The organism is Streptomyces sp. WAC 01529, from assembly GCF_003945545.1.
GTDB classification, from domain to species: domain Bacteria; phylum Actinomycetota; class Actinomycetes; order Streptomycetales; family Streptomycetaceae; genus Streptomyces; species Streptomyces anatolicus.
Genome location: NZ_CP029617.1, coordinates 1 through 115,343 on the forward strand (window position 1 = coordinate 1; position 115,343 = coordinate 115,343).

The window sequence follows — 115,343 nt, forward strand, 5'->3', positions numbered from 1 at the left end:
GGTGAAGGGTGCCGTTGGGGATCGCCGGGCTGGAGTGCGAACGTATGTAACTATCGGATTGGCCGGACCCATCGAAACCACTATTGGGCCAGTTTCTGCAGGCCGCTGGCTAGATCTGCCTGCACCAGCTCGTCCCGTTGGTCCGGTGTCAGCCAGCGCGCGGAGGATCCAGCAGCGTTCCGCCGCACCCACAGCACGTCATCAACGGCCTCGGCGACGGCGTGCAGATGACTGATCACCATGACGAGGCGGTCGCCGTCGGCCTGGGCGCGCAGCACCTCCAGGGCGGAGTCCAGTGCGGTGGTGTCGAGGGCTGCGAAGCCTTCGTCGAGGAACAGTGAGCCGAGACTCGGCCCGCTGCGGGCGTGCACTTCGGCGAGCGCCAAAGCCAGGGCGAGCGACGCCAGGAACTTCTCCCCGCCGGACAGCCGGTTCGGCTGGTGGACAACTCCGGAGCTGCGGCTGACGATGTCGAAGCTGTCGGCGAAGCCGAATCGCATGTCGGTCATCTGCCCGAGCAGGTCGCTGGCGACGCCGAGCAGCGCACGAGTGCGCAGCGTGGTGAGGTGGCCGAGGAACTTGGCGTCGACCAGTTCGCGGCGCAGCACGTCCAGCGCCTCATAGCGGGCCTCCCCGGCGGCTATCGCAAAGTCCAGGTCAGCGGCTGACTTGATCAGAACCTGTACCTCACGCTGCTTCCTGTGCTGGTCCTCGACCTCTCTGGCTGCTGTCGCAGCCGCGGCGACGAGAGGGTGCAACACCTGCGGTGCCGTCAGGTCGGCCGCGGGGTCGAAGCCGTCGACATCGGCGAGCGCGGCGGCGTGCTCGCCGAGCCCGGTCAGCGCGGCGGCAGCGCGGGCCGCGCCGGCTGCGGACACCTCGGCGAGCTTGTCGCCCAGCCTCGAGGCGGTCTTCGACAGGTCGGCGGTGAACTGGCGGATCTCGGCGATTCCCGGCTCAGCGGGGGCTTGCGGCATCTGATACGGGTCGGCGGCGCCCAGATGCGTGATCGCCTGTGTGACGGCCTGAGCCCACACGTCTAGGGCGCCGCGCAGCTCGTTCAGCGGCCGTTCCACGGCAGTGCGGTTCTCCTGGTCGAGGGCGCGCTGCAGGTCGAGGACCGCGTCCTTGTGCGACCGCTGCGTTTCCCTCTTATCGAACAGCCCCTGGATTTCGGTCAGGCGGGCGGCTACGGCAGCGGCAGCGGCGGCCGCGTCATCTGCGCTCACATCGATCGCTTCGCCCGGCAGCATCGCCTGGATGCGGACAGGCAGCGCGCGGACCTCGGCGGCCATCCGGACCACGGCGCGGGCGTGCCGCTCGGAGGCTGCCGCGGCGTCATCGAGGTCGCGCTGATGCGAACTCCTGCGCCCTGCCAGCGCCTTGCGTTCTGCTTCGATCACGGCGGTGCGGCCATGCACGTCGCTCTGCAGCCGTTCGGCGTGCGCGGCGGCTGCCTGTTCGCATGCGGTGACGGCGTCAGTGATCGGCGCTGTGTACCGCTCGGAGGATTGCTCCAGGTGTGCGGCGCTGGCGGCTGGCACGGCCAGGGCTGCTGCGGCCGCGGTCAGCGTCGCAGCAGCTGATTCGGCGTCGAAGTCTGCCTTGGTTGCGGCGGCCAGGGCCGCGAGGTCCGCGAAGGCGCGCACTGCGTTTGCTGTGGCGTCTTGTGCCTTGTGCTGAGCGCTTTGATGCTCCCTCCCGCGTTCGGACACGGCCTCCTCGGCCGCGGTCACGGCGGCGCGGGCTTCGGCGAGTCGGCCGGCGGCCTTGTCACGTGAGGCCTTCGCCTCGCGCAGCTGCTCTCTCGCGGCGGCCAGCTCGGCCGTACCGGTCTCGGATGCGGGTTCGAAGTCGGCCGGAAGCTTCCGCCGGCACACGAGACAGTCGCCGCCGGGATGGAGTTCGGCGGCGATCGCGGCAGCCTTGTCCCGCAGCTGGAGCGTCTCCAGATGCGTCTCGGCGTTCGTGACGTCTTTCTCGGCTGTGGCTGATTCCGCTTGCAGCGGGCCGACATCCTCGCGAACAACGTCGCGTTTGGCCACTGCGGCGGCTTGATCGCTGGCGGTGTCGGCGACGCGGCGGACGGCCGAGATGGCAGCGGTGATCAGTGTACGGACAGTGGTGGCGCACGTGCGGATCTCTTGGCTCGCCTCCGCGGCGGCACGGGCTGCCTCTGCCAGGGGTTTGGCGTGGTCGGCGCGCTTGGTCAGCTCCGCTTCGGTTGCGACGATGGCGGCGCTTTCGTTGGCGAGTTGTTCGGTGAGTGCGGCAAGCCGGTCGCGTTCGCCACGGTGTTCCTCGGCGCGCTCCGCGAGGGTCTCCAGGACCACGGCGGCTTTGCCGAGGGCGTCCCGTCCTTCTCCGCCTGTGTCGGCTGCCGTGATCGCTGCGGTCAGTTCATCTTCCCGGGTCGCGGCCTGGGCGGCGCGCTGGTCCAGGGTGTCCCGTCGTGAGGCGATGGCGGCGGCGACGGGCTCGAGTTCGTCAAGGACGGTATGGGCGTCGGTCACCGTGCGCGCGGACAGGGTCCGGGCGGCGGTGGCGGCTGCTTCGGCGACGGCACGCGCTGCGGTGGTTTCCTCCTGCAGCGCTGTGATGCGGTCGATGGCGGTGTTCAGGCGTTCGGCACGGGCTGCGGCTGCGTCGGCGGCCTTGCCGGCTTCTGCCGCGGCCTGCTCGGGGTCCTCCGGCATGACGGCGCGTTTGACCCTGGCATCGCCCAGCAGTCCCTTGAGCGTCAGGCAGTGGCGGGCGGCCATCTGCTGGACGGACTCCAGTGATTCGGCGCCGAACAGTTCCCGCAGCCGCTCGCTTCGCTCCCTGGGGGCGGCGGTGAGGAGCTGGTCGAACTTGCCCTGAGGGAGCAGCCCGACACGCAGGAACGTGTCGTAGCTCATCTGCAGCACCGTTCTGATGCGGGCGTCGACGGCGCTGGCGTTGTCGATCTCCTCGCCGGTATCCAGGTTTTTGAGGTGGTGCCGGCCTGCGTTCGCGTTGGTGGCGTGCATGGTGCGGTGTACGTGCCAGCGCTGCCCGTCGTGCAGGAAGGTGAGCTCGACGCTCATGGCCTGCGCGCCGTCCGCGATGAGCTGCCGGGGTTCTTTGGCATCCCAGGAACTCTTGCGGAACAAGGCGAAGGTGATGGCGTCCAGCAGGCTGCTCTTGCCGGCGCCCGTGTCGCCGAGGACTGCGACCAGGCTCCTGCCGGTGAACTCGACGGTGACCGGGGTGGGGTAGCTGCGGAATCCGGTGAGGGAAAGCGCCAGCGGTCTCATCGCGCCGCCTCCGATCCGGTGCCGTCGGCCAACAGACCCGAGCGGTCGACGCCGTCAAGGGACAGGCCTGCGATGGCCGCGGCCAGCAGTGTCTCCTCGCAGCACGGTGCGGGATCTTCGGGATCCGGTTCGGCTTGCAGGTGGGCGAAGGCGGCCATGACGCGGTCCAGGGCTGGGCCGGTCGTGCCACGGCCGGGCAGGTAGTCGCACAGCAGGTCCTTGATGTCGGGCAATTCCCGGGCGGAGGCCTCCCGGTCCAGCACGCGGCCGGCTACCCCGGGGCGGCGCTCCTCGATGTCAACGATCGTCGCCTTCGGCAGCATCCTGGCGAGAGTCTCCGGCAGGAACGCACTGGAGGCCTCGACGTTCACCACCGCTTTCACCCAGGCGTCTCCGACGCGGCCGGCGCGCTGCACGATCTCTTCCAGAGTGCCTTCCAGGCGGATCAGGCGGCGGCCGGAGGTCAGGGGTACGAGTTCGATGCGCGGGTTGGCGCCCGGACCGACCTCGGCAAGTACGACACTCTTGGTGTCGCCGCTCTCGCCGAAGTCCATCTGCAGCGGGCTGCCGGCGTAGTAGGCGGGGAACCCGGCACGGCCGACGGGCTGCGGCTTGTGAATGTGGCCGAGGGCGCCGTAGGCGACGTCGGGCAGGTCCCCAGCTGCGGCCGCGTACTCAGCGCTCAAGGAGATACGCCGCTCCGAGTAGGAAGGGGTGGCCCCTTCGATAAACAGGTGGGCGGCGAAGACCAGGACGTCCCGGGCACCGCGGCCGGCGGTCAGGCGGCGGTAGACGTCGGCCTGGACGGTGCGCATCCGCTCGGCGTAGGTCGCGGTGGTCAGGGCGGGGTCGGCGAAGTCGTAGGTGAACCGGTTGGGATGCAGGTACGGCAGCGCGCCGATGCGCAGCGTCAACTCCCCGTCCTTGGTGGGGTATTCGGCGACGAGCAGCCCGTCGGGGCGGGCGTCGGTAGCAAAGCGCACCCGGACCTGGTCTCCTTCGCGGGTGCCCATGTCGTTCAGGACGAACTCCAGGAACGCCAGGACGTAGGGGGTGTCGTGGTTGCCGGCGACGACGACCACGGGCGCGATCGCACCGAGGCGGCGCAGCGCCTGCGCGGCGCGCCGCATGTCGTCCAGGCTCGGCCTGGGGCCGTCGAACAGGTCACCGCTGTGCACGATCAGGTCGGGGGCGAAGTCGGCGGCGATCTCGACGATCTCGTCCAGGACGGCGTCGAACTCGCCGTCGCGTCGGTGGTGGCGGCCGATCTGGCGACCCAGGTGCCAGTCGGAGGTATGGAATACGCGTCCCGTCACGGGTGCCTCCAGGAGGACGGTCTGCAGGCCGACGCGGGCTGCGCCGCCGCGGGTCGGAGGTTCGGTGGCAACGACTGTACACACAATCTCAGGAAGAAGTCTGGGAAACTCTGGAAGCCTGGTAGCGTCTGGGCCATGAGTGATCCGCTGGACGCCCTGGAGAAGAGCATCGGCACCCTGCGCCGCGCGATCCGCGACGCCTCCGCCGCCGGTGACACCGAGCGTGCCGGCGAGCTGCGGATGCAGCTGCGCCGCGCCGAGCGGGCCTGGGACGCCCTCATCGACGCCGACGAACCGGCGGCCGCGCCGCCCCGCCCCGCCCCGGAAGCAGCCCCTGCCGCCCGGGGGGCGCAGCTCCCGGCGCGCGAACACGTCCACCGCGCCCTGATGCTGCTCGGGACCCCGGCCGCCCCCAAACTGATCGTCGGCGTGCACGAGGCGTTCTTCCCGGGAGAGCTGTCCGCGTCCAAGCTCTCCAGCCTGCGCCGGGACGAGGAGCGTTCCTACCGCTCCAGTCCGGGTGCCCGCCCGTACTACCTGTGCCCGGCACTGGCGCACGACCTGCTGACACCGGTGCGGGCACTGATCACCATCAGCACCTGGACGCTGGAGCAGCGCATCATCGGCCCGCTGTCACCGCGCGTGGACTTCCTCACCAGCGCGATCAGCATCGCCGAAGCGGTGCACACCGCAGCCGAGTCCACACCGGACGGGCCCAGCCCGGAGGCCCTGCGCCTGCTGTGGCGCTTCGCCGTCAACATCCCCGACGCCATGCCGAGAAACGCCTCCGGTCACGAGGGCGCGCTGGAACCCCAGCAGGTGATCGGCGCCGCCCAGGCCGAGCTGGACGTGCATACCGGCACCGACCGCGCCACCCGGGCGGCAGCCGCACGGCGAGCCCGTAAGTCCCTCGGGGACGACGGACAGCTGTTCGGCGCGCCCCTGCAGGGCGTCACGCATCTGCGGTCGGCCCGCGCCTGACTCCCGTCTCCCCGCAGCCCTTTCTCCTCCGCAAGGATCTACGAGACCGTGAAAAACCCAGTCGACGACCGCCTCGACGCACTGCGCGGATCCGCGAAGCGCCTGGACTACAACGCCAGGTCGCTGGCGGCCCTGGAGAACAACCCGCGCTGCACGCTGCGGGCCCTGCTGGACGCCTCCGGCTCCGACAAGGCCGCGATCGCCACACACGTCGGCCATCCCCCGTCCTTCGGCCAGTCCTCCTTCGCCATCACCCGCGGCAACGCCTTCGAGGCGATGGTGAAAGACAACGGCTGTGCGGAGCTCCTGCGCGTCCTGCGCGAGACCCTGGAGCTGACACTGCCGGAGGTGGGCTACGAGGACCTGAACGACGTCGGCGGCGACGGCCGCTCCAAGCAGCGCCACGAGCGCACCGAAGAGGTCCTGCTGCGGGCCGCCCGGGGCGAGGGCGACGCCACCTTGTTCGACCACCCGATGCTGCGCCTGCTGATCGGCGGGCACAAGGTGTACCTGGAGCCCGACCTGGTCGCCCTCCGCATCGACGGACGCTTCCACGTCGTGGAGATCAAGAGCTTCCCGATCATCGACGACCAGGCAGACTCCACGCAGGTACGGGCGGCGACCACACAGGCATGCGCGTACATCATCGCGCTGCGCGACCTGCTCGGGCGGGCCGGCATCGGCGAGGAGGCCGTCTCCGACACGATCGTGCTGGTCGCGCCGAAGGACTTCACCAACCGGCCGACCGGCGCGTTCGTCGACGCCCGCAAGCAGGTGGCCGCTCTGACCCGTCAGCTGTCCCGCATCGAGCGCATCGGAGACCTGGTGGACCTGCTCCCCGAGGACCTCACCTTCGATCTCGACCCCACCCCTGACAAGAACAAGCAGCCCCGGCGCCCGGCCGAGGAGCTGGCCGAGGCACTGGATCAGGTCCTCGTGACGTACCGACCGGACTGCCTGAACCACTGCGAGATGGCGTTCTACTGCCGCTCCCGTGCCCGAGCGGAAGCCTCGCTGGATGTCCTCGGGCCGACAGTGCGCGAGCAGTTCGGCGGCATCGACACCACGACCATGGTCATGGGACTGGCGCGCGGAGAACTGACACCGAGCGAGGACCAGGTGGAGATAGCCGCGGCCCTCCGGCACGCCGCACGGCTGCGCGCAGAACTGGAAGACCTCGGGGGTGCGGCATGAGCACGCTGTCGGCGCTGGCACACGTGCAGGCGATGGAGACGATGCAGGCGGTGCCCCGGACCGAGTTCCGGCACCGGCACCTCTCGGGCCGGCCACTGGTGATCGTCCCGCTGGCCATGGCCGGAGAGGCCGGGGCTCCCCTGGCCGCCATGGTCGGCTCCGCCAAGAGGAACGGAACCCTGCTCGTCGTGGCCCAGCCCCGCAACCGCGACCAGCGGTTCGCGTTCGCCGCCGACCTCGGCCGGATCGTGATGAACTACATCAACTCCTTCCGCCAGAACCGCCGCGGGGAAGGCGAGCGTTCCCGGTACACCGACGCGCCTCAGATCCTGGTGCCCAACGCCGGCGGCGTCAAAGCCCTGGCCGACCTGGGCCGCATGTGCCGCTTCCGCGCGACGTCCGGTCCCTACGCGGTGCCGGACGTCGTACCGGAGTTCGGCATGTGGCTGACGTTCCTGGTCGACAGGGCCGAGCAGGCCGGCACCTCCACGCTGCTGCCCGTCACCGCAATGCTCACCGAGCACTGGGCGACCGGCCAGAGCACGCTCGAGGATCAGAACCTCGCCTCCCTGATGGCCTGGATCGCTCCCCCGCCGGGCCTGAGCGTCGAGCAGGCCATGGCCGATGCCGAGAACCCGGACGTGTGCCCGCCGGCGGGCCCGCCGACCTCCCCCGAGTTCGACAACCGCGACCTGGCCCCGGCGATCAGAAGGTTCGACACGGCCCACACCCTCGGCGACCCGCATGCGCTGGCCGCCGCCGAGACCGAACTGCGGGAACTGATCGCGGGACAGATCCAGCCCACCTGGCGCATGGTGTGGCAGGCCATATCACTGCTGCGCTCCGTGCCCGAGGCACCGCGGACCGCCAAGCGCTTCGAAGGCGACTGCAAGGCCTTCACTAAGTACTCCGACTACCGGGACTCCGACGGCCCTCCGCAGCGCAAACGGGACAACGCGATCGGTGCGGCCCGGCGGCTGGGCTGGCTGGAGCACGCGCTGGCCGAATTCGAGTCCGACATGGCGTTCGACGATCGGTTCGTGCTGGCCGATCGGCGCAGCGCCGGGGAGGCGTTCGCCGGGACGGTCGTGGAGGCCGACCCCGGCCGGGTGGTCACCACGGACAAAAACAGGCGTGTGCCGCGGCCCCGCGTCACCGTCCGCACCGAAGATCCCGTGCGCCTGGCCGCCGACACCAAGCTGATCAGCCCGTCCCTGCCGACCGGACACAAAGCCATGATCGTCTCCGTCCTCTCCGACGGCGGCACCACACGGGTCACGGTGGAGATCACCGGCGGCATGGGACGCAGCCGCGTCCCGCAGCAGGGCACCGTCCCGGAACTGGGCCAGCGCATCGCCTACCTACCCGATCCGGGATGGCGCCCAGCGCCGCAGTTCCCGGCCTCCGACGCCACCCCGTGGACACACAGTGCCGCCGACGATAGCGGCACCGACTCCGTCATACCCGAGGACGCCGCCGCAGAGGAGTGGGGCAATGAGGACTGACACCAGCGCGACGCCCGAACCAGCCGCACCCAACCCTGCAACGGCCGCTGCCGCTGCCACCGAGGCGATCCTCACAGACATGGCCGACGGGCGTCACAGGGCCGTGGTCGTCGACTCCCCGCCCGGCGCTGGCAAGAGCACTCTGGTGGTCCGCGCCGCCCAGGAACTCACCGAAGGCGGCGAGCGCCCGATCGTCGTCGCCCAGACCAACAACCAGGTCGACGACCTGGTCGTACGTCTGGCAAAGGAGCACCCCGGCATCGCCGTCGGACGGCTGAGTGCCACCGGCTACAACCCGCCGCCGGTCCTGAATGCCCTGACGAACACAACCGTCGGCCGCACCCTGGCCGACCTGGCCGGCTGCCGGATCATCGTCGCCACCGCAGCCAAGTGGGCCACCGTCCGCGACGCCACGTTCGGCTGGGCGATCCTGGACGAGGCCTACCAGATGCGTTCGGACATGCTGCTGCAGATCGTCGAACGCTTCGATCAAGGCCTGTTCGTCGGCGACCCGGGCCAGTTGGACCCATTCACGATCGTCGGTACCGAGCGCTGGATCGGGCTGCCGCACGACCCCACGCAGAACGGCGTCAGCGTAATGCTGCAGCACAACCAGAACATCCCCGTACACCGGCTGCCGGTGTCCTGGCGCCTGCCGCTCTCGGCCGCACCCACCATCGCCCAGGCGTTCTACCCGTTCACCCCCTTCACCTCCGGAACCGGCGACGACACGCGTGCCCTGGAGTTCCGCACCGCCGGACTCGCCCGCACCGACCTGGACGAAACCCTCGCGGAGGCCTTCACCACCGGCTGGGCACTGCACGAACTGCCCCGCCGCCACGTCCCGCGAACCGACACCGAGACCCTCCAGACCGCCGCCGACCTCGCCGGTCGGCTGCTGGGCCGCGGAGCGGTCGCCACCTGCGAACGCCACCCGGGCGGCCGGCCCCTGGAACCCGGCGACATCGCCATCGGCGTCGCTCACCGCGACCAGGCCGACTTGGTCCGGACCGCGCTGGCCCGCACAGGCAACCCCAATGCGCCAAGCGTGGCGGTGGACACCGCGAACCGGCTGCAGGGCCGCGAGTTCGAAGTCGTCATCGTCGTGCACCCGCTGTCCGGCCGCCGGGACGCCACAGCCTTCCACCTGGAAGCCGGACGACTGTGTGTCCTCGCCTCCCGCCACCGGCAGGCATGCATCGTCGTCACCCGCGAAGGAATCGCCGACCTCCTGGACAGCCACCCCTCGACCGACCCCGTGCATCTGTCCGTGCCCGCCAAATTCCCCGACGGCTGGGAAGCCAACCAGGTCATGCTGGCCAAACTCGCACTGCATCGCGTCGCCGCGTGACTTCGACACAGGCACCCACGGCCCACAGGTAGGTCGGTCGTCCCACGACGACCACGGTGGCACCCGCAACCGTGAAGGCGCTGGCTCGATGCGCGTTGGTCACCCAGGGGAGCCGTCCGGATGGTCATGAATCCAGGACAGGCCGCCGATGTCGAGCCGGTGGCGGGTACGGGTGACGGCGACGTAGGCGAGGCGGGCCTCGCCGTCATCGATGGGACCGGGCACCGGGCGGCCGTTGTCATCCTGCTGGTCGCTGTCTTGGGGCGAGGTGAAGTCGTCGGCGATTTTCACTCTGGCCCATTCGCGTCCCTTGGCCTTGTGGGCGGTGGAAACGGTGACTTCGGCCTGCTGTTCGGGGACGAGTTGGGCGACCGCGGCCAGGATCGCGTCCGTGCCGTGGGTGTCGACCAGGTCGACGAACGGCTGCAGGTCACGTCCGGCCGGGTCGTGGGCGGCGTAGTCCTGCAGTTCGCCCCAGGAGGGGAACAGGAGCAGTTCGGGGTGGGTGGTGCGGCGGCCGTCCTTCAGGTCACGGGCGGCCTGGGCCAGAGCGCGCAGGCTGTCTCCTCCCCCAGCCAGCCCGACCCGGTGTCCGGCGGCCAGCAGGTCCATCGCCTGGGCCATGGCCCCGACGTTGGTCCTGCACAGCACTGCGTCGGGCCGGGTGAGGGGACCGAGTTCGGTGGGCACCGCATCGGTGCCTGTGAGACGGAGGGGGGCGCCGGCGATGTGCAGCCAGCGGTTGGCCTCTTCGGCCAGCAGCGGGCCGAAGCGGAAGGACCGCGACAGGGCAAGCTGGGTGCCGTCGAAGCCGGTCATGACGTCCTTGGCACCCCGCCACTGGTAGATGGCCTGCGCGGAGTCGCCGACCATGACCAGCTGGGCGTGCCCACGCTGAGCGAGGAAGACCTGTTCGACGACGGGGTTGGTGTCCTGGGCCTCGTCCAGCAGGAGGAAGTCGGCGTCGATCCTTGGCTGACTGAGGGCCCAGATCTTCAGGTAGTGGTCGTGGTCGAAGCGGACCGCGCCGTCGTCTGGGTGCTGCAGGTCGGTCCAGGCCTTCTTGGCGAAGGGCACGATGTGGGCTGCGAGTTGGCTGTGCAGGTCGCGGTCTTCCAGGCCGCGCAGGTGCGGCACGTGGTGGCGGGTGATCGCCTCATCGGCGGTGTGGCAGAAGCGGGCCACGGTGCGCAGGGTGGCGTAGGACAGGGCTTTCGGGGAGAGGTCGCGCTCGCCGATGGGGAGGGTTTTGGTGATGCCGAGGGCCTGTCCGGTCTGCCAGGCCGGACGGCGCGGCGCGTTCAGCCGGCCCGTGTAGCGGTGACCGACGGCGGCATAGGCGAGCGCATGGGCGGTCTTGCACCAGACGTTGGCAGGGAAGCGCCTGGTGGCGTCCTGGGCGATGGCCCGGTTGTAGGCGAGGTAGCGGCCGCGGCGCTGGGTGGTGTGGGCTAGCAGGGCCAGGGTGGTGGTCTTGCCGGTGCCCGCGCCGGCCTGCAGAGCCAGGTGCTCGCCGGCATGGAAGGCGTCGGCCGCGGCGGTCTGTTCGTCGGTCGGATTCACTGCGGGGCTCCGGGGATGTGGGTGAGGGCACGTCCGACGGCCGCCAGCAGGTGGGCGGGCGTCGCGTCGGCGAGCAGCTGCTGGATCGCCTGGTCGAGGCGTGCGGCTTCGTCGCGGTCGTGCCGGTCCAGGGCGCGGTGGATGGCGTGCCGGATGAAGAGTTCCGGGGGCTGTGCGGCGCGGTGGGCGGCGTCGCAGATAGCGGCATGCGCAGTGGGCGGGAAGGCGATGTTGAGGACGATTTGCCCGTCGGTGTCCGGGTAGTGTGTGGTGACCACGTCCACTGGTAGCCGTGGCCCAACACGGTGGCGCAGACGGTGCGCGGCCCGGTCGGGGCTCTTGGCGCGCACGAGCATCATCAGGCGGGTGGCGTCATGGTTGGCCGCGAGCGGCAGCACCTGGGCGGCGTGGTGGAGTTCGGCCGGTGTGAGCGGTCGCGTCAGGGTGACTTCGAGGGCATGGTGCGCCACTGTCAGGCCTCCCGTTGATGGCTGGGCGCGGCGTGTAGGAGGCGGGTGTGGATGTGCGCCGCGTGCAGGAGGGGGTCGAAGACCTGCCAGTCGGCCAGGGCGAGGTCGGCGGCGCCGGGGGCTGCGGCGTGGGCGGGGCAGCGCTGGGTGCGCCAGCGCAGCCGTTCCGCGTACGGCAGGCGGCTGAGGTCGTAGACGGCCATCAGGGTGGCGGGCAGGGTCAACTGGCCGCGCTGCGGGCCGGCGGGCAGCAGGGTCCAGCGACCTGCGGCCGTGTGAGCAGCGAGCATGGGTTGGGGGCAGCGGCGGCGCTGGCGTGTCTGGGCCACACACCGGATCTCCTCCAGCGGCCGGTCGGCGAGATAGCGGCCCAGCAGGAGTTGCACCACGGGCCGGGCGGGACGGCGGGCGTCGGCGGCCTGCTCCTCGCAGGCCGGGTCGGGCGGGGCCGGCGGGGTGAAGGCGCCGGTGTCGACCAGGCGGCGGGAACGGACGGCGAGCTGGCGGCGCACCGCCTCGATGTGCGGGCTCAGCTGAACGATTGCGGGTGGGGTGCGGCCGGGACACAGCACGGTGTGCGGGATGCGGCACCAGGCGCTGCCGTCTGCGTGGGGGTGGGCGATGCCGCAGCTCAGGTGCCAGCGGCAGGACTCGGGGATCTGAGCGGTGGCCAGTTCGTCGGGGTGCAGGGCGATGGGCCGCTGATCGCTGCAAAGGTAGACGTCGATGCGGTTGCCGCACAGGCGGCAGCAGACGTTCTGCCCGCAGCGCAGCAGGCGGCTGGGGCTGGTGGCAGCCACCCGCAGCGGGCGGCGGGCGCGGGTGGTGCGGGGGCTGCCGTCCCAGTGGCGGCCGGTGGAGGCGGTGTTGGGGCACATGGACCGGACCGTGCCAGGCGGCGCGCCGAAGCGGCGGGGACGGCGGAGGCGCGTCCCCCGGGCAGCCCATCCGGGGCGAACCTGCATGCGAGTTGCCGCTTGACCGTTCGGCGCCTGCTCGCCGGTTCGGGTGATTCATGGGCGGGGCTCGGCGGGGTCAGGAGCCCTTCGCCCCGGGCGGGGTGTGGTCGTCGCAGAGGGTGCCCAGCAGGTGCTCGATGGGGACGTCGAAGGCGTGGGCGAGAGCGTGCCAGGTGGTGACGCTGCCGGTGGTGCGACCGTGCTCCAGGTCGATCAGGGTGCGACGGGCCAGGCCGCTGCGGTCGGCGAGTTCGTCGAAGGTCCAGCCGCGCTCGCCCCGCAGGCGCGCAAGTTCGACGCGCAGCGCGGTGAGGTCGGGATCGGGCGGCAAGATCGTCACCCCACCATCCGACGGTGCAGGACCCTGCCCTGTCAGTGCAGACCTCTGCACTATTTCCGCTGGTGGACGCCGCGGCCGCCGGCACTGCACGAGTGCAGAGATCTGCACTACGGTGCGGCCGACTCCCGCGCTCGCCCGACCGGGAGGACGCCACACCTCGCCGACGCTGAGCAGATGGGAGGGCACCGAGCCGATGCGGCTTGCCAGCATGCACGCCGCGGTGCAGCGCACCTGGACGGTGGAACTGCGCCCGCAGCCGGGCGGGCCGGCCCTGGCCTGCCCCCGCTGCACCCCGCACCATCCCGTGCAGGCCGCCTCCGCCCGGTCGGCCGCCCTGACCCATCTGGCCCGCCACGCCCGCGCCGACACGCTGCCCGGGCACCTGCGCACCTGCCAGTGCCGGGCCCGGGGCTGCCACTGGCACCCCCGTCACCGCGGCTGCGCCGGCCCCGTCCTGCTCGCCCTGACCCGGGATCGCAGCGGCCGCACGTGGCGCCTCGCAGACGCCTGCGCCGCCTGCGCCGCCGCGATGAGCCACACCGCCATCGTGCCGCCCACACTGCTCAGTCCCGGTCGCATCCGTTCCTCCGCCGGCGGGCCGCAGCCAGAACGCAGGGCGCCCGCCTACAGCCCGCCGGAGCAACAGCGCGTGCGGGAAATGCTCACCTACCTCGCCGTCGCCCTGCCCCGCTTCTCCTCCCCCGCCGCCCGACTACTGGCCCTGCAGTGCGCCCTGCGCGCCGACGGCCGAGGCCGCGTCCGGCTCCCCCGCGGCCTTCTGCGCAGCATGCGGCTGCACGGCCGTGCAGAACTGTGGAGCGAACTGGAACACGCCGGGTGGCTGCGCTGTTCCGGCCCGCGGCGTCCCCATGTGGAGGCGCGTCTTCTCGATGCGGACATGCACTCCCAGACATCCGGCCGCGGCACCCGTACCCGCGCGGCGCACTGGGCCCTGCACCCTGTTCCGCTGGTCGCACCGCGCGGGATGTCCCCCGCGGTGCAGCTCACCGCTCTGATCCTGGCAGCTCACACGTCTGACGGCTCCGGAAGTGCGGAACTCGACGTGCTTGCCCGGCTGGGCGGTCAGTCCCAGCAGCAGGTAGAGGATCTCCTCGACCAACTGGTCCGCTGCCGTCTCCTTGCCTCCTGGCAGCACCTCAGGGAGCACGACGAGATCGCCTGGCGCCTCCTAACGCGGCGTACCGAGCAGCGCCACACCGGGAAGGTGATCACCTGGTAGTCCTCCCCTCCGAAACGGCACGGGAGGCAGCACGTCGGATCCACGTCCCGCCATCGTCCGGTCCTGCCACGGTGGGACGAAGAGACGTACGGCAAGTGGGCCGCAACTCCGGCGCACGGCTGCAGGGATCAGATCCGGTCATGTTGTTTCGAGACAGCGTGAGACGCCATGAGACGCAGAGAGACACCGGCGGACACCCATGAACGCCAACGAACGACAACGACCACCAACATCCCTGGCCAGGAGTGTCCGAGACGGGGCACCGGGTTGTTTCGAGCCCGAGGAGGAGAGCAACACTTGCCGGTATGCCGAGCTTTCAGCAAAGGAAGGCCGTGGGCGACGCACACGAAAGGCGCGTCGCCGAGGAACTCGCCCTGCGCGGATGGGACGTCAGCCCCTGGGGCCAGGGCGTGCTGACCGAAGCGGTGCGAGTCGCCCTGCGGGGCACCGAGAGTTCACTGCGCTGGACACCCGATCTAGTGGCCGCCAAGGACCGGCAGGTGTTTCTGATCGACTGCAAGAGCCGCATGACCAGCCGCATCACCCATCGCCATGCGGTGGAGCGGGCTGCCGTCATGGCGCACCTCCAGCTCGCCGCATGGACGCAGCTGCCGATCTGCTACGTCTTCGACAACCTCGACGTCCTCACCCCCCTGGACGTCCTCATGCTGGGCCGCACAGGTCCGCAACCCGCCGCAGGCTCAGGCTCCCCCTACCACCTGGTGCCCACGGGACGCTCCCTCGCATTCGACGAGGTGTTCGGAACCATGCAGCAGCGGCACACCCCCCAACTCGGCGCCGCCTGACCCGGTCGGCATGCAGCTGCCGGCCAGGGCGCCCCGGTCTCCTGCGCCGCGCCCATCACACCCGAGGGCTCGAGGGCTCTCCGCCACCACTCGGCCCGCCGCAGCAGAACAGACGAATCAGACGGGCCAGCGAAGGCAGTGGCCCGGCTGGCGGGCAGGCAACGGCAAGGGCGGCAGCACCCAGCAGTTCACAGCCTGGCCTGAGGTCCCTTCACAGCTGGGCCACGCGCCCGTGCCTTGCTCGCCACTCTCACCCTCAAGGATTCGCGTGGTTCGCGTGCTCAGACGCGCGACAGGCCCGTCCCCGCTGTTGCTTGCACACACAGCGCCGGGCCACCGGCTCACCGCTTACGACCTGAGGGTTCAATTAGTAATCGACGTCGACGTAATCGATGTCGGTGAAGTCCACCAACAGGCCCTGCGCGCGCCGGCCGCGGTCCTTGAAGTAGATGTCCTGAAGTCCTTCGGCCACGATCCTCTGGAGCTGCTCCTCGGTGGCTCCGGCGGCGTGGGCGTCGAAGAGCCGTGCTGCGTAGACCGGGGGAAGGCCCTGGGTGATGGGCCGTAGCCGCGGGTCGTCGGTTGTGCCCGGGGCGGCGGTGAATCCGAAGCGTGCCCGGGTGTCGATGATGATGCCCCCGGTCGTGGCGGCCTGCTTTCTGGCCCGGTCGCGGACCCGGGGCTGCCACCGTTTGCGGACCTCGTCGGCGAGCCGGTCCGCGAGGTGGCGGCGCGGCTGCTTGAGCTGTCCGGTGAGATACCGCTCGACGGTGCGCTGGGTGACGCCCAGCAGGTCGGCTGCACCCTTGGTGCCCTTGGTCTGTTTGACCAGGAACTGCATCTGCTTCTGGGCCGACTTCGGCACCGGGCGGGTGAAGTGCGCAGCGTCGGCCTTGTCGAGGCTGTCGGCGATGAGGCCCATCGGGGTCTACTCCCCCTCGTCCTGGCCGGCGACGATGCCGGTTTTGATGTGCCGGGCGATGTTCACGTCCGGACCGTGCTCCTCGAGCAGGCCCTCGGCCCACAGCACGCTCTGGGTGCCCTCGTGTTTGACCATCCCGGGCGAGACGCCGAGCCGGAATCCACCAGGCAGGGGCTTGCCGTCCCGGTAGGGCAGGAAGCCGAGGGGGCTGGGGCCGTCGGAGGGGTACACGGCGCAGTCGGAGAGGATCGCGACCGGGTACAGACCGGCGTGGGTGGCGATCTTGAGCATCTTGCGGTGCATGTTGATACGGGCGCCGGCGATGACCGCGGCGCGGATGTCGGGGCGCCAGGTCGGGCGGGCGAGCGCGGGCCAGGGCTCGCCCGGCCGCCAGCCGCCACTGCGGGCCCGCTCGCGCAGTTTGCCGAGACCGCCCTTGACGGTGGCCTTGATGGCGCTGAGCACGGCGGCGAGGACGGGGTCGGTGTGCTGGTGTCCGGCCATCGCGGCCAGGAACTGCTCCTCCGGCATGCCGGGGGTGATGCCGAGGTCGGCCATCGTGGCGATGTAGGCGTCGCGCAACCGGGTGTACCAGGCGTCCAGGTAGGGGCCGTGCTCGTAGCGCAGGTAGGCCTCAAGGGGAGTGACGGTGTAGCCGAGTTCGACGGCGTAGGCGACGGTCGGAGTGGCGTACCAGGCCGGACCGGTGGGGCGTTCGCCGTGCGGGGTGAACGGACTGGGTAGACGTTCGTCGAGGCGGATGTGGGAGAGGTCGACCAGCCAGGAGCCGGGCAGTTTCGCGTCGAAGATCGGCCGGTGGACGTGGACGGGGGCGGACAGGCCGACGGTGAGCCGGTTGGCGGCCGCGGCGAAGGCCATGTTGACGTCGATGCCGACCACGTAGGGCTTCATGCATTCCGCGTCCGTCAACGGCCGGGACCACTGGTAGGCCTCTTCATCCAACACCTGGTCGGGGGTGCGCTGGTGGAAACGGGGATACAAGGCTGCGACGGCCGGGTGCCCGTCGGGAGCCTCGGGCGGGGCGCACTCCACCGCCTCGGTCAGCGAGCCCGGCATCGGGCCGGAGACCCAGTTCCCGGTGGCGGGGTCCTTCACTGCACGGGTGGGCGGGCGCAGCGCGGTCATCAGTTCCAGGCCGGTGACGGCGGTCGAGCCGCACGGGGTGAGCACGCGGGTGGCGTAGGTACTGAGCAGGCGGGCGAGTTCGACCGGCGGCAGCTGGTCTGCCATCCCCCAGGAGCGCGTGTCGAGGGCGCCCCAGGGCAGGACGGCGAACTGCACGCACTGGCGGCGCGCGCCGTCGGCCGTGCGGTAGACCCGCGCCCACGGGCCGAAGCCCCGTTTCGTCAGCTTCCATCGAGCCTTGGTGAGTTGCTTGAGGGCGTTGTGGTCGTCAGACAGGCGCAGCCCGCGCCGGTCCTCCAACTCGGTTGGCAGGCCGAGGCGTTGGACGGCGGAGGCGGTCAGCACGATCAGCGGGTCGGCGTCCTTGCCCGAGCGGTGAAGGCGCGCAGCGCCCAATCTCGCCTCGCCCAGCGCCCAGTCGACCAGTGCCGGAAGGTCGGTGAGCGGGCAGTCGAGCACCAGGCCGTCGGCGCAGTACGCCGTGTCGTCGCCGTCCACGACGACGAGCGGCCCGTCGGCAAAGCGTGTGTCCGCTGCGGGCGCGGCCGCCGGCTTCTGGGGCGCCGACCGACGTGCCGTCGCAGGCCGCCGGATCGGGGTCGCGGGACCTGCTGTGGGCGCGACAGGCGGTTCGGGCGCCTGTGGCTCTGTGATGGCGGGCGGGCCAGTACGCGGTCCTGGCGCCAAGCCGGAGGACGCCGCCGGGACGGGAAAGCGGTCAGCGAGGCCGTCGAGGAGGCGAATGTAGGCAGCCCGCTTGGGAGGGCGTGGCTCGGTGCGGCCCGCCTCCCAACCGGTCACCGTCTCGCGTCGCACGTCCAGTGCCTTCGCGACCTGGTCCTGGCTCAGGCCTGCGGCCTCGCGCAGCCGTTTGCGTTCGGCGGGGGCCGGCAGGGCATCCGGTGCCGCCGCCTGTTCCAGCAGGGCATCGACCGATGTGAAGAGCCCGTTCTGCTCATGGGACACGAGAGCCACCTCCGCCTCCAACCTACACGAAAAGCACATCGAATCACACATGAAACGCGCACTGGGCACGCGGAGGTGAGCGGATGTCAGCAGCCCTGCGGCTGTGTAGGTCCTGGGGGTGCCGACTGGGCTATCAACCGGCCGTTGAACCTAGGGAACGACGTGTGCCGCAGGTGTGCGCCAGAGAGTGTCGGACGACGGCGGGATGGACGAACACAGCGCGGTGGGGCGCTGGTGCAGATCGTTGACCGTTGGCCGTGCGGCGGGGCAGGGCTGGTGGAGGGTGCGAACGTCGGATCGGTCAGGTCCACCGCATGTCAAGGGCTTCCAGAGCCTCGAGTTGTTCGCGGGTGAGTCGGGCGGGCTCGCGGCGCCGTTCTCTGATCCAGCGGCCCAGATCGAGGGGCTGACCGTCGACGGTGCACGGGTAGCTGCGGGGGACGTTGAGGTGCTGATGAGAGCGCCAGAAGATGCGGGCGGCGCGCAGGCCGCGGGCGAAGGCCCAGCCGGACGGGCCGTAGGGCCGGCGCAGGAGGAGGGCTAGGGGATGGTGGAGCGGTAGAGCGCCGAGGAGATTGTGCTGCATGTCGGTAAGACTGCCGAGGCGGTCGATCTGGTCGTCGAGCCAGCGGGTGAGGGGGCTGTCGTCGTTGTCGGGGCTGAGGTCGGGAAAGGTGAGGTCGCCGCCCCGAGCGGCCTTGAGGGCCTTGGCGTAGGTGCGTTTCCACTCGTCTTTCCATCTGGCGGCCCACCAGGGGTAGATGTCGTTGAGGGCCCGGTGGTAGCAGTCCGGCAGAGCGCGTTGGCGGGCTTCTCGGCGCCAGTCGGCGACGTGGCGGCCCAGGGCGATGCCTGCGTGATGTTCGTTGGCGCGGGGCGCGAGGTGGCCGTGCTGGGCGGTGTAGTCGCGGGCGATGTCGAGTTTGTATTCGATGCTGCGGGGCGGGTGCTGCCAGGTCATGCTGAGTGCGGTCAGGCGTTTGATGCGGTCGGGCAGGAGCATGCGGTTGGCGCGCAGTGAGCGCTGCTTGCCGAGCCACCAGCCCAGGTAGAAGCGGTCGGAGGTCAGGTGCCTGCTGGCGACGTCGAGGTTGCCATGTTCGGTGTGGTAGCGCTGGGCCTGTTCGAAGCCCATCTCCCAGACCTGGTTGGGGGCATCGACGTGATCGAGGCCCAGCACGGCGAGGATCTCGTCGACGCGGATGGGGTGGGCTGCGAGTTCGGGCTCGGTGGGCTCGCCGTCCCCGGTGAGGTATTCGACGCGTTCGAAGACATGCTCGTCGTAGACGCTGAGTTCGATGAGGACTTGATAGATCAGGTGGAACCGGGTGCGCCGGGTGGCCTGCCCGATGTCCTCTCCCGGTTCGGTGTAGACGGGGATGATGATGGTGGAGATCTTGCCGTCGCCGGGGGTCTGGCGCAGGGTGCGGCCGACGGCCTGGACGATGTCGATCGTGCTGGTCTTGGGGTGGGCGAACAGCAGGGAGTCGATGGCGGGGATGTCGATGCCTTCGGCGCAGCAGCGGCAGTTGGTCAGCACGGCCCGGCGCGGGCGGGTGTCGGCAGGGTGGGTGGAGAGCGGGGCGGTGCGGAAGGCTTCGTAGTTCTGGTAGCGGACAAAGGAGTTCTGTTTGGAGTTGACGGTGTTGACCTGGAGCCGCGACACGTCGTAGCCGGGCATGCGGGCGGCGGTCTGCGGCAGTGTTTCGGCGCATGCTTCGGCGGCCGCGATGCAAGGGTGGAAGGTGAGGGTGCGTCTGAGGTCGTAGCGCTTTTGGGCCACCAGAAGAGCGATCTGGGCGGCGGCGGCCCGCAGTCCTTCGCCGGTGTAGCTGGTGACAGTGCCGCGCAGGCTGCGGCGTAGGTCTTTGTTGGTGATCGTGATGACGGCGATGCGGTAGTCGGCGAGCAGGCCTTCCTGGATGGCCTCGGCCATGGAGAGGCGGTAGACGACGGGGCCGTACAGGCTCTGGTCGTCCATGGAGGCGATTTCGATGTCGGGCCCGCCGTAGGGGCCCTTTCTGTGGTTGAACTTGCGGAACGTGGCGGTCATATAGAGGCGGTGGCGGGCGGGCAGCGCGTCGTTGTCGTGGACGGTGCCCCAGGCTTTGTCGAGGCGGCCTGCGGTGTGGTGGGCCTCGTCGGCGACGACGACGTCCCAGTCCGGCAGGTGGTAATCGGCGTGCCCCCGGACGATTTTGAACAGCGACTGGTAGGTGCAGAACACGTTGAGAGGGCCGTCGGTGTCTGCGGCGGCCTCGGCGAGGCTCTCGGGTGTGTTCACCACCGTCAGCGTCTTGGCCAGGGAACGACTGAGGGCCTCGTCGGGCGAGCAGACGCCCAGGTAGCGGCCGGGGCGCCCCTCCCTGTGCCAGGTTTGTGCGGTCTGTTCCAACAGCGCCTGCGAGGGGACCAGGACGAGAGCCCGTCCCTGGGGCGCGGTCTCCTGTACGGCGTGCAGAGCTACATGGGTCTTGCCGGTTCCGGTGGCCATGGTGCTGGTGACGCGGGTGGCGCCTTCGGCGAAGCTGGTGACGATGGCGTCCACGGCCATGTCCTGGTGACCGTATAGCGGTGTCTTGAGGCCGTTGAGGGTCAGGGTTGCCACGCGGTGTCCTCCCCTGGGTGTCATGGCAGTCCTCGCCCCGAGGGTGAGGAGGTTTCCGGCGCGCCGGAGACCGGGTCGGAGCAGGTTCACTCGAAGGTGTGGCCGGGTCTTGACGGCCTGTGCGAAGCAGCACGAATGTCCTGGTGAGGCGTGCTGTGGCGGGGAGGAAGTCCCATGGACTTGGCGGGGTTGCTGGGACCGAGCCGTCCGCTGCCGGTGCAGGTGCGGCCGGTGGGCGGGGAGTCGACCGGATCGTTCGTGCGGCGGCTGGGGCGGGCCAACGGTCTGAACCTGGCGTCGTTCCTCGACCGTGTCGGGCAGGGTGAAGCGTCCCAGGATCCGGAGCAGGTGGAGAAGTACCCGCAGTACACCGAGATGAAGGTGAACGCGGCGGGCCGGACCCACCTGTCGGTGCTCGCGGACTTGGACGTGGGGCTGCTTAAGTGGGCGTTGCCGTCACTGGCGGATGACCTGCTGCTGCCCGGTACAGGGCCGGCGATGTGGCAATGGCCGTGGGAAGCGGAGGGCGGGCATCTGGTGCCGTGGTGCGCCTCGTGCGGACACCGGCGGCAGGTCGGTGAGCGCGTGTGGCTGATGTCGGCGGACAGCTGGCAGGTGTGCGGCCGGCACCTGCGGTGGACGGACGACTCACGCAGCACCGATCCGGACACCGTGCCGCTGGCCTCACTTCCAGCGTGCGTGGCAGCGCACCGGGACAGGCTGCGCCTGGAGGGCAAGTTCAAGTCGGCCGGCGAGGAACTGTTCGCCGACGCCTGCCAGGTCATGTATCAGTGGTGGACGTATGCGCCCGACACGCTGGTGTGGGTGCAGCGCGCCTGGGCGGCGGGGCTGGAGGCCCGCTCGGCGCGTGCCGTGCCCCTGGTCGTCTTCCCCGAAGCAGTCAAGCTGGCCTGGCTGATGCTGCGATTCGAGCAGGCCGGAGGGCGCACCCTGCAGGACCGGGGCAGGTGGCTGGTTCGAGTCCAGCGTCAAGCAGACCTGTGGGACGTCGACTTCGCCGCGGGCAAGAACGCGCTGTTGCAGTGGCTGGAGCGCCACAGCCGCCCTGCCGCGACGGGTACGGGAGCCGCAACAGCAGGGCGGCGCCATCTCGTGCTGGCGGAGCGGCACAACCGGATCGCGGCCCGTGCGGGCTCTCTTCAGCAGCGCTCGTGCATGCCTGGCACATGAGCCTTCAAGGGCATGCCCGCGAAGAATCGTGAGGTCGAGAGCGTGGCCGACCTCAGCCTCTCCCCCGCCGCCGTACGCGCGGACGATGGCGCAGGCAGTATTCGATCGGAACAGACCCGGTGGCCGAGTTCAGCTGTCCCCGACTCGGCGCACGCTCCCAAATGGAACCGTCCCGTCCAGTTGACGGGTCGACTGCTGGAGACATGTGCGCTCCGCCGCGTCGCGGGGTGGACGGCGATTCTCCCTTGAGCCAGGATCACACAGAAATCCGCTCGGGGGGAGCCGCACCTTGTCGCTGATCTGTCAAGGGCATGCCCCTCGAACGGAGGAACTCTCGGCGCTTACCCGCCGTGTACTGTCGGCCAGCGGTGACCCTGAGCTGAGCGGTGAGCACGGAGGGCGCCATGCATGACGTACGGGTGTGCTACCTGGACGAGCGTGAGCAGTTGGTGTCGGCGGCACCCGCTGATCTGGTGGGGGTGGCGGTGGAGGAGCGGCGTCCGCCGAGCGAGCCGGTGGCCTTTCACGGTCGTCCCGGGAAACTGTCCGACTGCTGGTGCGCCACGATCAATGGGCATGTGGTGTGCGGTTCGCTGCGGCGCCGTCGGGTGGCACTGGAGCTGGACTTCGATCCGGAGATCACCTGGATCGGCGGAGAACCGGTGGAACTGCACTGGCAGGGTGCGGGAGGCAAGCGGCGCTGGCGTCCGGATTTCGTGACGCGCACGGTCACCGGGGCGCGTCAAGTCGTGCTGGTGGAGCCCGAGAAAGGCGGTCCGCAGTGGCGGGAGGGTCTGGAGGTCGCACACCAGGTCGCGATGGCGGCCGGCTGGCAGATGTCGGTGCGGCGGGTGCCGGAGGGTATGCGCCTGGCCAATCTGGAGTGGGCGGCCGACTACCGCCAGGCGGTGCCGGTGGCGGCCGCGGAGCGGGAGGCGGTCGAGGAGGCCTTTCGCCGCGAACGCCCCATCGGCGAGGGGGCGCGGGCCAGTGGCGTGCGGTACGCCTTGGCGCTTGATCTCGTGTACCGGCTGGTGTGGCAGCGCCGTCTGGGCATCCGCTGGGACCGGCCCCTGATGCCCCGCGCGACGGCGTGGCTTGCCGATGGGGCGGCATGAGCGGGACGGGCGCGTTCACGCCGGGGCAGGTGCGTCTGGGTGACCGGGTGCCGTGGCTGGGCCGGGCCCACCAGGTGGTGGCGTTCCAGGGGTCGAACGTGGTGCTCCTGTCCGAGGAGACGTCCACGCCGGTGGAGGTGCTGTACACGGCCATGGTCTCCGCGCCGGGCTTCGCCGTGCTGAATGGTGACGGCTCCCCCGTGGCGTCGGCCCCGATGCCTGCCGTGGATGCTCCGACGTCCAAGGCCCAGCGCAAGGAGGCCAGGCGGTGGCATCGGCACATGAAGGAGCTCGACACCGGCCTGCTGCCGGGCAGCAGTCAGGCCCGACCCGGATACGAGCCGGGAGAAACGACGCTGGCTGAGCGTTATGCCTGCAAGTCACGGGAGTTGGCGGCCGCAGGCATGGAGATCAGTGCAAAGACGCTGGAGTCGATGCGGCTGAAGTGGAAACGGGCGGGCGAGAATCCGCTGGTTCTGATTGAGCGGCGCCCCCGGGAGAGCGGGCATCGCACCGATCCGCGGGTCATCGAGATCATGCGGGAGGTGGTGATGTCCCACAGCCGCGGCTCAGGGGTGGACATCCAGACCGTATGGGAAGAGGTGCTGGATGTCGTCCAGGACCGCTTCAAGTCGGAGCTGGAGGATCCGCAGGAGGCCCAGCGGCTGCTGCTGAAGCGGGCCACGTTCTACCGGCGGATGGAGGACACCGGGCTCGCCGAGTACCTGGCCGCCCCCACACGCCGGCGTGCGCAGCGGGCGAGCAAGCCGCTTCCTCCCTACCGGCCCTCTCATGCGCGGCGGCCTGGCGAGGTGGTGCAGATCGACACCTCACCGCTGAAGGTGAAGGCGCTCGGGGACGACGCCCAGGTCATCTCGGCCGAGTTGACCTCGGCGATCGATGTGGCGTCGCGTTCCAACTGCGCGGTGATGGTTGTCCCGGTGGTCACCGGGGAGGGTTCGCCGGGCAAGCGGATCGGCGGACGGGCGACCAGGGCATACGACCTGGTGCTGCTGCTGGCTCAGTGTTTTGCCCCGCTTGCCTGGCGTCCGCACTGGGATCCGCTGGCGCTGGCCGCGAACTCGGCGCTGCCGTACGAGGATTTACGGGATGCGGATGAGCGGTTCGCGCGCGCGGTTGCGGCGCGGCCGGTAATTCATCCCCGTACGGTGATCATCGATCAGGGCAGCCCCTACTTGAGTGATCATTTCAAGTACGTGTGCGACATGCTCGACATCACCATCGTGTATGCGCGCAAGGACACTCCGACCGACAAGCCGATCAAGGAGCGGTTCTTCCGCACCCTGGGCAGCCGGTTCAGCCAGCACGTGGTCGGCTGGACCGGTAACGGTTTCGCCCACCGAGGGCTGGGGATCGACAAGGGCCCCCTGTATCCCATCAACACGCTGCAGGACCTGGCCGAGCAGTGGGTCGCCCTCGAATACCAGCAGACGCCGCACAAGGGGCTGCGCAGCCCGTTCACCCCGGGCCTGATTCTGTCGCCGAACGAGATGTATGCGCAGCTGATGCCCATGACGGGCTATCGGCCGCGGCCGATCACCGCAGCCGAGACACGCGAGCTGCTGATCCCGGCCTGGGTGAAGATCAGCGACAAGGGCATCGTGATCGAGAACCGCATCTATCAGAGTTCGGACCGGCGGATGCGGCTGCTGATCGAGCAGCGGTCCGGGATCAACGAGCACAACGACCGGTTCAAAGCCCGCTATAACCCCTACCACCCCGAAGTGGCCTACCTCTTCGACCACCTGTACACGCAGGAATGGCTCGAGGTGGAGTTCATCTACCGGGGTCTACTCGAGGACGACTGGACGCAGGACTTGTGGGAGCGGGCCACCGCGGAGGTCGTGGACAACGGCGGCCGCAAGGACGATCAGCTGGCGATCGCCAAAGCGATGCGGGCGCTGCGCCGTTCACTGCGCCAAGGCCCGGGCAAGGCGCACAAGAGCGCCCCCAGGATTCCTTTCCAGGGGCTGGAGGTGGCCGCAGAGCCCGAGCCGGTGGTGGACCCGTATGCGGGGGTGTCCATCGACGTCGAGACGGTCACCGCCTATCCGTCCCTGCCCATCGCCGGCCGGGACATCGACCGGCCGGCGGCACCGGACGACGCAGACGCTCCGTGACGGACAACCGCCCACCGCCGGCGCCCATGGGGGGCGCCGTGGCCCCCATCCCGTCCCTGAGGAGGACATCGTGGCAACCTCCGCCGCTGCACGCACCGCCGCACGCGCCGAGCGGGAACAACAGATCCTGGACCATGCACGGGCCGCTCCGATGGCGCCGCGCTGGATCTTTACCCTGCAGGGCTGGAACACCTACGTACGCGAGATGATCAAGCGTCCTGAGCTCGCGGACTCGGCCCCGCTCGGCACCCCGGTCACCTCCGACGACCCCCGCCTGCGCTACCACGGGCACCTGCTGCTGGTCCCCAATCCCCCATTCGATGCGGCGCTGTTGAAGACGCACCGGCTGCTGCTGGCCAACCGCAACCGGCGCGAGGGATTGATGGACCGGGTGATCGACGGGCCGCCCGGAACCGGCAAGACCTTCCTGCTGCGGGCCATCGGCCGGGAGTTCCAGACCAAAATCGAGGAAGTGCACGACGACCGGATCCCCGTCGTGCACATCATGGCCCCGCAGGATGCGGACAACATCGTGAACTGGGTATGGGCGATCGCCGAGTTCCTCGGCCTGGCCCCGGCGCCGCTGACCGAGGAGGAGATCCGTCAGCCCCGGCGCACCCCCGACCTCTCCCAGTCCGTGTGGCACGTCCTGGAGCAGCGCTGGACCCAACTGCTCCTCGTGGACGGCATGCAGCGGGTACACCCGGACCAACTCGTCCCGGTGCTGCACCACTTCGACTTCCTGCGCGAGCAGCTGGGGATCACGACCGTCTTCTGCGGCACCGGTGCCCGCGAGATCGTGCGGGCGGCCCGCGTGAAAGCGGACGGCCTCAGCGAGGCACACGAAGGCCTGAGTCAGCGGGCACCGGTCATCACCGGCAAAGACGGCAAGCAGCACCGGGTACTCCCCCAGGCCGATCCCAGCCGGCTGCCGGTGACCTGGCTCGACCCCATTCCGCTGTACGACGGCGACCAGGAGACCTGGCCCAGCGTCGTGCGCGGCTTCGAAGAGGCCCTGTGCCTGCACCAGCTCTCGCCGCATGCTCTGGTCGGCGAGGCCAAGTACCTGCACCGCCGCACCGGCGGCTACCTCAGACTGCTGTCCCAGCTGATCTGCCAGGCGGCCATCACAGCCATCGAAGAAGGCATCGAGGACATCACCAAGGAACTGCTGGAAGACATCGACATCGGCGGCTGATCACCAAGTACAGAGGAGCGCCCGGATTCTTCCGCCCTCAACTCGCCAAGCCTGCGTGCCGTACGTGGGCGCAGCTGGGCGGGCCGCCCGTTGTAGCCGTCGTGTGGACTGCAGGCGGCCGGGACGCCACTCGCGCAACGATGATGGGCCCGCTTTCCCTGCCGGCGGCCTCCGCCGAGGCTGCCGTGCACGGTCACGGCCGCCGTCCCGCCTGCGGGCAGGCCGTCTGGTGGCGGCAGTCGAGCCCGGGCTCGGTTCGATGTCAGTGGCCACCGTTAGTGCCTGTGTCTGAACCTCGACGTTTGATCTGTTTATGGACTTCTGGGCTGTTTCTTCCATCCAACGGTCGAGCAGGGACAGATTCGGAGGGTTGGCGGGGGTGTTCGGTTACGGAAGGGTCGTGCTGAGGCTGGCTCTGGTGGTCATGGGCGGGTGCGCGGAGCGTGTCGGTAGGGGCTGGAGCCTTTCTTCGTCGGCGTCGTCGGCGGCGCTTCGGCCTGGGGTGGTGGAGTGCCGTGAGCGAGATGGTCGGCAGTGTGACCCGCAGCCGGTACGAGGGGCTGGTGGCAGCGTCGCTGGAGCTGGTGGAGCTGAGTACGCGCTGCCAGTTCGATCTGGGTGACATCGCGTTGGAGATCGAGCCCATGAGGGCCCGGGGCGGATCCAGCCCGGACGGGGGCGGGGAACTGTTCACGGTGAAGCAGTCGCTGACGATGTTCGCCGAGGACGTGGGCCTTGCGTACTCGACGGTCTGCGGGCACCGGTGGGTGGCCGGTCAGTGGCCGGTCGAGCACCGGAGCAAGGACGCCTCCCACGAAGTCCACAGGATTCTCGCCTCGGGCCCTAATCCGTTCGAGAGGATCAAGCACCCGCCTGTCAACCCGCGTAGCGGGAAGGCCCGTTGGTGTGCGGACACCGCGAAGCGGTCGGTGGGCTGGAAGGCGGACACGCCGGTGAACGTGCAGGAGAAGGTCGAGGCGATTCACGACCTCGCGGCGGACGAGGTGGTCGCGGCGCAGGTGGCGACCGACTTGTTGCGCCGCCCGGATGTGGCGTTCAAGGCGATGCGTGACAACACGGCCCGTCATCTGGTGAACCAGGCCCAGTTCGAGCAGACCCGTGAGGCCGAGGACTTCGTCCGGGAGCAGGTCCCGCTGGTCGGCCAGCTCCAGCGGACGGCGGAGTTCATGGACCTGGTCGGTGCCTGCCATCTCTTCGTGGCCGGCGCGGGGCGGCTGGTTCCGGCGATGCGCGGGCACCACTTCAGTGAGCAGGAGCGCGGCGTCGTGGAGAAGAACCTTCAGAAGGTCCGCGCGATGTGTGACTGGATCGAGACCGCGGTGGCCACCGGCAATGTTGACGCCGATGATGCCCTCGCACAGCTTCTGCGGGGCGAGTAGTCGTGCGGCGGGCAGCTCTGCCCGCCCACAACCACGGCGAGGCAGTACGCAAATCGTTGCAGGAGGCCCGCCCTGCCGGGCTCAAGCTCAAACAGCTGTCGTCCGCGACCAGGCGCACGCCTTCCCAGGTCTGGACGGGAATCACGTTCCTGCGGAAAGTCGCACTGAAAGAGGGGCTGCCGCCTGTGACCTACAACCGCAAGGACGGCTTCCAGCTCTCGGAGGATCCCGCGGTCTGGATCGCCTACGAGAAAGCGATCTTCGAGACCGAGCTGCACCGGATCACCAACTTCATCGCCGGAATTGTTGCCCCGCACTCTGCCCGGATGCCCCAGGACGAGTGGGCACGTCTGGTCATGGACCAGCTCTCCGGGGTGCGGGCCACCCTGGAAGTCCTCTCCCGGATGGAACGCTGACCAGCGGTGACGACGCGGCAGCGGCGCTATCCCACCGACATGACGGACAGGGAGTGGGAGCTGGTCGAGCCGCTGCTGCCCACACCGGCCTGCGAGCTGCCCTCGGGCGGCCATCCGGAAGCCCATCCGCGGCGCGAGATCGTGGACGCGATCCGCTATCTGGTCGATAACGGGACGAAATGGAGAGCCATTCCGGCGGATTTCCCGCCCTGAAGGACCGTGTTCGGGTTCTTCCAGCGCTGGGCGGAGGCCGGGGTGGTCACCGAGATCCGTGACCAGCTCCGTCAGCGGGTGCGCACCCGTTCCGGCCGGAACCCGAACACGGTCACGGTGATCCTGGACTCGCAGTCCGTCAAAGCCGCCGAGACCGTCGGGAAAGCCTCGCGCGGTTACGACGCGGGCAAGAAAATCAATGGCCGCAAGCGGCACCTCGCGGTGGATACACGCGGCCTGCTGGTGCGGGTGATGGTCACCCCGGCCGACCAGCCCGACCGTTTCGCGGGCCGTGACCTGCTCTTCCGGCTCCGCCTGACCCACCCCGAACTCACCCTGGCCTGGGCAGATTCCGCCTACGGCGGCACACTGACCACCTGGTCCAGGGACTTCCTCGACCTCACCCTGAAGACCGTCTCACGGCCCAGGGATGCCAAGGGATTCGTGGTCGTCAAACGCAGGTGGGTGGTCGAGCGCACGAATGCCTGGGTCATGAGGGCCAGAAGGAACGTGCGGGACTACGAGAGGCTTCCTCAACACTCCGAAGCCCACATTTCCTGGACCATGATCACTCTCATGACGCGCCGGCTCACCCGCAAGACACCGCTGGTCGACAAACCCCGCCCGCCCCGCGAGACCGAAGTGCCTCAGCCCAGAGTGCGGCTGCGGGCCTCCAGACCCCACGGAATCCGGCTCGCCCCGGCCACCGTCTGAGCAACGCTCCGGCCTGCCGCATACCTCAGAGGATCCCGCCCGCCCCTCACCCTGAGTCAGGGGACTGTCCTGTCGCCCCCGCACGCAGACACTCAGGCCGCCGCCTCCTGAGAGGCGGCGGCCTGAATGCGGTACTGCAACGAGGTCGATCAGTTGAGAACGAGGATGCTGGTGCCGATCGGCAGCGGGGCCGGGTAGTCCACCTTGACCTTGATCCGCACCCCTCCGTCGAACGGGGCCACCTGAGCGACGATGAAGTCGGCGCCGGCCTGGGGGTGCGGCTTGCCCTGGTACACCTGGAACGCCGCGACCAGGACCCGGGACGTGGAGCGGATCTGGTCGCTGTTGAAGGTGAGGAAGACATCGCCCTTGCCGTCGGGCCAGTCGAGCTTCTGCACGCTGAAGAGCCCGGGCAGAAGCGTTGTCGATCCGGAAGTGGCTGAGGTGCTTGTACCGGGAGCAGCGCTCGTGGTCATGGTGCCTCCTCGCTCGGCCGGTGGCGGCGAGTACTCACCGCCGATCCACGGCACAACCTACGAGGACGGCAGTCCGGCGTAGCCAAGAACAGCACAGTCTGTCCGGAACATGCTTCTCCAGACGAATTCGGCGCTCTTGACGGGGCTTTGCACCCTCCCGCCAGGACTGCGGCCCGTCGGCACCGGTCCGGTCTTCACCCGCTGGATCACCCCCAGGCGGCCTCGTCGTTTGCGGTCGTCGGGGCGCCGACACCCGGAGGATCTGATCACCCCAGACTTGTTCCGCACCCGCTCTGCCGACGAACAGCGCCCAGACCCGACTTCCGACTCTCACTCCTGCCGCACCCGTCCCACCGCTTCGCCTTCTGGCTATGAACGTCAGTTGGGGAGTCGTTTCGCGATGAGTGCGGATGTCGCGTTCTGACCGACATTGCGATGACGGTTTGTTTTGACGTCAGGCGGGGGGCTTGCGGTGGGACTGTGGGGTGTGCTTCTGCCGCAGACGCGTCCGGACCTCAGCCGCCGCCTTCACCTGACGAGCCAAGGATGTCGCCGAGTGACTGGCCGGCGTCCTTAACATCTTGGGTGACCGTGATCTTGTGTCCTACTGGCGTTGTGTCAATCGCCTTCACCAGCCCGAAGACGGACCCCTGCTTGTCCGGGGGAAGAAGCTTCGCCAAGGGGTCACCGGCGGAGGGGTCTAGCGGTCCATCAGTTGCGCTCTTGCCCTTGATTCCGGCGAACGGGTTCTGCGCCATCACTGCACTCCTGCCTGTAGGAACGACTGCGGCCGGTGCCGCATCGACACCTACCAGGCGAACAGCACGCCGCCGCATACGCACCTGAGGGAGGGCTGATTGGGTCTGCCCTCGGTAATCCGATCGGCTTCGTGCCCGGTAGGGCCGATACGGCGGAGAGGGACCTCACGATCTCGCCCGCAGCCTGCGCGTGAACGCTCTTGGCCCCACCGCCCTCTGCCACACGTGCGGCGGCACCGGCGGCATGCGTACCCGGAGGCGGTCGAGACCGCGCACGCCGACTTCGCCGCCCGCCAGCAGTGCGACCGCAGCCCCAAGTAGTTACTCAGCGCTACACGCCACCTGGCGGTGGCTATACAAGAACAGAGCCGACTATGGAGGCAACCAGAGCTGACAGGGCGTCGCGTCAGCCTCCGCAGGCGCGGTGAGAACCCGTCCTTGAACGTCGTTGGTGGGTCGACTGTGGAGGGTGTGGCCGGGTGTGAGTAGCTGACGTACGGGCGCATGGCCGGTCACCTTCTGGGCTAATCCAGATGCCGAGCCCGGGCAGGAGTGGGGCATCTGCATCAGCCTGGTGGTATCTGCTCACCCGCGCACGAAGGAGCACCCATGGGCATTGAGGACGAACTGGGCAAGGCAGCCGACCAGGCAAAGAAGGTTGTCACCGGCTCTGATGAGGACAAGCAGAAGCAGCAGCAGTTCGAGACCGCGGACACCAGCGGCAGCGAGACCGACTCGGACGGGGGAGTTGTCAGCGACGACGAAGGCCGGGCCGGCGGCATCTGAGAACTCGTCCCGGAACCTGCTTCGAGGGTTCCCAGACGGGTTCTGAGTGACATCAAAACTCATCGCGATTGATCATGCAGACACGCGCTTAGCGACTCCCCAACACACTTCGAAACGACTCCCGCTCAGACCTTCACAACCAGCCTTCGCTCATCCAACTCAACGAGTGGCCACGGCGGGGAGACAGTTCAGACACAGGCACTTAGGGTCAATGCTGTGATCAGGGAGTACTACCCGCGGGCGTGGCAGCATCTGGACAATGCGCGGCGGGCCAAGGTGGCGATGGCGCGGTTGTGGAACACGCTGCTCGAGGGCGGACTGGTCGAGGAGGGCGTGGTCACGCATCCGGACGGGTCGGGGGTCATCACGGCCTGGCTGGCTTGGCCGCCGGGTGGGCAGGCGGAGCTGACCGAGCTGTTCGGCGGGTGTGTGCAGGAGCTGTGGGCGTGCCTGGATGCGCTGGTGACGGAGTCCGTTGAGGCGTTCAGTGCGCTGCAGCGGCTGCGCAGGCCTGAGTGTCCCCGGTTCTTTCCGGTCGCTGATTCTCTCGAGGGATTCCGGGAGTCGCTGGCCGAGTCGTGCATGGACGGCGCCCTGCGGTCGCACGTGGCGATGGTGGAGGACTGCCAGCCCTTTCAGGACAGCGATGGCGACGAGGTCATCGACCGGATCCGCCGGGGGCTGGCCCTTCTGCTGGCTTGGGAGGCGGCGCTGGATGCCGGGGCGGTGATGGGCGCGTGGGCGACCCCCGTCGAACCGCAGGTCCGTGCCGCAGCGCCCGCAGTGGTCGAGAGCGTTAAGGCGGCGGAGCCCGGCGCGCTAGGCGAACAGGAACATGTCCTGGCCCGCTACCGGCTGAGCTCCTACCAGAGCGGGTGTGCTGTGACCGCGCGGGCGGGCACGTATGTCGACCTGTGTTTCACGGAGGGGTTCGTCCCGGCAGACAACGAGGACACCTTCGTCCGGCGGCTGTCGCTGGTGATCGAGGCGGTCACCCGGTTCGCTATCTCGTTTGCGTGGCTGTCCAGCCAGGTGCCGGGCAGCCGGCACGTGCTGTCTGCCGGGCACTCCGCCCCCGGCGACACCTGGATCGCAGCCACACGCTCGTCGAGGCACTGGTCCGCCGAGCAGCTGGCCGCGCTGGCCTCCTCGGACATCGGCCTGGGACGAGTCGAGGACGCCGACACGCTCACGCTGATGGTGAGCACTCCGAGCGGTGTGTTCGAGCGGGTCATCCCGCACGCGACGCCCTTGCGCAGCCACGACCGGCGGGGCACGGCCGCGGAGATAGCCGTGCAGGATGCGGCGGCCACCTGGGGTCTGCCGGATTTCGTGATGGCCCCGAGTGTGGAACGCAAGGGGCGAGGCGTGCGGGAGATCAGCGACGGTCTGCTGGTGGTCGGCGACCAGGGGGTCGTCGTGCAGATCAAGGCGCGCGAGGGCGAGCCAGCCTCAGTAGAGCGGGAGACGTCCTGGGTCCTGAAGCAAATCACCGCGGCGGGCAAGCAGATCCAGGGCACCGCCCGCCGGCTGCGGGCAGAGAGCGTACACATGGTCAACGGACGGGGCCGCCGCGTCCGCGTCGACGGACCGGCCGTCGACTGGGTCGGCGTCGCCATCATCGAACACCCTGATCTGCCACAGGAGTTGGCTGTCGCGGAGCATCACGGACGCACGCCGGTGATCGCTCTGCTGCGACGCGACTGGGAGTTCTTGTTCAACCAGTTGCGCTCCACCCACGCCGTAGTCGGCTATCTGCACCGGGTCGGCACGTCGGCGCCCGTTCTGGGCGACGAGCCGGAGCGTTACTACGAGCTGGCCGCCGCGGACGCCGAGGCAGTACCGGCAGCGGCGGACCCGTCCTGGACTCGGCGCGGCGGACAGCCGCACAGCGTGCCGCTGCTGCCCGCCGCCCCGGCCGGCAGTGACGACGACGAAGCCCACACCATGGTCCGCATCCTGCTCGAGGACGTAGCCACCAGCCCACTGGACCCGGACGAGTGGGATACCCGGCAACGCGTCCTGGCCTGCCTCGACAGCCTGCCGGTCGGGTACCGCACAGATTTGGGCCGTTTTCTGCTGGACGCGCTGGCCGCGGTCGCCGAGCCTGCGACAGGCACCACGGTATGGCGGATGCGCACCTTCATCGCCGGGCCTGATCGGGATCAGCTTGGCTTCGCCGTCTGTTCCGCCCTGACCGACCACACCCGCGCCGCGTTCTCCGCCTGGCTTCAGCTGCGCCATCACGAACGCGGCGAGCATGCGGACCTCGCCCAGCTCACGTCGGTCGGTGTGCTGCTCACTCCCCGCGCCGACGGCTACCGGGAATGGGACACCACCATGAGTGCCCTCAGCGGCGCCCCGGAACTGAACGGTGAGGAACTACGCGCCTACCAGGATCTGTTCAATACGCCCAGCGGCCCGGCAGGCACCGCCTCGAAGCCATCGCCCTGAGAGGGCGGCAAGACGGACAGCGGTGCCGCCAGCGCTGCGGTCGCCTTCGGCCGTTCGGTGATCGGCCGGGCTGCCGCTGTGGTCAGTGGTGTTCGTGCAGCCGGGTGAGGAACTGCCGGATGAGGACGTCGACTTCGCGGTCGGCGCTGAATCCCTTGAGCTGGATGCGTTCGATGTGGGCGATTCCGCTGTTGCGCCAGGACCTGTCGAGGGCGGCGTCCGCGGCGAAGTGTTCGTGGTGATGGGGTTCGTCGACCTCGATGGCACCCACCCGGCCGGAAGCGGTGACGAGGAAGTCCGGGACCCAGGTGCTGCCGCTACCGACCCGGGCCCTCGGCAGCGGGAAGATGGCGATGGTGGAATCCTGCGGCAGCTGTGCCTGTGCCCGCTTCAACGCCTCGTAGACGAGCATTTGCTCCCGGGCGTCGAAGGCGAAACCGTCCCTGCTGAAGGTGGCGGCTGCCTCCTCGGCACGGGGCCGGGGGTACTGGCTGGGGGATGTTTTATTGATCAGCTTCTCTTGGAGGCTCTGCCTCCAGTCGTCACCGGTCTCGGGGAGGGCCGGAATGGCGCTGACGTTGTCGACCAGCAGGTCGTGACGTGCCGCCACGTGGACGAGCAGGGGCCGGATGGCGGCGAGGACCTCTGGGGTGAAGCGGGCAACGAGGTAGAGCGGCACGATGAGGGCGACGTCTTCGCCTTCCTCAGAACGGTCACTGGGGACATGCTCGATGTCTTCCACGTCCGCCAGCAAGGCGGCGGCCTGGCTGTTTCCGTCCTCGTACAGCAGGAACGCTGTCTGGGCCAGGACGAGATACAGAATGGCCGTCAGGGCCTCGTCCGGCTCCGCTGACGTGTCGGCGGCCGGAACGGTACCGGGCGCATCCACCTGCGTGGGACCTTCAGGGCTGGGCAGGTCGGAGGGAGAGGGGATCCTGCCTTGCACCAGCAGCTCTACGGCGGGCGGAGGACTGAGAAGCTCTGCGAGCACCTCCTCGAGCACGCGGCGACAATACGAGTTGATCAAGGTTTCGTATGCGCCCGGGCTGAACATGTTGAGCGTGAGCGTGCTGCCGTCGTAGAAGAGCACGCTCGCGTTCTGGCTCAGCAGGATCCAGGCGAACCGCATCCGCTCATCGATGGCTTGCAGAAGCTGCGGCCACAGCTCTTGCATGTCTGCCGTCCTGTCGGCCGTGGCGCCCTCCCCGTGTGCTGCCCCACCAGCAGCGTAGGAAGAGACGCTGACCGCCGGAGGCGGATCGCTGCTGCCGTTACCCGTACGCCTGAACTCCGTCCGCACGGGGGGCCTTGGCCTTGCCGATCGAGAACTCGCCGCATCCGCACAACCTCGACCGGAGGCCCGTGGGACCAACTCGTCCACCCCCGGTTAGAGATGCGGCTGTTCGCGCCGTACCCAGCGGCCGTCGCTCAATCGGCGTGCTGTTCTAGAGAATCCTGCGCCCGACCAGGGGCTGCGCGAGAGGATGCACTGGGTCGGCGAGCAGTACGCAGTGGGCCACCGGGGCGCGTGATTCTTGGGACCAGCCGAATTGCAGCATGGCTGTGGGGGCTGGGTGGCGGTGGACGCTGTGGGAGTGGGATGAGTGGGGGGACATGGCAACGTGGTTTGAGCGTATGGCAGCGATTCCTGGTGTGCGGTTCGCCGGGAGCCCTGGTGTCGTCCGCGAAGCGCTCGCAGCGGCACGTGTCCGTCCGGAGGTATCGTACGGCTCGCTGATGTGGCCCACTGCTGAGGGCAGTACGTCGGCAACGCCGGCCAGCCGGCACGTGCCGGTGGAGGCGAGCGGGGCGGGCCTGGTCAGCCGGGTCTGGGAGGCGCTGGAGCTTCCCGGTGAAGCGATGGACTACCACTTCGTCCTCCAAGGGGCGGTGGACCGCTTGTGGAGCGGTAGACGCTCCTACTCTGACGGGCTTGAGCTGCTTGAGGTGTTCGCGCTGCTGGACTTGGAGTTGATGGAGGCTGCCCCGCAGGTGGTCTCCTTTGACACCGGCTCCGTCCCGACATCGTTCGTGCACGTGACGTCCGTTCCCCGGCTGGTGATGCTGCTGGAACGCGAAGGCGCCTTCGCCGACGCCCTCGAACTGGCACGGCGGCTGGTCCGTTTCGACCAGGGTGAGGATGCGGTGGGCCGCCTCTCGGAGAAGATCGGCGCGCTGGCGGCCGAGTCGACGGTTGGCGGGACGGCATGAGCGCCGGGCTGGAGCAGCTGATCCCCTCGGCGTCCTACCTGGAAGAGGCCTTCCTGCACTGGGTGCTCACTCCGGCCGCGCAGCGGGGCATCGTGGCGCATGTGCGCAGCCAGCATCCGGTGACGGTCAACGAGCGCACCTACCGGCTGGACTATCTGATCGCGGGCGAGTCACTGCACCTGGCCGTGGAGTTGGACGGGTTCACCTTCCACAGTGACCGTGCCGCCTTCACCTACGACCGGCTACGGCAGAACGACCTGGCGGCCACGGGGCTGACGGTGCTGCGGTTTTCCTATGACGCAGTTCGCCTGGATACCGCACGCTGCGTCGCCCAGCTGCAGGCGATGATGCGCCAGGATGCCGTGCTCTCGCCTCTGGTGATCGCCGCGCCGCGCGTCGAGATCCCGGATATGGTGGGCGATCCCCTGCGGGCGGCCGACCCCCCTCGAAGCACCCGGTCACCAGCCGATGAGACCTACTTCGCCGGTGCGCGCGCTCAGGTGGCCCGGGAGCCGCTGCGAGCCTGCCAGGACGAGGCCCTGGCCGCGCTGGCCAACTACTACGCCTCCGGTGGCCAGCATGCAGCCACGGTGATGGCGGTCGGGGCCGGCAAGACCGCGCTGGGAGTGGCGGCCGCGTTGTCGTTCACCAGGCGGCGGGCGCTGGTGGTGACGCCGGGCTCGGTCATCCGCGGCACCTTCGCCAAGGCCCTCGACCCGGGGGTGCCGGGCAACGTCCTGTACGGGCTGGCGGGCGGCCCGCTGCTGCCGGGTGCGCGGCCGCCAGCCACGCTGGTCCTGGACGCGGACGACGAGCAAATCAGCCGGGTGAGCCGGCAGCGGCTGCTGGCCGCGGACGTGCTGGTCACGAACTTTCACGCACTGGGCACCGGCGACAAGGACGGCGACCTGCTGGCCAAGCTGGAGCCGGAGGATGTCGACTTCATCGTCGTCGACGAGGCTCACATCGCGGCCAGCGCCTCCTACCAGCGGCTGTTCGCCCACTTCCGGGGTGCGCGCACGCTGTTGATGTCGGCGTGCTTCCAGCGTTTGGACGGCAAGCCGATCGACGCAGACGTGGTCTACCGCTACAGGCTGGTGGACTCCGTCGCGGATGGCTCGGCGAAGAACCTGCGTGTGCATCGGTTCGCCCCGGATGCGGCAGCGACAGTGTACGAGGCGGTGTGGCCTGACGGGCGGCGCGAGCAGATCGTGGGCCGCGAGGCACTGTTGGCCGCGTTGGGAGACGAGCGGAAGATGGCCCGCATCACTGCGCAGTCCGATGCCTCGATCCGGCAGGTGATGATGGTGACGCGGGCCTGTCTGGATGCGCAGGCCAAGCTACTGGCCCCGGTCAAGCCCAGGGCGCTGTTCGCGGCGATTGGTGAGGCCCACGCTCAGCAAATCGCCCGCATCGCCGACGAGCACGGCATTCCCTGCGCCACGCTGCACCACAGCATGTCGGCTTCGGCGATCAAAGCCGTCCGGCGGCGCTTCGAGTCGGACGCGGGTGATCTGCAGGGCATCGTGCAACTGCGGATGCTCGGCCAGGGCTACGACTTCCCGCCCATCACCGTCGTCGTGCCCGTGCGTCCCTACGGCAGCTTCGGCGAGTTCTACCAGTTCGTCGGGCGCGGTGTGCGGGTGCTGCGGCATCCCGGTCTGGCAGCCGATCAGCAGTACCTGGATGTGGTCTGCCATGCCGAACTCGGCCTCGAGGAGCATCTGGAGGCCATGTGCGAGGACAACGACATGGATCCCGCGCTGCTGCTCGACGTCCCCCTGATCGATGTCGACACGCTGGAGGCCGGCGTCGCGGACGCCAACAGTGGTGAAGAAGGGGCATCTGACAGTGCGTTCCCCGGCGGGGTCGACGCGTTCGTGCTGTACGAGCAGGGGCGCATCGAGCAGCGGGTGGTGCATGACCTGGACCGGGTGGAGGCCCGGAGGGCGGAGCGGGAGATGCAGCTGATGGCCCAACGCTACGCCGTCTACGCGCAAAACACCGCGTCTCCGATGCCGTTTGAGCAGTTCGTCGAGTACATGCGGAGGCTGACCGGTGGCCACTGACCCATCGCGCTGGTGGCAGCCTGCCCTCGACGCACGCCCCGCGGACCGGCTTGCCCTGGAGGCGGCTGCCGGTCGGCAGCAGCGGTTCGCTCAGCTCGACGCCCTCGCGGCACGGCTGCTGGCCACGGCACTCGCCGGCCGGCGGGTGGCCTCGGTGGTCAGGGGTACAGGGCCCGAGGCCGTGGACAGCGTCAAGGTGTTGAGACTCACCGCCCGGCAGAAGTCGTGGTGTGCTGAGGCGTTCGGCGTTCAGGAGCAGCAGCGGCGCGGTGCCTGGTACCTGCCGCAGAAGATGTCGCTGAAAGCCGGGGCGGTGAACCTGCCGCACCTGGTACGCGAACGGCCCGCCCACGCCATGACGTTGGCCGCGGACGACTCGGCCGGCATCAGCCTGGTGGACGGCTCGGCCGACGCGGTGTTGCTGTGGTCGGTACTGGTGCCGTTGTTCGACACACTGACCGAGCCGATCCGGGTGCGGGCTGCGGGCCCGGCAAAGACCATCGACGACCAGCGACGGCTGTGGTCCGGCATCGAGGAACGCTACCGCCTGCTCGGTGTTGCCGACGAGGCGCTGGAAGCCTTCCGCTTCGGCGGCGGCTGGCACCGGTTGGACCGGCCCGGGCAGCAGCGCGCCCGCCTGCGTCTCCTGGACGCGCTCACCGCCGTCGATCCGCTGCAACTGGTCACGCGTCATCGCAGCCTGTGCATGCAGGCCCTGATGGCCGGCTTCGCGAAGAAGGCCGCCAAGACCGGGACCGCCCTGGCGCGCCGGGTCCTGACGCGCCCCCTGCAGCCGGTCGCCTCCGGCTACTTCGCCGGCGACTGGCTGGCCGTACTGGACTACCTTCAGGCGCCGCCGCACCCGGACGAGGAGGTCATCACCGCGCTGCCCGAGCCGCGCCTGTACGTGGGGATGTCCGCCCAGGCGGCCGGCATGGCGGCCGAGGCGGGCATCCCGGAGGAAGAAATCCATGCCATGCTCGCGGCCTTCCTCGGCGGCCCGACCTCCCTCTCCCCCGTCGAGGAACGCGTAGCGGCCCTGCGCGAGTGGTGGACGGCCTTCGACCATGCGCACGCCGTCCAACGGTCCGGCATGCGGTCGCTGTGGGGACTCGTCGATGACGGCATCATGGGCTTCGGGCCAGACGAGCACGGCTTCACCCAGCAGCTGTACCGGCAGGTGCTGCCCGCCTCGGTCAACGAGCGGGTGGACCGGCTGTGGCAGTCGGTGACCTTGCAGCGGCACGCCAGGAGCATTGTCAGCAACCCGCAACCCCACCAGCTGATGGCCGAAACCCTCGGCCCGGCCCTGGAGTTTTGGCACGGCGTCGCGCTCACCGCCTGGTTCGTGTGCGAAGGCCCCTACTCCCGCGCCCCTCTGTCCGGTGTGGCCGACTACTACAGCCGCCCCCTCACCGCGCTGCGAGATGCCGGCTGCCCTGTCCCGGCGAGCCTGTTCGAGGAACTGCGCACTGCTGAACGGCATTTGGGGCCGGAAGAGTCGATTGTCAGGGACCGCAGGGAGCTCCCGGTGGACACGGCCGCCGGCTCGTTCAGCCTGACCATGAGCTATAGCAGCGGCAGCCGCCGGGAAGGTTTCGAGCGGGTCCGCGATATCGTGACCCGCCATCGCCGTGCCTGGGCCGATCAGTATCTCGGCACCTACCTTGAGCAGCGCTGGCGCACCGCGCTGGAAGACGTCGCCCGCGCCCATCACCGGCACGTGGCCTCCAAGGGGCGGCCGCCCACCCTGATCCAGTTCGCCCAGTTCGCCACCACCGCGGCCGACCAGTGGACCGGCGGCGACCTCGGCGCCCTGTACACCGCGATCGGCGAGCCCGCCCCCGCCCATCAGGAGCGCCCGGCCCGACTCCTGCCGGAGGGCGACGGCCATGACTTCGCCCGCCGCGTCTACGCCGCGCTCGGCGGCATCACCGTCGACGACGACCTGCACGCGAACCAGCCCGAAGAAGCCCGACGGCAATGGCAACTCAGCCGTCTGGCCGTCGAAAGCCTGCGCTACGTACAGCTCCACGAAGCCCTCGGACAGCCCCCCACGTTCAAACAGTTCGGCTCCGCACGGCTGGCCCTGGCCTGGCCCGGAGGAGAAGCCGAAGGCTGGCCCATCTTCCAGCACACCCTCGCCGCGCTGACCGACACCGCTCTGCCCGCGAGTGCGCCCGCCGCGGAGGCAGCCGAGGACGCTCCCGGTCCGCCGGAAAGCAGCAAGCACCTGCTGGCCAAGGGGGCCAACGCCCCTCTTCACACCGAATCTGTAGTGGTACGTCTCATCACCACCGGCGCGCCAATCGATGTCTGTGCTGTTCTCCTCACCAGCCACGGCAAGGTACGCAGCGACGCCGACCTTGTCTTCTACAACCATCCGCACCACGACGGAGTCCGCACCAGCGGCGACACGGTCACCGCGGATCTGTCCCGCGTTCCCGATGACGTCCACACCGTGGCCGTCATCGTCAGCATCGACCTCGAAGCACAGCCCACGGCCGTCTTCGACCAGCACTCCACATGGCGTGCGGAGACCACCCAGCCCTCGGGCACCACTCTGTCCTTCGAGCCGGCACCCTTCACTTCGGGCGAGACCGTCTCCATCGTCGTGGAGGTCTATCGGCACGCAGCGGGCTGGAAAGTACGTGCCGTCGGTCAGGGCTACAACACGGGACTCGCCGGCCTGGCCGCGGACTACGGCATCAACGTCGAACCCTGACGGCGATGTCAGTGCCTGTCGCTAGGGTCGATTCTGTGATCAGTGACGAGGAACCAAACCCGCCGACCGGCAAGGAGGCACGGCGGAAGGCAGTCCGTCGCTCGTCTCCTGCCCACAAGTGCGATCGCGACCGAAAGCCACGTTGTCCGTCGGGTACTGCTGGAACTGCTGTGATCGCAGGAACCGTCTTTCATCCCGTGCCCATTGGCTGGCGGAGTGCGGGAGTTGCAAGAGGTGGCGCACGGCAAGAGAGGGATGGACATGTCGCATGGGCGGAGGGTCATGGTGACGCTTGCTGCTGTGGCCGTGATCGTCTCAACTCCCGTTTTCTGGCTGCTGGATGGGCCGGATACCGGGCAGTTGGTGGGGGCTTCGGTCCAGGGCGCCACCGGGGTGTGCGGCCTGTTGTGGGCCTGGATCCAGCCAGCTACTCGGGCGCGCGACACCGTCACGCGGACAGGACGGGCTGAAGCGTACGGCGGAGGAGAGGCCCACACCGGCATTCGCCGTCGTCATGGAGGCAGCGGAGTGGGTGGTGTGGAGCAGAGCGGGGATGCAATCGCCCGCGGACAGGGAAGCCGGGCCGGCACCGGCATCGACTACACCGGCTGAGGCAGGCTGCACGCGGCCGGGTGAATGGTGGGAGGGCCGATGAGACGGTTCTGGGTGAGGCGCCCGCCCCGTGCCCAGGCCGGCACCGAGCAAACGGCGCCGCCCGTCAGTGTCAGCGACAGCGGTGATGCCGTTGCCACGGGTGGTGGCGATGCGCTGAGCGGCTCCCGCGGCCCGAGCCCCCAGACGGATGGCGGGGCCGTGCGGGTGGAACGGTCAGGCGATGCGATCGCCTCGGCAGCCCATGCGGTGGCCATCAGCGGCCATGTCAGCCAGGTACTGGTCTCCGCTCCCCCGCCGCGCCAACCGTTGCACTGGCCCGTCCGCCTGGGCTCGGTACCGGTGCTCGCGTCTGCGTTCCAGGACCGGTCCGCGGTACGCGATCGGATCGATCAGGCCAGGGCCGGCCATACCACGGTGGTGCTGGCCCAGGTCCTGTCCGGCGGCGGAGGCGTGGGCAAGACCCAACTCGCTGCTGCCTATGCCCACCAAGCCCTGGAGGACGGCATCGACCTGGTGGTGTGGGTCGACGCCAGTGACATCGAGCAGGTCATCGCACGTTACGCGCACGCCGCACACGTCGTGGAGGCTGCGGAACACCTTCTGGGCAAGAGCGCTGAGTCCGACGCCGGACTGTTCCTTCAGTGGCTGGCGACCACCCGGCGTCCATGGCTGCTCATCCTTGACGACCTCACCGATCCAGAGGCAATGCAGAAGTGGTGGCCGCCGTCGTCCGCTTTCGGCTGCGGCCGCATCGTGGCGACGACCCGCCGCCACGACGCGGTGCTGTCAGGCGGCGGCCGAGCCGTGGTGGACATCGACACCTACAGTGCAGAAGAGGCCGAGGCCTATCTGCACGAGCGGCTCGACTCGGCGCATGCCGCCCATCTTATGGACTCTCAGGCCGGTGAACTGGCTGCGGCGCTAGGCTACCTGCCGCTGGCTCTGTCACACGCGGCCGCCTACATGGTCAACGAAGACGTCCCGTGTGCAGACTATCTGCACCGCTTCAACGACAGCACGGCCCGCCTGGACGACCTGCTGCCGCGCGCGGCAGACACCGAGGGCTATGGGCGCCAGGTCGCCGCGGCCCTCCTGCTCTCGTTGGATGTCGCACAAGCGAGCGAGCCCGTAGGCCTGGCTGTTCCGGTCATGCGTCTGGCCGCCGTTCTGGATCCAGCCGGACACCCTCGTTCCCTGTGGGCCAGCGACGCCGTCACCCGTTACCTCAACACCCGACGCACCCCACTACTCAACGGTGTTACCGCCGCCGTTGATCCCGACCAGGTGCGGGCCGCCCTGCGACTACTGCACCGCTACGGCCTGCTCACCGACCACGCTCAGGCCGGTTCCCGCGCGGTGCGGCTGCACGCCCTGACCGCGCGAGCCGTACGCGAGTGCACTCCCGATGCCACAGTGCCAGCGGTCGTGAAAACCGCCGTCGACTCATTGAGAGAACTATGCGACGAGGCCTCCTGGTTCGACCGTGAGACGACAGCCGTACTCCGCACCAACATCGACAGCGTCGATGCATGCGCCGGGGACCTGCTGTGGACGGTCGAAGGCCACTACCTCCTGCGCTGGACTCTGCGCAGTCTGATCAGTGCCGGCCTCGCCACCGCAGCAGTTCCCTATGGGCAGCGGCTGACCGGCCTCAGTGAACAACTGTTGGGCCGCACTCACCCCATGACCCTCATCACTCGACGCGATCTCGCATGGGCCTCCTTCCTCGCTCGCCGTCACAAGGACGCCTTCACGCTCCTGCAGGAGGACTTTCCCCACCAGGACGCGCGGCTGGCCCGTGAACGACAGGGACCCTCTCCAGCTGCCAATGGGCGTGTCCATGCCGTTGCACTACTGGAGGACACCGCTGCTGTCCGTGCGCGGCTGTTGGGTCCCGAAGACCCCGCAACCCTGGAATGCCACGTCAATCTCGCCGTCCTGTACTGGTCGCGAGGCGACAGGTCGACGGCCACTGCCCTGCTGGAGCAATCCCTCGTCGGCTGCCAGGTGACCTTCGGTGCCCACCATCCGTACACCACCTCGGTGAACGACCGGCTGTCCCTCTGGCGAGAGCAGCACAAGCGGCACTGGTGGAACCGTACGAGCAGCCGGCTGCATCTGATCCGACCAGCGAGGACTGGCGACTCAGTGACGTGACAGGCCCCGGCGAGCAGGAACAGATGGTCGACGCCAGACCCCAGGACTCCTCGACGTGCGGGCGCTGTAAGGCACAAGTCCCCCACTCAGCGCTCAACTGAGCCCCGAAGCCTGGCCCACGACTGCTCCGGCAACAGCGCATCCCTATAGAGGTTCTCAAGGATGTCAGGGAATCTCAGACAGATCGAGGGACCGCACCTCAGACGCTGCAACACTCCAGGCCACACATACACGTTTCGTTAGATGTGCAGCTCATCAAGCATCATCCAAGAAGCAAGATCAATCTCATGCCCAGACAGGGACCAGAGCCGAGAGAACAGCAGAGGATCTCACGCGCCCCTGACAAGACGAGAACCCACACTGGTAGCGGTAGGAGCGATAGCGGGTAGACCACAGTCCTTTCCAGACCGTGTAGGGGGCCATGGCGTCCACCCACCTGCGCGGTCGCGACGTCGCCCAAGCGGAGCGGGCTGGCTGAGGCAGGCGGTGGATTTCGCGTTCCAAGACTGCTCGGTCGAAGGCCGCGTTGTAGGCCAGGCAGGAGCGGGCCGCTAGGAGGTGGGCGAGGTCGGGTAAAAAGGCCTTGAAGGTGGGTGCGGCGAAGAGTTGGTTCGGTGCGAGGCCGTGGAGGGCTGTGGCCTGGGGCGTGATGTCGGCGAGCGGGTTGACGAGTTCGTCGAAGAGGGCGTTGCCGTCCCGGTCGGTGACGCCGATCTGTACGGCCCAGGCCGTGTCGAGCCCGGTGGTCTGCACGTCGAGGACACGCAGGTGCGGGTCGCTCAGGATGCCGTGAGCCCACCGGCGGACATGTTCTCGGTCGGCTGCCCAGCCTTCGGGGCGGCGCAGGGCGCGCAGGGCATCGTCGAGGCTGGGGTGGCGCTCGTTCAGAGACTGGACGTGCCACCGTCCGTCGAGGTCGAACCGACTGTGGACGGTGCCCAGGTACCGAGTTTCTTCGTAGGCGGCCCAAGTCGGCCGGTCAGTGTCGCTGGGGCGTACGAGTTGTACGGATGTGCCCCGTCGACCTGGTAATCGAGCCAGTGATCCCATTCCGTCACGTCGTCCGGGTCCACGGTGACCGTACTGCCTTCCTCCTGTGTGAGGCGTCGCTACGGGAGTCGCTGCCCAGCGGTTCGGTCGAACCGCTGGGGCTTTGCGTTGCGTCGTGGCTCAGGGCTGTGCGTCGTCGTCACCGTCGGTGGGGTCGACGGTGCGGCGGTATTCGGGGTGGTCCTTGTCCATCTGGATGCCGAGGTGGACCGGCGCGGGGTACTGGGTGCGGTGTTCCCAGTGAAGGGCGTGATCACAGAGGCGGGCGGCGGCGAGCCCGTAGGTGAGCGGGGCCTGGTCGGCCGGGTGGTGGAGCACGGTGATCTCCGTTGCCGTGTGGCTGTACCAGGTTTCGGCTTGTTCCTTGGGGTCGCTGCTGCCCCACCGGGTGTAGGACTCGCCGGCGCGGGCGTAGCGCGCGCCTCCTGTGAACTGGTGGGGGAGGTTGCACAGGATGAACGTCTGCTCAGCCTGTTCCATCTGGAACAGGCCGGTGGCGAGTTTCCCCTCCTCGGTGACGGGTTCGTCGTACTCCGGGGGGTGGCGGAGCCGTTCGATCAGGGCCGGCCGGGCCACGTCCTCGCTGCCGGAGGTGACCCGGACGACCGCTCGTGGGCGTTGGTCGGGTGGGAGCGTGAAGCCGGGCAGCGCCGGCCGCTTGTTGATTTGGCCGGCCGCGTCGGGTGTCTTGCCCAGGTTCTTGTTGGCGAGCAGTGGCCAGATGCTGCGGGCCTCGCCTCCGGAGACGTACATGACGTATCCCTGTGCCGGGCCGGCATGCCCGCCCAGTTCGTAGAGTGCGCGATCAATGTGGCGGGGCAGGAGTTCGTCGCGGCGTCGGCCTTCGGGCAGTGGCCGGGCGCGGAAGTGGTAGTTGGCGGGGGCGTAGTCGAGCCAGGTGCCCTGGCTGGCGTGTTCGGAGGGGAGGTAGGCGAGGGTCCGCCAGTACGGGCCGTGGGGGACGAGGGCGACCAAGGTCCACATGAGTTTCGGCTCGTCGGTGGCGATGCGCCGGTCCCCGCGCTGCTGGCGCAGGTGGAGCCCGACGTGGACGAGGGGTTCCTTGAGGCCGTTGGGGCCGGAGCTGAGGGCTTTGGTCAGCCTGGGGTGCACGAGCCCAGCCACGCGGGACATATCCGCGATGGCCATGTGGCCGCGGTGGTGTCCTTGGAGCTCGAGGCCCAGGAGTTCGAGATCGGTGGTGAGTTCGCGGTCCTTCTTGCGCGGGTTGCGGCGTCCGGGCTTGTACAGGGTGAGGAACTGGGCGAGGACATGATGCTTGGCGAGTTCACCGTTGACTCGGTGCTTGGCGTCCAGGAGGTCGGGGTTCACGACGGTGGAGTCGGTCTTCTTCGAGGCGCGTCGCTGGCGGGCCCAGGCTTTGGGGTCGTACTCGGTCTCGCATAGGGCGAGCAGGCGCGTGTCCTCGGGGGCGTCGAGACCGTGGAGTTGCCTGACCAGGGCGGGGCGTTGGTCGTGGTGTTCGCCGTGGGCCAGCAGTTCCGGCGCCGGCTGGAACAGGACCTCGATGTGGTCGTCGAGAGGGACGGGCTTGTTCTCGCCGATGCCGGTGGCGGCGAGGTCGGGGCGGTTGAAGTGGTAGGCCAGCAGCATCTGCATGCGTGTGCGCATGGCCTGGGTCCTGTAGAGAGCGAGGATGCGCAGTTTCCGGCATCCGGATGCGACGAGGATCTGCGGCAAGTTCTCGTCGTCCCACAGGACCGCGTCACGGCCTTCGACGGTGGTACGCCGGTTTCCGAAGGGGCGGCGGCCAGCGACCTGCACGCATTCGACCAGGGGCTGGTCAAGGACAGTGCTGACGTGCCGGGCGAGTTCGCGTTGACTGTACATGCCCACGCCCCTGCCGATCGGATAGCTCACGGCGAAGGGAACGAGGGCGCGGAGTTTGCCGGGCGGGCCGCTCAGGTCAAGGGCGCTGGGTGCGAGGAACTCGTCGTCTTTGTCGCGAGGGAAGACATGTTCGCCGTGCAGGCGGGTCCAGCCGTCTAGAGCCAGGCGGGTGGTGTGGTTCAGGTGGGTGTGGTCGCCGTAGCCGCCGAGTTCGAGGTTGAGAAGGGGGCCTTTGGCGTCGCGGGGCTCGAACCAGGCCGTGCGGGCGCTGCGCAGCGTGTTGCTCAGCCGGGAGACGGAGGGCTGGACGACGGCCACGGGGTGGGACAGGCCGGGGTGGGACTTCATCATCACGTCGAGCCGGAGGGTGGCGTATCTGGCGGCCGTCTTCCAGGCGTTGTCGCTGTCATCCTCGTCGTCGGCGATGTCCTCGAGCGTTTCCCCGCGGGCGGCGAGCCAGGTATTGCTCCAGAGCAGATCGCGGTCCCACACCTGGAGGCAGGTGGCCAGATCGCGGCGGAAGGTGACGGTCTTGCCGTCGATTTCCCACGTCTGGGCGGCGAGCTTCTCGGCGATGGCCCAGCCGGCGGCCGTCCACACCCAGCCAGGGGCGTCGATGCAGGCTGTGGTGCGGGTGATCTGGTCCCACAGCTGGACCTGTTCGGGGGCGGTCCCTGCGATGAGGTCGGCGATCTGGCTCGGGTACTGGAAGGTGAAGCGGTCAGCCGGGGTCTGCAGCAACGCCTGCTCCCAGAGGGTGACGGCGGCATGCAGGTCGTCGCGGTCGATGGGCCGGGTGGTGGCGAGGAACTTCGGCGGGTGGGCCTTGGAGGTGGGGTAGAGCGTGGCGCTGGTGTAGCCGATGGCGCGCAGGACGGTCAGCAGCCCGCTGTAGGGGAGGTTGGCTGTGGAGCCGGTGATGCCGCGGTATTCCTCGCGCACCTTCTTCCAAGCCGTGTCGATCTTCACCTCGGGCAAGCGGTACAGCAGCACCGAACCAAGGAGTTCTTCGTCGGTGTGGCAGGCCAGAAGGGACAGCTGGGTCTGTTCCGTGGTCATCAGACGCCTTCGTGATCAAGGTCTTCGCTGCGGGGCAGGGGGACGTGGGTGAGCGAGGGGATGTCGGGTGCGTGGGCGAAGTCGAGCCAGGCGGTCAGGGTTGCGCCGTAGATGCGGCGGAGGCTGGCCTGTTCCTCTTCGGTGAGGCCGTCGTAGTAGGAGCGGAGCAGCGAGGGGAAGTCGGAGCCCAGGCGGGTGTCGAGGAGGGAGTTGTCGACGAGGTAGAGCTGGACGGGGGTGCCGCCGCGGCGGGCGCGGCCGGCGAGCTGGATGAGGTCGACCAGGATTCCGGCGAGGATCTCGGTCTTCAGGTAGCGGGGGAGCCTGCTGAAGCGGGGGTCGCTGCGCAGCAGGGTGTGCAGGTGTCTTCGGGCGACCCGGCTCTGGATGGCGAGCATGCGGGCGGGGTCGGGGCCCGGGCAGGCCGCGCTGATGGCGGTTGCGTTGATGCTGGCGTACATCGCCTCGGGTGAATGCAGGTCGGCAACGGGGCGCAGGCCGACCCACACCGATGCAAGCGCGGACCGTTCGGTGCCGGGGACGAGGATGTTCAGTCCGCGGGCGACCAGCGGCAGGGGCGCGCAGATGGCCTTTACGTGAGGGTGGGTGCGGGGCAGATCCTCGAGCTGGTCGATAGTGATGGTCACGACGCCGGTGGGCAGATGGATGCCGGGTGGGATACCTGACTTGGGGACGACAACGGCGATCCAGGAGGCTTGTACCGCGACCGAAGCGATGCCGACGGCGAGGAGGATGGCCTGTTTGTAGGAGTTGGAGACCACCATGGCTCTGGCCCGGTCGGGGTCGTCTATCTCCAGCTGGCGGAGGTGCTCGGAGAGCCGGGTCTGCCACAGCCGCTCCCCGAGTTTCTGGATCTCCGCTGGTTTGTGGGCTTCGGCGATGCCTCCGATGGTGATGGGGTCCCATACGGTGTCCGAGGCGGAAACGTTGCCGGCCAGGGCGGTGACTGCGCCGGGGGTGGCGTCGGTCATGACGTAGGCGGGCTCGGTGTGCACGTGTTCGCAGGCAGCACGCGGGAAGAAGGCGGTCGCTGACAGGGCGAGGACGCTGCGCTCGACGCCGGAGGTGGCGAGGGCCATGGTGCCGCCGAGTTGGACGGTTCCGGTGTGGGGGTCGCCGCCGAGGGACTGGACGAAGAGTTCGCCGCCGCCCCGGTTGTCCTTGTTGACCTTGAATCCGAACAGCTGGTAGCCCAGGGGCCCATACGGCAGGGCGCCGTTCTGAGTGAATGAGCCGAGCGCTCTTGCCAGTTCACGGCCGGCGGTCAGCTGGGAACCGAGTCCGGCGATACAAGACTTCAGGTAGGTCAGGCTCTGGTGGAGGCAGCCCAGCCAGGCGCGCACGAGCAGCGCGTTGGTGACGGCCGCATGCCGCATCTTGGGGATCTTGAGGCGTTTGAGCGCCCGAGAGATTTCCGTTTTGAGGACGGGCAGTTCGTCCTCGCTGGTGTCCCGGCTGACGGCCCGGCCGAGGATGCCGGCCAGTTCCTGGAAGCGCGGGTCCGGGGCGGTGTCATCGCTGGAGTCGGGGAAGATGGCGCGGAACGCCTGGTGAATGTCCGGGTCGAGGCGGATGTGTTCATCGAGGCCGAGCAGGTCCCTGATCAGGATGCGGTCCCAGATACCGGGCACGTGCCAACCAGAGCCAGGACGTTCTTCCTCGTGCGTGTCCTGCTCGAGCCAGAGCTCGCCGTCCAGCACGTAGTTGAGGAACTGCTCCCCCAGTCCCCTGGCCTTGAACAGGGCGTTGACCACCCGGCGGTCGGCCGCCGCTGCCAGGCTCTGCCGCTGCTGGTCCACCTGCAGCAGCAGCGAGGTCTTGCTGATGCCGCGCGTGGCCAGGGAGAATGCGTGGGCGCCCGTGGAGCACCAGCTGTTCTGCAGGTTATCGACCTCGTCGACGATCAGCTGGCGGCAGTGACGGTTGAGGAACTCCATCACAGAGATCTGCCGAAGGAGACGCCGACCGGTGTCGACCGGGACCTGGATGAGACCGCGCAGCAGGTTGTGATGGTTGGTGACGATGATGTCCGCGTGGACCGCCTCGCGGAACAGCGCGTACTTCCCGCACACTCCCATCCGCGGGCAGGCGTGCGGGCCGGTCGGCTCCTCGTCCCCGGTGCCGGCCACGGGGTCGGTGACCTTGGTCAGGGCGCGGCACGGTTCGCGGCCGCGGGTGACCTTGGGGCCGTCCGTCACCCATGCCGACAGGTCGCATCCGTAGGCCAGCCGGTCGTGGCGGTCCTCGCGGCCCTGTTCGGCGGCGCGCTGAGCCTGTTCGGCGAGGCGGCTCTCGGTAACCAGCGGCACGCAGCGCAGCTTGTGGCTGGCGGTGGCCTGGGCGAGCTGGGCGGTGACCTTAAAGACGAGTTCGTCGTCCGCTGCGATCTTCTCGGCGCCTGTCAGGCTGTCGTGGATCGTGCTGACGACGATGGCGACGGGGCCCTGGCCGCGGTCGGCCAGGAGCGGGGCAAGGTTGTTCATCAGCACGCTCTTGCCCACGCCCGTCGGTGCGTTGACGATCGTGAGCTTCCCGGCCGGCAGGTTCAGACGGGTGACGGGAGCGCCGGAAGCGTCCTGGAGCCGGTCGAAGAAGGAGGCGAGCACGCCCGGCTTCCAGCCGTGGCGGCCGGGGCTGGCCGCGGCCTGGCGCCGGGCTAGGCGCAGGATCTTCTTGCGGGTGGCGGTCGTCGTGGCCGTGTACGGGGCGGTCGTCAGCTGCAGCGGCCGTACGTGGGCGCCTTCTTCGGTGTCGGGGATGGTCACCACCGAGGGCTCTGATCCCCCGAACTGCCACAGGCCGGGGCTGGCCACGGGCAACGGCAGGCGGGCGTCGTAGTAGTAGCCTTCGGCTTCGCGCACCAGTTCCCGGGCCAGTTCCAGCGGCTTTTGAGCGTGCGCGGCCAGCAGGTAGGTCGCCTCCCGGGGCGGCACATCATCAGGGAGCCGGTACAGGCCGCTTCCCGAGGTCGCACAGGTTCGCGCGAGCGCCTCGAACATGCCGCGTCCGGCCAGGTCGTCGGGGCGCACGTGCCAGTACTGGCCGGCCAGCTCCCGTACGCGCCGAGGGACCCGGGGCCAGTGCTCCCACAGGTCCACGCGAGCGGCCGCGAACACGTGCGCCTGGTCCAGCGGCACGACCATCCGGCCGTCGGCGTCACGGAAGCCGAAGTACTCCTCGGCCAGCGCCAACGCCGCTGCGACGGACAGCGTGCGCAGTTCCCACTCCTCCGGCCTCACCGCGGCGCTCCGCACGCGTCCTTGACCTGCTTGGCCAGGCGGCTGACCGTGGTCACCTTGACGCCCCGGCCTCGTACCTGGGCGGCGAGGAAGTGCCGTTCGCTGTGCTGGTGGTTGGGCAGGACGATCGTCAGCCCCTTCCGCAGCACCGGGCGGTTCGAGAGCGCCTTGCCGAGCGCGACGACCGACTCCCACGCCTTGGCGTCCACGCGCCAATGCCGAGTGCGCTTGCCCGGCACCGCCACGGTGATGTGCACGTCGTACTCGTCCGGCCGCTGCTCCCCCGGCCACATCTCCAGCTCGACGAACGGCAGGCCTTCGAGCTCGTCGCGCAGTTGGAGTTCGAGGAGTACGGGAAGAGTGCCGTAGCGCCACACGTGCCGGTTCACGGCCAAGTGATCGGAGCTGGCCGGCAGCGGTGTGACCGGCACCGCGGCCTTGCCGGTCCCGGTCAGCTCGCCCGGGCCCGGCCCTTTGCCGGGCGTGTACCGGTAGTGCACGCCCCGGGGCGCGTGGGCCTCACAGCGTACGTCGAACAGTGGCCCGGACCGCAGAGTCCGCATCGGCCAGCGGCAGACCGGGCACGGATACCACCAGCCGTCGACCTGGCACCACGGCCAGTCGGCCACGGACTCGAAGAAGTCGAACCGCATCCACAACCGGTCCCACTGGCGGCTCAGCTCCCGCACCGAGCCGGCGGCATGCGTCCCAAGAAGGGTGCGGGCGCACCGGTACTCCTCCGGCGAAAGGCGCCGCATGAGGTCGAACAGACGCTGTTCTTCCTGCTCGGCCCGTACCCGGGCCCACGGCCAGTACTGCTCGAGCGCCGCTTGCGGTACCAGATGCTCGCTGCACAGATCCTTAACCGCGTCACGGGCCAACCCCTGCGCGTCGAACAACTCCATGCTGTCGAACCGGTCGGGCCTGCCCGAAGCCGACGGAAGCAGAGGTCCCAGCGGGCCGCGCAGTCCCTGGCGGAACTCCTTCATCCCGATCTGCGCCGCCCGCTCAGGGCGGTGGGCCGCTCGAAGCACCGCCAAGCAGTCCATGAGCAGCCTGCTCCGGCGGCTGGGTGCCAGTACCGGATCGCTCTCCGCGACGACCGCCATGCAGCACGCCGTCAAAGCCTGGTCACGCCGCTCCTGATCCGCGGCCACTTCTCTGACAGCCACACCGGAACATATAGCCACGGAACATGCCTAATGTCACATACCGTTACTTCGTGCACGACAAGCCCACCCAGACAGGCCAACAGCCCGCAAAGGCGCTCCCGCCAGCGGCCGACACCCGCCAGCGATGGCAGTGGGCCATGGCTCCAGGGGTCGACTTCTCGGCCCCGGCCGCTGTCAACGAATTCGCGAAAGCCGGCAAGTGGCTGTGGTTCCTGCCGGTCCGCGCCCTCGATGCGGGCTGGCGCCTCATCAAGACGGCCGTGGAAGGCGGACAGCTCGGACCGGGAGCCAAGGTCGCCACGCTCGGCAGCGACTTCGACGGCGACCCCACACGCCGGCCAGTGATCATCTACACCGCCAACCATCATGACAAGGAGGACGTACAGCGCGTTCTGAACGCCCTCCGCGCACTCGGCGTCCGCGACGCACTGGCGTACAAGACCGACGAGGCCACGGCGCTCGGAGAATACGGAGACGGAACCAGCATCTACACCAGCCCCGCCGGAACCACCAAAGTCATCCGGCGCGACCGTCAGGCTCGCCCGGCCCGCACGCCCCCGCGGCCGGGACCGGCGGGCGCGGAACACGCCCGGCCGCTCCCGCCTGCTGACGGCACCTGCGACCCCGTGGCAGGGCACGGCTCAGGAACAGTGTCCACTGCGCCTAGCAGCAGCAAAGCTCGTACGTAGACTGCAGGTTGCAGATCTGTTGATCCGTGGATTCGGGCTGGTGCACATGCAGTTGAGGATCGCCGCCCGGCGGAGACGGACAACGCAGCCCAGGTCCTGGCGGCAGGCGGACCACGGGCCGGGTACGGACAGGACACGGGCAGGCGGGCGGGAACCGCGCGGAGGTGGGGCGGCGGTGCTGCGAGCGCATCAGGCCGAGGCGGTCGACGCGGCGGTGCGCGCCCTGGGGGCCGTCCCGTCAGCCGGTGCGGGGTTGCGGGCGACGATCGTCTCGGCGTGCGGGACGGGCAAGACCTTCATGGGCGCGCACACCGCGTTGCGGGTGGCAGGCGCAGGCCTGGTGCTGGTGCTGGTGCCGACGCTGGATCTGCTGGTACAGACGGTTGCCGCCTGGCGGGAGGCGGGCCGGGGCGGGGCGATGGTGGGGGTCTGCTCGCTGAGAGCGGATGCGGAGCTTGCCGCTGCCGGGGTGCAGTGCACCACCGATGCCCGGCAGCTGCTGGAGTGGGCCGGCCGGGCGGGGCGGGTGACGGTCTTCGCCACGTACGCGTCGCTGCCGGTGCTCGCCGAGGCGCATGGGGCAGGCCTTCGGCGATGGGATCTGATGGTGGTGGACGAGGCGCACCGCACGTCGGGGCCCTGGGGAAAGCCGTGGGCGGCGGTCCATGACGATGCCGCGCTGCCTGCGGACCGGCGGCTGTACCTGACGGCGACGCCGCGGGTGGCCGATTACCGGGCGGTCGCGGACGACAAGGACGACGGGTCGTACAGCGGGCCGGTGCTGCTGGCCTCGATGGACGACGAGCAGGTCTTCGGCCCGGTGGTGTACCGGCTGTCGCTGGCCGAGGCTATCGCCCGCGGGCTCCTGGCCCGCTACCAGATCATCGTGCTGGAGATCAGCGCCCCGGCACTGGCACCGGAGGAAGGCCCGCAGGCCGATGTGAGCGCGGCGCGGCTGGAGGTCTTGACCACGGCCGTGCTCAAGGCCGCGGCCGTCCACCAGCTTGATCGTGTGATGACGTTCCATCACCGTGTCGCCGAAGCCCGCGCGTTCGATCAGGCAGTTACGGAGGCGTCTGGTCACCTGTGGGGTGCAAAATCGGCGGTGTATCCGCGGCGCGTGTGGTCAGGCTGGCTGTATGGCGGCCACCAGATGGCCCACCGGCGCCAGGTGCTGGCCCAGTTCGCCCGCGGCTGGGGCACGGACGGCGTGGTGGCGGAGCGCTGCGTGCTCTCCAGCGCCCGGGTGCTGGCTGAGGGCGTGGACATCCCCGAGGTGGACGCGGTGGTCTTCGCCGACCCGAGGGAGTCGATCGTCGACACCGTCCAGACCGTCGGGCGCGCGCTGCGGCAGAGCCCGCGCGGTGACAAGGTCGCTTCCCTGCTGGTGCCGGTCTTTCTCTCCCCCGACGAGCGCCGGGAAGACTGGCTGGCATCTGGCTCCTACCTGCCGCTGGTCAAGGTCCTGACCGCGCTGGCCGCCCACGACACCGACGTGGTGGACCGGCTCGCCGCCTGGCCCGGCAACAACGCCACGGGCGCGGCAAGTCTGCAGGGCCCGCTGCTGTTCGCCACCGCCCGGGATGCGGCCGACATCGCGGAGTTCGTCAGGCTGCGGGTGATCAACCTCGAGCGGCGCGGATGGCTGCGCGGCTGGGCGGCTGGGCGCCGCTTCCACGCAGCCCACGGCCACCTGAACGTGCCCTACCACGCGAAGGACGGCGCGTTCCCGCTGGGGCAGTGGATCGCCGAGCAGCGCAAGGCCTACGGATCCGGCCGGCTGGCCGCGGTACGCATCGACGCTCTGGAACGCCTCGGCATGGTGTGGAGCCACCCTGACCACGCGTTCAACACGGGGCTTCAGGTGGCCCGCGCTTACCACGCGGTCCACGGCCACCTTGCGGCCGGACACAGCGCCGTCATGGACGGTTACCCGGTCGGGACGTGGCTGGCCAACCGGCGCCGGGAAGCGCGCCTTGCCGACGGCACACGAGGGGCGCTGAGTGCGAAGCGCAAGGCGGCACTGGCCGAGGTCGATCCGTACTGGTGTCCTCAGTGGCCGCTCGTGTGGCAGCGCCGCTATACCCTGCTGCGGCAGCACGTCGCCGCGGAAGGAGCGGCGGACATCGCCCCCGGCCACGTGATGGCCGGGGAAGACGTCGGCGCATGGCTGGCCCGCCAGCAAGCCGACTGGGGCATCCTGCACACGGAGCAGAGGCGGCTGCTGACCGAGCTCGGCGCCATCCCCGGGGAGGGTGGTGTGCAGGAGGAAGCGCGCGTCACCCACGACGACAAGTTCACACGCAACCTCGCCGCGGCGGCCGCATACGCCCAGCGCGAAGGACACCTGAACGTCCCCCGCAAGCATGTGGAGATCGCTGAGGGCACGGAGATCAGGCTGGGGATATGGATCTCCAACCAGCGCTCCCGCAGAGCGAAACTGGCCCCGCAGCGCATCGACGCGCTCAACGCTCTCGGCATGCGCTGGAGCTGACACCGGGGCAGCTGCCCGCCGGCGGAATCCACCCCACGCACACGGTCCGCGTCCACGCGGCTCCCGGCGCGACGACCGACAGGCTGGACGCCGGGGGGATTGGCCAGGGGCGACTCGTACACTCGCCGTCCTGCCAGTCGGCGTCACGCTCGTCATCGCCCCGAAGCCGCCTCGGCTTCGGGGCGAATGGTTCCCCCAGGGGTCTGCGTGGCCTGGTCATGCTGCGCCGGCCGGTGGCTTGTTGACACGTCGTGCCCGCAGTCGCGGGCGCCGGGTCGGCAGGGGCACCTCAGCGTCCACGCCTGTCTCCTTCAGCTGATGGTAGAACCACTCGATCCCAGCAGGAACGGCGTCGTGCTCGGTGTCCATGCCGGGCTGAGGTGGGCGCAGCCGGGCCTCTTCGGCGAGCCGGAGCAGGGCAGGGTGCTCCTCGGGCCGGATGAGCAGGGGTGCGCCGGGTGCGGGGAGGAGGCGGGTGAAGTGGGCGGCGGCGCGCAGGAAGACGGCCGCCCAGTCGGGCACCGGGTGGGTGGCGCAGCCGTCGACCTCGCCGAGGGGATCGTGGAGGGCCAGGGCGGCGGCTTCCTCGCGCCAGTCCGCGAGGCGGGCGGTGCCCAGCTGCTGCCCGGTGACGCCGGTGAAGACGGCGGCGGCCAGCACGGCGGCCAGGCGGGGGTGCGCGGTGACGGCGTGGATGCGGCGGGTGATCGATGCGGTGGTCTGGGGCGAGCGCGGCCGGGGCCGGGGCCTGTACCGCCACTTGATCGGCGGCGGTACGCATCCGATGCAGTGGTCCGAGCTGTCCCAGTCCGCCAGCCGCTCCAGCGCCGGCACGGTGATCCAGCGGCTGGCAGCCCGCGGCGGCGCGGAAGGCTGGTGCGGGCCAGGCGCGGGGGCCGCGGCGAGGAGGTCGCCGGCGGCCTGGGCGTGGGTGAGGGTGTGGCGCCGATCGGTGAGTGCGTCGCGCAGGGCGGCGGTCGGTTTGGAGCGGTGGCACACCAGGACCAGGTGCGCTCCGGTGTACGTCTGCAGGTCGAGCAGACGCTGCAGACGGGTACGGGTGAGCAGGTGAGCGCGAACAACGGTCAGGCGTCTGGCGGGGATCGCGGCCATCCAGGCGGTGACGGCCTCCCACACCGGAGCACGAGCGTCTGGAAAGCCTGGCATGTGGGCAGGTTTGCCCAGCGCGGCGAGGAGGTCGTGGGCGAAGTACCGGTCGCTGGTCGTGCCCGCGGTGGGGTGGACGGTCACGCAGCCTGCCGCCGGGTCGTGCGCGGCGAGGGCCGCGCGGGTGACAGCGGCATCGTCGCCGGGGTCGAGCAGGACGGTGACAGCAGGGGATGTGTCGTTCACGGGTGCGTGGCGTCTCGGGTCGGCGCCAGGGCGCGGCGGACAGATGCGGGCGGGGCCGGGCTTGCTCACGGCAGGCTGCGTCGGCCGAGCTTGCTGAAGACCCAGCGCAGCAGGTCCCGGTTGACCTCAAGACCGGAGGTGGCGTCCAGGGCGCGCCCCAGGTGGTAGGTGATCTTGGCCCAGGTGCGGAAGACGCCGTGAGCGGCCACGTCGTCGCAGTACAGCAGATCATCGGGGTCCACGCCGTGCCACACCGGGTGGTACGCGGGGATCGTGGTCAGGACCTCCTCACGGGGCAGCGGCCGAAACTCCTGCCAGATGTGCACCCGAGAGGCCAGCATGTCCTTACTGGCCAGGACCTCGTAGGTGTTGCCGCCGCCGACGAAGACCACCGCGATGTCGGTGTACAGGTCGTCGAACAGGTGCCGGAAATACTCGAACGACTCCTCCCGCAGCCACTGCGCCTCATCACACACCAGCACCCGGAACTGATCGGCCAGCACGTCCTTGAGCAGCGTGTCGAACGCGGTCGGCTGCCGCGGCGGGTCCCGGGCACAGCGAGCACGTTGAACAGGTTGTGGCGGATGTCCAGCACCGTCGGACGGCCGCGGAACTCGATACGGCGTGTGGCCTTGGGGGCGAGCTCGCGCAGGGCGGCGTTGACCGACATAGTCTTGCCCAGCCCGGCCGCGCCATAGACGCACATCATCCCTCGGGCGGCGATCACCTCCCCGAGATTGGCCAGCGTCTCCTTCATCGCCATCGTGCCCATCACGTTCGCGTCGGGCAGCGACAGGTAGTGGTCCTTGCGGGGCGGCGGCAGGGGGCCACGGCGCGGGCGGGCCGAGGAGGGGCGGGCGGCGGGTATGGCGTTCATCGCGCGGCAAGGCTGCTTTCGTCGTCGTCTTCGATGCAAGGAGCAGCGGCCTCACCGGGCTTCGGCTCGGTCCAGGACGCGGGCATCTGGGCGGGCAGCGGCAGATAGCCGGGCAACGCCACCTCGGCAAGATCCGAGGCGGCAAGCGCTCGCATCGCGGTGCCGGCCTCCAGTTCGGTGACCGTGCCGAGCACCTCGGCCGGCGTGCCGCGGGTAGCGGCGGCGTAGCGGGTGGCGCGGTCCCTCTCCGCCGCCCGAAGCAGCCGCTTGAGCCGGTCGGCCTCCCGGGCACGGGCCCGCTTCATCTCACGGATCTGCTCCGCACTGGCCCGGTTCGACAGGTACGCCGACCCCAAGTGCCGCCCCGTGGCCGCGTCGTAGACCTCGATCTCGTGCTCGTGGTGCGGCATGTAGCGCAGCCGCACCTTCCGCCCGGCCTCACCAGTCATCCAGGAATCGACGTAGTGCCGGTTCTTCCAGCGCACTCCCTTGTTGCCCAGGGTGCGCACGCGGCCGTCGTCCTCGAGGGTGAACATGTGCAGCGCGCCCGGCTCCGCGTCCTCGACCGGGGCGAGGTCTTCCTCCCACGCGGCCGCCGGAGTACGGCCGGAAAGAGACCGGGGCCGGTGCTCGGTGTTCCACCACGCCACCCACTGCCCCAGCAGCGCGATGAACGCCTCCAGCGGCAAAAGCCGCTGCCCGGCGGCCGGTTTCCTGCCGCCTTTCAGACGCGGCGCGGCGCTGTAACCAGGCAGAGAGGCGAAGAACATCTGCTTGGCGGCCTTGTTCAACGCCTCCACCGTGCCCTTGAGGTGCGGGCTGTAGCCGGGCAGGTCCACCACCGGGACCGCGAACGCCCCAAACGCCTCACCCACCGTGCGGGACAGGAAGTCCTTGCCGCGGTCGACCCGCACCGCCCCCGGCAGACCGCCGAACGGGCCGTGCTCCCCCTCCCGCGAGATCGCATCCCTGAGCGCCACCAGCACCGACTCCCGGGAGGGAACCTGAGCGGTCACCGCAAACCCACAGATCACCCGCGTAGCACAGTCGATAAACCAGGTCACCCACGGACGCCCCGCAGCCCCGTCGATGTCCACCTCAACCTTCACCTGGACGTGGTCGGCCTCCCACACCTCATTACGGTGACCGGCAGGCCGCTCAAAAAACACGTCATGATCCCGGCGGGCGGCCTCACCACCACGCATCCCCGCCCGCATCCCCGGCGCCACATCCCGCTCCACCGCCCGGTACAACGTCGCCAAAGACGGCGCCTTCCCACCCGCCACGGCCGCCTCCGCCACCAACTCCCGGTGCAACGCGACCGCGTTCCCTCGATGAAACGCAAGCCGCCGAGCCAGCTGCGGCGTAACAGTGAACCGGCGGCGCTCAGCCCGTTCCAGGCGGCCCTCATCCCGCGCCACGGCGAGCCACCGGCGCACCGTCCGCTCTGACACTCCCAGCGTGTCAGCGACCATCCGCCGATGACCGGCCGTCAACTCCCCCCGCACCTCAAGCGCCAGCAATCTTCGCACCGCTACCGGCCGCAACACCTCGGCATCCGCCCCAGCCCCCACGCGCTCCCCCACCACCCCAGGCACAGCCGCCCACCGAGAATGATCAAGGAAGGACCCTACCCCATTGGAGCTATCACCCCGCTGACCAGCTAATCCTCAGCCACCGACCAGCTGTCCTCACTTTCCTGTCCGCCCTCAACCCCATCGGCCACCGCCCCGAACACCCCAGCAAACAAACCGATCACCTCACCCACCCCGCACCCTCTACTGGACATCGAAACGAGAACCACCCCGGACAACAACGCGAAAACTTCCAGTCAGTGGTCACGGTCCGCTGCTCCTCGCGCATTTCGGTCGCAGTGGTGCTCAGGAAGGTCACAGGCCCTGGGCCCTACCGCGGGCCAGAGCGGCCAGTCGTTCCGCGTCTGAGGTGCCGGGTTCGGCCGACCAGAGCACGAGTTGCTGTTCTGGCGCACCGGCGTAGCTGAAGGTGTCCCAGTCGAGGGTGAGTTCGCCGACGGTGGAGTGAGTAATGCGTTTGCTGCCGAAGTCCTGGTGCGCGACGCGGTGCTCGGCCCACCAGGCCCGGAACTGCTGATCGGCAACGGCCAGCTCGCCCACGAGAGCGGTGAGGGCCGGATCCGCCGGATTCGTTCCGGCTTCCATCCGCAGGACCTCGACGCAGGTGCGGGCCACGTCCTCCCAATCCGGGTAGACGTCGCGCATCACCGGGTCGGTGAAGACCATGCGGATGTAGTTGCGCTCGGACTCGGGCACGGCCGCGAAGTCGCACAGCAGCTCCGCTGCCAGTTCGTTCCACGCGAGGATGTCGAGCCGCGGGCCGAAGACGAGGGCTGGCGTGCTGGTGAGCTGGCCCAGCAGCCGGGTCAGGTGGGGGTGCACGTGGGGGCGAGGAGGCCGGCGCGGCATCTTGCGGTGTCCGGCCCGTGCGGCCTGGGTGAGCAGACCTTCCACGTACGCTCTCTGGTCGTACTCCAGCCGTAGTTCGCGTGCGAGGGATTCGAGCACCGGCGGTGACGGTGCCAGTCGGCCCTGCTCGATGCGTACGTAGTAGTCGGTGCTGATCGCGGCGAGCTCGGCCACCTCCTCGCGGCGCAGCCCCCGCACCCGCCGCCGGGTGTGCGCGTGCTCGGGGAGCCCCACCTGCGCAGGCGTGAGCTCGCCACGGCGGTGCCTGAGGAACGCACCGAGCTCACGAAGATGCGCCGAACCAGTCATTCCTCCAGCATGGCACCGGGGAAAAGGCTCTGCCTGGGAAAGATCTCTCCTAGGAAACAACACGACCTTCCTGCGCCCGGCTGCCGGCCGGACAGTCGATACAGGCCCGCAGATCGCCGGCCCCTCACGATCCCGCAGGAGCAAAAAGATGAGGACTGACGTCCGCTTCCCGGCCAACGGCCTGCAGCTCGCCGGCCACCTCTACCTCCCCGATGGCATCGACGGACCGCTCGCTGCCATCGTCGTCGGCCACCCCACGACCGGAGTCAAGGAGCAGGCACCGGCGGCGTACGCGACACGCCTGGTCAAGGAGGGATTCGCCGTCCTGACCTTCGACGCCGCCTTCCAAGGCGAATCCGAGGGCTTGCCCCGGGGCCTGGAGAACCCCTTCCAGCGCGCCGAGGACTTCCGCGCGGCAGTCTCCTACCTCACCAGCCGCCCCGAGATCGATTCCGGCCGCATCGGCGTGATGGGCGTATGCGGCTCCGGCGCCTACGTGCCCTACGCCGCCCAGACCGACCACCGGATGAAGGCCGTGGCCGGCGTCTGCGGGACCGACGTCCCCAGCTTCTTCCGCGGCGCCGACCCCAAGGGCTGGCAGCAGATGGTGGCAGACTCCGGAAACCTCCGCAGCGCCGAGGCCGCCGGCGAGCCCGCGGCGACCTTCGCCGTGCTGCCGCAGACGGCCGATGCCGACACCCCCGCCCCCACGGCCGAGTTCATCGACTACTACAAGACGCCCCGCGGCAGACACCCGCGCTCCACGGGTGACATGGTCGTACGCAGCGCAGACCTCCTCGACCAGTTCGACTCCTTCGCCGACGTCGCCAAGATCGCGCCTCGCCCGCTGCTCATGATCGCCGGCACCGAGGCGGTGACCCGCGGGTTCTCCGAGAAGGCCGTCGCCGACAGCCCCGGCAACGCCGAGCTGTTCCTCGTCCAGGGCGCCACCCACGTCGACCTGTACGACCGCGACCCGTACGTATCCCCTGCCGCTGCCAAGCTGGCCGAGTTCTTCAGCAAGCACCTCGCCTGAGCCGGCAAACCTGGGTGATCAAAGGGACGGGAGGATGCTGGTCACAGCCACTCTTTGATGGCCGCGACCAGCACGACCGCCTCACAGCGGACGGCAAGCATGTCGTCTCTCGTGGCGAGCGCGCGATCGCCTGAGACGGTTGATCCCGCACTCGACAGCACGGCGCTCGCGGTAGCCGGCCGGGCCGAAACGCGGAGGCCGGCCGCCGCGCAAACCGAGCTTGCGGCGGTTGCCTGCCCGGTCAGCCATGCCGGCAATGGTGCATCGGATTCCCCGGCGGCGCAGGCAGACACGGTTTCCGCGGGAGGCGCAGGCCCTGTCAGCCCGCACACGGCCGAGGCGGACACGCGCCCGGGCCCGGCCCGATGCGGGGCACGCGGACCTTCGCCGGCACCGGCTCGAACTGCGGCGAGTCTCCCCCCTGTCCTGCAGTGACCACGATCGACATAGGTTGCTGACCTTTACTCGACGGCCAGGTGGAGGGTGGTGGTGAACCCGCCACGCGAGCGGCCCAGCCCGTCATCCTGGGGCTCGATGAAGACGGTGCCCGGTAGATCCATCTGTCGATCGCCCTGTTTACGAGCCCCGGGCGCCTGCTGATAGGCGCGGCAGACTGTGGAATCGGCACTCACGTCCCACGCGCTCGCACCTTGCACATCGGCCAAGAACTGGAGCCAGGTGAAGATCCGATACCAAGCCCCGATCCGCTGCCACCAGCAGAACAGGTCCCAGACCCGGCCCCACGGCCCGTACTCGACGGGCACCTCCCACCACGGCACACCACTCCAGACCCCGAACCGTATACCGTCGCTCAGCTGCCGCCTAGGCCAGACGGGCGGCCGGCCCGCCTACACGCCCCTCGATAGCAACAGCTCCAGCATCACCCACCGCATACCCGTGAGATCCCCCCTCCCATAAACCGTGAACATCCACAATCCACAATCAACTCCCCACACACACCCAAGGCAGCTGATCATGCCGAAGAGCCGGTGGCTTTTGCCGAGGCGGGCGGTGAGGTGTATCTGGAGGAGGACAGCTCTGCCTGGCTGAGCCGGCGACGCCGGGCTGGATGCCTGAACCTCCCTCCCCAAGTCCCGTCATAGCCGGGCAGGGAGTGGAGCGTTGTTGTCCCCTGCCGCTGTGCGGTGCCGAGGTGGAGTGGGGGAATTTTCGGGGTGGCGGGCTGGGTTGGAGGGGTCATGGTCAGCATCAGTTACGAAACGCCAACGGAAACCCGCGCGCGGTTGCGCCGGGTGCTTGCGCAGGCCGACTTCGAGGTTGTGCCCGGGACTTGGGCCTATCACGAATACCCTGCGGGTACGGTGCCGCGCGCGTCCGCCGAGGCTTTGGCCCTGGTGCGTGATGGGGAGAGCTGGTCAGCTCTTGAGCCGGCGCACAGCGGCGAGGCGGAGGTCTTTGGTGTCCTCGCTTTTCATTTCCCACCAGCAGCCGACAACAGCGGCTTCGTCGGCTGGCTAGCCGGTGAGCTCAAGCAACGCCTGGGCACGGGCGTGGCCGTGCTCTGTGGATACAACTCCGCACGGGGCGGTATCTACGACTACTGGCTCGTCCCCGTTCAGCTTCTGGGCGAGGCGCAGGACCAGGTACGGACTCTGGCAGCAGAGGCGGGCGAAGGCTGCCCCTAGCCGGTAGTGCGGGGTGGCTGAGCAGGTTTTACAGATCGAATCCGATGTGTTCCACGTCGGTGAATTCCACCAGCAGGCCCTGGGCACGGTGGTGGTCACGGAAGCAGACCTCGCCGAGGCCTGGGCTGCCACGGCGCGCAGTTGCTGCTCGGAGGCGCCCTGGTCATGGGCTTCGAAGGGCCAGGCCGCGTACTGCGGGGGCAGGGCGACAACACCAATCACGCGTAAGCGCACAAGCGCAGCCGACAGGCGATCTCACCAATGTCGGCTGCGGCCGGAAGACGAAGTCCACGCCCGTGAACCATCACCCGGCGACCGTATCGCCTCGTGGACTGCGAGTTCCTCTGGAGTGCCGAGGAAGGCCGGCCCGCAGACGAACGGAAGGCGCTCCAAAACCATGGCGATGGCTTGCGAGACCGTCTCCGCAGGTCTCACGGCCTGCGAACGGAGAGGGCCTGACACCCAGTAGCTGCCTCCGGCAGCAGGCTGGACGTAAGGGATGCCCCACGTCCACCGTTCTTCGGTGCAGCGGCTGAAGTGCAGCTCGCCCATACCGGTCCATGGGAACAGCTGCCGCAAGCGCGGTTCGGCGTAAGCGGCTTCCAGCAGTTCGGGGCGCACGCGTCCGTCAGCGCGGACCTCCTGCCAGCCTGCTTCGACAGCGTCACCGCTCGATGGCCCAGACATCCGGGTCCGCGTACCGCTCCACCTGACCAGTGGCATCGCGGACTCACCCCGTCAGCGTGCCGTCCGGAGCCTGGTCATGCCACGCCTCATCCCCGTATGCGCCTTTGTAAGCGGCGAACACGTCGGATGGGTCGGTCTCGTCGCCCTCGTCGTACATATCGCCGGACCATGAACGGGCATCGCCTTCCGGGCCTGGTACCGGCTCGGTGTCAGCATCCTGTGAAATTGCGGCCGAGTGGCTGGGCGCAACGATTTCGTCAGGAACCTCCTCCGTCGCGGCTACTTCAGCGGCAGCAGGGTCCACGCCCTCCGCTCCCTTGCCGGGGGATGGCCCCCGGTCGCGCTCGCGTCCGGCGCGACTGGTGGCGCGTCTGTCTCGGAGGTCTCCGTGTCGGGGGTGTCCTGGTCCTGCTCTTCGTCGTCCCCGAATGGCTTGGCGCCCTTCGGGAGTGCCTTGATGGCCAATCCGTATCTGGTCACAGCGAGCACGGTGGAGCACGGCCGAACCTTGCGTCCATGTGAGCAGCTGGCAGTAGCGTGTTGGGTATGGATGGTCGTACGGCACGCGAGCAGAACGTTGCGTGGCGTCAGATAGACGACGCCTGGCAGCGTATTGAGTCCTGGCTTGAAAGAAATGCCCCGGCGACAATGGCGAGCCTGCTGCCGGGGGCTTCCGAGGCGGAGATCGAGGAACTGCAGGAGTCGTTGGGTGTGCGTCTGCCTGTCGGGCTGAGGGCGTTGTGGAGCCGGCGGGCAGGGGTGGGTCCGGATTCGACGCCGGGGTTCATGCCGCGGGAGTGTGTGCTGATGTCGTTCGAGGTTGTCCGCCGAGTCTATGAGCGACAAATGTTTCTGCGTCGGCAAGATGAAGAGGCGCAGCAGAGGACGGGTGACACAGAAGAGATCACGGTGTGGCGTCCCTCCTGGATCCCCTTTGCCTCAATCGGTGCGGATGCTCTGTCTGGACTGTGTTTGGACGCTGAGACCGGCAGGATCTGGTACTGGTGTGAGTATGCGGAGCGCAGCATCCAGTTCGAGTCGCTGACGGACTACGTAGAGGAGATGGCTGACGTCCTCGAAGTCCCGTTGCTCGCAGAAGAGGCGCGAGTCGGCCTGATGAACGGGTTCTTGGTGTGGGGGGTGCCGCAGGATGCGGCCGAGCGAGCAGCATGGGAGCCGTTGGCTGGATGAGAGGTGTGGGGTGAGCGTGCGCACTCACCCCACACGTCACGAAGAACCGGTGTGCCCGCATGAGACGGAGGACTGCCCTCATGGACCTTGTTAGGGACACCTCTGGTGCGCCTAGCGTCGGCGGCGGCTGGCGGAACGGTTCGGGGCCGGGCGCTAAGAACTCCTAACGAAATGATCTTCAAGGTGGTTGGCTTCGGGACTGATGATCCGGGGTGCGGGGTGGTTTGGTCGAAGCCCTGGCAAGGCGACGACGAGTTGTGGGCGGTGCACGCTGCGCCGCGGAGAACTTAAATGCGTCGACAGCGCCTCTCGGCACCCGGCAGAGTGGCCACCCGTGACGAGCAGTGAACTGTGGACCCGCGCGACCGCCGACCGCTACGACGCCGAGGAGGCCAAAGCGTCCTCGGCTGCCGTTCTCGGACCGACTCTCGCCTTCCTCGCCGAGCTCGCCGGAGACGGCCGGGCACTGGAGTTCGCCATCGGAACCGGACGCGTGGGCGTCCCGCTCCGGGAACGCGGCGTGCCGGTCGTGGGCATCGAACTGTCCGAGCACATGGCAGCGGTGCTGCGGCACAAGATCGACGAGGACACCCTCCCGGTGGTCATCGGGGACATGGCCACCACTGTCGTTCCGGGCGGGTTCACCCTGGTCTATCTCGTCTACAACACCATCACGAACCTGCTCACGCAGAACGAGCAGGTCGAGTGCTTCCGCAACGCCGCACGTCATCTGGAGCCCGGCGGCCGATTCGTCATCGAGCTGAGTGTGCCGCCGCTGCGGTTCCTGCCGCCCGGCCAGGTCGCGGTGCCGTTCGACGTCTCCCAGCAGCATCTCGGCTTCGACACCTTCGACCTGGTCGAGCAAATTCTCGTCTCGCACCACTTCACCCGCGACGGCGACGACGGCCATTACCGCCGCGAAAACTCCCGGCACCGGTACGCCTGGCCGGCGGAGCTCGACCTGATGGCACGGATCGCCGGGCTCGAGCTGGAACGTCGCGTTGCGGACTGGGATGGGTCTCCGTTCACCCAGGACTCCGCGAAGCACGTCTCCGTGTGGCGCAAGCCAACCTGAGGTCGGCCACCGGGCCATCAACGTTGGTCGTGCCTGTCTTGAACTTCTATCGGAAGTTCAGGCGTCGCCAGCAGATCAGTGCACATCCGAGGGTGAGGAAGGCTTCGTGGATGTCGTCGCGGATCTCCCAGCGGATCCGCAGGCGGCGGAACCAGTGCAGGTGGGCGAATGCTCGCTCCACGACCCAGCGTTGCGTGCCCAGGCCCGAGCCGTGCCCGGTGCCCCGGCGGGCGATCAGCGGCTTCACGCCGAGATCCCGGACGAGGCGGCGGTACTTGTCGTGGTCGTAGCCGCGGTCGCCCAGCACCACGTCCCGGCGGCGCCGGGGCCGGCCTCGCTTGCCCCTCACCGGCGGTACCGCCTGAAGCAGCGGGATCAGCTGGGTGACGTCGTTGCGGTTGCCGCCGGTCAAAGTGGCGGCCAGCGGGATACCAGTGGCGTCGGTGATCAGGTGATGCTTGCTGCCCGTCCTGCCCCGGTCAACAGGGCTTCGTCCCGTCTTGGATCCCCCTTTCCATGCCCGTATGTGGGAGCCATCGACGGCCGCCCGGGAGAAGTCCAGGGCGTTCACGCTGCGGAGCTTGGCCAGAAGGACCTTGTGCAGCGGGGGCCAGAATCCAGCCTCGGTCCACTCGGCCAGGCGGCGCCAGCAGGTCGTGCCCGAACCGAAGCCGAGTTGCTGCGGCAGATGTTCCCAGGCGACCCCGGTGTGCAGGACGAACAGGATGCCCTGGAACACCAGCCGGTCCGGATGCCGCCTTCGCCCGGGGTGCCGGGGCCGACGCTCCCCCTTCGGTAGCAGCCGCTCGATCACCGCCCACAGCCCGTGGTCGACTTCCCACGGCTTCGGCCGAGCCACTCCAACCCCCGGATCGTCAGTCCCGGAGTGATCCAACCACCTTGAGGATCATTTCGTTAGGAGTTCTAAGCCCGGCTATTGACCCCGCTGCAGGGAGGGGAGCGTCATGGGTTTCGACCGGAAGGAAGAGCGTGGCGAGCGGAAAGGAAAGGCTCTGCCACCTCGGACCTCAGCAACCCAGAGCGTCAGTGCGGCGCCCTTCTCGGGGAAGGGTCAGGTCACGCAGCCGTCAGTCCTTGCCGTGCAGCGCATGGCTGGGAACGCTGCCGCCACCTCGTATGTGCAGAGGGTCACCGACGACGATCGCGACAAGGCCAACGCTCGGCGGGAACGTTGGGCCGAACGCGACACCGGACGCGGCGGTGCCCAGCAGGCAGAGAGCTTCGCCACGCACGAAACCCCGTTCGGGCCGTACAACGAGCGCCCCAGGCGCGGCGCGGCTCCGTACATCACCACCAACATGGATCAGTATCCGGCACCCCAGCGGACCGATGGCCGCTACGTCCGTGAGGAAGAGAACCAGTTCACCGGCCTGATCCCCACCCTCGACGCCGAGCAATTCCTCCCCCTCGTCGAAGCGCTGAAGGGGCGGGAGCTGCGCAAGGAGGAGATTGAGGGTCTGAGCGACGACCCGTGCCGGGCTGCGGCGATGCTCATGGGAATTGCCACCGCCGAGGCGGTTCGCGAGCCGGGATCGCTCAAGCACACACAGCGCGCTCCGGCGGCAGGCTGACCTGTCTCACGAGGCACCGGAGACCCTCAACGACTGCCCGCAGGGACGTGCCGGTGGTGCCCAGCAGGAGAAGCGCGTCCGGTCGGGCCGGACGAGGCGGGCCACGCCCGAGGTCGACACCATTCTTGTGTCCTCGTCCTCGTCGGATGAGAACATGTGAGTCTCCGGCCGGCCCCTCACCGAGACACACGAACGGAGCCTCGAAGGGGCAGGGCCGCGTCCGCTCCCCCACGGGAGCGAGACATCGAGGAGCACAGTGAGCTGACCAAAGTCCCCGTCGAACGCCACGGAGGCGACGTGCCCGGCGAGCTTGGGGGCGATGGCCGCCCACCGCTCCCGCAGCCTCGCGCCGGCGGCCGGAAGCTCCCAGGCCCGTTCGGTGACCAGCGCGCCGGTCGCCGCTCCCCGAAAGAGACGGCGTCGGCCTGAGCCTCTACCGAGTCGTCCGCGAACTTCCAGACACTCCTCGTGATCTGGACCGGCGCCTGCCCCACCTGTCACCGCGACATGCCAGAGCTCACCCCAACACGACCAAGCACTACTAGTAATTGATCACGAGTTACTGCACGACACAGAAGGCCTGCTCAGCGAAGATAGCTAATCCGCGTGTACGCAAAAGAAATTGACGCTACGTCACCCATTGGGTGCCGATGGCAACTGGCATTGCTACTGATTCACGAAGGCATCTCGGGACGGTCTTACGCAGCGTGCCGGGGCGGACGTCACAGCCCAGCAGGCCAACCCCTGACAGATGTAATGCCCGAGCTTAAGGGTTTCAATCTGCAGACGTGAGCATGCTCACAGGTTGATAAATGTGAAGGGCACGTCAGGGCGAGATATGTTCATGGTCATCGGAACGGCCCTGACCAGGCTGTTTCGATGAGTGAGAAGCAAAGTAAGTTTCGTACGGGGGGAGCGGAATGCGCGCCGGATCTGGTGTGCAAATCATTCCGGAGTGCCGATTCCACACCCCCCTTGCGTGTGTACGCAATGGGAAGTGTAACGTGAATCGCAAAACCATGCATGTGAGCGCCGCCACGGTGATGGCCGCTCTGGCCATCGGTGTCGGCGGAACCGCCGCACATGCCGCCACCGCCCAGCCGGTAAGCGCCGAGGTGACCTCGACCACGCTCACCCAACGGCAGGCAGTCCAGCAGCTCGCTGCGAATCTCCTCAAGTACGAGGGCAACCGCTTCAACGCCCAGGAACGGGCGGAGCTGCAGGCCATCGCGGACGGCAGCGCCGTGGAGACCCGGGCCGGCGGCAAGTTCGGTCCCGTGATCAAGGCGCTGAAGAAGGTAAAGGGCTTCACCAAGGCCGTCGCGGGAAAGTACAGCGACTTTAAGAAGTGGTACAACGGCCTGCCTTGGTACGTCAAGGGTCCGCTGGCCGCTATGGGTGTGGGGTCCGACCTGTACAGCATCTGGCAGATGTTCCACTGATCCAGGGGTCAGTGACGCCGTAACCCGCAAATGGTGTCCCCCGGCATTTCATGCCGGGGGACACCGGCCCAAGAAGACAAGGAATCACTGTGCCCCCCACCATGAGTGACAAGAAGAAGCCGGAGTTCCCAGCTCTTCCCACCTGGCTGTCCGTCACCGTCGGATTCGTCGTAGCGTTCACCCTCGGCGAGTACTACGGATTCCCGTGGTGGCTGCGTTTGGCTGGCGTCGGCGCTGTCAGCCTCGTCATTGAAGCGGCCAATCAGATCGTCCGCCGCCTGGCAGACAGCAGGAAGAACGCAGACAGGGCATGAACAATGCCGTCGCCGTGATGCGTGGCCCCAGAACGGCAGGGACTCAAGGGACTAGGTGATAGGTGGCGGGCCAAACCACCTAAGGACACCGGCCTTTCACGGCATGAGCGTCACTGCCTGAATGCCGCTGCCGGGCTGAACGGCCGCTCACACAACCGCTCGGCTGGGAACCGCCTTGGCCGCCGGGGAGTCCTCGGCGGCGGGCCCGCTCCGCCGACGGACACATCGGCCGTCGGCCAGACCCGTCGGGCACTCGGCATCCACCGGGCGGGACAACCCGACCTCCACCCGCGGCACCGGAAGCACCGCTTCTCCCTCGGAGTACCGGCACTTCCAGCCCTTCTCCGCAACAAGGTCGAGGACCACCTGCCAGTCCTCCACCGAAGCATCCAAGACACGCACATTCGGCAACAACCCCATCAAGTCCGGGCCGAAGAAGCACGCCACGCCATCCCACAACAGATCAACCACCCCGCCACGCCGCCCGCCTCACCGACCCAGCGCCCCCCTTTCCCTTGACCAAAGACATAGGGCCACCCCCCAAATAACGGTGCGCTTGCCACGCGGAGCCGAGGCCTTGGGCCAGGGCGTCGGCGGCGAACCGCTGCTCCTCGGCCGCGCGCCGCAGGACGGTGCCGGTGCGCCGCTTCGGCTTCTCCCTCTGGGCGGCGCCGTTCTTCTTCGCAGCCGGGCCGCGACCAGGGCCTGGCGGGCGAGGTTGACGCCGCTCAGCTCGCCGGTCATGCGATCACCGCCCCAGTGGCGTCACCGTCCAGCGGGCGCGCGGCGAGGCCGGGCAACTGCTCCGTCCAGGTCCACTTCAGCGGCCAGCCGTATGTCGGCAGCCCAGTCGCGTGCGCGTTGGGAACCAGTTGGAGGGACGAGTGCGGTGAGGCGAACTACAGCGGGGTGCATCCGGTTCAGTGTCCTCGTCTCCTCGCGAATGCGGGGGCGACGGCGGTCGAGGGTGAGCAGAGCCGGAGCAACTCGGACCATCCCCCGCAAGCGCGAGGGCGACGACCCGGCGCTCGGTGACCACGCCCCCCGGCCGGGCGACTCCCCTCCGCAGACGCCCCCACCGGGGTCGTCGACATGCAGGAGGGCGCCGACGTGGCGGCAGGTGACCTCTCGCGATGAACGCTGATTCTCTCGGAGTCGGAGTGGCCCGATAAATCGAACACATGCTCTACTGGCGGCATGGCGCACCACGACTATGCCCCCGATCTCCTCCAGACCCAGCGCGAGTGGACCCGCACCTATCAAGCCCTGGCCCACGCGCCCGCCAGCAGCAACACCGCCCTGCGCAGACACCTCCTCGACCTGTCTCGATACATCGCCCAGACGGTGCCGCGCGCTAAGCAGGCCGACCTCCGCCGGCGCGCCCAGGGACTGTCATGACCCGCCGCTCCTGCGACATCGCCGAACGGCAGTGCCTGATCCTCGGCTGCGTCCGGGCCCACATTGCCGATCACGGTGAGGCACCCAGCGTGCACGAGATCGTCACAGCGGCCGGCTTGTCCAGCCCCTCCTCCGTCCTCTGCTGGCTGCGCCGCCTGGAATAGGCTGGCGCCCTCGCGCGCGCTGAAAGCGGCCCCCGGAGGAACTACCGCTTTACACGATGAGCGACAACCGCCGCCTCGAAGCTCGCCTCCGCCGCCGCGTGAATTGACCGAGGTGGCCCGGGCGCGGATTATTCCGCAGTTGGCGCGCTCCAACGGGCGTCATCGCCGGTGGCGGGATCATCGCCAGGTCAGCTACGGGCTCTCGTGGACGAACCATCCAACCATCATCGAACCCCGGCCTACCCCGCGTCCTCACAAGGGCGTTCGGTCTCAGCCGGGGGCAGGACGCGGCCTGTCCGATACCGCTGTCTGATCATTTTCAGGCGGCTCGGCTGACGTCCAGCCGTTCGGACGACGGTTCGTATCCAGCTGCCCTGTACGTGGCGACGGCGGCAGCGTTCGCGCTCGGGGTGCTGACGAGTGCGCTTGACGCGCCCAGTTCACGCAGCGCCGCCGCGGCGGCGACGCTGATCGCCGTCCCGTGGCCGCGACCGCGATGGTGGGCGTGCACGCCCACCGGCTCCAGCAGGCCGGGCTTGCCGGGCCCGGCCGACCAGACCGTCGCCGCGGCCACCGCGTTGTCCTGGTCGTCGTAGCCGATCAGGCAACGGGCGTCGGCGTAGAGCGGCCCGGCCGCGAGGACGTGCCAGATCTCCTCGGTGAACGTCGGGCTGGCGAACGCCGAGCGGTGCACTGCCGTCCGCACCCCCGCCGTCTCCGGGCCGGCTATCTCGATCCGCAGGCCGCAGTCCCCTACCGGCTCGGCCAAGTCTCGGCGCAGCGGCGTCCACGGCTCGTCCAGATTCCAGCCCGCTTCCAGGAGGACCTCGCGGAGCAGGGCGCCGTTGGGGATTTCGAGGCTGACCTTTCCGGGCGGCAGGACCCCACGTTCCGGATCATTGAGGTCCGCCAGCATCTGGCGCGCCAGAGCCTCGTCCTGTCGCAGGTCCGGCGCGGTCGTCAAGCGCAGCACATCAGGGGCATCCAGGTATCCGACAGCAATGATCCGTCCGTCGACGCTCCAGGTGCGGACGGCCGCGGCCAGCCTCTGCGCGCCCAGCGCCCAGGCCCAGCCGAGGTCTCCCGGATGGAGTTGCAAAGGCGTTCGGTCGTCCTGCCATACGCGAAGGGCATCCACGGCGCCGGTCAGCCCGTCGACGCCGGGCTCGTTCAGAACGATCGTCATGTCCCGCATCTCACACTATGGGGGCGACCAGCCACACCTGGTTTTTTCTCAATCAGTCAGATCGCCCTAGGCGCCCTGTACAGCGGGCGTCCGCGAGCGGCGGCCGCCATTCGGCCGGGTCCTGGTCTGACTTCGAGCGGTTGTTGCGCGCGGTCACCACGACCAACGACCGCTCGTCACCGAGGTCGTTGGCGTGGGCCTGGCGGCGCCCCGCGCTCCAAGTGCTGGCCCCGGAGCCCCAGGCCTCGGCGAGCGGCACCATGTGGTCGAGTTCCAGGCCACGGAGCGCAGCGGCCTGTACCGACCGGCGATGAGGGGCGGGTCAAAGCCGATCGACATCACCGTCTTCTTCTGCGAGACCGGGAAGGTCTACATCGAGATCACCTGGATCAGGCTGCGCCCGTACCGGATGCTCGGTGCCCGCGTCGACGCCCGGGCGCTGGAGGGCCGATGGGTGTCAGCCGGAGAGCACCCACGCATCGAGGTCCGAGAGACGAAGCTGCCCTAGTCACCCAGGCACGGCTCGACTTCGTGCAGCGCCGCCCGGTCAGGCTTCGACGTACGCCACGATCGTGATGGTCTTCAGGGCGGTGACGTAGTAGATCACGCGGACTCCATCGACCTCGTCCGCGTAGTCGCGCAGCAGGGTGCCGGGCACCTCGGTGCCGAGCTCCGGGTTGACGCTGATGGCAACGATCGCGCGGTCCAGGCGGTGAGTCTCGCTCGCTGTGAGCTTCGCCAGCTGGGCGAGCGCGGACTCCACCATAATGACGTGCGCGCGGCGCGAGCCGTGGTCAGGCGACACGCGGCTGCTCGTCCGCGAGACGGGCGAGGTGGGCATCGCGGGCGGTCTCCCACGGCACACCGGACTCGGGCGAGGGGTAGCCGTTGGCGGCGATGTCCTCCAGGACCGAGGCGAGGACGTCTGTCTTGGCGCGCTCCGCGGCCGCGTACGCGCGGGCCGATTCGGCGGCGTGCTCGTCGAGGGGCTGGCGGGCGGGCGCGGGGGCCGGCTGCTGGCTCATCCGGGACTCCTGGGCTGTCATCTCGTGTGTGTCACCACGGTATCGCCGGGCCGGGCCATCGGACCCCGGGACGGACGAACCGGACCGGTGAGGGCACTGCAGGGCGCGGTCGGCGCTTCCGGCCCGATGCCGACCGACACGGAATGTGAGGTGACAGGGCCTGGACGGATTGTCATCGCAACTGGACCAGATCGTCAGGGGCCGACCGCTGCTCGTGGTGGAGGTCTCCGCCGCAGATCAAGGGGCCGTGGAGAGCCTGGGGCACCCAGCTGCTCGGATCGGATAGTTGCGGCATCGAGGCTTTACAGGGCTGTGCTACGGCCGCGTGCCTGCAACAGCATGACCGTCGGCAGATCGCGAGGGCGTGAACCCGATGCAGCGGCACCAGGCCCTCTACCACCTCGGTGAGCCCCGTCTCCCGCGTGGCGACCCGACGTACGGCCGTCATCACCGCCAGCTCAGGCTCCAGCGACGCAATCGCCCCCATCCCGCCAGCTCCCGCACCGACATGGGCGGCTCCCCCAGCTCACCGAAGAACGCGTCGTGATCAAGAATCAACCATGTCAGGACGCGCTTTAGCTGGGTGACGTCCAAGCCCGCGAGGCACCGAGCGACCTGAACAAGGTCTTGGGAAAGGCCGAGTGAGATCAGCCGCAGATCCTCAGGTCCCGTCATGCACCCCCTTGTAGCGAACTCGTGGATGTGGGGGTGGGCTTCCATGCTGACCTGTGCCGGTGAACGGTGATCGATTGCCACTCAAGGCCGATCAACGCTGGTCTGTGCCACCAGAGCTTGATCGGTTGGCATATGGGCAGGCGGGGGGCGCGGCGTGGGTACCTGTCCCCGAACGTCCCGTCGGTCAGTTCAGTAGGGCAGCTGTGAACGTCTGGCGGTGGTCCACCGGCCAGGTCTGCATGCGGTCCCAGCGTTCCCATCCTCCGCACTCGGCCAACGCCAGGAGATAGACGGGGTCTCCGCCAGCCACGCGGCGGGCGACGAAGGCCCGATAGACCGCCGTGGCCTGCTCGATGACTCCGGGCAACTCGGCGCGGTCCCCCGCCTAGAGACCGTAGCTGTCGGCAAGAATCCGCAGCCGTGCGACCGCATCCAGCCCGGGGGGATGGAGAGCGGCCGCGGATTCGGGATCGAGCATGGGCACCCGATAGCGGGCGGTCATGGCGATGTCCCAGAGGGCACGGCCCGGGGCCGCCAAGTCGAAATCGATCAGGGCCGAGGCGCGACCTTCGCGGAAGGCGACGTTGGCCGGGCACACGTCGTTGTGGCACAACATCGCTCCCCCTTGCAGGTCGGCGAGGTCCGGGGGCCACTCGGCGCGGGTGTCGACCTCGACGGCCGCGCTGGTCTCATGCAGACGCCGAAGCAGGCTCCCCACCGATGCGAGGGCGGAACCCGTCATCGCCCAGTCCGAGAACGGCGACAGCGCCGCGTCGCCAGGGATGAAAGCCAGTTGCTCATGGCCATCCGCAGTGAGACCGGCAGGGGCCGGTGCCGCGTCGAAGCCGTGCTCCTTCAGCGCGAGAAGATAGGCATGGAGGGCGCGCACGTTGCGCGGTGCCGGTCGCTGTGCCAACTCCCCTCGGCGGAAGACTGCTCCCGGAGACGACCAGCGCGTCGAAGGGCAGGACATCGCCGCCGGACTGCGGAGCGCGTTCGGCAAGCAGCCAGTGGGCGGCGCCGAAGACGTCGACGATACTGGTCAGGACGTGGCGGTCGTGGTGCGCTCGGGGGAGTTGGGCGTAGGGGATGAGGTCAGTCTTCTGCACGGTCGGGCTCTTCTTGGTGTGCGGTCACGGCCATCGGTCTCTGTGGTGCGGCGGTCGGCGGCGCGCGAGCGGTAGAGAGCGGAGCGGGGCGCCTAGAGGGCATGGTCCTTTCTGGTCGTCATGAGGTGATCATCGTCGACATCCGACCTCATGAGAATCCCTTTCGGCGCACCGCCCTTGTTGATCGACGAAACCGTCCAGGTCAGTCTCAACGAGGGCTACCTTGTGGCGAGCCTCTCGTCGCAGCCGACGCCCCTTCTCGCAGCACTCAGGTCGGCCGCTGCACCCACTCCTGGTGCATGTCGGCTGACGGCCCCGCGCCCGACGGGCAGTCGGCTTGGTGGTTGGCTGTCACAGCGGAGGCTCCTTGTGCAGTTGACCGGTGTGGGCGTCCACGAAGTAGTCCGTGACGTCCGCCGAATCATCGTTCTCCGCGCCCTTTACCATCGCTTGCACGATGTATTCCGGGTTCCATCGACCGTCTCGGCGAACCGCCTTGATGACATTTGCATGGAACTCGTATGTCTCCGGGTGGCGCAGGGACTCCCTGACCTTGCCTATAGCCCGGTCACGGCTGACCTCCACCGACGGCAAGTCGTCGAAGTGTGACGGCCCGCTTGACACGTTCAGTTGGCTGATGCGGCCCGCCGTGTTGATCTGCACATCGAGCATGGCCGGCATCAGCACCTTCTGCTCGACGGTCCGCCAGGAAGCGAGCCAGCCGAGTTTGCCGTCTGCGACAGGAGCTACCGTCACATTGGTTGCGTCCTTCACCCACGGATAGTGGGCCTGCGCGTACTGGGTTGCCAGCTTCTTCGCTTCGCCGCGAGCGAGGTTGGGATGCTCTCGCCCGTCAATGGGGAAGGAGCGACTTGTAGGTGTATCGCTGTACTCCAGCGAGGCTGTGAAAGACAGCTTCGACGGCCACGAAATTTCTGCGTCGACCTTGTCGCTCGAGAAGTGCAGAGTGCCTCGCTCGCCAGCGCCTTCCGTGGGCGTGTACTGGAGTTTGCCGTCGGCGACAGACGCGTAGTCGTCTCCGAACGCCTGGTCGAGCGCGTCGCGCATGGCTTCCGCTTGTTCACTTGAGCCCGCCTGGATGCTGGTGGCGTCGACAGCCGTGAATGTGACGCGCGGGACTGTCACTCCAAGTCCGATGACACCAATTGCGGTTGCGACAAGGACCGTTACGCGTTCGTCGATGTAGGACCGGAAGTCAATACTCCACCTGCGGGCCACGAGCCAGGCACATCCCATGCCTACCAAGCCACCGAGAATATTCATCTCCGCGTCAGAGCTGTCGCAAATCCGAGAGAACGCGTTGACGGTTCCCTGGGACAGCTCGATCAGACAGGGGCCGATGAGGACCCCTGCGAGAGTGAGAAGCCGGCGCCGTGAAGCCAACAATCCCAGAAATCCGAGTGGGACCGTCATCAGGCCGTTGAGCAGGCCCTGAGTCGTATGGAACGGCTCGGCGACCTGGCGGTTGACCGTGCATTCATGACTGGCCGATCCACTACCGGCAAGGAAGAGGGTCACACCTAGGACTACGACGAGATAAGCGACAAATACACTGGGTATCAGCGCTGGCCGCTGCCGTTTCTTCAGCCAGGTGAAAACTCCGAGGGCAAGCAGTCCGGCAGTAATTGCCAGAAGGGCGACCCAGGGGCCGTTGCCCTGAAATATCGCTTGAAACACGTCGTTCCTTTACTGAGGGCGAGCCCCTGCTCGACCGGACGACGGGTAAACAGGGGCTTCCTTCTCTGGTGCTGGGATCAGCAGTGTGCGGACGGTGTCTGGAAGATTCCCTGGCCACTGACCGACATGATGCCGACCGTCGAGGAGCAGATATCGTCGTAGCCGGTCTTCCAGGTCTTGCTCTTGGTGGTGCCCGACTTCTGCTTCACCGCAGCGCCATAGTGAGTGGTGCTGCCCTTGGTGTAACCCAGCTTGACGGTGACCGTGCTGCCGCTGGTCTTCTTGTACCAGGTCTTGATGGCACCGTTGTTGCGGTCCGGGTGGTACTTGGAGTGGTACAGGGCTCCACCGCTGAGTGAAGTGCAGCGGGAGTTCGGGCCGCCGCCGTATCCGTCGTGGGGGCAGCCTGCTGCGAGAGGCATTACGACACCCTCAGATTCGTCCGACGTTATGGAGTCGTCCTCGATGTTCGCCACCACGGTCGTTTCATCGGCCGTCGGCTCAGTGTTGGCCTGGGCAGCTCCTGCAGTGCCCCAGAGCGTCAGACATGCCGCAGGGACAGCCATGACCTTGATCAAGGTGGAACGCATTTATTAATCCTCAACTGGCAAGGAGGGGAAAGTTCTTCACCGTCTACGTATTGCGGCGCAGACGGTGAACAAAACAGCCCCCTGTTGTTCAATGTTCACGGACCTTTCGCGGTCCGACCTCATGATCATTACAGACTTCACCCACTCCCTACAAATTCACTTATTAGGACCAGAGCGTCAGAAAGCGGGGGACAAATAGATCTAAGAGGAATTAATGAGCGTTTCGGTTCCGCACATAAAGCCATAGAGACCAGATCGTGACCGACGATTACTCCCTGTTCGTTTGCGTTCAAAGGGTAGGAGTGCGGCCAGCTGCACAACCCCGCTCAAGTTGCCCACCTACTGGGAAACTTGAGCGACTGGAGGCCTACGGGTACCTCGGCACGGCAGAGTGATACTGACCCTGAGCACGCACTCGCTGTGAAGCCTGGGCTCTTTCTGCGCCACGAAGTTGTTGTGCTGCTCACAGCCCCGGGGGACGCAACCGAGGGCGGCTTACGGGGTGGAGGGGCATTGCGGAGCAGCTCTCACAGAGGGCGTGGACCAGACGCCCGCATCCCCCAGGTGTGAGGGTCAACGACGTACAAGCGCTGCTGCCTAGCGCAGTTCATGGTGGGGACCGCGACGTCAGCGCTGTGGACCTGGCGGGCGGGGGCGTTGAGGGCCTCGAGGTCCGGCGTGCCTACTGCCTCGGGCCGTGCACCCTTCCGGGGCGGCCAGCAGCGCACTGGCTCAGACGGACCATCACCGCGCGCTCGGGGACGGGTTTCGGTCCACGGCCGAATCGCGTAGATCAGCAGCCCTGGCAGCATGCCGCTGACGAACACGGTCATCATGCCGCCGGCCGCCCAGATCGGCCGGCACAAAGCGCGGGTCAGGGAGCGTTCCGTGCCGGAGGTGCGGTCATCGGGCGGGGCACGCGCCGCACAGCTGGTCGGCGATGTCGTACACCGTTGGCCCGCAGGGCGCGGGTGTCCTCTATCGGGTTCCGCCACGGCTCGAAGTCGTCGCTGACGGTGGCTTCAGAGGCTCGGAGGTTTGCAGCGACGACGCCGTAGGTGTTACGGGCCGGCAGCGGGCACAGCAGTAGGAGCTGATCCAGTGTGCGGCGGCGCACCAGTAGGCGTCGGGGTTGCCTACGTCGAGTTGTGGGGTGTTGACTCTGTGGCGGGCGATGGAAGCGACCATGACCGAGTAGTCGTATACGCCGAGGTCTTTGGCGAGCAGTTCCTCCTTGCGGTCGAGGAGCCAGCGGATGTTGATGTGGAGTTCCGACGTCAGGCCGTCCGCCCGGCGCCGGTCCGTGGGTACCGTTCCGAATCAAATACCGACCAGGCGGTCTGTCCGCCTTCGATCCCAACAGACCACGCCACTCCCCCAGCAGCTGCGGTCCCGTAGATATGAGGGGGCTGAGGACGACCGCAATCCTCCCCGGGCGGCCCACCGTCCTCGAGCTCACCTGCGCACCCAGATCATTGAGCTCGAGACGGACCCGCCTCCCCGGCTCGCTTCTTTGCGTAGCTCGTAGTGGTGGTGGCCGTCCTGGTCGCTTCGGCCACCACAACGTCACTGATGGCCAACGCGGCAGCTCCTAAAGAGGCTTGCTGTACGAGGCTTATGCATGACTCATGCGTAAGCCGCAGTGGCGTCGGGAGGTGGCGACCGCCGCCACCGGGTGTTCACTGCGGTTGCGGTCCAAGGCCCGCGTTGCGGGCCCTGACGATCGCCGCGGCACGGTCGTGGACCTGAAGCTTGGAGAAGATGGCTCCGACGTGATTGCGCACTGTCTTCTCCACGACGCAGAGCCGCTGCGCGATCTGTCGGTAGGTGAGGCCGACCGCGAGCAGGTCGAGGATCTCGCGTTCTCGGGCCGTGAGCGTCGGGAACGCCTCCTTCGCCGGTGTGCTGCCGAAAGCAGCGAAAAGTGCGCTCAGCCGCTCGGCCATCTGCGGGCTGAAGACCGCGCCGCCCCGCGCGACCGTGTGCAGGGCATGCAGGACGTCCTCACGCAGAGCCCCCTTCAAGAGATAGCCATGAGCACCAGCACGCATCGCCGCCAAGAGGTTGTCGTCGTCCTCGGACATCGTCATCACCATGATGCGAAGGTGCGGGTGGGCGCTGAGCAGTCGGCGTGTGGCCTCGATGCCGGAGAGACCGGGAAGGCCGAGATCCATGACCACCAGGTCGGGATCGGTTCGTGCGGCCTCGGTGAGGGCTTTTTCGCCGCTGGCCGCCTCCGCGACCACGGTGAAGTGGTCGTCCAGGTCGATCGCGGCTGCGAGCCCTTCCCGGAACAGGGGGTGGTCGTCCACGAGCAGTACGCGCCGGGTCTGTGCCGCTGCCGCTGCTGCTGCCGCCGCCGCCGCATGATCCTGCCCGGCTGTTTCGTTCTCGGCGTTCATGACCCTCCTCGTTCCCGGCCCTGCCGGGTGAGGGGCAAGGTGGCGTGCACGGCGGTGCCATGAGGGCCCGTGCGCACGCCGGTTGTCCCGCCGATCTCCTCGGCCCGTTCTGTGCACGAGGCGAGACCCGTGCCCGGCACGCCCCCGCCACCCAGACCGTTGCCGTCGTCACTGACCTTCACGGTCAGCGAGGTGGGTGTGACGGTCAGACCGACTCCGCGGCGGGCACCGGAATGTCGCACGGCGTTGGTCATCGCCTCGGCGGCGATGCGGTAGGCGGCCGTCTCCACCGCGGGGGCCAGAGCGGGCACGGTCGTCACGGAGTCGGCCACAACGACCTGAACCACCTCGGTACTCAAACGGTGCGCCAGAATCCGGATCGCTTCGAGGAGACCACGCTCCACCAGGACGGCCGGTGTCAGGCCGGCGGTGATGCGGCGTACTTCGGTCAGTGCCTCGCTGAGTCCCTCGGCGGCTGCCCGCAGATGCTCCGGCGCCGCCGACTGCGACCCGACGCACGCCTGAGCGGTGCCCAACCTCATTTGCACGGCCGCCAGTTGGGAGCCAAGGCCGTCATGGATCTCGCGGCGCAGCCGACGGCGTTCCTCTTCACTGGCGAGTACGAGGCTTTCCCGGGCGGCCTGCGTTTCCTCGACCAGCCGCAGAGCCGCCAGGGGGGCCCCGCCTGGTCGGCAAGCAGGGACAGCAGGTCGCTGTCCCTCTCCACGGGCGTGCTCGTACCGTCGCGCGCCACTTCCAGGCGGCCCACTACGTGGCCGTGGTGGCGAAGAGGGAAAACCTGTTTGGGGTCGTTGACCGGCACTCCGACCGCGCCGAGCCGACGTACACCTGACCGGGTGTCGACCTCGACCGCTGCCCCGGACAGGCCCAGGTCCTCCACCGCGCTGCGGCAGATCTGCTCCGGTACATCCCAGGGGTCGGGAGCTTCCTGCAGTCGCGTCACCAGTTTCCTCATGGCGTGGTGGGGTCGGGCTCTCGAACCGTAGAAGAAACGCTCGACCCGCAGAGACGAGTGCACCAGCACGGGCCGGGTGACCCAGCCGGCCAGTAGCGCACAGCCCGCGACCGTCAACGACGTGGTACTGCGCACGGCCGGAACAGCCGTCCAGATGACCAAGGCCACGCTCGCCGCGGCGGTGCCGAAGAGGGTGAGGACGAACGCCACGGACAACCGGTGGACGGTCGCACGTTCCAGCCGCCAGACATTGCTTCTGGCGACGGTCAGGCATGACGGCGACCCAGACCGTGCCTCCTGCGGCACGGGCGGCCATGGTCCAGCGTTCCCCCCACCAGTCGCCGAGCAGCAAGGACGCACAGACGGCGTAGGAGACGGCGAGCAGCAGCCAGCGACGGCGCTCCGCCGCGTCGTTGCCGGACAGTGCGCAGTGGGCCACGGTGGCCGTCACGGCGAGCGCGACCGCGCCGCTCACCCCAGTCCACCAGACGGCTGGCCGGGCCGAGGCGCTGGAGGGCCCACTGCGCCGTCGCGGTCCCCGACCACGGACTGAAGAAGGGCGGCGCTCCCGGCACCGCCAGGAACCAGAGAGCCCCATGGCCGGCGTGGACAGCGGTGGTCGGCGCGATCAGGTACCACCGGCACCGTCGCACGGCGGGTTCGCGCAGGAAACACACGGGAAAGACGAGGACGCTCAGGGGGTGGTCGGCGAGTGCGACGGCCGCCAGCGCCAGCACCGTCGCATCCACCGGCGCCGACCAGTCGCCGATGAAGGCGAGCAGGTCGGACACCGTGCGCGGCACGACCAGCACGGCCCCCGCGGCCAGCAGCAGCGCCCCCATCCGCTGACCGGAACGATCGGCGAGGAGCAGCACCCCGATCACCCACTCCGGGAGTCCGACTGCCAACCGTATGGCCACAGCGAGGGTCTGCGGCTGGGAGTAGTGGACAGCGCGCCATTGCTCTCCGGACACGGACAGCACCGTCAGTTTCAACACCAGTACTGCCACCAGCAGCCCCAGCGCCATTCCGGCCACCCGTGCCACTGGCCTGGTGCGCGGGTGACCGGAGACTGCGACAGGTCGCGGCTTCAAGATACCCACAGGCCCCACGGCTCTGGGCCGTCCCAGGAGGGCAGGCACCTGTAGGCGGCCCACTTGCCCTTGCGCTTGCCCTGCGCTCCCGCGTCGAGGCACCCCGACTCGGAGTGGTAGTGACCGACCAGCCCCTCCTCGGCCGCGGCCTGGGCCGGGGTTGCCGAGAGGGCTGTCGTGGCGATGATGACGCCCAGCGCAGCAGCGATCGGCCTCATGGAATTCCCCGTCATCACGTTCGTTCCTCCTCCTTCACCGGCGGTACGCGTGCGCGTTCCGCATGAGGATGAACGACTGGTCGGCCGTTGTGTTGCACGTGTCGGCCCGCACGGGCGGCGCGTGTGGCGGACCCCGTTCAGCGGCCGGCCTTCACGACGATGACGGAACGGAAGGGGACGAGAGAGGCCTTGTTCTCTCCGACCGGTTCGCCGTCCGCGACCACCCAGGCGTGTGCGCGGAAGGGCTCCGCGCACACCCCTGCGTGCCAGTCCGGCCACGTCCCGCCGACACGGCACAGAAGGGCTGTGGCGATGGACCGGGGCAAGCACCACGGGCCGGCGCAGCGCACGCTGGCGGCAACCACCGCTTTGCGGGCCCGCAGCGCTTGCTCATGCCCTGCGGGACGGGCCCGGGCGCTGAGGAAGCGCAAGACCCTCCGTACGCCGCCGGGTGAGAGACGGGCGAGACCGAACGCCACGACGACCGCGCACCGTGCGGTGATCCGGAGACCGAGGGGTGGGCGCTCGGACACTTCGGTGGTGACCAGGCCGCTCATGAGTTCACCAGGCCTGCTTCGCGCAGGCCGTCGATCATGCCCTGTACGTCGCGCAGTGCCCGCTCGTACGCCTGGGGGTCGCCGGGGCACAGGGCAGCCGCGGCGGTTTCGGCCGTCCCGCCGTCGAGCAGGCACCGCAGCACCCGCGCACCGGCGTCGTTGGCCTGCCAGTACCGGCCGGTCTTCTCGTTCAGGAGCACCGCGCCGTGCTCGGTCTCCGTGTTGGTGACATGGGGGTGAAGGGAGAAGCGCATCAGATTTCCTCGCGGTGCGGTGGGAGGGAGGCAGTTGTGCCGCTGCGGTTGTTTCGGTTCAGGGATCGGAGCCAGAGCTCGCAGGCCAGTGTCGAATCGAAGGCCATGAAAGGGCGGTGTCAGGGTGCAGGCCGAGCAGCAGCCCCCTCAGTGCCACGCGGTCGACCAGACCCATCTCTACGAGCACGGACTCCTCGCACAGTTCGAGCAGCTCGGCCCGGTGCCGACGCAGGCCTCCGTACAGCTCACGGCTGTAGTCGCCCTTGGTCGCGCGGCCTTGCGCGTACGCCGGAAGAACGTCGCGCATGGCGGTCGCGAGCACCGGTTGTAGCGTCCGGCCGCGATCCGGTCCTCCAGCCGGACCTACATCGCGGTCTCGACGACGCGGTCGTCGAGGTAAGGGGCTTCGTAGGAGAGACCGTGACGTGCGGTGAAGCGGGAGGCCCGACGTGTCATCTCACCGCAGAGCTGGGCGACGCTCAGCATGTCGTGCTGCACCGGCAGCGGGGCGAGTGGGTCCGGCTCCCCGTCCGCCGCCGCGTGGATGAGGCTGCGTACGGCGCTGACCGCTCGGGGCGTTGCCCACAGGGGCATGGCGGGCGGACTTTCCCATGCTGGCCCGGTCCCCCGCTTCCCCGGCTCCGGACCGAGGAGGGCGGCAGACGACCGGAGCCAGCGGGCATTCGAAGGGCCCAAGGGCACATGGTGGTAGGTCACCAGCCGGGCGGCTCGTGGTGCGGCGAGAAAGCACAGGCTGGTGGAGTCCATGCCGCCGGAGAGATCGGTGCTCACCGTGGCGGAGTGAGCGGTCCGCGTCTCGACTGCCGCCTCCAGCGCTCGGCGCAGTGTGTCGGCGCCTTGGGCCAACGGCACGCTCGGCTCGGGTGGTGTCCACCAACGAACAGGGCGCGCACCGCTGTTGGCGGGCATCAGCAGGTAGTGGCCCAGCGGCAAGGAGGTGACGCCGCGCCACAGGCAGGCCTGGGACAAAGGGTGCGGTGCGGTGGGAAAGAGGAGGCGAAGCGCCACAAGTTCCTCATCGATGCCGGCTTCGGTCAGCGCGGCCACGCTCTGCGGCCGGTCGGCGGCCACCGCCACCCCGGCCACGGATCCGTAGAAGACCTGGCGCACCGTGGTCAGGCTGCCCTGAGCCCTGACCTGGCCACCGATGGAGGCGAGCAGGTGGAAGCAGCCGTGCGACGAGCGGCTCAACGAGTCGACGTCGCTCACTGAGCGCATCGCCGCGAGCTTGCGGGCGAGTTCGCTCTCGCTGATGCGGGCCCGGCCGAGCAGGACCACCGCGTTGGAGCCGGCGGACGCGGAGGTGAGTTCCTCGTCGTGCCACCTTCCGATGACCCAGGGCCGGCCCGAGGGGTGCCTGACCATCTTGTCCCCGGCCCTGTGCGGCGCCAGAGCGAACACGGCGCGGCAGCGGGGTGATCCGGGAGAACGATGAATTCCATGGGGTTCCTTGCCCCTGAGGGAGGCGATCGACGTCCCAGAGGGGGGGCGATCGACGCGAAGCCTCGCGCCGATCGCCCGGTGTTCTGCTACGTGCCGGACCGTCGCATCAGAGCGCGGTCTCGATCACAGCCACCAACCACCGAAGAAGTCGATCCAGTGGCCACGGCGAACGGAACGGGTCAGCTCACGGAAACCGCCGACCTCCACGATCAGCGGAACGTCGTACACGAGCTTCTCGGACTGCATGGGAGTACCTCTTTCTTCTTGTGGTGCACGGTGGACGAGGTGTGCCGTCCATCCGCCGCCCGTCTGATCCGGACAAGAAGAGCTTCGGCTTCCCGCTGACCCAGGCGCATGAGCCATACGCCATGACCGTCCCGGAACGCACCGGGCGGCAGCTCTGCCTGGGCTGGGCCCATACGGCGAGCGGTGCGGCAGCCAGCTAGGGCAGGGGCGCGGTCCGGGCACTGGCTGGGGAACGGTCCGGGCACCCGGCCGGAGTTCCCCGCCTTTCCTGCCGGCCTACTGGGTAGGCGTCGGTGCGCCCTCCGGGGCACGCGCCGGATGACGCCCGTGGGCCCCGCACACCCTTCCTCTCGGGGCCTGTTCCCCCGTGCGCTCCACGTAACCTGACGGGCCGCCGGCGGCCCCGGCGCCGTCCCGCCCGAGGCGCGTCAGGCGCCGTAGCGCGGGCAGTGCCCCGGCGATCGCGCGACGCTCCTCCGGGGTGAGGAGTGCGATCAGTGGTGTCAGCTGCTCGGCCCGTTCCCCGCGGCACGACTCGCCGATGTTCCGCCCCTTCTGGGTGATGTGCACCAGAACGGCGCGGCCGTCGCGCGGGTCACGTGCGCGTTCCACGAGGCCGTCGCGTTCCAGGCGCTTGACCAGCTGGGTGAGCCCCGGCTGGCTGAGCTGTTCGCCCGCGATCAGCTCGGTCAGCCGTTTCGGGCGGTCGGCACAGGCCAGGGTGTCCAGCACCGACAGCGTGCTGAACGCGTGGTTTCGCCTGCGCGGCAGGCGGATGTAGAAACGGTTGAACTCCTCGACGACGTCGATGAACTGAGTCACATTCAGGTCGCACGGAGAGGCAGGCACGCGGGGGAGCCTATAGCTTGCGGAGCGGCGATGTATTGATAACTTACAGAAGTTGCTTATGGTGTTCTGGGTGGCCGCCGTTGCGGCGCGCCGCGACACGCTCGGCTGCCCTCTCTTCACCACCGAGCCCCAAAAACCGTCGTGAGAGGAACGCATGACTGTTCGTGTAGGTATCAACGGCTTCGGCCGCATCGGGAGGAACGTCTTCCGGGCGGTCGCCGCCAGGAACGCGGACCTGGAGATCGTCGCGGTCAACGACCTGGGCGACGTGCCGACCATGGCCCACCTGCTGGCCTACGACTCGGTCCTCGGCCGCTTCCCGGAGGAGATCACCGCGGAGCCCGGCGCGATCCGGGTCGGCAACAAGACGGTCAAGGTCCTCGCCGAGCGCGACCCGGCCCAACTGCCCTGGGGCGACCTGGGTGTGGACGTCGTCATCGAGTCCACGGGCATCTTCACCAAGGCCGAGAAGGCCCGCGCACACATCGACGGCGGCGCCAAGAAGGTGATCATCGCCGCCCCCGCGAGCGACGAGGACGTCACGATCGTCCTGGGTGTCAACGACGACACCTACGACCCCGCCAACCACAACATCATCTCCAACGCCTCGTGCACCACCAACTGCCTCGGCGTCCTCGCCAAGGTGCTGCACGACAGCGTCGGCATCGAGTACGGAATGATGACCACGGTCCACGCCTACACCCAGGACCAGAACCTCCAGGACGCCCCGCACAAGGACCTGCGCCGCGCCCGCTCGGCCGCCGTCAACGTGGTGCCGACGTCCAGCGGTGCCGCCAAGGCCATCGGCCTGGTCCTGCCCGAACTCCAGGGCCGCCTCGACGCGTTCGCACTGCGGGTCCCCGTGCCCACCGGCTCGGTGACCGACCTGACGGTCACCACGAGCCGCCGTACCACCGTCGAGGAGATCAACGAGGCGTACGCGAAGGCCGCCGCCGGCGCGTACAAGGGGCTGCTCACCTACACCGAGGCGCCGATCGTCAGCTCCGACATCGTGACCGACCCGGCCTCCTGCGTCTTCGACGCCGGTCTCACCCGCGTGAACGGGCCGCAGGTCAAGGTCGTCGGCTGGTACGACAACGAGTGGGGCTACTCGAACCGCCTCATCGACCTGGCACTCAAGGTCGGCACCTCGCTCTAGGGACCGCCGACAGCCCGAGGGTTTACCGGCCGACAGCAGGGTTTACCGGCGGGGGCTCGGCTTGAGCCGTCGTCGCGGCGGGGCATCGGGCCGGGCCGTCACGACCGGGTCCGGTGGCCGAGTTCGGCGAGGCGGGAGAGCGCGGGGAGCGCCTCCGTGATCGCCCGCTGGTCCTCGGGCGCCAGTTGGGCGACGAGCGGGATCAGGCGGCGGATCCGGTCCTCCAGGCGGGACGCGCCGACCTGCCGCCCGGCGTCGGTGATGTGGACAAGGACGGCGCGCCCGTCCGTCGGGTCGGCGCGGCGTTCCACGAGGCCGTCCTGCTCCAGGCGCGTGACGAGCTGGGTGAGTCCTGGCTGGCTGATCTGCTCGGTCTTGGCGAGCTTCGTGAGCCGGGTGGGCCCCCGCGAGTTCAGGGTGTCCAGCACGGACAGAGTGGTGAACGACAGTGTCTGGAGAGCGGGCAGGCGAATGTAGAAGCGGTTGAAGTTCTCGATCGCCGAGATCAGGGCGCTCACGTCCAGGTGGTCCTGGGGGCTGTTGGTCTGCGAAGTGGTCACCCTAGAAAAATAGCGCACACTTATATAGTCTCGTTGATGCATTGACGGTCTGCGCCCTGCGGGGGCATGCGGTCCGCACCGGCTTTCCATGACGCAATGGCGCGTCTCGCTCTGACATTTCCGCGACCTCGGCGCCACCGGCGCCGTCGGCCCGTCCAGGAAATCGCCTTCGCTGTCGATCCGGGGTACTTCCAGAAGAATGCCGGAAATCCTCGGGGAAATGAGCATGCCCGCATGAAGGAACTTCCGACGTTACCGTTCGACAATCCGTCCGTCATGGGCATCGCACCCCAAATGCGGGCACTGCAGCAGGAGGGGCCGATCACCAAGGTGCGGGCCGCCGGTGAGGACGCCTGGCTGGTCACCCGCTACGACGAGGTGCGCACCCTGCTCGCCGACCGCAGGCTCCGCCTCAGCAACCCCGACCGCGAGCAGTCGGCCAAGAGCGCGGCCAGAGGCTTCATGGTCGCGCTGATGGCGGGGGACGACTGCGACACCGAACTCGCCAGGCACGCGCAGATGCGCGAGCTGCTCGTCCCCCTCTTCACCACACAGCGGATGCGCCGCATGCAGACCCGGATCGAGCACCATGTGGACAGGCTGCTCGACGAGTTGGCCGTCGGCACACCGCCGGTCGATCTGCACCGCGCGCTGTCGTTCCCGCTGCCGACCATGGTGGTCTGCGATCTGCTCGGTGTGCCGCTGGCCGACCGGGAGCGGTTCGGCCAGTGGGCGAGAGGCACCTTCGACCACAGCGACGATCAGCACTCGGCGAACACCTTCAAGAAGGTCGTCGACTACATGATGGACCTGGTGGCACGTAAGCGGGCCGAACCGGGCGACGACATCCTCTCCGAGCTGATCACGGCCAAGGGCGGCACGCTGTCCGACACGGAGATCGTCGACTTGGGCAGCGCCGTGCTGCTGTTCGGTTACGAGACCACCATCGTCCGCATCGACCTGGGCACCCTGCTGTTGCTGCGCAACCCGGTCCAGCGCGCGCAGCTCGTCGAGGACCCCGGCCTCGCGCCGGCCGCGGTCGAGGAGATCCTGCGCCTGAGCGTCGGCGGCAAGGGATCCAACGCGCTGATACCCCGCTACGCGCACAGCGACATCACCGTCGGCGAGACGGTGATCCGGGCCGGGGACGCGGTGAAGCTCGCCATCGGCGCGGCCAACATCGACGAGCGGGCCTACCCCGCGGGCGACGTGCTGGATCTGCACCGGGACAGGCCCAAGTCACACCTGGCGTTCGGGCACGGCGCCCGCCACTGCATAGGCCGCACGCTGGCCAGGATCGAGCTGACCGCCGTCTTCGAGAGGCTGTTCCGTCGTCTGCCGGACCTGCGGCTAGCGGTTCCGGAGGATTCGCTGCGGTGGCAGGAGCATCGGATCACCGGCGGGTTCGACGAAATCCCGGTGACGTTCTGAGCGGTATCGGCAGAACCGTCGCACCGCCGTCAGCAGAAACTTTCGCAGGAAACGAACAAGCCATCCGGCAATGCGAGTTGACGACCCCTCAGGCATTTTAAGGGCTGGAAATGCATCGCTGGGCTATATAGGCTCCTGGTCGATCGAATCAAGCTGTCGGTCTGCCCGGAGGTGTGACGCTCCTTTCCCCACGCGCCAGATTTCACGAGGACAAGGAACCATGACGGAGACTTTCAGCGAGTACGTCGACTGCGCCCCTCTTCTCGACAACCGTGAGGCCCTTGACCGGTTCTACGAAGAGCACGGATATCTTTATCTGCGGGGCGCCCTGGACCGCGAACTGGTGCGGACCGCCGCCGAGCAGATGCTCCAGGGCCTGATCGCACTCGGCCACGCGGCCCCCGGCACCACCCTTGACACCCTCACCATCGACTCCTTCGAGGCGGTCGACGAGGTCGCGATGCACGAGTACGTCAAATACGACGAGCTGTGGAACCACCCCACGACCGTCAAGGTCTGGGAGAAGGTCTTCGGCGAGCCCGTCTTCGTCTTCAAGTCGACGACGATCCGCTACTACCCCACCGCCGCGGGCTCCGCGGAGCCGAGCTTCCTGACGCCCCTGCACCAGGACGGCTTCTACATAGGCCCGAACAAGGACTTCCGCACCGCCTGGATACCGCTGCTGCCGACGAGTCCCGCCATAGGGGGCGTCGCCATCGCCGACGGCAGCCACAAGCGGGGCCCTCGCGAGCACGTCATCACCGAGAACTTCCGCCGCTTCGGCCACCCCGTGCGCGGCATCCCCGCCGAGGAGTTCGGCGCGGACGAACAACTGCTGTTCTCGCCCATGGAGCCGGGCGACGTCATCCTCTTCCACGCCTTCACGTGCCACAAGTCCCTCCCGAACGTCTCGGTGGACCCGGCCGGCATGCGGATGTCGATGGACACCCGCATCCAACCCGCCTCCTCGCACCGCGGCTTCAACTCCCTGACCCCCTGGCCCGAGTCCGCGAAGGACGCCTCCAAGGGCATCCTGTCGAAGATCACCGGCACCCCCACCACCGCCGAATGACCGAGTCATCCCCGCACCCGCCTCAACCGTTCCCCGAGAAAGCCCGGGTAGGCAACGCATGACGAAACGCGAGGGCCTGCCCTCCGCCAAGGGCCCCGGCGTGGCGCCGGAGCCCGCCCCCCGTACGGAGCCGGTCGCCACGGGGCTCAGCGGCATCGCCCTCGTGGTGGTGCTCACCGGATACGCCCTGTCCATCGTCGACGCCTCCATCGTCAACGTGGCGCTGAACTCGATCAGCGACGACCTCCACGGCGGCCCCGCCGCCCTGGAACTGGTGGTGTCCGGCTACGGCCTCACCTACGCGCTCGGCCTCGTGCTCGGCGGCCGGCTCGGCGACGCCTTCGGCAGGCGCCGCCTGTACGCCTACGGACTCGCCGCGTTCACCCTCACCTCGGCGCTCTGCGGACTCGCCCCGACCATCGAGTTCCTCGTCGCGGCCCGGCTGCTCCAGGGCGCCGCCGCCGCCATGCTCGTACCGCAGGTGCTCGCGACGATCCAGGCGGCCACCGAGGGCCAGGCACGCGCCCGTGCCATCGGCATGTACGGCGCGACCGCCGCCCTCGGCATGGTCGTCGGACAGATCCTGGGCGGCCTCCTCGTCTCGCTGGACATCGCGGGGATCGGCTGGCGGGCGGTCTTCGCGATCAACGTACCGATCGGTGTGGCCGCGCTGCTGGCCGTCCGGCGCGTCCCCGCGACCAGGGCGGGTGCCAAGCCCGGATTCGACCCCAAGGGCACCGCCCTGTTCGGCGTCACCATGGTCTGCGTCCTCGCCCTGGTGGTGGCGGGCCCCGACCTGGGCTGGCCGCTGTGGCTGTGGTCTCTGCTGCTGGTCGCCGCGGCGGGCGCCCTGGCGCTGACACGGGTCGAACGCGGACTGGAGGCGCGGGGCGGTTCGCCGCTGCTGTCCCCGACCGTGCTGTCCCACCCGGGCATGCGCAGGGGCCTTGCGGCCATGGTCCCGTTCTCGGCCGGCTTCGGTGCCTTCCTTTTCGTCTACGCACTGGTCGCGCAGGGCCACTTCGGCCTCGACGGCCTCGAATCCGGCGGCGGCCTCGCGCCGTTCGCCGTGGCATTCTTCGCGGTGACCCTGTTCACCCCGAGGATCGCGGCGGCCCTTGGCGCCCGCATCGTCACCCTGGGCGCCTGCGTCCAGGGTGCGGGCCTGCTGCTCCTCGCGCTGGTCATCCGGTTCGGCTGGCCGCACCCCTCCCTGACGCTCGTACTCGCCGGGATCGGCCTCTACGGCGTGGGCGCCGCGCTGACAGGGCCGACGCTGTTCCGGATGATCCTCGCCGATGTGCCCCCGGCCCAGGCCGGGATGGGCAGCGGTGTGCTGGTGACCAGCCAGCAGATGGCGACCGCGCTGGGCGCGACCGTGGGCGGCACCCTCTACCTCTCCATGACCGACTGGCAGTCGACGATGCCGGCGGCCGTGGCCGTCCTCGCCCTCCTGGCGTGCTGTTCGGTGATCGTCCTCGTGATCAGCCTGAAGCTCCCTGACCCCCGGTGACGCCGCGTCCCCCGCACGACGCGTACTGACCCAGACCTTCTCGCGGACAACGGCACGCCGTCCTTCGGCGTACCCGCGTACAGAAGCGGAGGCAGCCAAGTGCAGTTACGGACAGACACGGCCGTGGTGACCGGCGCCGCCAGCGGCATCGGACTCGCCCTCAGCGCCCGCTTCGCACAGGCCGGCGTCGCCGTGGTCATGGCGGACGTCGCGGGCGACGCGCTGCGTGCGCGGGCCGCCGAACTCACGGCGCGCGGCGCCAAGGTCACCGCCGTGAGAGCCGACCTGACCGACCCGGACGACGTCGCACACCTCGCGGACACCGCGTTCGACGTGCTCGGCGAAATCGATGTGGTGTGCAACAACGCCGGGGTCATCGGTCCCGTGGGACAGCCCCTGTGGGAGGTGCCGCTGGACCGGATGCGGCAGGTCTTCGAGGCGAACCACTGGGCGCACGTCCTGGTGTCCCGCGCTTTCATCCCCCCGCTCCTCGAGCGCGGCAGACCCGCCCACCTGATCCACACCGCCTCGATGTCCGCCTTCGCCGTCGGCGCGGGCAGCGCCGCCTACGCCGCCTCCAAGCACGCCGACCTCGCGGTCGCCCGCAGCCTGCGTGCCGATCTGCGGGACACCGCGATCCGGGTGTCGGTGCTGTGCCCGGGTCGGGTCGACACACCCATGGTCCAGGGCCTGACCGCCCCGCGCGGCGCGGGCGGCGACACCTCCGTGAGCGCCGAGGACGTCGCCTCACTCGTGTGGGAGGCCCTCGGCTCCGACCGCTTCTACCTCTTCAGCAACTCCGACGCCCCACTGCGGCTGCGCGATCAGTTCGACGACGTATGGCGTCATGTCTCCCTTCCGCCCCCTTCCCCCGAGGAGGAGCTGTGGCACACGCCGAGAGCGACGACCGAAGCGATGAAGCATTGACCATCGATCTGGAGGCGGTGCGGGAGAAGTACCGGCAGGAACGCGACAAGCGCGGCGCCGGGCGCACCTACCAGTTCGCGCGCGGCGACTTCAGCGGCTACGCGCGTGACCCCTACACCGAGCGGCGGGAGCGCGAACCCCTCACCGACGAGGTGGACGTCGCCGTCGTCGGCGCCGGTATCGGCGGCCTGCTGACCGGTGCCCACCTGCGCCGGGAGACGGGCCTCGACCGCATCCGGCTGATCGACGAGGCGGGCGACGTCGGCGGCACCTGGTACTGGAACCGCTTCCCCGGCGTCCGCTGCGACGTCGAGAGCTACATCTACATGCCGCTGCTCGAAGAGACCGGCACGATACCCACGGAGAAGTACTCCACCGGACCCGAGATCTTCGCCCATCTCCAGCGGGTCGCCCACCAGTACGACCTCTACCGCGACGCCCTCTTCCAGACCGCCGTCACCGAACTGTGCTGGGACGAGGCCGCCGAGAGATGGCTGGTGAGCACCGACCGCGGGGATCTGTTCCGGGCCCGGTACGTGGCCATGTCGATCGGCCTGATGCACCGCCCCAAACTCCCCGCCGTGCCGGGCCTGGAGGCGTTCGCCGGGCACTCCTTCCACACCAGCCGCTGGGACTTCGACTACACCGGTGGTGACAGCACCGGCGGCCTGACCGGGCTGAAGGGCAAGACGGTCGGCGTCATCGGCACCGGCTCGACGACCATCCAGCTCGCCCCGCACCTCGCCGAGTGGGCCGAGCGGCTCTTCCTCTTCCAGCGCACCCCCGCCACGGTCGACGTCCGCGGCAACCGGCCCACCCCGCCCGACTGGGCGGACAGCCTCGAACCGGGCTGGCAGCAGCGCCGGATGGAGAACTTCCACGCCCTGACCTCGGGCATCCCGCAGGACGAGGACCTGGTCCAGGACCGCTGGACCCAGACCACGGCCAAACTGGCCGCCGCGATCCTGCCGACCGGCGACACCGGGGGCGACCCCAAGGAGCGGGCGCTCGCGGCCGAGCGGGCGGACTTCCTCAAGATGGAGGAGTTGCGCGCCCGCATCGACCACGTCGTCACCGACCCCGCGACCGCCGCCGCCCTCAAGCCGTACTACCGCGTGTACTGCAAGCGGCCCTGCTTCCACGACGGCTATCTCCACACCTTCAACCGGCCCAACGTCACCCTCGTAGACACCCAGGGGCAGGGCGTGGAACGGCTCACCGAGGCCGGGGTGGTCGCGAACGGCCGGGAGTACCCGGTCGACTGCCTGATCTTCGCCACCGGCTACGAGCACGAGTTCGCCGTTCCCTACACCGAGCGCGCCGGATACGACATCGTCGGCCGCGACGGCGTGAAGCTGTCGCAGAAGTGGGCGGACGGGGCGCGCACCCTGCACGGACTACAGGTGAACGGCTTCCCGAACTGCTTCATCCTCTCCAAGATCCAGGCGGGCCGGCACGTCAACATCGCCTACATGCTGGGCGAGCAGACCCGGCACCTCGCGTACATCGTCAAGAGCGTCGAGGAACGCGGACACCGGGTCGTGGAGGCGTCAGAGGCCGCCGAGAAGGAGTGGGTCGAGGAGATCCTCCGGCTCGCCAGCAACGATCTCGACTTCCTGGAGAACTGCACACCCGGCCTCTACAACAACGAGGGCGACCCGAGCGCGATGCCCCGGCTCAACTCCAGCTACGGCGGCGGCTCGGTGGAGTTCGTGAGCATCCTCAGGCGCTGGCGGGCGGCGGGCGACCTCGCCGGCCTCGAACTGCGCTGACCACTTGACCCTTCTGCGAAAGGCGGCAACGCCCATGGACGTCACGCCGATACCCGGCGCAGCTCTCGGCGCCGTCGTGGACGGCGCCCGTGTCACCGGCGGCATGGACACGGCCCGGGCCGAGGAGATCTGGGCGGCTCTCGACGCACACCTCGTCCTCGTCTTCCGCGGCCACGAGACGCCCTCCGACGAGGAGTTCCTGGCTTTCGGCCGCCACTTCGGGCACATCCCGAAGACCGGCCTGACCAGCGGCGCCCACCCCGACCACAACGAAATCCTGATCGTCTCCAACCTGGTGGAGGACGGCCGCAAGACCGGCGTCGGCGACGCCGAGTGGATGGACTGGCACACCGACTACTCCTTCCGTCCCCGCGTCTCCCAGGTCGGCTTCCTCGAAGCCCTGGAGGTGCCGGCCTCCGGTGGCGGACGGACCCTCTTCACCGACATGTACGCCCTGTACGAGTCGCTGTCGCTCGAAGAACGCAGGCGCCTGCACTCCTACCGAGTACGCCACGCCCTGCGCACCGGGTACGAGGAGACCATCGAGGAGAGGCTCCAGGGCGAGGTGTCCCTCGGCGAGAGGGCCGAGCAGATCCAGCCCGAGGACGGCACCTCCACCATCCACCCGCTGATCGCCCGCAATCCTCGCACCGGCCGCCAGTCGGTCTACGTCAGCTCCCTGAACACCAAGCGGATCGTGGATCTTGCCCCCGACGACAGCCGCGAACTGCTCGACGAACTCCTCTCGCACGCGGGCAGGCCCGAGTTCACCTACGCCCACACGTGGCAGCCGGGGGACATCGTCATGTGGGACCAACTCGGCACCATCCACGCCAAGGAGGCGTTCGACCCGTCCGAACGGCGCGACATGCGCCAGGTCGTCAGCATCTTCGACGACCCGAGGGCCCCCTGGCACGCGCGGGTCGCCGCATGAGCACCGCTCCCGCTTCCCTCAGCCACAGCCGGGTGACCATCGCCCCGGCACTGCGGGCCGCCGTCGAGCGGCTCGACCACCGCTCACGCCACCAGGCCGCCTACCACTTCGGCTGGATCACCGCCGGTGGTGCGCCCACCAGCGCCGACGCGGGCAAGGCCGTACGGCCGGCGCTCGCGCTCCTGTCGGCCGAGGCGGTCGGCGCACCGCCGGAGGTCGCCCTGCCCGGTGCCGTCGCCGTGGAGCTGGTGCACAACTTCTCCCTCGTGCACGACGACCTGATGGACGGCGACGAGGAGCGCCGCCACCGGCGCACGGTGTGGAAGCTGTGGGGTCCCTCCAGCGCCATCCTGACCGGTGACGCCCTGCTCGCGCTCGCCCAGGAGGTGCTCCTCGACACGGGATCGCCCACAGCGGCACCCGCCGCCCGGCTCCTCGCGCGCACCACCCGGCATCTGATCCGCGGTCAGGTCCAGGACCTCACCTTCGAGCAGCGCCGACGCGTCACGGTCGAGGAATGCCTCGACATGGCGGCCGGGAAGACCGGCGCGCTGCTGTCGGCGAGCGCCGCGATCGGCGCCGTGCTCGCCGGGGCACCGGAGACGACGGTGGAGGCCCTCGCGCTCTACGGCGACCATCTCGGCATCGCCTTCCAGCTCGTCGACGACGTGCTCGGCATCTGGGGCGACCCCGCTGTCACCGGCAAGTCGGTCCACTCCGATCTGCGTTCCCGCAAGAAGTCCCTGCCGGTGAGCCACGCCCTGAACCAGGCTGGGCCGCTCAGCGACGAGCTGGCCGACTGGCTCGCCACTTCCGGCGAACCCGACGAGGAGGAGCTGCGGCGGGTGGCCGGCCTCATCGAGGGCGCGGGCGGCCGGGACTGGGCGCTGGCCGAGGCCGCCCGGCGCTTGACGCTGGCCGAGGACGCGCTGAGCGGCGTCGGCCTCGACGCCGGAGCACGGGGCGAACTCCTCGCGCTCGGCCGGTTCGTCGTCGACCGGAAGGCCTGAACCCAGGCCACCCCCCTTTTTTTCCCACATCCCCCGCCCCGTCCCCGCCACCGCTCCACTCCGACGCATCCCCGACACCGAGGGCAGCGCCGCCCCGATGCCCCCACACCCCACGGGCACCCTCGCGTGCCCTGTTCCACAGCTCAAGGAGTCCCCCATGCCCCAGGACGTCGACTTCTCCATACCGCTGCCCGGCCGCCGCAGCCCCGACCACGCCCGCGCCGAGGCCGAGCACATCGACTGGCCCCGCTCCTTCGGCCTGATCAACAGCGAGGCCGCCGCAGAGCGCCACCGCAAGGGCGGCTACGCCGACCTCGCCTCCCGCTTCTACCCCTCGACCAGCGGCGCCGACCTCGACCTCGGTGTCGACCTGATGTCCTGGTTCTTCCTCTTCGACGACCTCTTCGACGGCCCGCGTGGCGAGGACCCGGTGCAGGCCAAGCAGCTCACCGACGCCGTCGCCGCCGCACTGGAGGGGCCGCTGCCCGCCTCCGCACCCCTGATCGCGCACGGCTTCGCCGACGTCTGGCGGCGCACCTGCCAGGGAATGTCGAAGGAGTGGTGTGCCCGCAGCGCCCAGCACTGGCGCGATTACCTCCAGGGTTACGTCGACGAGGCGCACGGCCGCCGCGACGAGACGCCCTGCGGTTCGGCCCGGGAGTACCTCGCCATGCGCCGCCACACGATAGGCGTGCAGCCCACCATCGACCTGGCCGAGGCCACCGGGCACTTCGAGGTGCCGCACCGGGTCTTCGACGGCGCCGTCATGTCGGCGATGCTGCGGATCGCCGTAGACGTCAACCTGATGCTCAACGACATCGCCTCCCTGGAGAAGGAGGAGGCACGCGGCGAGCAGAACAACATGGTCCTCATCCTGATGCGCGAGCACGGCTGGCCCAAGAGCCGCAGCATCGGCCACATGCAGGACGAGGTGCGCGTACGCCTGGAGGAGTTCCTGCTCCTGGAGAGCATTCTGCCCAAGGTCTGCGACGCCTTCTCCCTCACCGCGGACGAGCGCGAGGCCGTCGAACGCTACCGCCTGGATGCGGTGCGCCCCGTCATCCGCGGCTCCTACGACTGGCACCGCTCATCGGGACGCTACGACGCCGAGTTCGCGCTGGCCGCCGGCCGTCAGGGGTTCCTCGAAGAACTCGGCAGCGCCCGCTGACAGGCCCCCTCCCCCAGCCCGTCCATCTATCTCGAGCCAGACCGAGGAGAACCCATGGCCCAGCAGACCAACCAGACCGAGCAGCAGCAGACCTTCGTCGCGGGCACCGCGCCCGGAGCCGTGCCACTGGTCGGACACGCCTGGCAGATGATGCGCCGTCCGCTGCAGTTCATGTCCTCGCTGGCCAGGCACGGCGACCTGGTGAAGATACGCCTGGGCCCCACCGAGGCCTACGTACCGACCCATCCCACCCTCCTGCGTCACGTCCTGACCAGCGACAACGAGTACGACAAGGGCGGCATCTTCTACGACCGCGCCCGCGACATCGCCGGCAACGGCCTGGTGACCTGCCCCTACGCCGACCACCGGCGGCAGAGAAGGCTCATGCAGTCGGCGTTCACCCGGCCCCAGCTCAAGCGGTACGCGTCGGCCATGCACGCCGAGATCGAATCGAGCACGGAACGCTGGAGCGAGGGCCTGGTCGTCGACGCCTTCCTCGAGATGTACGGCATGGCGCTGCGCACCGTGGGCCGCACGCTGTACTCGACGCCGGTCAGCAAGGAACTCGCCGACAGCGTGGAGCGCGCCTTCGACGCCGTACTCAAGGGGCTTTTTCGGCAGATGTTCCTGCCCGCGGCCGTACGCAAGATGCCCGGCCCGGGCAACCGGCGCTACCGCGCCAACCTGGACTACCTGCACCGCACCACCCAGACGCTCATCGACGACTACCGCCGCGACGGCGCCGACCACGACGACCTGCTCTCCGCCCTCCTCGACTCCCGCGACGAGGACGGCGGCAGGCTCGGCGACCGGGAGATCCACGACCAGGTCATCACCGTGATGGCGGCCGGTACCGAGACGGTGGCGGCCACCCTCACCTGGATCTTCTACCTGCTCTCCAAGTACCCCCGGATCGAGCGGGAGCTGTACGCGGAGATCGACGAGGTCCTCGCGGGCCGGGCACCGGAGTTCGACGACGTCGCCCGGCTCCAGCTCACCGACCGCATCATCACCGAGACCCTGCGGCTCTACCCGCCCGCGTGGCTCTTCACCCGGCTGACCTCCACCGAACTGGACGTCGCGGGGGTGCGGCTGCCCGCGCAGAGCACGGTGGTCTTCAGCCCGGCCGCGGTTGCGCTCGACGCGCCCTCCTTCCCCAAGGAGCGCCAGTTCGACCCCGACCGCTGGCTGCCCGAGCGGGTGACGCCGCAGGCCCGCCAGTCGTTCATGGCGTTCGGCACGGGCGCCCGCAAGTGCATCGGCGACCTCTACGCCCGCACCGAGGCGACCCTCGCGCTCGCCACCATCCTCAGCAAGTGGCGGGTCACCTGCGAACCGGGTGTCGACGTGCGCCCCGTCCCGCTCGCCACTGTGTACCAGCCGCGCCGCCTGCGCCTGCGGCTGACCGCCCGTACGCCGGGGGGCGGTGACGGGCGCTGATGGCCGGAGCGCCGGCCCGGTGAAGCCGGGTCAGGTGCGGCCGTTGAGCTCGTGCTGCGGGGCCCCGTACTGTTCGTTGTTCACACGGTCCTCATTTCGGGTGGTCGACCGGCGCCGTCACCGGCCCGTCCGCACACAGCAACGCGTCGGCGAGGTCGAACAGTTCGTCCCCGCCCGCGGTCAGGCAGTCGATTAGGGCCTCCCCGGAAGCGTGACACTTCCGCGAACGCTTCCCCAGGACCGGCCGCAGGCAGCAGACTCACCTTCACGGCCTTCGCCTCGACCGGTGCACCTTGGTCGGAGCACATGATCAGACGAAGGCCGTCTCACCGTCCCCCGAATGCCCAGGTGCGCGGCCTAGTTCGAGGCTCTTTTCGAGTCACCGATAGCCTTCGTCCTCATGACGCGCGCTTGGATCTCGCCGATCCTGCTGGTGCTCTGCGGCTCAGCCGTTGCGGCTGGGCTCACCCTCAGCGGGACTCCCGGCGCAGCCGCAGCCAACCTGCTGGTCTTTGTGCTGCTCGCAGGCGTGAACTCACCTCTGATCTTCCCGAGGTCGGTCGGCACGCTGGAAGCACAACGCCGCAGCGCGGTCGACGGCCGACCGGTCGTCTTCTGGCGTCCAGGCTGCACATACTGCGTCCGACTGCGCATGCGGCTGGGCGGTAGCGCCCAACAGGCGTACTGGGTCAACATCTGGCGCGACCCGGCTGGAGCCGCAGCGGTGAGGGCGGCCAACGACGGCAACGAGACCGTGCCGACCGTCATCGTGACGGGCCGGCCGCACACCAACCCCGAGCCCGCGTGGGTGCGCGAGCAACTCTCCCGTTCCACGTCATCAGGACGCAGTCGAGGTCAAAAGACAAGCTGAGCGCGTCCAGCGCCGCCATCGGCCGTCGTTGATACTGCACGAGTCGGCCCCGCCCTCGTTCGAGAACGGGGCCCTATGGGAGGACCATTTCTGTCCTGCCGACCGGACACGTGTCCGCCGTGCCGGTTCGCGGACATCGCCGCGTCGCCCGCCTCAACTCGCGGCGGCCCATAGGCAATACCTTGCTCGGGTTAGTTCCCTATGCCATGGTCGGTGCTCTCCCCCTGAGCCTGCCCAGCCCGCCGCAGGCGCAGGAAGTACCCGGTCCTACCCCTCCGTCGGATGGGAGTGCGGTTCTCCGTGGCAGATTTACCCTTCGGGTTCGAGCAAATTCTCTCAAGTCAGCCACACCTATCCGCGCATGCCTTTGACGTCGCAGAGTTGGGCTTGGACCATGAACTCCTGCGCGCCGTCGAAGGGTTGGCCAAGAAGCTCGGCGCCACGGCGCCCGTGGTATTGCAGGCGGCATACGAGGTGCTGCTCGACCGGCTCGGCGGGGGCGACGGCCCGCCGGGTGACGATCCGTCGTTCGCCGACGTGGTGACGCGGGTACGCGACCGGGCCGCCCGCGCGGAGGATTCGCAGGGCCGCCCCTCCCGGCTGCGCGGCCCACTGACCGGGCACCCCGCGCTCGCCGAGCGGTTCGTGCAGGTCGTACGGCAGGTCGTGGCCGAGCCCGGTCGGCCGGTCGGGGCGGTACGGGTGTCGTTGGTGCCGGTGGGCCGGCGCGAGGTCGAGATGTGGGAGCGGCGTTATCCCGGGTTCGCGGAGGTGTGGCCGCTGACCCCGTTGCAGTCGGGGCTGCTCTTCCATACGTACCTGGACGACGCCTCGCGGGATGCCTACCAGATGCAGTTCGTCCTCCATCTGCGCGGACCGGTGGACGGGGCGCGAATGCGGGTGGCCGGGCAGGCGCTGCTCGACCGGCACGCCAATCTTTGTACGGCCTTCGTGGCGGGATCGGACGGGGAATCGGTACAGGTGGTCGTCGACGGGATCGAGCTGCCGTGGTGCGAGCTGGATCTGACCGGGCAGGGGCCGGCGGACGCCGAGCCGGATGCGGCGCTCGAGGCCTTCCTGGCCGAGGACTTCCGGGACCACTTCGATGTGACGGTGCCGCCCGCGCTGCGGATGGCGCTGGTCAACGTGGCGGCCGAGCGGTTCGAACTCGTACTGACGGCCCATCATCTCCTTTTCGACAGCGCGTCGTTACCGTTACTCGTGCGGGATCTGCTGTGCCTTTACGAGTCCCGCGGTGACGCCGCGGCGCTTTCGCGCGTGCCGGAATTCCGCGACTTCCTGGTGTGGTTGTCCGGACAGGACCGGCAGGCGGCGGCCCGGGTGTGGGCCGAAGAGTTGGCGGGAGCCGAGGAGCCGACGCTCCTTGCTCCCATTGCCGGAACCGATTCCGCAGGGGCCGGTCCGAAGGCCGCGGGGGTCGGCGAAGCCGTGGTGCCGCTGAGCCGCGATACGGCGCGTGACCTGGCGGGGCTGGCCGCCGCATCGGGTGTCTCCCTGGACACCGTGGTGCAGGGCGCGTGGGCACTGCTGCTCGGGGCGCTGACCGGACAGCGGGATGTGGTGTTCGGCGCGACGGTGTCCGGGCGACCGGCAGCGGTGCCCCAAGTGGCCTCGATGGCCGGGCTCTTCGTCAATACCCTTCCGGTACGGGTCCGGCTCGCGCCCACCGACACCGTGGCCGACCTGCTGCGCGGAATGCGGGAGCGGCAGACGGCGCTCCGCGACCACTACTGCGGCCTCGCAGACATCCACCGGGCCACCGGCAGGAACGTCCTGTTCGACACCCTGGTGACGACCGAGTCCTACGAAGCAGCAGGGCACCACGGCGATGACGGCACCGCCATTCAGATCACCGGTGTCCGTTCGTCCGCCGGCACCCACTACCCGCTGACGGTGACCGTCACCGCCACCCCCCGGCTCCGGGTGACCGTGCAGTACCAGCGTCACCTCTTCGACCGCGACGCCGCAGAAGCCCTCGCCCGGCGACTCGCGCGCATCGTCGAGCAGATCGCCGCAGACCCCGGCGCGCTCGCCGGCCGTCTGGATCTGCTCAGCCCCGAAGAACGCGAACAGCTCCTGACCGGGCACAACGACACGGCCGTACCGGTCGATGCCGGTACCTTCCCCGCGCTCTTCGAGCGGCGGGCCGCCGCAACACCCGACGCGGTGACCCTCGTATACGGCGACGCGTCGCTGACGTACCGGGACCTCGACACGCGCGCGAACCGGCTCGCGCGCGAGCTGATCCGGCGCGGCGTGCGGGCGGAGACGGTGGTGGCGGTGTCCATGCGGCGCTCGCCCGACCTGGTGGTGGCCTACCTGGCCGTGCTGAAGGCCGGCGGCACCTATCTGCCGGTCGACGCCGCCCTCCCGGCGGACCGAATCGCGTACATGCTCGCGGACTCCGCTGCCCGCCTCGTCCTCGCGGACGCCGCTACCGCGCCCAGCCTGCCCGTCCTGGCCGTGCCCCTGCTGCGGCCGGACGACCCGGTCACCGCCGAGGGGCTGACACGGCTCGATGGCGCCCCAGTGACCGATGAGGAGCGGGACGGCGGCCCATTGGCCGTCGAACGCGCCGCTTATGTGATCTACACGTCGGGTTCGACCGGTCGGCCGAAGGGCGTGGCCGTCACCCACCTCGGGGTGGCTGGTCTGGTCGAGACGCAGCGTTCCCGGCTCGGGCTGACCGCCGCCAGCCGTGTGCTGCAGTTCGCCTCGCCGAGCTTCGACGTCTCGGTCTACGAGATGTGCATGACGCTGCTGACGGACGCCACACTGGTCCTGGCCCCTCAGGAGCAACTGGCCCCCGGGCAACCGCTGATCGACACGCTCACGGAGCAGCGGGTGACCCATGTCTTCCTGCCGCCCGCCGTGCTCGGAGCGCTGCCGCCCGGCACGCTGCCGGGCGTGATCTCCCTCGCCGTGGGCGGCGACGCGGCCACGCCGGACCTGGTGTCCGGATGGTCCGAGGGGCGGGACATGGTCAATGCCTTCGGGCCGACCGAGACCACGGCGATCGTGACCTTCAGCGATTCGCTGACCGCTGACGGCCGCATCCCGCCCATCGGCCGGCCCGTCGCCAACACCCGGATGTACGTCCTGGACGACGCGCTGCGCCCGGTGCCCACCGGCGTGGCGGGCGAGCTGTATGTGGCGGGTGACTCGCTCGCACGCGGCTACCTCGGCCGGCCGGGCCTGACCGCCGGGCGCTTCGTGGCCTGCCCGTTCGGCCCGCCCGGCCACCGGATGTACCGCACCGGCGACATCGTCACCTGGCGATCCGACGGCCAGCTGGTGTTCCACGGCCGCACCGACGACCAGGTCAAAGTGCGCGGATTCCGCATCGAGCTCGGCGAAGTCCAGGCTGTGCTGGGTGAGCATCCGGGTGTGGCGCAGGCGGTCGTCGTCTGCCATGAGCAGGGCGGCGACCGGCGACTGGTGGGCTATGCCGTCCCCGTCGAGGGCGACGGCCTGCCCGCCCCCGCCGAGCTGCGGGCCTTCATGGCCGAACGGCTGCCCGACTACATGGTCCCGTCGGCGGTGGTGGCGCTCCCCGAAGTCCCGCTGAACCCGAACGGGAAGCTGAACCGGCGTGCGCTGCCCCCACCGGACTTCGTCTCCGGGGCTTCCGACCGTGCTCCGCGCACGCTGCGGGAGGAGCTGCTGTGCGAGCTGTTCGCCCAGGTCCTGGACGTCGGCCGGGTCGGCATCGATGACGGCTTCTTCGACCTGGGTGGTCACTCGCTGCTGGCGACGAAACTGATCAGCCGGATCCGCAGCACGCTGGGTGCCGAGATCGACGTGCGGACGCTGTTCGCCCACCCGACCGTGGCGGCCCTCGCCCCGCACCTCGACACCGACGCCGCCCGCAGCCGGGTGCCGCTGACGCGGGCCGCGGAACGCCCGGAGCGGCTGCCGCTCTCCTTCGCCCAGCAGCGCCTGTGGTTCCTGCACCAGCTCGAAGGCCCCTCGGCGACCTACAACATGCCGTTCGTCCTGCGGCTCAGCGGTGATCTGGACGTATCCGTCCTGGAAGCGTCCATCAATGACCTTCTGGCCCGCCACGAGGCCCTGCGCACCACGTTCCCCGAGGTCGACGGCAAGCCGTTCCAGAACGTCCGTGAGCCCGGACAGGCCACGATCACCCTGGTCCCGCAGCAGACCGCCGCGGGGGATGCACTAGCCGAGGCCAGTCGGCACACCTTCGATCTGGCGACCGAGATCCCGTTCCACTCCCGGCTGTTCACCACGGGGCCGCGCGAGTGGGTGCTGGTGCTGGTGATCCATCACATCGCGGCCGACGGCTGGTCGCTGGCACCCCTGGCCCGGGACCTGGCCGCTGCATACAGCGCACGTACTCGGGGTGAACAGCCGCAGTGGACGCCACTGCCGCTGCAGTACGCCGACTACACCCTCTGGCAGCGGAAACTGCTCGGCGACCCCGATGACCCGGACAGCCTCTACAGTCGGCAACTCGCCTACTGGGCCCATCAGCTCGACGGACTGCCCGAACGAGTCACCCTCCCAGCCGATCGGCCACGCCCTGCCGTGCTCGCCCACAGCGGCGACCTGCTCCATTTCGCCCTCGGCCCCGAGCTGCACCGGGGCGTGACCGAACTGGCCAGGGCCTCGGGCGCGACACCGTTCATGGTGCTGCAGGCCACCATGGCCGCGCTGCTCACTCGGCTCGGCGCCGGCACGGACATTGCTGTCGGCAGCGGCATCGCAGGACGCACCGAGGACCATCTCAGCGACCTCGTCGGCCACTTCGTGAACATGCTCGTGCTGCGCACGGACACCTCCGGCGACCCGACCTTCGCCGACCTCCTCGACCAGGTGCGCACGTCCAGCCTTGCCGCCTACAGCCACCAGGACATCCCCTTCGAAGCGCTGGTGGAGAAGCTCAACCCGCAGCGGTCCGCCTCCCACCACCCGCTGTTCCAGGTCGCACTGGCGCTGCAGAACAACGAGCAGGTCGACTTCGCGCTGCCCGGCCTGCGAGTGCAGGCTGACGCGGGCGCCACCGGCACGGCCCGCTTCGACATCTTCCTCAGTCTCGAGGAGACCTTCGAAGACCGCGTGCCCGCCGGCATCCGTATCGCTGCCGAGTACTCCACCGAGCTGTTCGACGCCGGCACCATCGAGACCCTGATCGCCCGCTGGGAGCGGCTGCTGACCACTGCCGTCGCCGACCCCTCCCACCGCATCAGCGACGCAGACCTGCTCACCGAGCAGGAGCGTGCTGAGCTCCTCGGCACTCCCCATTCCCGGGAGAGCCGGGAGGTCGAACCGGCCACGTTCCCGGACATGTTCGCCGCCCGCGTGCGGGCAGCACCACAGGCACCCGCGGTCGAGTCGGAGCACACCACCTGGACCTACGCGGAGCTGAACGCGCGGGCGAACCGCATCGCCCACTGGCTGATCGCCCAAGGCATCGGCCCCGAACACCCGGTAGGCGTCGCGATGCCGCGCTGCCCGGAACAGGTGGCCATCGCGCTCGGCATCATGAAAGCAGGCGCCGCATACCTCCCGGTCGACCTCGAATACCCCGCCGACCGCATCACCTACATGATCGACGACGCGGCCCCCGCAGCGATCCTGACCACCACCGAATCCGCGCACAACCTGCCCACAGGACCGGCCACACACGTCATCGCGGTCGACACGGCCCACATACGGCACGCCTGGGCGCACAGCCCGGACCACGACCCCAACACCGAACTGACCCCCGACCACCCGATGTACGTGATCTACACGTCGGGCTCGACGGGGCGCCCCAAGGGCGTGACGGTCACGCACACCGGTCTGACCGCACTCAGCGCCACCACCCGCGAACGAATGGCGCTGGACACCGACTCCCGCGTCCTACAGGTGGCCTCACCGAGCTTCGACGCGGCGTTCTGGGAGCTGGTGCAGACCCTGACCGTCGGAGCCACGCTCGTGGTGCCGCGCCAGCGCCGCCTGGTCGGCGACGACCTCTACCGCACTCTGGCCCAGCGGCACATCACCCACGTGATGCTGCCACCCAGTGTCGTCGCGACGCTGCCGGAGGAGGGCGCGCGCGCCTTGACCGGGCTACGGGTCCTGACCGTGGGTGGCGAACCATGCCCACCGGGCCTGGCCGCCAACTGGGCACCGGGACGGCGCCTGATCAATGCCTACGGGCCCGCTGAGACGACGGTGTGCGGCGCCATCAGCGCCCCGCTCACCTCGGACCACGTCCCGATCGGCACCGCCGTGGCCGACAACCGGGTCCGCGTCCTGGACCACCGACTCACCCTGGTACCACCCGGCACACCAGGTGAGCTCTACATCGCCGGCCCCAGCCTCGCACGCGGCTACCTGAACCAGCCCGCACTGACCGCCGAACGCTTCCTCCCCGACCCCTACGGCCCACCCGGCCACCGCATGTACCGCACCGGCGACACCGTCCGCCGAAGCGCGGACGGCCAGCTCGAATACCTCGGCCGCACCGACGACCAGGTCAAACTGCACGGCCTGCGAATCGAACCCGGCGAAATCCAGGCGGTGCTCGCCGGACACCCCGGCATCGCCCAGGCGGTCGTCGTCTGCCATGAGCAGGGCGGCGACCGGCGCCTGGTGGGCTACGTCGTGCCCGTCGAGGGCGACGGCCTGCCCGCCCCCGCGGAACTACGCCGTTTCGCCGCAGCGCGGCTGCCCGACTTCATGGTCCCGGCCACGTTCGTCCTCCTGGACGCGCTGCCCCTGAACCCGAACGGCAAGCTCGATCGGGCAGCGCTGCCCGCCCCCGACTTCGCCCCCCGGGCCACCAGTCGTGCCCCGCGCACACTGCGGGAGGAGCTGCTGTGCGAGCTGTTCGCCCAGGTTCTCGACGTCGGCCGGGTCGGCATCGATGACGGCTTCTTCGACCTGGGCGGCCACTCGCTGCTGGCGACGAAACTGATCAGCCGCATCCGCACCACGCTGGGCGCGGAGATCGAGTTGCGCACCCTGTTCGCCCACCCGACCGTGGCTGCGCTGGCCCCGCACCTCGACACCGGCACCAGCACCCACCACTCGGCACCGCTGGCGCGAGCTGCCGAGCGGCCGGAGCGGCTGCCGCTGTCTTTCGCCCAGCAGCGCCTGTGGTTCCTGCACCAGCTCGAGGGCCCTTCAGCGACGTACAACATGCCGTTCGTCCTGCGGCTGAGCGGTGATCTCGACGTGTCCGTCCTGGAGGCGTCGATCAATGATCTGCTGGCGCGCCACGAGAGCCTGCGCACCACGTTCCCCGAGATCGGTGGCAAGCCGTACCAGGACATCCTGGAGCCCGAACAGGCCAGGATCACCCTGACTCCGCAGCACACCAGCACGCTCACCGCCGCCCTGACCAAGGCCACCCGGCGCACCTTCGACATAGCGCGCGAAATCCCGCTCCACGCCCAGCTGTTCGCGACCGCGGCGCGCGAGTGGACGCTCGTGCTGGTGATGCATCACATCGCGGCCGACGGCTGGTCGCTGGCGCCACTGGCGCGAGATCTGGCCGCCGCGTACGGCGCGCGCGCCCGGGGTGAGCAGCCGCAATGGGCGCCGCTGCCGCTGCAGTACGCCGACTACACCCTCTGGCAGCAGAACCTGCTCGGCGACCCCGATGACCCGGACAGCCTCTACAGCAGGCAACTCACCTACTGGACCGACCAGCTCGCCGGGCTGCCCGAACGGGTCACCCTCCCCGGCGACCGGCCGCGTCCCGCCGTGCTCGACCACAGCGGCGACCTGCTCCACTTCACGCTCAGCCCCGAACTGCACCAAGGCGTGACCGACCTGGCCCGCTCCTCCGGCACCACACCGTTCATGGTGCTGCAGGCCACCATGGCCGCCCTGCTGACCCGGCTCGGCGCGGGCACCGACATCGCCATCGGCAGCGGCATCGCGGGACGTACCGACGAGGGCCTCAAAGATCTCGTCGGCCACTTCGTGAACATGCTCGTCCTGCGCACGGACACCTCCGACGACCCGACCTTCACCGACCTCCTCGACCAGGTACGTACCACCAGCCTCGCCGCCTACAGCCACCAAGACGTCCCCTTCGAAGCGCTGGTCGAGGCGCTCAACCCGCAGCGCTCCACCTCCCACCACCCGCTGTTCCAGATCGCACTGGCACTGCAGAACAACGAGCAGGCTCACTTCGACCTGCCCGGCCTGCGAGTTCAGGAGCACGTCAGCGGCACCGGAACCGCCCGCTTCGACCTCTACTTCAGTCTCAACGAGACCTTCGAAGACCACCGGCCTGCCGGCATCCGTATCGCTGCCGAGTACTCCACCGAGCTGTTCGACGCCGGCACCATCGAGACCCTGATCGCCCGCTGGGAGCGGCTGCTGACCACTGCCGTCGCCGACCCCTCCCACCGCATCAGCGACGCAGACCTGCTCACGCAGAAAGAGCGAGGCGAGCTCCTCGCCGCCGAGCGCGCCGTAACCCCCCGAGAGGTCGAACCGGCCACGTTCCCGGACATGTTCGCCGCCCGCGTGCGGGCAGCACCACAGGCACCCGCGGTCGAGTCGGAGCACACCACCTGGACCTACGCGGGGCTGAACGCGCGGGCGAACCGCATCGCCCACTGGCTGATCGCCCAAGGCATCGGCCCCGAACGCCCGGTAGGCGTCGCGATGCCGCGCTGCCCGGAACAGGTGGCGATCGCGCTCGGCATCATGAAAGCAGGGGCCGCATACCTCCCGGTCGACCTCGAATACCCCGCCGACCGCATCACCTACATGGTCGGCGATGCCGTCCCCGCAGCGATCCTGACCACCACCGAATCCGCGCACAACCTGCCCACAGGACCGGTCACACACGTCATCGCGGTCGACACGGCCCACATACGGCACGCCTGGGCGCACAGCCCGGACCACGACCCCGACACCGAACTGACCCCCGACCACCCGATGTACGTGATCTACACGTCGGGCTCGACGGGGCGCCCCAAGGGCGTGACGGTCACGCACACCGGCCTGGCCGCACTCACCGCCACCACCCGCGAACGAATGGCGCTGGACACCGACTCCCGCGTCCTACAGGTGGCCTCTCCCAGCTTCGACGCGGCGTTCTGGGAGCTGGTGCAGACCCTGACCATCGGAGCCGCACTGGTCGTACCAAGCCAGCGCCGCCTGGTCGGCGACGACCTCTACCGCACACTCGCCCAGCGGCACATCACCCACGTGACGCTGCCACCCAGCGTCGCCGCAACACTCCCCCCAGAAGCCCCGCACACCCTGACCGATCTGCGCGTGCTGACCGTGGGCGGTGAACCATGCCCACCAGGACTCCCCGCGCGGTGGGCGGCGCCGGGCCGCCGCTTCATCAATGCCTACGGGCCCGCCGAGACGACGGTGTGCGGCGCCATCAGCGCCCCGCTCACCTCCGACCACGTCCCGATCGGCACCGCCGTGGCCGACAACCGGGTCCGCGTCCTGGACCACCGACTCATCCCGGTGCCGCCCGGCACACCGGGTGAGCTCTACATCGCCGGCCCCAGCCTCGCACGCGGCTACCTGAACCAGCCCGCACTCACCGCCGAACGCTTCCTCCCCGACCCCTACGGTCCGCCCGGCCACCGCATGTACCGCACCGGCGACATCGTCCGCCGCGGCACCGACGGCCAACTGGAATACCTCGGCCGCACCGACGACCAGGTCAAACTGCACGGCCTGCGCATCGAACCCGGCGAGGTCGAGGCGGTGCTCGCCGGACACCCCGGCATCGCCCAGGCGGTCGTGGTCGTAGCCGAGAACCGCGGGGCCGCGCAGCTGGTGGGCTACGTGGTGCCCGCGGCCACGCAGCCGGCCGGGACCGAGGACCTCGACCTCACCGCCGGAGTCTCCCCCAGCGAACTACGCCGTTTCGCCGCAGCGCGGCTGCCCGACTTCATGGTCCCCGCCGCGTTCGTCCTCCTGGACGCGCTGCCCCTGAACCCGAACGGCAAGCTGGACCGCGCAGCGCTGCCCGCGCCGCGGTTCACCGGCGGCGCTTACCGGGCTCCCCGCACCGAGCCCGAGTGCATCCTGGCCGCCGCGTACGCGGAGGTGCTGGGAGTGGAGCGGATCGGCAGCGACGATGACTTCTTCGCCGTCGGCGGCGACAGCATCCGCTCCATCCAGGTGGTCTCGCGCGCCCGCGCGCACGGTGTCGGGATCACGCCGCGGCAGATCTTCGAGCAGCGCACGGTGGCCCGGCTGGCAGCAGCGGCGTCACATGCCCCGGCGGGCGCGGTGCTGCAGGAGTTCGACGGCGGCGGGGTGGGGTCCATGCCGCTGCCGCCGATCGCCCGGCACGTCCGCGAACTCGGCGGCGACTGGCAGCAGTTCGCCATGTTCGCGCTGGCCGAGCTCCCTGTCGGCATCGACGGTGCCGGACTTGCCACCGCCCTGGCCGCGGTCCTCGACCACCACGACATACTGCGCTCCTGCCTGGAGTCCACCGGCGAAGGGGTCCTGCGGGTCGCGAAGACGGGTTCGGTGGACGCCGCCGCGCTGCTCCACCGCGTCGCCTGCGACGGCCGCTGGGACGCCCGGTGGCAGCGCGCCGCCCAGGCCGAACTGGACGCCGCTTCAGGGCGGTTGGACCCCGCGGCCGGGGTGATGGCCCAAGCCGTGTGGTTCGACCCGGCGCCCGGTGGCGGCGCGGGCCGGCTCCTCCTCGTACTCCACCATCTGGTGGTGGACGGGGTGTCCTGGCGCATCCTGCTGCCGGATCTCGCCGCCGCCTGGTCCGCGGTCCAGGCGGGCGCTCCCCCGGCCCTCGCGGCGGTGGAGACCTCCGCGCGGCGCTGGGCGCACGCGCTCGAGACGGAGGCGGCATGCGAGGCCAGAGCCCGGGAACTGCCGCTGTGGCGCTCCGTCCTGGACGGTCCTGACCCCGTGCTCGGCATCCGGCGGCTCGACCCGGCGGTGGACCGGATGGACACCGTGGACACCGTATGCGTGCGGCTTTCGGCACCGGTCACCGACGCGCTCCTCACCGCGCTGCCCGCGGCGTTCCGCTGCGGTGCCCGGGACGGGCTGCTCGCGGCCCTCGCGGTGGCTGTCGCCCGTAGGCAGGCGGCGCGCGGAACAGGCGAGCCGCTCCTGCCGTCCGTGCTGCTCGGGGTCGAGGGACACGGCCGCGAGGAGAGCATCGTGCCCGGGGCAGATCTGTCGCGTACGGTCGGCTGGTTCACCAGCCTGTTCCCCGTACGCCTCGACCTGACGGGGTGCGATCTCGACGAGGTGCGCACCGGCGGGCCGGCCGCCGGAGATCTGCTCAAGTCCGTCAAGGAACAGCTCCTCGCCATACCGGACCACGGCATCGGCTTCGGGCTGCTGCGGCATCTGAACCCGGAGACCGCCGCGGAGCTGCGGCGGTCTCCCGCGCCGCAGATCGAACTCAACTACCACGGCCGCTTCTCCGCCGCCGACATGCCCGAGCACCTGCGCGGCCTCGGCTTCCACGACATCACCGCCGGCTCGGGGCTGACGACACCGGCGAACGGCATGCCCGCGCTGGCCCCGCTGCACATCGAGGCGCTCGCAACCGACACCGCCGAGGGGCCGCGGCTGGAGGCCGAGTGGAGCTTCCCCACCGGTGTACTCCCGCGCGAGCAGGCGCAGCAGCTGGCCGAGGAGTGGTGTGCGGCCCTGGAGGGCCTGGCCCGGCACGCCGTCGCTCCCGGCGCGGGCGGGCTCACTCCGTCGGATGTGCCGCTGGTGGCGGCGGGGCAGCGCGAGATCGAGCGGTGGGAGCGGCAGTGCCCCGGTCTCGCGGAGGTGTGGCCGCTGACCGCGCTGCAGTCCGGCTTCCTCTTCCACGCGCTCCTCGCCGACGCGTCCTTCGACGCCTATCAGATGCAGGTGGTCTTCCACCTGCGCGGCCCCGTGGATCCGGCACGGATGCGTACGGCAGGGCAGGCGCTCCTCGACCGGTACCCCAATCTGCGGGCGGCCTTCGTGCCCGGCACGGCCGGGGACCCGGTGCAGCTGGTGGCCCGTGACGTGGACCTGCCCTGGCGGCACGCCGATGCGACCGGCCTGGACGAGGCCGGGCAGGCCGCGGCCGTCGAGCGGTTCGCGGCGGCGGAACTGGAGAGCCGCTTCGACCCGGCCGTCCCGCCACTCCTGCGGCTTGGCCTGGTGAGCCTGAGTCATGACCGGTCGGAACTCGTCCTGACGGCACATCATCTGCTGCTCGACGGCTGGTCGTTGCCGCTCCTCGTCGAGGACCTGCTGCGCCTGTACGGCTCCGCGGGGGACGCCTCCGGGCTGCGGCGGGCGCCCGAATACCGGGACTTCCTGCGCTGGCTGTCCCGGCAGGACGAGGAGGCGGCTGCCCGCGCCTGGGCCGCGGAGCTCGACGGCGTGGACGGGCCGACGCTGCTGGCCGCGCCCGGCAACGCCGCGGCCGAGAAGACCGCACCGGCAGCCGCCCGCTACGGGCACGTCGAGGTGCCGCTCGGCCCTGACACCGCCGACGCGCTCTCCCGGCAGGCGGCCAGGCTCGGGATCACCCTCAACACCCTGGTGCAGGGCGCCTGGGGGATGCTGCTCGCCGGCCGCACCGCACGGCGGGACGTGGTGTTCGGCGCGACGGTCTCAGGGCGCCCGGCCGGAGTGCCCGAGGTGGACACGATGGTCGGCCTGTTCGCCAACACCCTTCCGATCCGGGTGCGCTGCGCCCCCGGCACCACCGTCGCCGAGCTCCTCACCGATCTGCAGCACCGCCAGGCCCGGCTCCTCGACCACCACCATTACGGCCTGCCCGGCATCCACCGGGCCACCGGCACGAGCGTCCTGTTCGACACGCTCGTGGCCTTCGACTCGTATCCCGTGGACCGGATCGGCCTCACCGACGCGCACGCCGCCGCGGGCATCGAGATCACCGGCCTGCGCCCACTGACCACCACCCACTACCCACTGACCCTGAACGCCGCCCTCGCCCCGCACCTGCGCCTGACACTGGAGCACCGGCAGGACGCCCTCGACCGCGGCACGGTCCAGCGCATCGCGGACAGCCTCCAGCGGATCCTCGCGCAACTCGCCGACGACCCCGGCGTCATGGTCGGGCGGACGGCCGTGCTCGGCCCTGCCGAGCGGGACAGGGTGCTGCGCCGGTTCAACGACACCGGGATGCCCCTCCCGGACATGACCGTGCCCGGCCTCATCGAGCGGCAGGCGGCCCGCACCCCGGACGCGACCGCCGTCGAGCACGGCGCCCGTACGCTGACCTACCGGGAGCTGGACGGGCGCGCCAACCGGCTCGCCCGGGAGCTGATCGCGCGCGGGGTCGGCCCAGAGACCGTCGTCGCCGTGTCGCTGCCCCGCTCGGCGGATCTGGTGGTCGCCCTGCTAGCCGTGCTCAAGGCCGGCGGCGCCTATCTGCCGGTCGACCCGCGCTACCCGGGCGCGCGCCTGGCGCACATCCTGGCCGACGCGCAGCCGGTGCTGCTGCTCACCGACACGGAGCGCCTCGGCTCCCTGCCGCGCACCGAGCTGCCCCGCCTCCTGCTGGACACTTCGGTGCCGACCGGTGCCGAGGCCGCGCGCGCGGAGCGGGACCTGAGCGGTGCCAACGCGGCCTACGTGATGTACACATCCGGCTCGACCGGCGTGCCCAAGGGCGTCACCGTCACCCACGAGGGCGTCGTGAACGGTGTGCTCCAGCTCGCCGGGCGCACCGGCATCACGGCGGGCACCCGCACGCTCGCGGGCACCTCGGTCAACTTCGACGTCTCCGTGTTCGAGATGGTCACCACCCTCGCCCACGGCGGCACCGTCGAGGTCGTCCGCGATGTGCTCGTCCTCGGCGAGCGCGACGGCTGGCGCGGCGGCGTCATCTCCAGTGTGCCCTCGGTCTTCGCCGAGCTCCTCGACCGGGCCGGTGGCCGCATCGCCGCCGACACGGTGGTGTTCGCCGGTGAGGCGCTGCCCGCGTCCCTGGTGCGCCGCGTGCGCGACACCCTCCCCGGCATCCGCATCGTCAACGCCTACGGCCAGACCGAGTCGTTCTACGCCACCACCCACGCCCTGGCACCGGACGACGAGCCCACGGTGAGCGCCCCGATCGGTGTCCCGCTCGGGAACATGCGCTGCTACGTCCTCGGCCCGGCCCTCGAACCGCTGCCGGTGGGCGTGGTCGGTGACCTGTACGTCGCGGGCGACATCGCCCGCGGCTACCACGGGCGGGCGGGCCTGACGGCCGAGCGGTTCGTGGCCGACCCGTACGCCCCGGGACCGGGCGCGCGCATGTACCGCACGGGCGACCTGGCCCGCTGGAACGACCAGGGGCTCCTCGAGTACGCGGGTCGCGGCGACGCCCAGGTGAAGATCCGCGGCTTCCGTGTCGAGCCCGGTGAGATCGAGGCCTGCCTGACCGCCCATCCGGGAGTCGACCAGGCCGTCGTACTCCCCCATGGCACCGACGGTGCCCGGCGGCTGGCCGCCTACGTCGTACCCGTCGCGGCCGGCACCGCGCCGCCCCCCGACCAGCTGCGGCACTTTGTGGCCGAGCGGCTGCCCGACTACATGGTCCCCGGCGTCTTCATCCCCCTCGACCGCCTCCCCCTCGCACCCAACGGCAAGCTCGACCACCGGGCGCTCCCCGCCCCCGAGCTGGTCGCCTCCGCCCCCCAACGGGTGCCGCGCACGCCGCGGGAGGAGGCCCTGTGCGCGCTGTTCGCGGAGGTGCTCGGCGTCGAGAAGGCCGGGATCGACGACAACTTCTTCGACCTGGGCGGGCATTCGCTGCTGGTCACGCGGCTGGTGAACCGGGTACGGGCGGCCCTCGGGGTGGAACTGCCGGTCCAGGTGGTGTTCGAGGCCCCGACGGTGGCGCGGCTCGCGGAGCGGGTGGATGCGGGCGCCCGGTCCTCGCGCCCCGCGCTGCGGCGGGCGAAGGAGCGGCCCGAGCAGGTGCCGCTGTCGTTCGCACAGCGCCGGCTGAAGTACCTCGACGCGATCGAGCCGCTGCCGACCTATCACCTGCCGTTCGTGGTGCGCCTGAGCGGCCCCCTCGACACGGACGCGCTGGGGTCCGCGCTGCGGGATGTGGTGCTGCGGCACGAGAGCCTGCGGACCGTGTACCCGGCGGGCGACGGGGATGTCGCCGTTCAGGTGGTGCTGCCTGCGCATGAGGTCGCCCTTGAGGTGCCGGTGCAGGAGGTGGCGCCTCAGGCGGTGTCCGCCGCGGTCGCCCAGGAGATCGGCCGTCCCTTCGACCTCGCCGCGGAGATTCCGGTACGGGCGCGTGTGCTGCGGTGCGGGCCGCAGGAGCACGTACTCGTGCTGTTGCTGCACCACATCGCCGCCGACGGCGAGTCGATGGCGCCGCTGACACGGGACCTGAAGGCCGCCTACGAGGCCCGGCTACGGGGCGGGGTGGCGCAGTGGGACGACCTGCCGGTGCAGTACGCGGACTACGCACTGTGGCAGCGGGAGCTGCTCGGCGACGAGGACGACCCGGACAGTGTGCTCGCGGCTCAACTCGCCTACTGGCGTGGCGAGCTCGAAGGGATGCCGCAGTTGTCGCGGCTGCCGCTGGACCGGCCGCGCCCGCCGGTGGCCGGCCACCGGGGTGACACGGTCACCTTCGCCATCGGCCCCGGCGTGCTCGCCGCCGTCGAGGAGGTGGCGCGGGCCCAGGGCGCGACGGTGCCGATGGTCCTGCAGGCCGCGCTCGCCGTCCTGCTGCGGCTGCGGGGCGGCGGCGACGACCTGGCCATCGGCGTACCCATCGCCGGGCGCACGGACGACGCGCTCGCGGATCTGGTGGGCTTCTTCGCCAACACGTGGGTGCTGCGGATCTCCCTGGCGGGCAACCCGACGTTCGCGTCCGTGGTGCGGCAGGTGCGGGACAAGGCCGTCGGCGCGTACGACCACCAGGACGTGCCCTTCGATCGGCTCGTGGAGGCGCTGAACCCCGAACGGTCCGCCGCCTACCACCCGCTGTTCCAGATGGCGTTCTCCTGGCAGACCGGTGCGGGCCGGCTGGAGCTGCCCGGTCTGCGGGCAGTCCCGGAAGCGGTCACGACCGGCACCGCGAAGTTCGATCTGCTCTTCCACTTCGAGGATGGTGCCGGGGACGGAGTGCGGGGGCTCGTCGAGTACGCCACCGACCTGTTCGAGCCGAGCACGGCGCAGGACCTCGCGGACCGGTACGTGCACCTCGTCACGGAGCTGACGGCAAGGCCGCAGACGCCGCGCGACGCCATGGATGCCCTGACGCCCGCTGAACGGCACCGGCTCCTGCACAAGATCAACGACACGGCCGTGCCCACACCGGACGCGACGGTGCCCGCGCTCTTCGCCCGGCGGGCAGCGGCCCAGCCGGACGCGGTCGCGGTGGTCAGCGGCGCGGAGTCGCTGACCTACCGGGAGCTGAACGCGCGCGCCACCCGGCTCGCGCGCGAACTGGTGCGGCGCGGAGTGGCAGCCGAGTCGGCAGTGGCGGTGGCCGTGCCCCGCTCGCCCCAGTACGTGGTGGCGGTCCTCGCCGTCCTCATGGCGGGCGGCGCCTACGTGCCGCTGGCTCACGACCACCCGCCGGAGCGCCTCGCCTTCATGCTCCGCGACGCGCGGGCCGCGCTGCTCGTCACCACGTCGGAGGTGGCCGCCGGGCTGCCTGCGGGCGCCTGTCCCCGCATCGTGGTCGACGATCCGGGCACCGCCAGGGCCGTCGCCGCGCAGTCGGGCGACGACTGTCCCGACGCGGGCCGCCCCGACCGGTTGGCGTATGTCATCTACA

General features: G+C 69.3%; 84 protein-coding genes and 6 pseudogenes (1 of these 90 running past the window's edge). 44 read left to right on the forward strand and 46 right to left on the reverse strand.

The genetic code is table 11. The annotated features are described in order from the left end of the window. Nucleotides 1-80: 80 nt before the first annotated feature. Nucleotides 81-3,278, reverse strand: coding sequence for an SMC family ATPase (locus tag DMA15_RS00005; RefSeq protein ID WP_125510604.1), 3,198 nt, complete (start codon nucleotides 3,276-3,278; stop codon nucleotides 81-83). Beyond that, nucleotides 3,275-4,594, reverse strand: a complete 1,320-nt coding sequence (locus tag DMA15_RS00010; RefSeq protein WP_125510605.1) for an exonuclease SbcCD subunit D — start codon at nucleotides 4,592-4,594, stop codon at nucleotides 3,275-3,277. The genes DMA15_RS00005 and DMA15_RS00010 overlap by 4 nt, the downstream gene beginning before the upstream one ends. A 135-nt stretch (nucleotides 4,595-4,729) precedes the next feature. Between DMA15_RS00010 and DMA15_RS00015 the strand changes: the two genes are divergently transcribed. From DMA15_RS00015 to DMA15_RS00030, 4 genes are read left to right on the forward strand one after another with little or no spacing between them, the layout of a single operon-like run. Continuing rightward, the gene (locus DMA15_RS00015; protein WP_125510606.1) at nucleotides 4,730-5,575 is read left to right on the forward strand and encodes a hypothetical protein; all 846 of its coding nucleotides are present in this window, start codon (nucleotides 4,730-4,732) and stop codon (nucleotides 5,573-5,575) included. A gap of 48 nt (nucleotides 5,576-5,623) precedes the next feature. Continuing rightward, on the forward strand, nucleotides 5,624-6,769 hold the full coding sequence (locus DMA15_RS00020) for a hypothetical protein (RefSeq protein WP_125510607.1): 1,146 nt from the start codon (nucleotides 5,624-5,626) through the stop codon (nucleotides 6,767-6,769). Continuing rightward, a complete protein-coding gene (locus DMA15_RS00025) occupies nucleotides 6,766-8,274 on the forward strand; it encodes a hypothetical protein (RefSeq protein ID WP_125510608.1) in 1,509 nt (502 codons plus the stop codon). Before DMA15_RS00020 ends, DMA15_RS00025 begins: the two co-directional genes overlap by 4 nt. Beyond that, a complete protein-coding gene (locus tag DMA15_RS00030) occupies nucleotides 8,264-9,625 on the forward strand; it encodes an AAA domain-containing protein (protein WP_125510609.1) in 1,362 nt (453 codons plus the stop codon). The genes DMA15_RS00025 and DMA15_RS00030 overlap by 11 nt, the downstream gene beginning before the upstream one ends. Nucleotides 9,626-9,724: 99 nt before the next feature. Here the strand turns inward: DMA15_RS00030 and DMA15_RS00035 are convergent, their stop codons facing one another. The 4 genes from DMA15_RS00035 to DMA15_RS00050 form a co-directional block, all read right to left on the reverse strand. After that, nucleotides 9,725-11,188, reverse strand: coding sequence for a UvrD-helicase domain-containing protein (locus DMA15_RS00035; protein WP_125510610.1), 1,464 nt, complete (start codon nucleotides 11,186-11,188; stop codon nucleotides 9,725-9,727). Continuing rightward, nucleotides 11,185-11,664 (reverse strand): hypothetical protein, encoded by a 480-nt coding sequence (locus DMA15_RS00040; protein ID WP_125517119.1) that lies wholly within the window; start codon nucleotides 11,662-11,664, stop codon nucleotides 11,185-11,187. Before DMA15_RS00040 ends, DMA15_RS00035 begins: the two co-directional genes overlap by 4 nt. Then, nucleotides 11,661-12,536: a DUF6083 domain-containing protein gene (locus tag DMA15_RS00045; protein WP_125510611.1), complete on the reverse strand. Its 876-nt coding sequence runs from the start codon at nucleotides 12,534-12,536 to the stop codon at nucleotides 11,661-11,663. The genes DMA15_RS00040 and DMA15_RS00045 overlap by 4 nt, the downstream gene beginning before the upstream one ends. 157 nt (nucleotides 12,537-12,693) lie before the next feature. Next, nucleotides 12,694-12,957, reverse strand: coding sequence for a helix-turn-helix transcriptional regulator (locus DMA15_RS00050; RefSeq protein WP_037751201.1), 264 nt, complete (start codon nucleotides 12,955-12,957; stop codon nucleotides 12,694-12,696). Nucleotides 12,958-13,150: 193 nt separating this feature from the next. Between DMA15_RS00050 and DMA15_RS00055 the strand changes: the two genes are divergently transcribed. Next, a complete protein-coding gene (locus DMA15_RS00055; protein WP_125510612.1) occupies nucleotides 13,151-14,197 on the forward strand; it encodes a hypothetical protein in 1,047 nt (348 codons plus the stop codon). A 332-nt stretch (nucleotides 14,198-14,529) separates the two neighbouring features. Further along, nucleotides 14,530-15,003, forward strand: coding sequence for a hypothetical protein (locus tag DMA15_RS00060; RefSeq protein ID WP_240659613.1), 474 nt, complete (start codon nucleotides 14,530-14,532; stop codon nucleotides 15,001-15,003). 367 nt (nucleotides 15,004-15,370) lie between these two features. Here DMA15_RS00060 and DMA15_RS00065 read toward each other — a convergent pair whose 3' ends face one another. From DMA15_RS00065 to DMA15_RS00075, 3 genes are all read right to left on the reverse strand, one after another. Beyond that, nucleotides 15,371-15,925, reverse strand: a complete 555-nt coding sequence (locus DMA15_RS00065) for an XRE family transcriptional regulator (protein ID WP_125510614.1) — start codon at nucleotides 15,923-15,925, stop codon at nucleotides 15,371-15,373. 6 nt (nucleotides 15,926-15,931) lie between these two features. Further along, complete coding sequence (locus tag DMA15_RS00070; RefSeq protein ID WP_240659614.1) at nucleotides 15,932-18,037, reverse strand: helix-turn-helix transcriptional regulator; 2,106 nt, start codon at nucleotides 18,035-18,037, stop codon at nucleotides 15,932-15,934. A 301-nt stretch (nucleotides 18,038-18,338) separates the two neighbouring features. Continuing rightward, complete coding sequence (locus DMA15_RS00075; protein ID WP_240659615.1) at nucleotides 18,339-20,645, reverse strand: DEAD/DEAH box helicase; 2,307 nt, start codon at nucleotides 20,643-20,645, stop codon at nucleotides 18,339-18,341. A 174-nt stretch (nucleotides 20,646-20,819) separates the two neighbouring features. Between DMA15_RS00075 and DMA15_RS00080 the strand changes: the two genes are divergently transcribed. From DMA15_RS00080 to DMA15_RS00110, 7 genes and pseudogenes are all read left to right on the forward strand, one after another. Further along, nucleotides 20,820-21,836 carry a TniQ family protein gene (locus DMA15_RS00080; protein ID WP_125510617.1) on the forward strand — a complete coding sequence of 339 codons (1,017 nt, stop codon included), beginning with the start codon at nucleotides 20,820-20,822 and terminating at the stop codon, nucleotides 21,834-21,836. A 404-nt stretch (nucleotides 21,837-22,240) separates the two neighbouring features. Further along, the gene (locus tag DMA15_RS00085; RefSeq protein ID WP_125510618.1) at nucleotides 22,241-22,954 is read left to right on the forward strand and encodes a TnsA-like heteromeric transposase endonuclease subunit; all 714 of its coding nucleotides are present in this window, start codon (nucleotides 22,241-22,243) and stop codon (nucleotides 22,952-22,954) included. Continuing rightward, complete coding sequence (locus DMA15_RS00090) at nucleotides 22,951-25,095, forward strand: DDE-type integrase/transposase/recombinase (RefSeq protein ID WP_125510619.1); 2,145 nt, start codon at nucleotides 22,951-22,953, stop codon at nucleotides 25,093-25,095. The genes DMA15_RS00085 and DMA15_RS00090 overlap by 4 nt, the downstream gene beginning before the upstream one ends. A 70-nt stretch (nucleotides 25,096-25,165) precedes the next feature. After that, a complete protein-coding gene (locus DMA15_RS00095; RefSeq protein ID WP_164551650.1) occupies nucleotides 25,166-26,293 on the forward strand; it encodes an ATP-binding protein in 1,128 nt (375 codons plus the stop codon). 524 nt (nucleotides 26,294-26,817) lie between these two features. After that, on the forward strand, nucleotides 26,818-27,693 hold the full coding sequence (locus tag DMA15_RS00100) for a DUF6192 family protein (RefSeq protein WP_125517122.1): 876 nt from the start codon (nucleotides 26,818-26,820) through the stop codon (nucleotides 27,691-27,693). Nucleotides 27,694-27,878: 185 nt separating this feature from the next. After that, nucleotides 27,879-28,109: a hypothetical protein gene (locus DMA15_RS37170; protein WP_240659616.1), complete on the forward strand. Its 231-nt coding sequence runs from the start codon at nucleotides 27,879-27,881 to the stop codon at nucleotides 28,107-28,109. A gap of 39 nt (nucleotides 28,110-28,148) precedes the next feature. Continuing rightward, nucleotides 28,149-29,036, forward strand: a pseudogene (locus tag DMA15_RS00110) (IS5 family transposase). A gap of 149 nt (nucleotides 29,037-29,185) precedes the next feature. On the opposite strand, the gene DMA15_RS00115 reads toward DMA15_RS00110, so the two are convergent. Both DMA15_RS00115 and DMA15_RS00120 read right to left on the reverse strand, forming a co-directional pair. Further along, entirely contained in the window at nucleotides 29,186-29,512 is a 327-nt protein-coding gene (locus DMA15_RS00115; protein WP_125510622.1) for a hypothetical protein, read from the reverse strand. A 515-nt stretch (nucleotides 29,513-30,027) separates the two neighbouring features. Continuing rightward, nucleotides 30,028-30,270 (reverse strand): hypothetical protein, encoded by a 243-nt coding sequence (locus DMA15_RS00120; protein WP_125510623.1) that lies wholly within the window; start codon nucleotides 30,268-30,270, stop codon nucleotides 30,028-30,030. A gap of 609 nt (nucleotides 30,271-30,879) precedes the next feature. Between DMA15_RS00120 and DMA15_RS36460 the strand changes: the two genes are divergently transcribed. Then, entirely contained in the window at nucleotides 30,880-31,056 is a 177-nt protein-coding gene (locus DMA15_RS36460) for a hypothetical protein (RefSeq protein WP_164551651.1), read from the forward strand. A gap of 216 nt (nucleotides 31,057-31,272) precedes the next feature. Then, nucleotides 31,273-33,510: a hypothetical protein gene (locus DMA15_RS00125; protein WP_240659617.1), complete on the forward strand. Its 2,238-nt coding sequence runs from the start codon at nucleotides 31,273-31,275 to the stop codon at nucleotides 33,508-33,510. A gap of 82 nt (nucleotides 33,511-33,592) precedes the next feature. Here the strand turns inward: DMA15_RS00125 and DMA15_RS00130 are convergent, their stop codons facing one another. Then, nucleotides 33,593-34,684, reverse strand: a complete 1,092-nt coding sequence (locus DMA15_RS00130) for a hypothetical protein (RefSeq protein ID WP_125510624.1) — start codon at nucleotides 34,682-34,684, stop codon at nucleotides 33,593-33,595. A gap of 461 nt (nucleotides 34,685-35,145) precedes the next feature. Here DMA15_RS00130 and DMA15_RS00135 point away from each other — a divergent pair, with 461 nt between their 5' ends. From DMA15_RS00135 to DMA15_RS00155, 5 genes are all read left to right on the forward strand, one after another. Then, a complete protein-coding gene (locus DMA15_RS00135; RefSeq protein ID WP_240659618.1) occupies nucleotides 35,146-35,721 on the forward strand; it encodes a hypothetical protein in 576 nt (191 codons plus the stop codon). Beyond that, nucleotides 35,718-37,790: a DEAD/DEAH box helicase family protein gene (locus tag DMA15_RS00140; RefSeq protein ID WP_125510626.1), complete on the forward strand. Its 2,073-nt coding sequence runs from the start codon at nucleotides 35,718-35,720 to the stop codon at nucleotides 37,788-37,790. The genes DMA15_RS00135 and DMA15_RS00140 overlap by 4 nt, the downstream gene beginning before the upstream one ends. A 181-nt stretch (nucleotides 37,791-37,971) precedes the next feature. Beyond that, nucleotides 37,972-40,515 carry a TerD family protein gene (locus tag DMA15_RS00145; RefSeq protein WP_240659619.1) on the forward strand — a complete coding sequence of 848 codons (2,544 nt, stop codon included), beginning with the start codon at nucleotides 37,972-37,974 and terminating at the stop codon, nucleotides 40,513-40,515. Between the two features lie 234 nt (nucleotides 40,516-40,749). Then, complete coding sequence (locus tag DMA15_RS00150) at nucleotides 40,750-41,127, forward strand: hypothetical protein (protein WP_346428898.1); 378 nt, start codon at nucleotides 40,750-40,752, stop codon at nucleotides 41,125-41,127. Between the two features lie 39 nt (nucleotides 41,128-41,166). After that, entirely contained in the window at nucleotides 41,167-43,287 is a 2,121-nt protein-coding gene (locus tag DMA15_RS00155) for a tetratricopeptide repeat protein (RefSeq protein ID WP_125510628.1), read from the forward strand. A gap of 285 nt (nucleotides 43,288-43,572) precedes the next feature. On the opposite strand, the gene DMA15_RS37175 is transcribed toward DMA15_RS00155, so the two are convergent. The 4 genes from DMA15_RS37175 to DMA15_RS00175 form a co-directional block, all read right to left on the reverse strand. Continuing rightward, nucleotides 43,573-44,040 (reverse strand): 3'-5' exonuclease, encoded by a 468-nt coding sequence (locus DMA15_RS37175; RefSeq protein ID WP_240659620.1) that lies wholly within the window; start codon nucleotides 44,038-44,040, stop codon nucleotides 43,573-43,575. 417 nt (nucleotides 44,041-44,457) lie between these two features. Beyond that, a complete protein-coding gene (locus DMA15_RS00165; protein ID WP_125510630.1) occupies nucleotides 44,458-47,247 on the reverse strand; it encodes an RNaseH domain-containing protein in 2,790 nt (929 codons plus the stop codon). Continuing rightward, a complete protein-coding gene (locus tag DMA15_RS00170; protein WP_125510631.1) occupies nucleotides 47,247-50,507 on the reverse strand; it encodes a hypothetical protein in 3,261 nt (1,086 codons plus the stop codon). Before DMA15_RS00170 ends, DMA15_RS00165 begins: the two co-directional genes overlap by 1 nt. Continuing rightward, nucleotides 50,504-51,616 carry a hypothetical protein gene (locus DMA15_RS00175; RefSeq protein WP_125510632.1) on the reverse strand — a complete coding sequence of 371 codons (1,113 nt, stop codon included), beginning with the start codon at nucleotides 51,614-51,616 and terminating at the stop codon, nucleotides 50,504-50,506. The genes DMA15_RS00170 and DMA15_RS00175 overlap by 4 nt, the downstream gene beginning before the upstream one ends. Before the next feature lie 113 nt (nucleotides 51,617-51,729). Here DMA15_RS00175 and DMA15_RS00180 point away from each other — a divergent pair, with 113 nt between their 5' ends. Continuing rightward, a complete protein-coding gene (locus DMA15_RS00180; protein WP_164551652.1) occupies nucleotides 51,730-52,368 on the forward strand; it encodes a putative phosphothreonine lyase domain-containg protein in 639 nt (212 codons plus the stop codon). 175 nt (nucleotides 52,369-52,543) lie between these two features. After that, nucleotides 52,544-54,862 (forward strand): DEAD/DEAH box helicase, encoded by a 2,319-nt coding sequence (locus DMA15_RS00185; RefSeq protein ID WP_240659621.1) that lies wholly within the window; start codon nucleotides 52,544-52,546, stop codon nucleotides 54,860-54,862. A 216-nt stretch (nucleotides 54,863-55,078) separates the two neighbouring features. Here the strand turns inward: DMA15_RS00185 and DMA15_RS00190 are convergent, their stop codons facing one another. The 4 genes from DMA15_RS00190 to DMA15_RS00205 all read right to left on the reverse strand — a co-directional run bounded on the left by DMA15_RS00190 (nucleotide 55,079) and on the right by DMA15_RS00205 (nucleotide 59,845). Next, nucleotides 55,079-56,215, reverse strand: coding sequence for a hypothetical protein (locus DMA15_RS00190; protein ID WP_206302593.1), 1,137 nt, complete (start codon nucleotides 56,213-56,215; stop codon nucleotides 55,079-55,081). A 65-nt stretch (nucleotides 56,216-56,280) separates the two neighbouring features. Continuing rightward, nucleotides 56,281-56,718, reverse strand: coding sequence for an ATP-binding protein (locus tag DMA15_RS37180; RefSeq protein ID WP_240659622.1), 438 nt, complete (start codon nucleotides 56,716-56,718; stop codon nucleotides 56,281-56,283). Between the two features lie 370 nt (nucleotides 56,719-57,088). After that, nucleotides 57,089-58,354, reverse strand: coding sequence for a Mu transposase C-terminal domain-containing protein (locus DMA15_RS00200; RefSeq protein WP_164551653.1), 1,266 nt, complete (start codon nucleotides 58,352-58,354; stop codon nucleotides 57,089-57,091). A 627-nt stretch (nucleotides 58,355-58,981) separates the two neighbouring features. Next, nucleotides 58,982-59,845 (reverse strand): helix-turn-helix domain-containing protein, encoded by an 864-nt coding sequence (locus tag DMA15_RS00205; RefSeq protein WP_125510635.1) that lies wholly within the window; start codon nucleotides 59,843-59,845, stop codon nucleotides 58,982-58,984. 148 nt (nucleotides 59,846-59,993) lie between these two features. On the opposite strand from DMA15_RS00205, the gene DMA15_RS00210 reads away from it, so the two are divergent. Further along, on the forward strand, nucleotides 59,994-60,881 hold the full coding sequence (locus DMA15_RS00210) for an alpha/beta hydrolase (RefSeq protein WP_125510636.1): 888 nt from the start codon (nucleotides 59,994-59,996) through the stop codon (nucleotides 60,879-60,881). A 461-nt stretch (nucleotides 60,882-61,342) separates the two neighbouring features. On the opposite strand, the pseudogene DMA15_RS37185 reads toward DMA15_RS00210, so the two are convergent. Next, nucleotides 61,343-61,714 (reverse strand): annotated as a pseudogene (locus DMA15_RS37185) (IS5/IS1182 family transposase); the annotation flags it as partial. Between the two features lie 366 nt (nucleotides 61,715-62,080). On the opposite strand from DMA15_RS37185, the gene DMA15_RS00220 reads away from it, so the two are divergent. Next, entirely contained in the window at nucleotides 62,081-62,527 is a 447-nt protein-coding gene (locus tag DMA15_RS00220; protein ID WP_125510637.1) for a DUF6196 family protein, read from the forward strand. A gap of 255 nt (nucleotides 62,528-62,782) precedes the next feature. Here the strand turns inward: DMA15_RS00220 and DMA15_RS37195 are convergent, their stop codons facing one another. From DMA15_RS37195 to DMA15_RS00240, 3 genes are read right to left on the reverse strand one after another with little or no spacing between them, the layout of a single operon-like run. Continuing rightward, nucleotides 62,783-63,250: a DUF6193 family natural product biosynthesis protein gene (locus DMA15_RS37195; RefSeq protein WP_346428899.1), complete on the reverse strand. Its 468-nt coding sequence runs from the start codon at nucleotides 63,248-63,250 to the stop codon at nucleotides 62,783-62,785. Nucleotides 63,251-63,257: 7 nt separating this feature from the next. Beyond that, nucleotides 63,258-63,518 carry a hypothetical protein gene (locus DMA15_RS00235; RefSeq protein WP_125510638.1) on the reverse strand — a complete coding sequence of 87 codons (261 nt, stop codon included), beginning with the start codon at nucleotides 63,516-63,518 and terminating at the stop codon, nucleotides 63,258-63,260. Then, nucleotides 63,494-63,694: a hypothetical protein gene (locus DMA15_RS00240; RefSeq protein ID WP_125510639.1), complete on the reverse strand. Its 201-nt coding sequence runs from the start codon at nucleotides 63,692-63,694 to the stop codon at nucleotides 63,494-63,496. Before DMA15_RS00240 ends, DMA15_RS00235 begins: the two co-directional genes overlap by 25 nt. Nucleotides 63,695-63,760: 66 nt before the next feature. Here DMA15_RS00240 and DMA15_RS00245 point away from each other — a divergent pair, with 66 nt between their 5' ends. Both DMA15_RS00245 and DMA15_RS00250 read left to right on the forward strand, forming a co-directional pair. Further along, nucleotides 63,761-64,405 carry an SMI1/KNR4 family protein gene (locus DMA15_RS00245; protein WP_125510640.1) on the forward strand — a complete coding sequence of 215 codons (645 nt, stop codon included), beginning with the start codon at nucleotides 63,761-63,763 and terminating at the stop codon, nucleotides 64,403-64,405. A gap of 334 nt (nucleotides 64,406-64,739) precedes the next feature. Continuing rightward, nucleotides 64,740-65,480 carry a class I SAM-dependent methyltransferase gene (locus DMA15_RS00250; RefSeq protein WP_125510641.1) on the forward strand — a complete coding sequence of 247 codons (741 nt, stop codon included), beginning with the start codon at nucleotides 64,740-64,742 and terminating at the stop codon, nucleotides 65,478-65,480. A 46-nt stretch (nucleotides 65,481-65,526) separates the two neighbouring features. On the opposite strand, the gene DMA15_RS00255 is transcribed toward DMA15_RS00250, so the two are convergent. After that, nucleotides 65,527-66,339 carry an IS5 family transposase gene (locus DMA15_RS00255; RefSeq protein ID WP_125510642.1) on the reverse strand — a complete coding sequence of 271 codons (813 nt, stop codon included), beginning with the start codon at nucleotides 66,337-66,339 and terminating at the stop codon, nucleotides 65,527-65,529. Nucleotides 66,340-66,445: 106 nt separating this feature from the next. On the opposite strand from DMA15_RS00255, the gene DMA15_RS00260 reads away from it, so the two are divergent. From DMA15_RS00260 to DMA15_RS00275, 3 genes are all read left to right on the forward strand, one after another. Continuing rightward, nucleotides 66,446-67,072 (forward strand): hypothetical protein, encoded by a 627-nt coding sequence (locus tag DMA15_RS00260; RefSeq protein WP_240659625.1) that lies wholly within the window; start codon nucleotides 66,446-66,448, stop codon nucleotides 67,070-67,072. A gap of 1,004 nt (nucleotides 67,073-68,076) precedes the next feature. Next, the gene (locus DMA15_RS00270) at nucleotides 68,077-68,514 is read left to right on the forward strand and encodes a hypothetical protein (RefSeq protein ID WP_125510643.1); all 438 of its coding nucleotides are present in this window, start codon (nucleotides 68,077-68,079) and stop codon (nucleotides 68,512-68,514) included. Nucleotides 68,515-68,615: 101 nt separating this feature from the next. Further along, on the forward strand, nucleotides 68,616-68,828 hold the full coding sequence (locus DMA15_RS00275; protein WP_125510644.1) for a hypothetical protein: 213 nt from the start codon (nucleotides 68,616-68,618) through the stop codon (nucleotides 68,826-68,828). Between the two features lie 221 nt (nucleotides 68,829-69,049). Here the strand turns inward: DMA15_RS00275 and DMA15_RS37200 are convergent. Continuing rightward, nucleotides 69,050-69,299 (reverse strand): annotated as a pseudogene (locus tag DMA15_RS37200) (hypothetical protein); the annotation flags it as partial. Nucleotides 69,300-70,025: 726 nt separating this feature from the next. Here DMA15_RS37200 and DMA15_RS00285 point away from each other — a divergent pair. Together DMA15_RS00285 and DMA15_RS00290 are read left to right on the forward strand one after the other, a co-directional pair. Beyond that, the gene (locus DMA15_RS00285) at nucleotides 70,026-70,226 is read left to right on the forward strand and encodes a hypothetical protein (protein WP_125510645.1); all 201 of its coding nucleotides are present in this window, start codon (nucleotides 70,026-70,028) and stop codon (nucleotides 70,224-70,226) included. Beyond that, on the forward strand, nucleotides 70,223-70,390 hold the full coding sequence (locus tag DMA15_RS00290) for a hypothetical protein (RefSeq protein ID WP_125510646.1): 168 nt from the start codon (nucleotides 70,223-70,225) through the stop codon (nucleotides 70,388-70,390). The genes DMA15_RS00285 and DMA15_RS00290 overlap by 4 nt, the downstream gene beginning before the upstream one ends. Nucleotides 70,391-70,709: 319 nt before the next feature. On the opposite strand, the gene DMA15_RS00295 is transcribed toward DMA15_RS00290, so the two are convergent. Together DMA15_RS00295 and DMA15_RS00300 are read right to left on the reverse strand one after the other, a co-directional pair. After that, nucleotides 70,710-71,576 carry a GNAT family N-acetyltransferase gene (locus DMA15_RS00295; RefSeq protein WP_125510647.1) on the reverse strand — a complete coding sequence of 289 codons (867 nt, stop codon included), beginning with the start codon at nucleotides 71,574-71,576 and terminating at the stop codon, nucleotides 70,710-70,712. A gap of 76 nt (nucleotides 71,577-71,652) precedes the next feature. Beyond that, a pseudogene (locus tag DMA15_RS00300) lies at nucleotides 71,653-71,856 on the reverse strand (DUF1524 domain-containing protein); the annotation flags it as partial. A 30-nt stretch (nucleotides 71,857-71,886) separates the two neighbouring features. Between DMA15_RS00300 and DMA15_RS00305 the strand changes: the two are divergent. Beyond that, nucleotides 71,887-72,084, forward strand: a complete 198-nt coding sequence (locus tag DMA15_RS00305) for a hypothetical protein (protein WP_125510649.1) — start codon at nucleotides 71,887-71,889, stop codon at nucleotides 72,082-72,084. 39 nt (nucleotides 72,085-72,123) lie between these two features. Here the strand turns inward: DMA15_RS00305 and DMA15_RS00310 are convergent, their stop codons facing one another. The 16 genes and pseudogenes from DMA15_RS00310 to DMA15_RS00380 form a co-directional block, all read right to left on the reverse strand. Further along, nucleotides 72,124-72,381, reverse strand: a complete 258-nt coding sequence (locus DMA15_RS00310; protein ID WP_125510650.1) for a hypothetical protein — start codon at nucleotides 72,379-72,381, stop codon at nucleotides 72,124-72,126. Continuing rightward, nucleotides 72,371-72,601, reverse strand: coding sequence for a hypothetical protein (locus DMA15_RS00315; protein ID WP_125510651.1), 231 nt, complete (start codon nucleotides 72,599-72,601; stop codon nucleotides 72,371-72,373). Before DMA15_RS00315 ends, DMA15_RS00310 begins: the two co-directional genes overlap by 11 nt. A gap of 859 nt (nucleotides 72,602-73,460) precedes the next feature. Further along, nucleotides 73,461-74,249: pseudogene (locus DMA15_RS00320) on the reverse strand (phosphotransferase). Between the two features lie 487 nt (nucleotides 74,250-74,736). Continuing rightward, nucleotides 74,737-76,083, reverse strand: coding sequence for a VanZ family protein (locus DMA15_RS00325; protein ID WP_125510652.1), 1,347 nt, complete (start codon nucleotides 76,081-76,083; stop codon nucleotides 74,737-74,739). A gap of 77 nt (nucleotides 76,084-76,160) precedes the next feature. Then, nucleotides 76,161-76,673 (reverse strand): hypothetical protein, encoded by a 513-nt coding sequence (locus tag DMA15_RS00330; RefSeq protein WP_125510653.1) that lies wholly within the window; start codon nucleotides 76,671-76,673, stop codon nucleotides 76,161-76,163. 1,679 nt (nucleotides 76,674-78,352) lie between these two features. Continuing rightward, entirely contained in the window at nucleotides 78,353-78,985 is a 633-nt protein-coding gene (locus tag DMA15_RS00340) for a response regulator transcription factor (RefSeq protein ID WP_125517130.1), read from the reverse strand. Nucleotides 78,986-79,071: 86 nt separating this feature from the next. Then, on the reverse strand, nucleotides 79,072-79,623 hold the full coding sequence (locus tag DMA15_RS37205; RefSeq protein WP_240659626.1) for an ATP-binding protein: 552 nt from the start codon (nucleotides 79,621-79,623) through the stop codon (nucleotides 79,072-79,074). Continuing rightward, complete coding sequence (locus DMA15_RS37210) at nucleotides 79,614-80,261, reverse strand: hypothetical protein (RefSeq protein WP_240659627.1); 648 nt, start codon at nucleotides 80,259-80,261, stop codon at nucleotides 79,614-79,616. The genes DMA15_RS37205 and DMA15_RS37210 overlap by 10 nt, the downstream gene beginning before the upstream one ends. Before the next feature lie 56 nt (nucleotides 80,262-80,317). Continuing rightward, nucleotides 80,318-81,079 carry a hypothetical protein gene (locus tag DMA15_RS36955; RefSeq protein ID WP_206302597.1) on the reverse strand — a complete coding sequence of 254 codons (762 nt, stop codon included), beginning with the start codon at nucleotides 81,077-81,079 and terminating at the stop codon, nucleotides 80,318-80,320. 62 nt (nucleotides 81,080-81,141) lie between these two features. Next, nucleotides 81,142-81,378, reverse strand: coding sequence for a hypothetical protein (locus tag DMA15_RS00350; protein ID WP_125510654.1), 237 nt, complete (start codon nucleotides 81,376-81,378; stop codon nucleotides 81,142-81,144). Nucleotides 81,379-81,500: 122 nt separating this feature from the next. After that, nucleotides 81,501-81,920, reverse strand: a complete 420-nt coding sequence (locus DMA15_RS00355; protein ID WP_125510655.1) for a lasso peptide biosynthesis B2 protein — start codon at nucleotides 81,918-81,920, stop codon at nucleotides 81,501-81,503. Continuing rightward, nucleotides 81,917-82,174 carry a lasso peptide biosynthesis PqqD family chaperone gene (locus tag DMA15_RS00360; RefSeq protein ID WP_125510656.1) on the reverse strand — a complete coding sequence of 86 codons (258 nt, stop codon included), beginning with the start codon at nucleotides 82,172-82,174 and terminating at the stop codon, nucleotides 81,917-81,919. Before DMA15_RS00360 ends, DMA15_RS00355 begins: the two co-directional genes overlap by 4 nt. A gap of 58 nt (nucleotides 82,175-82,232) precedes the next feature. Then, a complete protein-coding gene (locus tag DMA15_RS00365; protein WP_125510657.1) occupies nucleotides 82,233-82,481 on the reverse strand; it encodes a hypothetical protein in 249 nt (82 codons plus the stop codon). Nucleotides 82,482-82,537: 56 nt separating this feature from the next. Beyond that, nucleotides 82,538-83,560 (reverse strand): asparagine synthase-related protein, encoded by a 1,023-nt coding sequence (locus DMA15_RS00370; RefSeq protein WP_125510658.1) that lies wholly within the window; start codon nucleotides 83,558-83,560, stop codon nucleotides 82,538-82,540. Between the two features lie 201 nt (nucleotides 83,561-83,761). Next, entirely contained in the window at nucleotides 83,762-83,884 is a 123-nt protein-coding gene (locus DMA15_RS00375; protein ID WP_125510659.1) for a lasso RiPP family leader peptide-containing protein, read from the reverse strand. A 276-nt stretch (nucleotides 83,885-84,160) separates the two neighbouring features. Continuing rightward, the gene (locus DMA15_RS00380; protein WP_240659628.1) at nucleotides 84,161-84,733 is read right to left on the reverse strand and encodes a MarR family transcriptional regulator; all 573 of its coding nucleotides are present in this window, start codon (nucleotides 84,731-84,733) and stop codon (nucleotides 84,161-84,163) included. A gap of 154 nt (nucleotides 84,734-84,887) precedes the next feature. Here DMA15_RS00380 and gap point away from each other — a divergent pair, with 154 nt between their 5' ends. Beyond that, complete coding sequence (gene gap, locus DMA15_RS00385; protein ID WP_125510661.1) at nucleotides 84,888-85,892, forward strand: type I glyceraldehyde-3-phosphate dehydrogenase; 1,005 nt, start codon at nucleotides 84,888-84,890, stop codon at nucleotides 85,890-85,892. Between the two features lie 98 nt (nucleotides 85,893-85,990). On the opposite strand, the gene DMA15_RS00390 is transcribed toward gap, so the two are convergent. Continuing rightward, nucleotides 85,991-86,452, reverse strand: coding sequence for a MarR family transcriptional regulator (locus DMA15_RS00390; protein ID WP_240659629.1), 462 nt, complete (start codon nucleotides 86,450-86,452; stop codon nucleotides 85,991-85,993). Between the two features lie 234 nt (nucleotides 86,453-86,686). Here DMA15_RS00390 and penM point away from each other — a divergent pair, with 234 nt between their 5' ends. From penM to ptlI, 9 genes are all read left to right on the forward strand, one after another. Next, on the forward strand, nucleotides 86,687-87,883 hold the full coding sequence (gene penM, locus DMA15_RS00395; RefSeq protein ID WP_125510662.1) for a pentalenolactone synthase: 1,197 nt from the start codon (nucleotides 86,687-86,689) through the stop codon (nucleotides 87,881-87,883). A gap of 220 nt (nucleotides 87,884-88,103) precedes the next feature. Beyond that, on the forward strand, nucleotides 88,104-88,955 hold the full coding sequence (gene ptlH, locus DMA15_RS00400) for a 1-deoxypentalenic acid 11-beta-hydroxylase (RefSeq protein ID WP_125510663.1): 852 nt from the start codon (nucleotides 88,104-88,106) through the stop codon (nucleotides 88,953-88,955). Nucleotides 88,956-89,013: 58 nt separating this feature from the next. Then, on the forward strand, nucleotides 89,014-90,468 hold the full coding sequence (locus DMA15_RS00405; RefSeq protein ID WP_125510664.1) for an MFS transporter: 1,455 nt from the start codon (nucleotides 89,014-89,016) through the stop codon (nucleotides 90,466-90,468). Between the two features lie 99 nt (nucleotides 90,469-90,567). Beyond that, on the forward strand, nucleotides 90,568-91,395 hold the full coding sequence (gene ptlF / locus DMA15_RS00410; protein ID WP_125510665.1) for a 1-deoxy-11-beta-hydroxypentalenate dehydrogenase: 828 nt from the start codon (nucleotides 90,568-90,570) through the stop codon (nucleotides 91,393-91,395). Between the two features lie 17 nt (nucleotides 91,396-91,412). Then, nucleotides 91,413-93,167, forward strand: coding sequence for a neopentalenolactone/pentalenolactone D synthase (gene ptlE, locus DMA15_RS00415; protein ID WP_125517133.1), 1,755 nt, complete (start codon nucleotides 91,413-91,415; stop codon nucleotides 93,165-93,167). Between the two features lie 34 nt (nucleotides 93,168-93,201). Further along, nucleotides 93,202-94,101, forward strand: coding sequence for a neopentalenolactone/pentalenolactone F synthase (ptlD, locus tag DMA15_RS00420; protein ID WP_125510666.1), 900 nt, complete (start codon nucleotides 93,202-93,204; stop codon nucleotides 94,099-94,101). After that, nucleotides 94,098-95,111: a polyprenyl synthetase family protein gene (locus DMA15_RS00425; protein ID WP_125510667.1), complete on the forward strand. Its 1,014-nt coding sequence runs from the start codon at nucleotides 94,098-94,100 to the stop codon at nucleotides 95,109-95,111. The genes ptlD and DMA15_RS00425 overlap by 4 nt, the downstream gene beginning before the upstream one ends. Before the next feature lie 157 nt (nucleotides 95,112-95,268). Then, nucleotides 95,269-96,279, forward strand: coding sequence for a pentalenene synthase (ptlA, locus tag DMA15_RS00430; protein WP_125510668.1), 1,011 nt, complete (start codon nucleotides 95,269-95,271; stop codon nucleotides 96,277-96,279). 54 nt (nucleotides 96,280-96,333) lie between these two features. After that, nucleotides 96,334-97,719 carry a pentalenene oxygenase gene (gene ptlI, locus DMA15_RS00435; protein WP_125510669.1) on the forward strand — a complete coding sequence of 462 codons (1,386 nt, stop codon included), beginning with the start codon at nucleotides 96,334-96,336 and terminating at the stop codon, nucleotides 97,717-97,719. 103 nt (nucleotides 97,720-97,822) lie between these two features. Here ptlI and DMA15_RS37215 read toward each other — a convergent pair. Then, nucleotides 97,823-97,982: pseudogene (locus tag DMA15_RS37215) on the reverse strand (transposase); the annotation flags it as partial. A gap of 137 nt (nucleotides 97,983-98,119) precedes the next feature. Here DMA15_RS37215 and DMA15_RS00440 point away from each other — a divergent pair. Both DMA15_RS00440 and DMA15_RS00445 read left to right on the forward strand, forming a co-directional pair. Beyond that, nucleotides 98,120-98,590 (forward strand): glutaredoxin domain-containing protein, encoded by a 471-nt coding sequence (locus DMA15_RS00440; RefSeq protein WP_125510670.1) that lies wholly within the window; start codon nucleotides 98,120-98,122, stop codon nucleotides 98,588-98,590. Nucleotides 98,591-98,977: 387 nt separating this feature from the next. Next, nucleotides 98,978-115,343: the 5' portion of a non-ribosomal peptide synthetase gene (locus tag DMA15_RS00445; RefSeq protein ID WP_164551654.1), read on the forward strand. 1,355 nt of this gene lie beyond the right edge of the window; 16,366 of the gene's 17,721 nt are visible here — the first part of the coding sequence; its start codon is at nucleotides 98,978-98,980; its stop codon lies beyond the right edge, outside the window.

Excerpts from the sequence above, each read along its gene's own strand:
- DMA15_RS00005 (WP_125510604.1), bottom strand. The coding sequence starts at position 3,278 with ATGAGACCGCTGGCGCTTTCCCTCACCGGATTCCGCAGCTACCCCACC.
- DMA15_RS00015 (WP_125510606.1), top strand. The coding sequence starts at position 4,730 with ATGAGTGATCCGCTGGACGCCCTGGAGAAGAGCATCGGCACCCTGCGC.
- DMA15_RS00025 (WP_125510608.1), top strand. The coding sequence starts at position 6,766 with ATGAGCACGCTGTCGGCGCTGGCACACGTGCAGGCGATGGAGACGATG.
- DMA15_RS00030 (WP_125510609.1), top strand. The coding sequence starts at position 8,264 with ATGAGGACTGACACCAGCGCGACGCCCGAACCAGCCGCACCCAACCCT.
- DMA15_RS00045 (WP_125510611.1), bottom strand. The coding sequence starts at position 12,536 with ATGTGCCCCAACACCGCCTCCACCGGCCGCCACTGGGACGGCAGCCCC.
- DMA15_RS00055 (WP_125510612.1), top strand. The coding sequence starts at position 13,151 with ATGCGGCTTGCCAGCATGCACGCCGCGGTGCAGCGCACCTGGACGGTG.
- DMA15_RS00065 (WP_125510614.1), bottom strand. The coding sequence starts at position 15,925 with ATGGGCCTCATCGCCGACAGCCTCGACAAGGCCGACGCTGCGCACTTC.
- DMA15_RS00080 (WP_125510617.1), top strand. The coding sequence starts at position 20,820 with ATGGACTTGGCGGGGTTGCTGGGACCGAGCCGTCCGCTGCCGGTGCAG.
- DMA15_RS00085 (WP_125510618.1), top strand. The coding sequence starts at position 22,241 with ATGCATGACGTACGGGTGTGCTACCTGGACGAGCGTGAGCAGTTGGTG.
- DMA15_RS00090 (WP_125510619.1), top strand. The coding sequence starts at position 22,951 with ATGAGCGGGACGGGCGCGTTCACGCCGGGGCAGGTGCGTCTGGGTGAC.
- DMA15_RS00100 (WP_125517122.1), top strand. The coding sequence starts at position 26,818 with ATGGTCGGCAGTGTGACCCGCAGCCGGTACGAGGGGCTGGTGGCAGCG.
- DMA15_RS00115 (WP_125510622.1), bottom strand. The coding sequence starts at position 29,512 with ATGACCACGAGCGCTGCTCCCGGTACAAGCACCTCAGCCACTTCCGGA.
- DMA15_RS00120 (WP_125510623.1), bottom strand. The coding sequence starts at position 30,270 with ATGGCGCAGAACCCGTTCGCCGGAATCAAGGGCAAGAGCGCAACTGAT.
- DMA15_RS36460 (WP_164551651.1), top strand. The coding sequence starts at position 30,880 with ATGGGCATTGAGGACGAACTGGGCAAGGCAGCCGACCAGGCAAAGAAG.
- DMA15_RS00130 (WP_125510624.1), bottom strand. The coding sequence starts at position 34,684 with ATGCAAGAGCTGTGGCCGCAGCTTCTGCAAGCCATCGATGAGCGGATG.
- DMA15_RS00135 (WP_240659618.1), top strand. The coding sequence starts at position 35,146 with ATGGCAGCGATTCCTGGTGTGCGGTTCGCCGGGAGCCCTGGTGTCGTC.
- DMA15_RS00140 (WP_125510626.1), top strand. The coding sequence starts at position 35,718 with ATGAGCGCCGGGCTGGAGCAGCTGATCCCCTCGGCGTCCTACCTGGAA.
- DMA15_RS00155 (WP_125510628.1), top strand. The coding sequence starts at position 41,167 with ATGAGACGGTTCTGGGTGAGGCGCCCGCCCCGTGCCCAGGCCGGCACC.
- DMA15_RS00165 (WP_125510630.1), bottom strand. The coding sequence starts at position 47,247 with ATGACCACGGAACAGACCCAGCTGTCCCTTCTGGCCTGCCACACCGAC.
- DMA15_RS00175 (WP_125510632.1), bottom strand. The coding sequence starts at position 51,616 with ATGGCGGTCGTCGCGGAGAGCGATCCGGTACTGGCACCCAGCCGCCGG.
- DMA15_RS00205 (WP_125510635.1), bottom strand. The coding sequence starts at position 59,845 with ATGACTGGTTCGGCGCATCTTCGTGAGCTCGGTGCGTTCCTCAGGCAC.
- DMA15_RS00210 (WP_125510636.1), top strand. The coding sequence starts at position 59,994 with ATGAGGACTGACGTCCGCTTCCCGGCCAACGGCCTGCAGCTCGCCGGC.
- DMA15_RS00220 (WP_125510637.1), top strand. The coding sequence starts at position 62,081 with ATGGTCAGCATCAGTTACGAAACGCCAACGGAAACCCGCGCGCGGTTG.
- DMA15_RS37195 (WP_346428899.1), bottom strand. The coding sequence starts at position 63,250 with ATGCCACTGGTCAGGTGGAGCGGTACGCGGACCCGGATGTCTGGGCCA.
- DMA15_RS00245 (WP_125510640.1), top strand. The coding sequence starts at position 63,761 with ATGGATGGTCGTACGGCACGCGAGCAGAACGTTGCGTGGCGTCAGATA.
- DMA15_RS00260 (WP_240659625.1), top strand. The coding sequence starts at position 66,446 with ATGGGTTTCGACCGGAAGGAAGAGCGTGGCGAGCGGAAAGGAAAGGCT.
- DMA15_RS00275 (WP_125510644.1), top strand. The coding sequence starts at position 68,616 with ATGAGTGACAAGAAGAAGCCGGAGTTCCCAGCTCTTCCCACCTGGCTG.
- DMA15_RS00285 (WP_125510645.1), top strand. The coding sequence starts at position 70,026 with ATGGCGCACCACGACTATGCCCCCGATCTCCTCCAGACCCAGCGCGAG.
- DMA15_RS00290 (WP_125510646.1), top strand. The coding sequence starts at position 70,223 with ATGACCCGCCGCTCCTGCGACATCGCCGAACGGCAGTGCCTGATCCTC.
- DMA15_RS00295 (WP_125510647.1), bottom strand. The coding sequence starts at position 71,576 with ATGACGATCGTTCTGAACGAGCCCGGCGTCGACGGGCTGACCGGCGCC.
- DMA15_RS00305 (WP_125510649.1), top strand. The coding sequence starts at position 71,887 with ATGAGGGGCGGGTCAAAGCCGATCGACATCACCGTCTTCTTCTGCGAG.
- DMA15_RS00315 (WP_125510651.1), bottom strand. The coding sequence starts at position 72,601 with ATGAGCCAGCAGCCGGCCCCCGCGCCCGCCCGCCAGCCCCTCGACGAG.
- DMA15_RS00330 (WP_125510653.1), bottom strand. The coding sequence starts at position 76,673 with ATGCGTTCCACCTTGATCAAGGTCATGGCTGTCCCTGCGGCATGTCTG.
- DMA15_RS36955 (WP_206302597.1), bottom strand. The coding sequence starts at position 81,079 with ATGGCGCTGGGGCTGCTGGTGGCAGTACTGGTGTTGAAACTGACGGTG.
- DMA15_RS00350 (WP_125510654.1), bottom strand. The coding sequence starts at position 81,378 with ATGACGGGGAATTCCATGAGGCCGATCGCTGCTGCGCTGGGCGTCATC.
- DMA15_RS00355 (WP_125510655.1), bottom strand. The coding sequence starts at position 81,920 with ATGAGCGGCCTGGTCACCACCGAAGTGTCCGAGCGCCCACCCCTCGGT.
- DMA15_RS00360 (WP_125510656.1), bottom strand. The coding sequence starts at position 82,174 with ATGCGCTTCTCCCTTCACCCCCATGTCACCAACACGGAGACCGAGCAC.
- DMA15_RS00365 (WP_125510657.1), bottom strand. The coding sequence starts at position 82,481 with ATGCGCGACGTTCTTCCGGCGTACGCGCAAGGCCGCGCGACCAAGGGC.
- DMA15_RS00370 (WP_125510658.1), bottom strand. The coding sequence starts at position 83,560 with ATGGTCAGGCACCCCTCGGGCCGGCCCTGGGTCATCGGAAGGTGGCAC.
- DMA15_RS00375 (WP_125510659.1), bottom strand. The coding sequence starts at position 83,884 with ATGCAGTCCGAGAAGCTCGTGTACGACGTTCCGCTGATCGTGGAGGTC.
- gap (WP_125510661.1), top strand. The coding sequence starts at position 84,888 with ATGACTGTTCGTGTAGGTATCAACGGCTTCGGCCGCATCGGGAGGAAC.
- penM (WP_125510662.1), top strand. The coding sequence starts at position 86,687 with ATGAAGGAACTTCCGACGTTACCGTTCGACAATCCGTCCGTCATGGGC.
- ptlH (WP_125510663.1), top strand. The coding sequence starts at position 88,104 with ATGACGGAGACTTTCAGCGAGTACGTCGACTGCGCCCCTCTTCTCGAC.
- DMA15_RS00405 (WP_125510664.1), top strand. The coding sequence starts at position 89,014 with ATGACGAAACGCGAGGGCCTGCCCTCCGCCAAGGGCCCCGGCGTGGCG.
- ptlD (WP_125510666.1), top strand. The coding sequence starts at position 93,202 with ATGGACGTCACGCCGATACCCGGCGCAGCTCTCGGCGCCGTCGTGGAC.
- DMA15_RS00425 (WP_125510667.1), top strand. The coding sequence starts at position 94,098 with ATGAGCACCGCTCCCGCTTCCCTCAGCCACAGCCGGGTGACCATCGCC.
- ptlA (WP_125510668.1), top strand. The coding sequence starts at position 95,269 with ATGCCCCAGGACGTCGACTTCTCCATACCGCTGCCCGGCCGCCGCAGC.
- ptlI (WP_125510669.1), top strand. The coding sequence starts at position 96,334 with ATGGCCCAGCAGACCAACCAGACCGAGCAGCAGCAGACCTTCGTCGCG.
- DMA15_RS00440 (WP_125510670.1), top strand. The coding sequence starts at position 98,120 with ATGACGCGCGCTTGGATCTCGCCGATCCTGCTGGTGCTCTGCGGCTCA.